The sequence below is a fragment of the Megalodesulfovibrio paquesii genome, assembly GCF_054653055.1.
Map to the genome: position 1 here is coordinate 1 of NZ_BAAIGQ010000005.1, position 113,119 is coordinate 113,119.

The 113,119-nt window shown below is 63.8% G+C and carries 103 protein-coding genes, 1 tRNA gene and 1 other RNA gene (1 of these 105 cut by a window edge); 43 read left to right on the forward strand and 62 right to left on the reverse strand.

Features of this window, described 5'->3' with window-relative positions; genetic code table 11:
- The 4 genes from ACYQ00_RS06455 to ACYQ00_RS06470 form a co-directional block, all read right to left on the reverse strand.
- The coding region (locus ACYQ00_RS06455) for an N-acetylmuramidase family protein (RefSeq protein ID WP_460031339.1) at positions 1-524 on the reverse strand (524 nt) is incomplete at its 3' end.
- A 127-nt stretch (positions 525-651) separates the two neighbouring features.
- Complete coding sequence (locus ACYQ00_RS06460; protein WP_460030185.1) at positions 652-939, reverse strand: hypothetical protein; 288 nt, start codon at positions 937-939, stop codon at positions 652-654.
- A gap of 76 nt (positions 940-1,015) precedes the next feature.
- Positions 1,016-1,234, reverse strand: coding sequence for a hypothetical protein (locus tag ACYQ00_RS06465; RefSeq protein ID WP_460030186.1), 219 nt, complete (start codon positions 1,232-1,234; stop codon positions 1,016-1,018).
- Positions 1,231-1,881, reverse strand: a complete 651-nt coding sequence (locus ACYQ00_RS06470; protein WP_460030187.1) for a Rha family transcriptional regulator — start codon at positions 1,879-1,881, stop codon at positions 1,231-1,233. Before ACYQ00_RS06470 ends, ACYQ00_RS06465 begins: the two co-directional genes overlap by 4 nt.
- Positions 1,882-2,191: 310 nt before the next feature.
- Here ACYQ00_RS06470 and ACYQ00_RS06475 point away from each other — a divergent pair, with 310 nt between their 5' ends.
- Together ACYQ00_RS06475 and ACYQ00_RS06480 are read left to right on the forward strand one after the other, a co-directional pair.
- Positions 2,192-2,425, forward strand: a complete 234-nt coding sequence (locus ACYQ00_RS06475) for an Ada metal-binding domain-containing protein (RefSeq protein WP_460030188.1) — start codon at positions 2,192-2,194, stop codon at positions 2,423-2,425.
- Positions 2,404-2,889: a thermonuclease family protein gene (locus tag ACYQ00_RS06480; RefSeq protein ID WP_460030189.1), complete on the forward strand. Its 486-nt coding sequence runs from the start codon at positions 2,404-2,406 to the stop codon at positions 2,887-2,889. The genes ACYQ00_RS06475 and ACYQ00_RS06480 overlap by 22 nt, the downstream gene beginning before the upstream one ends.
- Positions 2,890-2,914: 25 nt before the next feature.
- Here ACYQ00_RS06480 and ACYQ00_RS06485 read toward each other — a convergent pair whose 3' ends face one another.
- The 17 genes from ACYQ00_RS06485 to ACYQ00_RS06565 all read right to left on the reverse strand — a co-directional run bounded on the left by ACYQ00_RS06485 (position 2,915) and on the right by ACYQ00_RS06565 (position 10,746).
- Positions 2,915-3,052, reverse strand: coding sequence for a hypothetical protein (locus ACYQ00_RS06485; RefSeq protein ID WP_460030190.1), 138 nt, complete (start codon positions 3,050-3,052; stop codon positions 2,915-2,917).
- A 95-nt stretch (positions 3,053-3,147) separates the two neighbouring features.
- The gene (locus ACYQ00_RS06490; protein WP_460030191.1) at positions 3,148-3,561 is read right to left on the reverse strand and encodes a hypothetical protein; all 414 of its coding nucleotides are present in this window, start codon (positions 3,559-3,561) and stop codon (positions 3,148-3,150) included.
- The gene (locus ACYQ00_RS06495; RefSeq protein WP_460030192.1) at positions 3,512-3,865 is read right to left on the reverse strand and encodes a hypothetical protein; all 354 of its coding nucleotides are present in this window, start codon (positions 3,863-3,865) and stop codon (positions 3,512-3,514) included. The genes ACYQ00_RS06490 and ACYQ00_RS06495 overlap by 50 nt, the downstream gene beginning before the upstream one ends.
- Positions 3,855-4,295 (reverse strand): helix-turn-helix domain-containing protein, encoded by a 441-nt coding sequence (locus ACYQ00_RS06500; protein WP_460030193.1) that lies wholly within the window; start codon positions 4,293-4,295, stop codon positions 3,855-3,857. Before ACYQ00_RS06500 ends, ACYQ00_RS06495 begins: the two co-directional genes overlap by 11 nt.
- On the reverse strand, positions 4,295-4,753 hold the full coding sequence (locus ACYQ00_RS06505) for a gp16 family protein (protein WP_460030194.1): 459 nt from the start codon (positions 4,751-4,753) through the stop codon (positions 4,295-4,297). Before ACYQ00_RS06505 ends, ACYQ00_RS06500 begins: the two co-directional genes overlap by 1 nt.
- Before the next feature lie 11 nt (positions 4,754-4,764).
- Positions 4,765-4,830: hammerhead ribozyme type II (locus ACYQ00_RS06510), an RNA gene on the reverse strand.
- Complete coding sequence (locus ACYQ00_RS06515) at positions 4,829-5,110, reverse strand: HU family DNA-binding protein (RefSeq protein ID WP_460030195.1); 282 nt, start codon at positions 5,108-5,110, stop codon at positions 4,829-4,831. The genes ACYQ00_RS06510 and ACYQ00_RS06515 overlap by 2 nt, the downstream gene beginning before the upstream one ends.
- Before the next feature lie 26 nt (positions 5,111-5,136).
- Positions 5,137-5,778 carry a DUF3164 family protein gene (locus tag ACYQ00_RS06520; protein ID WP_460030196.1) on the reverse strand — a complete coding sequence of 214 codons (642 nt, stop codon included), beginning with the start codon at positions 5,776-5,778 and terminating at the stop codon, positions 5,137-5,139.
- Positions 5,775-5,963 carry a hypothetical protein gene (locus tag ACYQ00_RS06525; protein ID WP_460030197.1) on the reverse strand — a complete coding sequence of 63 codons (189 nt, stop codon included), beginning with the start codon at positions 5,961-5,963 and terminating at the stop codon, positions 5,775-5,777. The genes ACYQ00_RS06520 and ACYQ00_RS06525 overlap by 4 nt, the downstream gene beginning before the upstream one ends.
- A 12-nt stretch (positions 5,964-5,975) precedes the next feature.
- Positions 5,976-6,332, reverse strand: coding sequence for a hypothetical protein (locus ACYQ00_RS06530; RefSeq protein ID WP_460030198.1), 357 nt, complete (start codon positions 6,330-6,332; stop codon positions 5,976-5,978).
- Positions 6,329-6,892, reverse strand: a complete 564-nt coding sequence (locus tag ACYQ00_RS06535) for a hypothetical protein (RefSeq protein ID WP_460030199.1) — start codon at positions 6,890-6,892, stop codon at positions 6,329-6,331. The genes ACYQ00_RS06530 and ACYQ00_RS06535 overlap by 4 nt, the downstream gene beginning before the upstream one ends.
- The gene (locus ACYQ00_RS06540; protein WP_460030200.1) at positions 6,892-7,623 is read right to left on the reverse strand and encodes an AAA family ATPase; all 732 of its coding nucleotides are present in this window, start codon (positions 7,621-7,623) and stop codon (positions 6,892-6,894) included. Before ACYQ00_RS06540 ends, ACYQ00_RS06535 begins: the two co-directional genes overlap by 1 nt.
- Before the next feature lies 1 nt (position 7,624).
- Positions 7,625-7,837 (reverse strand): Mu transposase C-terminal domain-containing protein, encoded by a 213-nt coding sequence (locus ACYQ00_RS06545; RefSeq protein ID WP_460030201.1) that lies wholly within the window; start codon positions 7,835-7,837, stop codon positions 7,625-7,627.
- Positions 7,838-7,849: 12 nt separating this feature from the next.
- On the reverse strand, positions 7,850-9,877 hold the full coding sequence (locus tag ACYQ00_RS06550; protein ID WP_460030202.1) for a Mu transposase C-terminal domain-containing protein: 2,028 nt from the start codon (positions 9,875-9,877) through the stop codon (positions 7,850-7,852).
- The gene (locus ACYQ00_RS06555) at positions 9,874-10,113 is read right to left on the reverse strand and encodes a helix-turn-helix domain-containing protein (protein ID WP_460030203.1); all 240 of its coding nucleotides are present in this window, start codon (positions 10,111-10,113) and stop codon (positions 9,874-9,876) included. The genes ACYQ00_RS06550 and ACYQ00_RS06555 overlap by 4 nt, the downstream gene beginning before the upstream one ends.
- Positions 10,114-10,142: 29 nt before the next feature.
- Complete coding sequence (locus ACYQ00_RS06560) at positions 10,143-10,469, reverse strand: hypothetical protein (RefSeq protein WP_460030204.1); 327 nt, start codon at positions 10,467-10,469, stop codon at positions 10,143-10,145.
- Positions 10,470-10,521: 52 nt separating this feature from the next.
- Positions 10,522-10,746 carry a hypothetical protein gene (locus tag ACYQ00_RS06565; protein WP_460030205.1) on the reverse strand — a complete coding sequence of 75 codons (225 nt, stop codon included), beginning with the start codon at positions 10,744-10,746 and terminating at the stop codon, positions 10,522-10,524.
- On the opposite strand from ACYQ00_RS06565, the gene ACYQ00_RS06570 reads away from it, so the two are divergent.
- Together ACYQ00_RS06570 and ACYQ00_RS06575 are read left to right on the forward strand one after the other, a co-directional pair.
- Complete coding sequence (locus tag ACYQ00_RS06570) at positions 10,740-11,456, forward strand: XRE family transcriptional regulator (RefSeq protein WP_460030206.1); 717 nt, start codon at positions 10,740-10,742, stop codon at positions 11,454-11,456. The genes ACYQ00_RS06565 and ACYQ00_RS06570 overlap by 7 nt on opposite strands.
- Positions 11,457-11,834: 378 nt before the next feature.
- Positions 11,835-12,494, forward strand: coding sequence for a hemerythrin domain-containing protein (locus ACYQ00_RS06575; protein ID WP_460032485.1), 660 nt, complete (start codon positions 11,835-11,837; stop codon positions 12,492-12,494).
- An 11-nt stretch (positions 12,495-12,505) separates the two neighbouring features.
- On the opposite strand, the gene ACYQ00_RS06580 is transcribed toward ACYQ00_RS06575, so the two are convergent.
- The 6 genes from ACYQ00_RS06580 to ACYQ00_RS06605 form a co-directional block, all read right to left on the reverse strand.
- The gene (locus tag ACYQ00_RS06580) at positions 12,506-16,147 is read right to left on the reverse strand and encodes a tetratricopeptide repeat protein (RefSeq protein ID WP_460031340.1); all 3,642 of its coding nucleotides are present in this window, start codon (positions 16,145-16,147) and stop codon (positions 12,506-12,508) included.
- Positions 16,148-16,376: 229 nt separating this feature from the next.
- Positions 16,377-19,730, reverse strand: coding sequence for a PAS domain-containing hybrid sensor histidine kinase/response regulator (locus ACYQ00_RS06585; protein WP_460031341.1), 3,354 nt, complete (start codon positions 19,728-19,730; stop codon positions 16,377-16,379).
- A complete protein-coding gene (locus tag ACYQ00_RS06590) occupies positions 19,727-21,352 on the reverse strand; it encodes a sigma-54-dependent transcriptional regulator (RefSeq protein WP_460031342.1) in 1,626 nt (541 codons plus the stop codon). Before ACYQ00_RS06590 ends, ACYQ00_RS06585 begins: the two co-directional genes overlap by 4 nt.
- Positions 21,353-21,397: 45 nt before the next feature.
- On the reverse strand, positions 21,398-22,363 hold the full coding sequence (locus ACYQ00_RS06595) for a sensor histidine kinase (RefSeq protein WP_460031343.1): 966 nt from the start codon (positions 22,361-22,363) through the stop codon (positions 21,398-21,400).
- 79 nt (positions 22,364-22,442) lie between these two features.
- The gene (locus ACYQ00_RS06600) at positions 22,443-23,057 is read right to left on the reverse strand and encodes a GDSL-type esterase/lipase family protein (protein WP_460031344.1); all 615 of its coding nucleotides are present in this window, start codon (positions 23,055-23,057) and stop codon (positions 22,443-22,445) included.
- A complete protein-coding gene (locus ACYQ00_RS06605; RefSeq protein ID WP_460031345.1) occupies positions 23,054-24,001 on the reverse strand; it encodes a cation diffusion facilitator family transporter in 948 nt (315 codons plus the stop codon). Before ACYQ00_RS06605 ends, ACYQ00_RS06600 begins: the two co-directional genes overlap by 4 nt.
- A gap of 197 nt (positions 24,002-24,198) precedes the next feature.
- Here ACYQ00_RS06605 and gpt point away from each other — a divergent pair, with 197 nt between their 5' ends.
- Genes gpt through ACYQ00_RS06630 form a run of 5 tightly spaced genes read left to right on the forward strand, consistent with a single transcriptional unit; the run spans position 24,199 to position 29,352 of the window.
- Positions 24,199-24,693 (forward strand): xanthine phosphoribosyltransferase, encoded by a 495-nt coding sequence (gpt, locus tag ACYQ00_RS06610; protein ID WP_460031346.1) that lies wholly within the window; start codon positions 24,199-24,201, stop codon positions 24,691-24,693.
- Positions 24,694-24,716: 23 nt separating this feature from the next.
- Positions 24,717-25,775, forward strand: coding sequence for a BMP family ABC transporter substrate-binding protein (locus ACYQ00_RS06615; RefSeq protein WP_460031347.1), 1,059 nt, complete (start codon positions 24,717-24,719; stop codon positions 25,773-25,775).
- Between the two features lie 14 nt (positions 25,776-25,789).
- Positions 25,790-26,899 carry an ABC transporter permease gene (locus ACYQ00_RS06620; protein ID WP_460031348.1) on the forward strand — a complete coding sequence of 370 codons (1,110 nt, stop codon included), beginning with the start codon at positions 25,790-25,792 and terminating at the stop codon, positions 26,897-26,899.
- Positions 26,896-27,828 carry an ABC transporter permease gene (locus ACYQ00_RS06625; RefSeq protein WP_460031349.1) on the forward strand — a complete coding sequence of 311 codons (933 nt, stop codon included), beginning with the start codon at positions 26,896-26,898 and terminating at the stop codon, positions 27,826-27,828. Before ACYQ00_RS06620 ends, ACYQ00_RS06625 begins: the two co-directional genes overlap by 4 nt.
- Complete coding sequence (locus ACYQ00_RS06630) at positions 27,829-29,352, forward strand: ABC transporter ATP-binding protein (protein WP_460031350.1); 1,524 nt, start codon at positions 27,829-27,831, stop codon at positions 29,350-29,352.
- A 68-nt stretch (positions 29,353-29,420) separates the two neighbouring features.
- Here ACYQ00_RS06630 and ACYQ00_RS06635 read toward each other — a convergent pair whose 3' ends face one another.
- Both ACYQ00_RS06635 and ACYQ00_RS06640 read right to left on the reverse strand, forming a co-directional pair.
- Entirely contained in the window at positions 29,421-30,815 is a 1,395-nt protein-coding gene (locus tag ACYQ00_RS06635) for an MATE family efflux transporter (protein ID WP_460031351.1), read from the reverse strand.
- Positions 30,816-31,026: 211 nt separating this feature from the next.
- Positions 31,027-31,968: a LysR family transcriptional regulator ArgP gene (locus tag ACYQ00_RS06640; protein ID WP_460031352.1), complete on the reverse strand. Its 942-nt coding sequence runs from the start codon at positions 31,966-31,968 to the stop codon at positions 31,027-31,029.
- Positions 31,969-32,084: 116 nt separating this feature from the next.
- On the opposite strand from ACYQ00_RS06640, the gene ACYQ00_RS06645 reads away from it, so the two are divergent.
- The 8 genes from ACYQ00_RS06645 to ftsY all read left to right on the forward strand — a co-directional run bounded on the left by ACYQ00_RS06645 (position 32,085) and on the right by ftsY (position 40,292).
- Positions 32,085-32,765 (forward strand): LysE/ArgO family amino acid transporter, encoded by a 681-nt coding sequence (locus tag ACYQ00_RS06645; RefSeq protein ID WP_460031353.1) that lies wholly within the window; start codon positions 32,085-32,087, stop codon positions 32,763-32,765.
- A 172-nt stretch (positions 32,766-32,937) separates the two neighbouring features.
- Positions 32,938-33,855: a branched-chain amino acid transaminase gene (locus ACYQ00_RS06650; protein WP_460031354.1), complete on the forward strand. Its 918-nt coding sequence runs from the start codon at positions 32,938-32,940 to the stop codon at positions 33,853-33,855.
- A gap of 128 nt (positions 33,856-33,983) precedes the next feature.
- Positions 33,984-35,888 carry a DNA polymerase III subunit gamma/tau gene (gene dnaX, locus ACYQ00_RS06655; protein ID WP_460031355.1) on the forward strand — a complete coding sequence of 635 codons (1,905 nt, stop codon included), beginning with the start codon at positions 33,984-33,986 and terminating at the stop codon, positions 35,886-35,888.
- Between the two features lie 89 nt (positions 35,889-35,977).
- Positions 35,978-36,289: a YbaB/EbfC family nucleoid-associated protein gene (locus ACYQ00_RS06660; protein WP_460031356.1), complete on the forward strand. Its 312-nt coding sequence runs from the start codon at positions 35,978-35,980 to the stop codon at positions 36,287-36,289.
- Positions 36,290-36,293: 4 nt separating this feature from the next.
- A complete protein-coding gene (recR, locus tag ACYQ00_RS06665) occupies positions 36,294-36,902 on the forward strand; it encodes a recombination mediator RecR (protein ID WP_460031357.1) in 609 nt (202 codons plus the stop codon).
- Between the two features lie 2 nt (positions 36,903-36,904).
- Positions 36,905-37,942 (forward strand): glycosyltransferase family protein, encoded by a 1,038-nt coding sequence (locus ACYQ00_RS06670; protein ID WP_460031358.1) that lies wholly within the window; start codon positions 36,905-36,907, stop codon positions 37,940-37,942.
- 1 nt (position 37,943) lies between these two features.
- Positions 37,944-38,783, forward strand: a complete 840-nt coding sequence (locus ACYQ00_RS06675) for a TatD family hydrolase (RefSeq protein ID WP_460031359.1) — start codon at positions 37,944-37,946, stop codon at positions 38,781-38,783.
- Positions 38,784-38,822: 39 nt separating this feature from the next.
- Positions 38,823-40,292 carry a signal recognition particle-docking protein FtsY gene (gene ftsY, locus ACYQ00_RS06680; protein ID WP_460031360.1) on the forward strand — a complete coding sequence of 490 codons (1,470 nt, stop codon included), beginning with the start codon at positions 38,823-38,825 and terminating at the stop codon, positions 40,290-40,292.
- Between the two features lie 165 nt (positions 40,293-40,457).
- On the opposite strand, the gene purF is transcribed toward ftsY, so the two are convergent.
- Both purF and carB read right to left on the reverse strand, forming a co-directional pair.
- A complete protein-coding gene (gene purF / locus ACYQ00_RS06685) occupies positions 40,458-41,861 on the reverse strand; it encodes an amidophosphoribosyltransferase (RefSeq protein WP_460031361.1) in 1,404 nt (467 codons plus the stop codon).
- Positions 41,862-42,077: 216 nt separating this feature from the next.
- Entirely contained in the window at positions 42,078-45,326 is a 3,249-nt protein-coding gene (gene carB, locus ACYQ00_RS06690; RefSeq protein ID WP_460031362.1) for a carbamoyl-phosphate synthase large subunit, read from the reverse strand.
- Positions 45,327-45,474: 148 nt separating this feature from the next.
- Here carB and ACYQ00_RS06695 point away from each other — a divergent pair, with 148 nt between their 5' ends.
- The 3 genes from ACYQ00_RS06695 to ACYQ00_RS06705 all read left to right on the forward strand — a co-directional run bounded on the left by ACYQ00_RS06695 (position 45,475) and on the right by ACYQ00_RS06705 (position 47,631).
- Positions 45,475-46,290, forward strand: coding sequence for a prepilin peptidase (locus ACYQ00_RS06695; RefSeq protein WP_460031363.1), 816 nt, complete (start codon positions 45,475-45,477; stop codon positions 46,288-46,290).
- A 366-nt stretch (positions 46,291-46,656) separates the two neighbouring features.
- Positions 46,657-47,376: a LamG domain-containing protein gene (locus ACYQ00_RS06700; RefSeq protein ID WP_460031364.1), complete on the forward strand. Its 720-nt coding sequence runs from the start codon at positions 46,657-46,659 to the stop codon at positions 47,374-47,376.
- Entirely contained in the window at positions 47,377-47,631 is a 255-nt protein-coding gene (locus tag ACYQ00_RS06705) for a hypothetical protein (protein ID WP_460031365.1), read from the forward strand. It begins immediately after the preceding gene.
- A 99-nt stretch (positions 47,632-47,730) separates the two neighbouring features.
- Here the strand turns inward: ACYQ00_RS06705 and ACYQ00_RS06710 are convergent, their stop codons facing one another.
- The 3 genes from ACYQ00_RS06710 to ACYQ00_RS06720 all read right to left on the reverse strand — a co-directional run bounded on the left by ACYQ00_RS06710 (position 47,731) and on the right by ACYQ00_RS06720 (position 52,451).
- Complete coding sequence (locus tag ACYQ00_RS06710) at positions 47,731-48,144, reverse strand: hypothetical protein (protein WP_460031366.1); 414 nt, start codon at positions 48,142-48,144, stop codon at positions 47,731-47,733.
- Positions 48,145-48,254: 110 nt separating this feature from the next.
- Positions 48,255-51,401: an efflux RND transporter permease subunit gene (locus tag ACYQ00_RS06715; protein ID WP_460031367.1), complete on the reverse strand. Its 3,147-nt coding sequence runs from the start codon at positions 51,399-51,401 to the stop codon at positions 48,255-48,257.
- A gap of 18 nt (positions 51,402-51,419) precedes the next feature.
- Positions 51,420-52,451 (reverse strand): efflux RND transporter periplasmic adaptor subunit, encoded by a 1,032-nt coding sequence (locus ACYQ00_RS06720; RefSeq protein ID WP_460031368.1) that lies wholly within the window; start codon positions 52,449-52,451, stop codon positions 51,420-51,422.
- Between the two features lie 406 nt (positions 52,452-52,857).
- Here ACYQ00_RS06720 and ACYQ00_RS06725 point away from each other — a divergent pair, with 406 nt between their 5' ends.
- On the forward strand, positions 52,858-54,609 hold the full coding sequence (locus ACYQ00_RS06725) for a TolC family protein (protein WP_460031369.1): 1,752 nt from the start codon (positions 52,858-52,860) through the stop codon (positions 54,607-54,609).
- Between the two features lie 216 nt (positions 54,610-54,825).
- Here the strand turns inward: ACYQ00_RS06725 and ACYQ00_RS06730 are convergent, their stop codons facing one another.
- From ACYQ00_RS06730 to ACYQ00_RS06750, 5 genes are all read right to left on the reverse strand, one after another.
- Positions 54,826-55,338 (reverse strand): hypothetical protein, encoded by a 513-nt coding sequence (locus ACYQ00_RS06730; RefSeq protein ID WP_460031370.1) that lies wholly within the window; start codon positions 55,336-55,338, stop codon positions 54,826-54,828.
- Between the two features lie 205 nt (positions 55,339-55,543).
- On the reverse strand, positions 55,544-56,734 hold the full coding sequence (locus ACYQ00_RS06735; RefSeq protein WP_460031371.1) for a metal-dependent phosphohydrolase: 1,191 nt from the start codon (positions 56,732-56,734) through the stop codon (positions 55,544-55,546).
- Entirely contained in the window at positions 56,731-58,182 is a 1,452-nt protein-coding gene (gene pyk / locus ACYQ00_RS06740) for a pyruvate kinase (RefSeq protein WP_460032486.1), read from the reverse strand. The genes ACYQ00_RS06735 and pyk overlap by 4 nt, the downstream gene beginning before the upstream one ends.
- Positions 58,183-58,456: 274 nt before the next feature.
- A complete protein-coding gene (locus tag ACYQ00_RS06745; RefSeq protein WP_460031372.1) occupies positions 58,457-60,787 on the reverse strand; it encodes a putative bifunctional diguanylate cyclase/phosphodiesterase in 2,331 nt (776 codons plus the stop codon).
- A 159-nt stretch (positions 60,788-60,946) separates the two neighbouring features.
- A complete protein-coding gene (locus ACYQ00_RS06750) occupies positions 60,947-62,128 on the reverse strand; it encodes a hypothetical protein (protein WP_460031373.1) in 1,182 nt (393 codons plus the stop codon).
- A 330-nt stretch (positions 62,129-62,458) separates the two neighbouring features.
- Between ACYQ00_RS06750 and ACYQ00_RS06755 the strand changes: the two genes are divergently transcribed.
- The 3 genes from ACYQ00_RS06755 to ACYQ00_RS06765 are packed head-to-tail and all read left to right on the forward strand — an operon-like array spanning position 62,459 to position 65,891.
- Complete coding sequence (locus ACYQ00_RS06755) at positions 62,459-63,907, forward strand: circularly permuted type 2 ATP-grasp protein (protein ID WP_460031374.1); 1,449 nt, start codon at positions 62,459-62,461, stop codon at positions 63,905-63,907.
- Positions 63,908-63,914: 7 nt separating this feature from the next.
- Positions 63,915-65,003, forward strand: coding sequence for an alpha-E domain-containing protein (locus ACYQ00_RS06760; RefSeq protein WP_460031375.1), 1,089 nt, complete (start codon positions 63,915-63,917; stop codon positions 65,001-65,003).
- 3 nt (positions 65,004-65,006) lie between these two features.
- The gene (locus ACYQ00_RS06765) at positions 65,007-65,891 is read left to right on the forward strand and encodes a transglutaminase family protein (protein ID WP_460031376.1); all 885 of its coding nucleotides are present in this window, start codon (positions 65,007-65,009) and stop codon (positions 65,889-65,891) included.
- 69 nt (positions 65,892-65,960) lie between these two features.
- Here the strand turns inward: ACYQ00_RS06765 and ACYQ00_RS06770 are convergent, their stop codons facing one another.
- The 4 genes from ACYQ00_RS06770 to ACYQ00_RS06785 form a co-directional block, all read right to left on the reverse strand.
- A complete protein-coding gene (locus ACYQ00_RS06770) occupies positions 65,961-66,743 on the reverse strand; it encodes an RNA methyltransferase (RefSeq protein WP_460031377.1) in 783 nt (260 codons plus the stop codon).
- A 13-nt stretch (positions 66,744-66,756) separates the two neighbouring features.
- Positions 66,757-67,224, reverse strand: a complete 468-nt coding sequence (locus ACYQ00_RS06775) for a DUF456 domain-containing protein (protein WP_460031378.1) — start codon at positions 67,222-67,224, stop codon at positions 66,757-66,759.
- Positions 67,225-67,393: 169 nt separating this feature from the next.
- Entirely contained in the window at positions 67,394-68,692 is a 1,299-nt protein-coding gene (locus tag ACYQ00_RS06780) for a phenylacetate--CoA ligase family protein (RefSeq protein WP_460032487.1), read from the reverse strand.
- 65 nt (positions 68,693-68,757) lie between these two features.
- Positions 68,758-69,930 (reverse strand): SGNH/GDSL hydrolase family protein, encoded by a 1,173-nt coding sequence (locus ACYQ00_RS06785; protein WP_460031379.1) that lies wholly within the window; start codon positions 69,928-69,930, stop codon positions 68,758-68,760.
- 43 nt (positions 69,931-69,973) lie between these two features.
- Between ACYQ00_RS06785 and ACYQ00_RS06790 the strand changes: the two genes are divergently transcribed.
- Complete coding sequence (locus ACYQ00_RS06790; RefSeq protein WP_460031380.1) at positions 69,974-70,516, forward strand: metallophosphoesterase family protein; 543 nt, start codon at positions 69,974-69,976, stop codon at positions 70,514-70,516.
- Between the two features lie 96 nt (positions 70,517-70,612).
- Here ACYQ00_RS06790 and ACYQ00_RS06795 read toward each other — a convergent pair whose 3' ends face one another.
- The 5 genes from ACYQ00_RS06795 to sat all read right to left on the reverse strand — a co-directional run bounded on the left by ACYQ00_RS06795 (position 70,613) and on the right by sat (position 77,836).
- Positions 70,613-72,496: a SurA N-terminal domain-containing protein gene (locus ACYQ00_RS06795; RefSeq protein WP_460031381.1), complete on the reverse strand. Its 1,884-nt coding sequence runs from the start codon at positions 72,494-72,496 to the stop codon at positions 70,613-70,615.
- Positions 72,497-72,515: 19 nt separating this feature from the next.
- On the reverse strand, positions 72,516-74,471 hold the full coding sequence (locus ACYQ00_RS06800; RefSeq protein WP_460031382.1) for an aconitate hydratase: 1,956 nt from the start codon (positions 74,469-74,471) through the stop codon (positions 72,516-72,518).
- Positions 74,472-74,497: 26 nt separating this feature from the next.
- Positions 74,498-74,788, reverse strand: a complete 291-nt coding sequence (locus ACYQ00_RS06805) for a hypothetical protein (protein ID WP_460031383.1) — start codon at positions 74,786-74,788, stop codon at positions 74,498-74,500.
- Positions 74,730-76,412: a 3-phosphoshikimate 1-carboxyvinyltransferase gene (locus ACYQ00_RS06810; RefSeq protein WP_460031384.1), complete on the reverse strand. Its 1,683-nt coding sequence runs from the start codon at positions 76,410-76,412 to the stop codon at positions 74,730-74,732. Before ACYQ00_RS06810 ends, ACYQ00_RS06805 begins: the two co-directional genes overlap by 59 nt.
- Positions 76,413-76,555: 143 nt before the next feature.
- Positions 76,556-77,836 (reverse strand): sulfate adenylyltransferase, encoded by a 1,281-nt coding sequence (gene sat / locus ACYQ00_RS06815; RefSeq protein ID WP_460031385.1) that lies wholly within the window; start codon positions 77,834-77,836, stop codon positions 76,556-76,558.
- A gap of 816 nt (positions 77,837-78,652) precedes the next feature.
- Between sat and aprB the strand changes: the two genes are divergently transcribed.
- The 7 genes from aprB to ACYQ00_RS06850 all read left to right on the forward strand — a co-directional run bounded on the left by aprB (position 78,653) and on the right by ACYQ00_RS06850 (position 87,262).
- Complete coding sequence (aprB, locus tag ACYQ00_RS06820) at positions 78,653-79,156, forward strand: adenylyl-sulfate reductase subunit beta (RefSeq protein ID WP_460031386.1); 504 nt, start codon at positions 78,653-78,655, stop codon at positions 79,154-79,156.
- Positions 79,157-79,232: 76 nt separating this feature from the next.
- Positions 79,233-81,233, forward strand: coding sequence for an adenylyl-sulfate reductase subunit alpha (gene aprA / locus ACYQ00_RS06825; protein ID WP_460031387.1), 2,001 nt, complete (start codon positions 79,233-79,235; stop codon positions 81,231-81,233).
- A gap of 148 nt (positions 81,234-81,381) precedes the next feature.
- On the forward strand, positions 81,382-82,617 hold the full coding sequence (locus ACYQ00_RS06830) for a CoB--CoM heterodisulfide reductase iron-sulfur subunit A family protein (protein WP_460031388.1): 1,236 nt from the start codon (positions 81,382-81,384) through the stop codon (positions 82,615-82,617).
- 7 nt (positions 82,618-82,624) lie between these two features.
- Positions 82,625-84,931, forward strand: a complete 2,307-nt coding sequence (locus ACYQ00_RS06835; protein WP_460031389.1) for a hydrogenase iron-sulfur subunit — start codon at positions 82,625-82,627, stop codon at positions 84,929-84,931.
- A 12-nt stretch (positions 84,932-84,943) separates the two neighbouring features.
- Entirely contained in the window at positions 84,944-86,125 is a 1,182-nt protein-coding gene (gene qmoC / locus ACYQ00_RS06840) for a quinone-interacting membrane-bound oxidoreductase complex subunit QmoC (protein WP_460031390.1), read from the forward strand.
- Positions 86,126-86,166: 41 nt separating this feature from the next.
- The gene (locus tag ACYQ00_RS06845) at positions 86,167-86,913 is read left to right on the forward strand and encodes a hypothetical protein (protein ID WP_460031391.1); all 747 of its coding nucleotides are present in this window, start codon (positions 86,167-86,169) and stop codon (positions 86,911-86,913) included.
- Positions 86,914-87,052: 139 nt separating this feature from the next.
- A complete protein-coding gene (locus tag ACYQ00_RS06850) occupies positions 87,053-87,262 on the forward strand; it encodes a Trm112 family protein (protein WP_460031392.1) in 210 nt (69 codons plus the stop codon).
- Positions 87,263-87,274: 12 nt separating this feature from the next.
- Here ACYQ00_RS06850 and ACYQ00_RS06855 read toward each other — a convergent pair whose 3' ends face one another.
- Positions 87,275-87,595 carry a hypothetical protein gene (locus ACYQ00_RS06855; protein ID WP_460031393.1) on the reverse strand — a complete coding sequence of 107 codons (321 nt, stop codon included), beginning with the start codon at positions 87,593-87,595 and terminating at the stop codon, positions 87,275-87,277.
- Between the two features lie 35 nt (positions 87,596-87,630).
- Here ACYQ00_RS06855 and murJ point away from each other — a divergent pair, with 35 nt between their 5' ends.
- Positions 87,631-89,175 carry a murein biosynthesis integral membrane protein MurJ gene (gene murJ / locus ACYQ00_RS06860; RefSeq protein ID WP_460031394.1) on the forward strand — a complete coding sequence of 515 codons (1,545 nt, stop codon included), beginning with the start codon at positions 87,631-87,633 and terminating at the stop codon, positions 89,173-89,175.
- A 17-nt stretch (positions 89,176-89,192) separates the two neighbouring features.
- Here murJ and ACYQ00_RS06865 read toward each other — a convergent pair.
- A tRNA-His gene (locus ACYQ00_RS06865) sits at positions 89,193-89,268 on the reverse strand.
- A gap of 103 nt (positions 89,269-89,371) precedes the next feature.
- Here ACYQ00_RS06865 and murA point away from each other — a divergent pair.
- Positions 89,372-90,625, forward strand: a complete 1,254-nt coding sequence (gene murA / locus ACYQ00_RS06870; RefSeq protein ID WP_460031395.1) for a UDP-N-acetylglucosamine 1-carboxyvinyltransferase — start codon at positions 89,372-89,374, stop codon at positions 90,623-90,625.
- A gap of 29 nt (positions 90,626-90,654) precedes the next feature.
- A complete protein-coding gene (locus tag ACYQ00_RS06875; RefSeq protein WP_460031396.1) occupies positions 90,655-93,306 on the forward strand; it encodes a DNA internalization-related competence protein ComEC/Rec2 in 2,652 nt (883 codons plus the stop codon).
- Here the strand turns inward: ACYQ00_RS06875 and trpS are convergent.
- The 3 genes from trpS to ACYQ00_RS06890 form a co-directional block, all read right to left on the reverse strand.
- Positions 93,284-94,282, reverse strand: coding sequence for a tryptophan--tRNA ligase (gene trpS, locus ACYQ00_RS06880; RefSeq protein ID WP_460031397.1), 999 nt, complete (start codon positions 94,280-94,282; stop codon positions 93,284-93,286). The genes ACYQ00_RS06875 and trpS overlap by 23 nt on opposite strands.
- Before the next feature lie 30 nt (positions 94,283-94,312).
- The gene (locus ACYQ00_RS06885) at positions 94,313-94,984 is read right to left on the reverse strand and encodes a site-2 protease family protein (protein ID WP_460031398.1); all 672 of its coding nucleotides are present in this window, start codon (positions 94,982-94,984) and stop codon (positions 94,313-94,315) included.
- A gap of 90 nt (positions 94,985-95,074) precedes the next feature.
- On the reverse strand, positions 95,075-95,458 hold the full coding sequence (locus tag ACYQ00_RS06890; protein WP_460031399.1) for a response regulator: 384 nt from the start codon (positions 95,456-95,458) through the stop codon (positions 95,075-95,077).
- A 286-nt stretch (positions 95,459-95,744) separates the two neighbouring features.
- On the opposite strand from ACYQ00_RS06890, the gene ACYQ00_RS06895 reads away from it, so the two are divergent.
- The 6 genes from ACYQ00_RS06895 (at position 95,745) to ACYQ00_RS06920 (ending at position 101,622) form a co-directional block, all read left to right on the forward strand.
- On the forward strand, positions 95,745-96,131 hold the full coding sequence (locus ACYQ00_RS06895; RefSeq protein WP_460031400.1) for an Hpt domain-containing protein: 387 nt from the start codon (positions 95,745-95,747) through the stop codon (positions 96,129-96,131).
- 54 nt (positions 96,132-96,185) lie between these two features.
- On the forward strand, positions 96,186-96,392 hold the full coding sequence (locus ACYQ00_RS06900; protein WP_460031401.1) for a hypothetical protein: 207 nt from the start codon (positions 96,186-96,188) through the stop codon (positions 96,390-96,392).
- A gap of 32 nt (positions 96,393-96,424) precedes the next feature.
- Positions 96,425-97,342: a PP-loop family protein gene (locus tag ACYQ00_RS06905; RefSeq protein WP_460031402.1), complete on the forward strand. Its 918-nt coding sequence runs from the start codon at positions 96,425-96,427 to the stop codon at positions 97,340-97,342.
- A 288-nt stretch (positions 97,343-97,630) separates the two neighbouring features.
- Positions 97,631-99,457: a GspE/PulE family protein gene (locus ACYQ00_RS06910; protein ID WP_460031403.1), complete on the forward strand. Its 1,827-nt coding sequence runs from the start codon at positions 97,631-97,633 to the stop codon at positions 99,455-99,457.
- Between the two features lie 44 nt (positions 99,458-99,501).
- On the forward strand, positions 99,502-100,545 hold the full coding sequence (locus ACYQ00_RS06915) for a glycosyltransferase (protein WP_460031404.1): 1,044 nt from the start codon (positions 99,502-99,504) through the stop codon (positions 100,543-100,545).
- Between the two features lie 9 nt (positions 100,546-100,554).
- On the forward strand, positions 100,555-101,622 hold the full coding sequence (locus ACYQ00_RS06920; protein WP_460031405.1) for a DUF1786 family protein: 1,068 nt from the start codon (positions 100,555-100,557) through the stop codon (positions 101,620-101,622).
- Positions 101,623-101,693: 71 nt separating this feature from the next.
- Here ACYQ00_RS06920 and ACYQ00_RS06925 read toward each other — a convergent pair whose 3' ends face one another.
- From ACYQ00_RS06925 to lysS, 7 genes are all read right to left on the reverse strand, one after another.
- A complete protein-coding gene (locus ACYQ00_RS06925) occupies positions 101,694-102,224 on the reverse strand; it encodes a hypothetical protein (protein ID WP_460031406.1) in 531 nt (176 codons plus the stop codon).
- A 178-nt stretch (positions 102,225-102,402) separates the two neighbouring features.
- Positions 102,403-102,867, reverse strand: a complete 465-nt coding sequence (gene fabZ, locus ACYQ00_RS06930; protein WP_460031407.1) for a 3-hydroxyacyl-ACP dehydratase FabZ — start codon at positions 102,865-102,867, stop codon at positions 102,403-102,405.
- Positions 102,868-102,956: 89 nt separating this feature from the next.
- Complete coding sequence (locus ACYQ00_RS06935; protein ID WP_460031408.1) at positions 102,957-103,472, reverse strand: OmpH/Skp family outer membrane protein; 516 nt, start codon at positions 103,470-103,472, stop codon at positions 102,957-102,959.
- Positions 103,473-103,663: 191 nt separating this feature from the next.
- Complete coding sequence (gene bamA / locus ACYQ00_RS06940) at positions 103,664-106,360, reverse strand: outer membrane protein assembly factor BamA (RefSeq protein ID WP_460031409.1); 2,697 nt, start codon at positions 106,358-106,360, stop codon at positions 103,664-103,666.
- A complete protein-coding gene (locus ACYQ00_RS06945; RefSeq protein ID WP_460031410.1) occupies positions 106,344-107,021 on the reverse strand; it encodes an ABC transporter ATP-binding protein in 678 nt (225 codons plus the stop codon). The genes bamA and ACYQ00_RS06945 overlap by 17 nt, the downstream gene beginning before the upstream one ends.
- Before the next feature lie 93 nt (positions 107,022-107,114).
- Positions 107,115-108,347 carry a lipoprotein-releasing ABC transporter permease subunit gene (locus ACYQ00_RS06950; protein WP_460031411.1) on the reverse strand — a complete coding sequence of 411 codons (1,233 nt, stop codon included), beginning with the start codon at positions 108,345-108,347 and terminating at the stop codon, positions 107,115-107,117.
- A 66-nt stretch (positions 108,348-108,413) separates the two neighbouring features.
- Entirely contained in the window at positions 108,414-109,925 is a 1,512-nt protein-coding gene (gene lysS / locus ACYQ00_RS06955; protein ID WP_460032488.1) for a lysine--tRNA ligase, read from the reverse strand.
- A gap of 419 nt (positions 109,926-110,344) precedes the next feature.
- Between lysS and ACYQ00_RS06960 the strand changes: the two genes are divergently transcribed.
- Together ACYQ00_RS06960 and ACYQ00_RS06965 are read left to right on the forward strand one after the other, a co-directional pair.
- Positions 110,345-111,187, forward strand: a complete 843-nt coding sequence (locus ACYQ00_RS06960) for a hypothetical protein (protein ID WP_460031412.1) — start codon at positions 110,345-110,347, stop codon at positions 111,185-111,187.
- On the forward strand, positions 111,184-112,035 hold the full coding sequence (locus ACYQ00_RS06965) for a hypothetical protein (protein ID WP_460031413.1): 852 nt from the start codon (positions 111,184-111,186) through the stop codon (positions 112,033-112,035). The genes ACYQ00_RS06960 and ACYQ00_RS06965 overlap by 4 nt, the downstream gene beginning before the upstream one ends.
- 7 nt (positions 112,036-112,042) lie before the next feature.
- Here ACYQ00_RS06965 and mltG read toward each other — a convergent pair whose 3' ends face one another.
- Positions 112,043-113,068: an endolytic transglycosylase MltG gene (gene mltG / locus ACYQ00_RS06970; RefSeq protein ID WP_460031414.1), complete on the reverse strand. Its 1,026-nt coding sequence runs from the start codon at positions 113,066-113,068 to the stop codon at positions 112,043-112,045.
- A gap of 3 nt (positions 113,069-113,071) precedes the next feature.
- A protein-coding gene (ruvX, locus tag ACYQ00_RS06975; RefSeq protein ID WP_460031415.1) for a Holliday junction resolvase RuvX crosses the window boundary here: on the reverse strand, positions 113,072-113,119 show its 3' end. It continues 417 nt past the right edge of the window; the window shows 48 of its 465 coding nt (coding positions 418-465); the start codon falls outside the window, past its right edge; the stop codon is at positions 113,072-113,074.

Below are 113,119 nucleotides of genomic sequence, written 5' to 3' on the forward strand. Positions count from 1 at the left end.
CCCGGCCCGTTGTAGCGCCTGGCGAATTCGGACCAGTCCAGCCGCTGCAGGGGGGCGACCAGACCCGCGGAACGCAGGTAGGCGCAGAAGGCCTCCAGCTGCCTCGCCTCGCTTTCGCAGTGCGCAGCCACGAAGGCCTGCACGTCAGCGAACCCGCACAGCGGGTGATTGAAGCCCATGATCTGGAACAACCCCCAGGACGCCGCACACAGGGCCGCATCCTTGTGTATCAGGGCGGCGCTGTTCAGCCGCTCCCATTCACCAAGGGAGCCCCGGTACTGCGACCGGTCCCACTTGGGGTACACGAGGTTGGGGTACTTGCCGGCCAGGGGCGCGGGGTCGATATTTCGCGAGACCAGCTGACGCCAGAAGATATGGCCCTCAAACAGCACCCTCGGGCGGCCGTCGGGCAAAAATCCCTTGCCCAAGGATTCCACGGCCAGGACGGCCCGCACCGCGCAGGCTTCCACCCCCAGGGCGGCGGCTGCGGCGGCAATGTCGGCATCGGTCAAGGGAGCGCGCATGTGACCTCCAGGCAGATGAGATGCAGCAATGTGCAGACGCTACCCCTGGCGGGCCAAAAAAAAACGGCCTGACAGGTGTCAGGCCGAAGCAGGCGGACATAGATGGGGAATGGGCGCGGAGGCGGGATCAGGGCTGCGGGGAGGCTCCGGGCAGCACGGCCGCAGGGTCCACGCGCCGGCCCTGGCGGTCCGTGGCGCGCACATCCCCGCCGGGCGTCTGTTCCATGCGCCCCAGCGTCCGGCCCTGGCGGTCCCGCAGGATCACGCCGTCCCCCTGGCGGGTGTACGTCCCAGTGGTCCGGCCCTGGCCGTCCACCATGTGGCCGGAGTCCGCGGCCTGGGCGGCCTTGGCGACCTGGGCGGCGGCAGGAAGGATGAGGAGCAAGGAGAGGATCAAGGCGAAGGTGGTACGCATGGCGACTATCCTATGTGGAGTTGGGCGGAAAGGGAAGGCCTCGACGCTTGCAGGCCAGGGCCTTCCCCTATATGCGCTATGCAGCCAGGCTGCCGGGCCGCCGGCACGGCGGCAGGCCCTTGGCCAGGGTCAGCGTTTCTTCCAGGGCCATCACCACGCACTGCAGCCCGTAGGCTTCATCCGGACTCAGGGGCTCCAGCGCCACCCGTTCCGCCATGGCCCCCAGAAAGGCCGCCACGCCGGCAGCCCGTTCCAGGGCATCCTGGCACGTGTCCGTCGGGCGCAGGTAGTTCATGCCGTAGCCTCCATGGAAAGCAGGGCCTGCGCCAACTGCGCCCCAAAGGGCTTTTCCTTCTCTGGCGGATAGTCTATCAGCCCCAGGCTGCGGGCGTCGGCAATGGCCCGCTCCAGCGTCCGCTCGGACACGCCCGTCAAGCGGCGGATTTCCCACCGGGCCAGCCCCAAACGCACATACCGCGCCGCGCGCAAGAGCAGCTGCCGCCGCTCGTCCGGCAGGGCCAGGAGCCGCGCCACCTCCTCCCGGTGCGTGGCCTCCAGGATCCGCGTCACGGCTTCCGCCCGCTCCAGGCGCTGCACCAGGGACTCTTTCACGGCCGCTTCAAGGGCATTGAAGGCGGCAATGTAGCCTTCCTTCCAGCGCATGGCCTCGGGGCCGGTGAACCCCATGACCAACATGGAAAATCCGTCGCGGGTCAGGTAGCACATAGGCAGAGTGCGGCCAATGGGATCGGTGTATGTATTGAACTCAAAATTGAGTCCAACAAATGATTCCGAACACTTGGTAGACAATTCGCGGATGTCGCGCAGAACGTTGCCGTGTTGCTTATCGAAACGCTCGGCAATGCGCAGGGAAGAGATCACAGGCGTGTCGCCGTGAAACTCCAGGTCGCGGGTCACATCAAGGGGGATCAGGTCAGACATGGCAGAGCTCCTTTGATTTTCTCATGAACAAAAAAAGCCGGGTGCTGAGAACCGCCAAAGGTAGCGGCAGGCTTATTTACCCCCGAAAGGGCTCTTGTATTAACCTACACCCGGCAAAACAATCTGGGCTCTTGCCTGCCGTCAGGAAGACGCAGGGCGCAAAAAAACCGCAAGTCTAACGGGTGCGGGTCCGACCTTTGAGGAGTTCTCAGGCTCCGTATGGAAAGAGTTGCACCCGATGCGGGAAAATGTCAAGAGCCATGCATGCTGGCTTGTCAATACCATCAACCGTGTAGCTATCGGAGGAGACATGCTTCCACTTCGCAACTTGGCCGTCTCGCTGGCCTTGTCCCTGGCCTTGGCTATGGGCGCTGCGGCCATGCTCCACGCCGCCGGAGCAACGTACCACGGCAATACTGAATCCGGCATCTTCCATATCCAGGGCTGCAAACACTTCAATTGCAAACGCTGCACAGCCGCCTTTGAATCCCGCGATGCAGCCATTGCTGCAGGATACCGCCCATGCAAGGTCTGCAAGCCATGACGCGGCTGCTCGTTTTCCTGCTGTTGCTTGTGCCGGCCTCTGCCTGGGGCTGGTCCGGCGTCGTCTCGTACATCCCCGATGGTGACACCATCCACGTCATCCTGAACAATGCCACGACGATCAAAGTGCGGTTGTACGGGATCGATTGCCCGGAATCTGCCCAGCCTGGAGGCTTCGAGGCGACGCAATTCGTCCGGGCCAAGGCATACAACGCGGTGGTTGAAGGAGAAACGGTTGATGTGGACCGGTATGGTCGGCAGGTTGCTTTGGTCTCCATCGGCGGAAAAAGCCTCAACGGAGAGATTGTAGAGGCCGGGCACGCCTGGGTTTACACGAAATATTGCACCATCACCGTCTGCAAGCAATGGGACGCGAGCGAGGCTGCCGCCAGAGCAGCCGGCCGCGGCCTTTGGGCAGAGGCCGATCCCACCCCGCCGTGGGAGTGGCGCAGGCGGAACAAGTGAACGAAGCCGGGGCAACCCGGCTTTTTTAACGCGGGGCATCGGCAGGGGCCTCGGCAGCGATCTTTTTGACATACCGGAACGGGCCAAGGACAAAGTGCAACTCCACTGTCGGCTCCCCATCCTCCACCGTCCGCACCGTGGAGGCGCGTAGGGATTCAAGCATCCCGTACATCCCTGCAGACACACCCAGAACAACCCCCAGGGCAAAGACAAGGGCGAGCGACACAACGGCAACGAGGCCGGGCAACAGCAGCGATTTCACTCCCGCACCTCCACTTTTTCCACCGGAAACAGCGCCACGCGCATCGGCCCGCCCGTGGCCACCAGCACATGCTGCCGGCCGGCCTGATCCTGCAGGGGGGCGGAACGGACAATGCCCATCTCGGCCCGTGGCACGCCGGCCAGTTCATAGAATACGGTCACACGGTCGCCGGGGGCGAAGGCGGCCGGCGGGGCTTCCTCTTCCGGTTCCGGCAGGATCCAGGTGCCGAAGACCAGCCCACGCAATGTTGCCACCACCCCGTCTGCAGCATGGTAAAAGGGCTGGCCCTTGACGGACACAAAGCGCCCATTCACCCGCAGGCGGTAGCCGGCTTGCCCGAAAAGCGCGCCGTCAAAAATTTCAATTTTGATGCTTATATTGCCCGGTTTTCTGAGCAAGAGCGTCGCCATGGGCTTGCGTTTTTCGGCCATTATCCATCCAACCTTCTGAAAAAAAATACACTTCCCCGCCGCACTCCATTTTCAGCCGGCCATCCTGGCTGATGGTAGCCACCACGGACTTGCGGCCGGAGCGAAGCCGGAAGACCAGGCCGGCGTCTGTCTCGGCCACGTCTTCAATCAGCAGATCCCGGGCTGCAGCGTGGCCGTACATAAAGACGTAGAGCCGGCCCGAGGGATCAAAGCGCAGCACGTCCTTGGAGCCGGGGGCTGCGCCCTGCCACACCCCATGCAGCCGGGCTGCCTCAAAAGTCATCGAACAGGCTCCCCTGCCGGGGACCGGCATCCCGTGCCCGGGCCAGCACCCGGCGCACCGTGCGTTCGGTCAGGCGCAGGTCCAGGGCCACATCCCGCGGCGAGGCTCCGGCGGCCACGCGCTCCACGATTTCGGCGTCTCGGGCCTTGCGCACGGCCTCGGTGCCCAGGGGCACGTTGCACAGGTAGTCGCCGCCATAGATTGCCGCCAGGCGCTTGGCCTCCGGCCAGCCCATGATCCGGGCGATGGGATGCCCCGGCCCGATGTGCCGCGGGATGTACAGCCGGGCCACTCCGCCGTAAGCCTCCATCAACCGCAGGCAGGCCTCGCCGCCGCCGGGGCCGAGCTCCTCGGCCAGCGCCCGCAGGGAGGCCGGCAGCCAGCGCGTACGGTGTGAGGGGTCGCCCAGCAGGGCAGACGGCCGCGGCATCAGGACTGCCTCCCACCGTGCCGCCGATTGTGCACCGAGAGTGCCGCCACCACCTTGCGCAAATCCTCAGGTGTGGCCCATGCCAGCTTCTCCACGCCGGTCATCTTTTTGAGCAGGCCCTCGGCATACGAGAGGGGCACAAAGCGTCCCTCATCCTGACCCTTGGCGGCCAGCAGGGCTTCGATTTTGCGCAGGAGTGGCCCTGTGCCGCGGCCCGTCTTCACATCCGCCGGCTTTTTGGACGGCTTGAATCCGAGCTGGCGGAACTGGTCCAGCAACAAACCCAGCTGCGCCGGGGTCAGGTCTTTGGCAGACCCGACACCGAACCTGTCCTGGAGCAGGTTGCGGTACACGTCGTCATCCAACCGCAGCTTCTGCTTGGCCACATGCACCATGGCCAGGGCCTTCTTGGTGTCCTGCGGCGTATGGGTGGGGGTTGCGTTGCGTGTGGGTTTCATGCGTCTTTCTCCGTTGGCTGCTCATCAGGGCCTGGCCACCGCGCCATGCCGACGGGAGGAGACCTCCCGTTTCGCTTACGGATTCACCGCCCCCTTCAGCGCTTGCGCCAGATTGAGCTTCACCGTGTTGCTGGCGGCAATCTCCAGCGGCGCGCCGGTCTTGGGATTGCGCCCCATGCGAGCGGCGCGCTGCTGCACTTCCAGCTTGCCCAGGCCCGGCAGGGGCACCCTCTCCCCACGGGCCAGGGTTTCAGTGGCCACCGCGGCCAGGGCGTCCAGCACTTGGCCGATGGCGGTCTTGGTGATATCTCCGGCGAACTTGTCCTTGATGGCGTCGATGAGCTGTGCTTCGGTCATGATGATTTCCTTCTTCTTCTCTTGGGTTATGCGTCACTCAACGTCAGGGGGATGTTGCGATAGCTGCCGTCTTCCTGACGTTCGAGGATCTTGAAGTGCGTTTTGCTGTCCACCACACGCAGGCTGTCCTTGATGGCCTCCATGGCCCGATTCCAGCGGTCATCTTCAAAGGTCAGGCGCAACAGGCTCAAGACCTTGGCCCGCGAGAGCATGCCGTTGCCATCGGCCTGGAAGGCCGCGTCAATGATGGTCTTCACCTGCGGGGACACGCCGGAGGTCCATTCCGTCAGGCAGTCCTGGACCAGGGCCTGCGCCGCCTTGATGCGTTCGTCGAACTCCACCCGCTCCTGAATGACGCGTTCGACTTTGTACCGGCCGTCAAAGGTCGGCAGGCTGACATTGCCTTTGCTACCACCGCGTTTGACGCCGTACTCCTCGAATGCCAGATCCACGAAGGCGGCCACATCGCCGGACACCCTGGCCTTGAAGTCCCGCAGGGCCTGGCGCAATGCCAGGGCATCTGGGATGATGGACCGGACCAGGTCATCGCGGGCCATGTCCAGGGGTTTGATGTTCTTCACGTGCACCAGATTGCCGCGGGCATCCTGGCGAAAATCGGCCATGTCGGTCTGGGGTGTCGCTCCGTAGGCCGCCTGTTCCTCGCTCATGCCGTCACCTCCTCTGCTTCCTTGTTGGCTCTGTCCGTCGTTTCCAGGGCATCCACATGCTTGGCCAGCTGCACCAGCCGTTCCGCAATATCCCTGGACTCGCGCATCAGGTTGGGGTCGCTGCTCCAGCCCTGCAGCCGCTGCACGGCAAAGGCCGTCTCCATGATTTCAATAGCGATTGACATTTCACGCCTCCTTCAACTGCCGTTCACGATGCGCTGCGGACAGGCCTGGCAGGCCCGATGCAGCCGCACGCGGAATCCGGATGTCGCGGCCAGGGGCCGCCGTTGATGTTCCAGACACGTGGCCCCTTCGATTTCCCCCAGCACCGGGCAGTTGACCACGTCCCCGCCGAGCACCCGCCAGACCTTCGCTTCCAGCCCGACCAGGTCGCCAGGGTATTTGCTCCGAAGCGCCGTGCTGACCTGGGCCGGGGAGACGCCCAACTGCTTGGCCACCGCCGCCTGGCTCTCCGCGTCGCAGGCCTTGGCCAGGGTCTCCACCCAGGGCGGCAGCGGGCTCCAGTGCTGCCTCGCCACCTGCAACGCACTCATGGCCGCGCCCCCTTCTGCGCCCCTTGCGGCCAGACCACGGCCTGGAGGTTGGGGTCATAGACCTGCTTCACCTTCTGGATCATCGGCGCCAGCGGCCCATGCTGGCGCACCAGGCGGTACTGGTCGCCCGATCTGGTGACATACCCGGCATGCGCCAGCATTTTCAGATAAGTGTAGGCGACGCTTTCCTTCACGGAGACGGCGGTGGCCAGGTCCACAGCCGTGCACGCCTTCATCATCCGCAACCCGCGCCACATGCGCTGTTGGTCCGTTTCCGGGAACGGCTTGCCTTCTTTGTCCAGATGCGGGGCTTGCGCCGGGCGTTGCGTCAATCGGTACGTCGTCATCGCCCCTATCCCCTGGCCAGGAGTGGCCGTGCACACCCCGGCCAGGCACAGCCGGCGCAGGTATTCCCGGATTTCGCCCTTGCCCCGCAGTACCTTGGCCCCCACGGCCGCCACAGTGATGTCCCTGCCCGCGTCGGCCAACTCCAGCATGGCCGTCCACACCGCGTCATTGCCGGCCAGGGGGTGGCGTTGATCAATAGGTTTCGGAGGCATCACGCAGCCCTCCGCACGGCCGGGGTCTCCCCTTTGAAGAATTCCCGCTTGCCCCAGTGTTGTTCGTCCGCCTGCTCCCAGCCCTCGGTCCGGGCCGCTTCCCGCACCCGTTCCAGATTGACGCAGATGCGCCGCAGCCGCCCGCCGCTGGCCTGGTGCAACCGGGCCAGCAAGCCGGGCGCAATGGCCACATCCGGGCAGTAGTGCCGGGCCAGCAGCTCGCAGTCCTGTACCGTGGCCGGCTGGGCCGGCAGCCAGTCCAGCATCCGGTTGTGGACGCGCTCATGCTGGGCCAGCTTGTCCGGCAGCCGCTCCTCGCCAATCAGGATGATGGGCGCGCCGCTGGCGTCGTGCAGCTCCCGCACCAGCTCGATCATGCCACGGGCCGCCAGATGGTCGGCCTCGTCGATGATCAATGGCGCATTGGCCACGGCCAGGGCTTCGACAACCTTTTCCACCATGTCCCCGATGGTCCCGCGGGGCGCGAGGCCCAGCTCGGTGGCAATGGCCGTGCACAGCTTTTTCTTGGTCCAGGATGACCCCACCTCCACGTACTTGGCCCGCGCCTTGTTGGCCGCGTGGATGGCGCTCCAGGTCTTGCCGTAGCCGCTGTGCCCGTGGAACGTGGCCATGCCCGGCAGGTGCGCCGGCCGGTTGCAGACCCGTTCCACCAGCTCGGCAAAGAGCCGCACGTTTGTCAGGGGCGCAATGCCCGTGCCTGCTGCCGTCATCTCAGGCTCCTTTCTTGGCAGGGCCAACGGTGGCCTGTTTGGCAACACACAGGGGGCGTGAACATTTGTCATAGACACACACACTGCCTAGATCAGTAGGATCAAAAGCCACCTTCACCTCGCCCCCATGCTGCAGGCACAATGCGGGGTGTTCGTAACTCGTGCCATGGATCACGATGCGACCTCGTTGGGGGACTCGTTGCAACACTCTCATCTGTTCCTCCTGTTATCCCAGGGCCACTTCCCCGAACTCTTCATAGAGCCGGGCCTGGCTGAGGTATTCTGGTGTGGTGACGTAATAATCCAGCCACTTGGCTTCATGCGGCGAGAGGGCCTCGCCTCCCGTGCGCCGGGCCTCCAGGGCCTGCGCTTTGAGGAAGCGCTCACGCTTGGGGTTCCCCGCCGGGGCGGGGGCAATGGAGGCAGCCTCCAGGGGGGAGAATCCCCCCTGCCCCCCCTGATCGAGTGGAATGGAGGGGGTTCGGGGGAACTCAGTTCCCCCGAGCACATATCCCTGCATCTCCACCACCTTGGCCTGCGCCCGCTTCAGCTGCGCCTTGCGGCGACCTTCGCGCGCGGCCTCAATGGTCGATTGCGGGAAATACGCCGCGGCGTGGCCGTCCTGCTTGGCAATGGCCAGCAGCTGGCCGTCCAGGTTGCGGACCCAGACCTTGGAAAAGTCGTGCAAATCGTAGGCAACCTGCACTTCCTGCCCGTGCATGGCCTCCAATTCCGGCGCGTAGTACTCCCGGTTGAACAGCGTCACGAGGCACCGCCGGCAGGTCCGGATCAGATGCGGCCGGAACAGCTCGGCGGCCTCTTCGGGCGTCGGGTGGAACAGCTCGCACAGGGGATCGCGGGCCAGCTCGGCCCAGCGTTCGTCCGGGGTCTGGTGACGGAGCTGGCCCGTCTGCGGATCTTGAATCCTGGGCAAGCCACGATGCGGCCGGGCGTTGTAGGCCCGCATCTGCTCGTCCATCCAGGCCAGGTATTGATCCCAGGTCGGATACAGGGGCGAAGTTCCGCGCTCCTTGATCTGCACCAGCGCCAGCTTGTGGATCTTCTTCTCGGCCTCATCATCCATGTCCCAGCCGCAGTAGCCGGGCAGCATCCGCGCGCTGCGGATCCAGTTCTTCTGAAATCCTTCGATCACCCCGCGGGCCTGGGAATTGTAGGGGATGCTGTGCTCAATGCGCACGCCCAGGCGCAGCAACAGCCCGTCGCCTTCGCGGCCAAGCATCTCATTCTTGAAGCCGCAGCCATTGTCCGCATAGAACAGGGCCGGGATGCCCGCCGTCTCCACGCTGTGCCGCAGGGCATCTGCCACCAGCCCGGCGGATTCATGCTCCCAGCTGCTCCAGCCCACGCACTTGCGCGAGGCAAGATCCAATACCGCCACCACCTCGGGCCGGAATGGCTGGCCATGATCCGGGTGCAGCACCTTCATGTCCTGCCGGTGGCCGTCGGACGTGTACACGTCGCCGGGCAAAAGCTCTTTGAAGGTGCGTTTAACGTAGGCTTGCAGATTCCGCAGCGCCCGCGGCCCCATGCGGCCCTTGTTGGCCTGCACCGCGCCCAGACGCTTGATGGTCCGTTCCACCGCGCTGATGGAAGGCAGCGTTAACCCCTGGGTAACGGCCACTTCATAGCACATGGCCAGGGTCGGCTTGCCAGGCCGGCGGTACAGCTTGAGGAACGGCCCCAGCCACGCCGGGGGCGCGTTGTCTGGCAATTTGGTGGGCTTCGGGGCCAGGGCATCCGGCCCCTGCCGGTCCAGCGTGGTGCGCCAGAGCCGCAGCGTCACGGCACTCACAGCCCGCTGTTCGCCCTTGCGGGCATTGGCCACCGCGGCCAACTCCGCCAGCCGGGGGGCCAACGTCCCCGCCGCGGCCATTGCTGCAAATGTGGCTTCAGCCTTGATGATCCCCACCCGCATGGTTTCGGCCAGCCCGCGGACGGCTTCCAGCACGCCCAATCGCGCGTCCCGCACCTCCGCCTGCCAGTCCCGCATGGGGGCCATCAGACAGGCCGGCACCTGCGCAGCTGGCGCGGGTCCGGTCAATGGGGCAGCCTGGTCCAGCACATGCGCAACAGCCCGCTCCCGTACCGCCGCCGGCAACCCCTCCAGCAGATACAGCCGTGCGCCGCGCGTGCCGGTGACGTAGGGCCAATCCTCATAGAGAGCACGTTTCCTCAGTCCCCGCTCGGTTACGCCAAGCGATGAGGCGATTACGCGGGCCGGCAGCGCTTTCACGCAGCCACCCCTACGCCGTCCGGCAGAGCCAGATAACGGCGCGGCACGCCCAGTTCAACCAGCCGCGTCAGCACCCGTTTGTTGTTTTTTCCGCCACGCACCGTGTGGCAGACCAGGCTGCGGGAGCACTCCAGATCCCTGGCGATGTCCGCCATGCTGATCCCTTTACGCACCAGGTACGCCCGGATCGCCCGCCCGTTGCGTGGGCTCTCCACGGAATCAATACGCCGCGCCATGGCCATAGGCCTTTTGCTACCCGTCATGCCTAGTCCTCCAACACAGCCCGCAACCGGGCCTTTTTCTTCTTCAGTTGCCGCTCGGCCTCTTCCAACTCCGCAAGCTGCAGCAGGGCAACCTGCTTCCGGTCGATGACCTTCGCCTCCAATGGAGCCGCCAGCGCCTGCAACGGCTCCAGCGTGTGCAAGGCTCGGCAGAAAGCCACCACCCCGCGCGTTGGCACCGGTCTGTCTGTTTCCATTGGGTTCAGCCATTTCGCCAAAGTCTCGACAGAAAGCCGCCCACCGCGCCCAGCCGAGAGTGTGAGCCCATGCTCCCCGGCTACCCCGTTCATCCGATCAACCACCTGATCCATACTCAGCCCCGTGGATTCATAAGCTCGCCGCATGGCCGCCTTGATCATTGGATCAACGTCCAACGATGCGGCGAAAAGAGACAGTGGGCGCGTCCGATGGGGCATTGTCCGTCCAATATCCGGGTTTTTCCGGGCGTTGTTTCCGGCCTGAACTGGTGTTATCCAGACTGGGGGCATGGTCTACATGGCGACCTTGCGAGACTTCTTCTAAACCGATTTTTCGGGTGTTGCAACCGAAAAATTGAGCAATGATCACCTGTTTTTTGAGTGATGCCATCAACACACTTTAACCATTGGATAAAAATGCAAAAAAATCATCCCAAAATGCCTGAGGAGGGAGGTAAAAATAAAGGTTTCGGCGAACGCTTGCGCAAGCTTAGGGACTCGAAAAGCCTTACACAGCGCGATGTTGCACAGGCGCTCGGAGTCGCGACCTCTTCACTGCAGCGCTATGAGGATGGTTGGCTACCGAAAGGCGACGCCATAATCAGTCTCGCCCGATTTTTCGGTTGTTCAACCGACTTTCTACTTCTCGGCCAAATAGACGCCGCGCCGCAGTTAGCATCCGAAAGCGGCATGATCTACATTAAGAAAGTCAACGCACGGCTGTCGGCTGGTAATGGCAGCTTGGAAACATCTGGAGATGTCCACGGGTGGTTCGCCTTCCGCGAAGAGTGGGTTATTGCGAGAGGTCGCCCATCTAGCATGGTGCTTATGGATGTTTATGGTGACTCTATGGAGCCTGACATTCATGGCGGCGACATGGTACTAATAGATGAAAGCAAAAAGGAACTAATTGCAGGCGCGATTTATGCGATTGCAATTGACCATGAAATACTAATTAAATGCATTGACAAGCTTCCAGGCAAGCTTGTGCTTAGGAGCAAAAATCCGTCATACGATCCTATCGAAATAGACCTTTCACTCGAAGGGCAATACATTCACATTATAGGGCGCGTCTTATGGTGGTGTAGAGAGGCAAGATAGGTATGCCAAACGTGTCATTGTATACATTGGCAGTATAGAATTATGGGTGAAATCTAGTTCCGAGTCGGACTCGGAACTAGATTGTCAAAACAACATCAACTTACTGATTTAAAATATGATTTTTTCTCAGTGTAAGTGTGCAGTTGGTTCCGGGTCAGCCAATCAACCGCGCGGGGGTCCTGATGTCGAAAGCTTGCAGCATCAAATAGTTACGTGAAAGCCGGTGATAAAAGCAGACGCGGCAAGACCTGGCCAGCAGGCCGCAAACCCCCAAAACTGATAAAAGCGCCCCAGCGGCTTTCAGACCCGCCAGGACGCTCCTAACAACGCGTTTTCCTTCCCACTATATCCCCTCAAATCCCACCATGTCCCGCCTCACTGCCTGATAAAAGCAGCCGCTGCCCTGCAGCTGAGCGCATCCGGCAGGAGCTGGCCCGGACCTCCTTTGCCGCAGGGCTACGGGTGACGGCAAGTTTTGGCATTGCCGGCTGCCGGGCCTCGGATACCTGGGCCGAATGGCTGGAGCGGGCCGACACCGCCTTGTACCGCGCCAAGCGCGAAGGAAGAAACAGGGCGCAGGTGGAGGATCTGACGCTGCACGCAGGCGATCCGTCCAGGGACAGCGTGCAGGTGCTCCAGCTGCAATGGGATCCGGCATACGAAACGGGACACCCCGCCATCGATGCCCAGCACCGCGAGCTCTTTGACAAGGCGAATGCCCTGCTGCGCCTTGGCCACGCACATGGAGACGCCGGACTGCTGGCCGACCGCGTTGCCGCCCTGCTGGAAGACATGGCCCGGCACTTCCTTGCGGAAGAACAGATCATCATGGAACACGGCTGGAAAGATATGGCCCACCACCGCGAGATTCACGCCCAACTGCTGCAGCGGGGGGCTGAGTTACTGCAGCAGTTTCGCGAGGGGCGCCTCGGTGTGGAGGCCCTGTACCACTATGTGGTGCACGAGATCACCGCGCAGCACATCCTTCTGGAAGACATCAAGTTCCGTGCCCTGTTCAGCGCGGATGCCCTGGTCTGAGTCCCGGGGGCTTACTCCATGGCGGCAATGGCCAGGTTGTCTTCCGAGGGCAGACGGTGCCGGTGGCTGAGTCCGAGTGAATACCATTGCTGCATTTCGTTGGACGCCCAATGGTATTCGCCATTGCGGTTCAGTCCCGTGGCCAGACAGATTTCGTACCAGAGGGCGGCATCGGCAAAGTTGCCCTGCAGCCGATGCGTGAGGCCGATGTAGTACGCCGCCTCGCAGCGTTGTTTGGCCGTGCTCACCTGGGCCAGCAGATCGGTTTCCTTGATCAACCCCAGGGCCAGCCGGCCCACGGTGTGATAGAAATCCCGTGTGGGGTTCTGGTAATGCGCCAGCAAGCCGGCTTCGAGGGGGTGCGGGGTGCGCCCCTGGCTGAGCCAGGCCAGGAGGCGCAGCAGCTGGATGAACTCGCCGTGGGTCGGGTCTTTGATATCATCCTGGTGGTATTCTTCCAGCAGAATGTGAAACAGGCCGTGGTAGAAGAGCATCATGCTGAAGGGGCCGCGCATCTTCGCGTCTATCTTTCGCATCATCTCCCGGCGGGCCGTGGGCTCGTCCTTGCTGGCGCGGGCCATGATGTACGTATCCGCCGCGTGATCAAGCTTTTCCACCCCCGTGGTGGTGGGGGCCAGCTGCAACACCTGGAGGGCCAGCCGGGAGGCGCCGGCGTGCAGCAGGCGGTAGCTCAGGGCCGTCAGCTCCCAGCTTGTGGCCTCGGTGGCCAGCAGTGCTGAAACGGCACCCATGACGGCGCCCAACTGCACGGCAGCCGCTGTGGCGTTGCCCGGTTGCGCGGCGGCAGCCGTGGCGTTGCTGGTCGCTCCCGGGGCGGAGGCCCCGGCCACAGGGGCGAAGGTTTCCTTAAACGTTTTGAAATACCAGTGGGAATACGGTCCAAAGCAGGCGCGGCCCTGGCGGATGTATTGCGCTGCCGCGGCATGATCCCCCTTGCGCCAATAGTAACCGGCCGCCCCGGCCAGCACATGGTCCACGGCAGGGTACCGCTTGACGGCCCGGTCCAACCATGCCTCGGCCTCCTCACGCTGGCCTGTGGCTTCATAAGCACGAACTCCAACCATCATCGCGCCGGCCTGGTAGGAACGGAGATCATCCTCAATGACCACCAGGGCGTCCTCGGGGCGGCCTTTGGCCAGCAGGGCTTCGGCCAGGCAGGCCTTCATGCGCACGCGCAACAGGCCGTCCGTCAGCTGGTCTTTCTGGGGTTTTTGGCCGAGTTCCTGGCGCAGCATGGCAATGGTTGCATCGGGATCGCCAAGCTGGAGCAGAATCCAGGCCTTGCTCAGGCGGAGGGCGGCCATCTCCGGGGCCAGCTGCAGGGCCTCGTCGTACCAGGGCAGGGCCTTGCGCCAGGCTTCCCGGATGAGGCGCTCCTTGTTGAAATCCGCAGCACCTCGCAGGAGACGGAACAGCCTGGGATGGCTGGCGTTGGCCTGCCGGAATGGGGCATCATCACCCTGGAGCAGGGCCAGATTCCAGAGGATGGAGACGTCGCGACCATTTGCGGCCAGCGCCTGGGAGTAGGCGGCAGCGGCCAGGTCAGGGTTGCCCAGCGTCTGGAACAGCCTCCCCAATGCGTCCAGCCCGTCGGGGCGACTGTCCAGCTGCGCGGCCACGGCGGGAGCCATCTTGCGCAGGTCCGGATTGTGCCGAAACAGGCCGAAGGACGATGCCACCTGATCAGGCGGCAGGCGTGAGTGTGCCAAAGGCATGGCCTGACGCGGCGGAGCAAGCACTTCTTCAGCCAGCTTCACAGCCTGGGGCCGGTCGCCCAGCTCGGCCTGAAGTTGGGCTTTCCAGAGCGTCAGGAGTGCGGCCAGCTGGGGGCAACTGTGGTTCAGGGCGGTCAGGATATCGGCTGACGCCACGGCATCAAGGAATTCCCCTGTCATTTCAACAGAGCCCATCCGATCGGCCAGGATGTGATGCTGGGCTGCCAGGGCGCTGGTGTACAGCCCCTGCAGGAGGGCCTGGTGCCGGGTGTGATCCATGAATAGACCTGTCGTGGCGTTGGCATCGGCTGTAGCGGTGGCGAACTGCCGCAGCCTGGCGTCAAATTCGGCGGGGGGGAACAACTCTTCCTCGGTGTCCTGTCCTTCTGTCCCTGCCGCGGGGGGCAGTCCGAAGCCTGCCCGAAGAATCTCCTGAATCTCCAGGGGGTACACGTCCGCCAGCATGCGGGCCTGCCCCAACGGGACCATGTACATGGCCGCGGCCAGGAAGGGCGCAGGCAGGGACTCCTGCCCCGGGGGCGGAGTGAACAACTCAGGAATATCCTTGAACAAGCCGAGATCGATGGCCGTGAGAATCCGCAAGTAGGCGGCCAGAAGCGTGGGGGATTCCCCGACAGGTTTCAGCCCGTCCAGGTCCTGCCGGGCATAGGCCACGGCCAGGGCGTCCAGGCTGCCGGGTGTGCTGGAGGCGGCGCCGGCAATGGTATTGGCAATGGCTTCGGCATCGTCGCCATAGCCCATGGCCTTGGCCAGCAGACACTGTTCGGCAGTGCCAGTCGGGCCAGACGGGCCAGACGGGCCAGACGGGCCAGACTCCAGCCGGTTGGCCAAGGCCAGCAGGGCCAGGGCATGGCTGGCCAGGATGTCGGCCTGGCCGCTCGGATCATGCCTGAGGGTCAGGGCCAGGATGACATGGCCACGGGCAGCCAGCCGGACGGTGTGTGCGCCCGCTCCCTGGCGTGCCGCCTCCTTTCCGCCTGCGTGGCGGGTTGTTTCCAGGGCGCGCAGGGTGTTCAGGAGGGTCAGCGGATCGGCGGTGGTCATGTCCCCGGCGGTTTTGGCCAGGACGTCGGGGGGGAGGTCCGGGCCGGCCGCGGGCAGGGTGCCGCCCTGTTGCTCCAGCAGGGCGATCCAGCGTCCCAGGGCCTCAAGCACCGCAGGAACCGTCAGGGGCAGAGGAATGCGGACTTCTCCCAGACGCTCCGCCGCGCCGTCTGCAGTCCGTACCAGTGGGATGATCAGCGCATCCTGCTCTTGAACAGGCGTGCCTATGCCTGCCGTGCCAGCAGCCGGCCCGCCATTGCCATGCCCGATGGTGCGGGCCAGAATGTCGAAGGCTGCCACCATGCGGCGATCCGGCGCAAGCCGGAACTGGGCCTCGAAGGTCTGGCGCATGGCCGTGGCCGGACCATCGAGCACGGTCCGGCCCGCAGGCGCTCCCGCGACGGCGGGGGCGCTGCCGCCGCCGTCGTTAGGAAGCAGCCCCTGCACAAAGTCCACAAGCTGCGATACTCCCGGAATTTCCGCAAGCTGCATGCCGAAGGCATCCACCCGCGCATGCATGGCTGGCGACATGTGGTACGCCAGCAGCCCCACTGCCAGTACGGCCAGCAGGGGAAGCCAGCGGCGGAGGATGCGCAGGGGGGCGGCTGCGCCATGGCGCACGAAGGGGGTGGCGCTGGGGGCAGGCTCGAACACGGCGTGCAGGCCCATGCCCGCGACATTGCGCAGCAGTTCCCTGGCTGCGGCTTCGTCAATATCCCGGGCCAGCACAAAGGGCGGCTCCGGCAACTCCTGGACCAGATCCGTCTGCCCGTGCTCCCGGAGCAATGCCGCCTGGAGCGTGGCGCGGTTCAGCGCCGTGACAACGAGGGAGCCTTTTCGGACGCGGGCCATGGTTCCTCCTGCTGCAGTTGCCGGGGTGGAATTGGCTGTGGAAACTGGGATGCAGCGGGCGCAGCCGGGCATATCGTCCGGCGCGATGGGCTGTACGTTGAAGAACGGGTCGCAATGTCAAAAAAACGGCACGCCAGGAAGGGGATCCGGCCATGCCCCCGCAAAATGCCTATAACTTTGGCTGACAATTATGGAATTATGCAAAATGCGTCAAGCGAATTTCAAGAGATCAGTCTGTCTGCTGCATGGGGCGGCAAAAGGCCTGCAGCCGCTGGGCGGCATCGGCGGCGGCTTTGCGCAGGGATTCGGCGCAGGCGGCCAGCTCGGTCCACGGGACAGGGAGCGGCGCAGCGTCTGTTCCGGCGGCCTTGAAGGCGGCGAGTTCGAGGCTGTGCGCCAGCTCCCTGGCCTGGGTTGCGCCCACGGTGCCGGCGATGGATTTGAAGGAATGGGCTAACCGGCGGGTTTCCAAAGCGTCCTGGCGGGCCAGGGCGGCCTCCAGCTCGTCAAGGCAGCGCGAGGCGTGCTGAAGGTATTTGGCGCAGGTCAGGGTCATCAGGGTGGGATCGTCGTTCATGTTGCGCGAGAAGGCCTGCGGGTCGAACACCGGGCTCTCTCCCGTGGGCTCTTCCTGCCGTTCGCGCTGGGGTTCCGGCTCTGCGCGTTCCAGACGAGGCACCCCTCCCGGCTGGGCCAGCCGGCCGACTCCGCCGGCCAGCCGCGTCCGGCTTGGGCGGGCATGCACGAGCATGAGCAGCGCCCGGCGCAATTCATCCACCCGGACGGGCTTGGAAAGGTAGCCATCCATGCCCACCTGCAGGCAGTGCTCGGCATGGCTGGCCTGGGCGTGGGCGGAAAGGGCCAGAATGGGCACGCTGCCAGCCGTACCGGCCAGGGCGCGGATGCGACGGGCGGTTTCGAAGCCGTCCAGTTCCGGCATTTGCAGATCCAGCAGGATGATGTCCGGAATACTGGCGCGAAGCAATTCCAGGGCGTGCAGGCCGTCCACGGCAGTGCGCACGGCGTGGCCATCCAGTTCGAGCATGGCCTTGATCACGTCCCGGTTGACGTCATTGTCCTCCACCAGCAGCACGGAACAGGGCGGGCTTTTCGTATTTGCCGGGGAGGGAGCCGTGGCGTTGCTGCTGGCGGGGCAGGCCCGCAGGCGGACATAAAAATGGAAATCCGTACCGCGCCCCGGGGTGGAATCTGCCCAGATGGAACCGCCCATGCATTCGATGAGCTTGCGGCTGATGGAGAGTCCCAGGCCGGCCCCGCCGTGCTGACGGCTTTGTGCGCCGTTCACTTGCACAAAGCGGTCGAAGATGCGGCACAGATCCCGTTCCTGAATGCCGATACCGGTATCGGAAATCGTGAAGTGGATCAGGTATTCGCCTGGGGCCGGCGTGCCCCCCGTGTACGGCCCGGCATGGATGTGCACGGAGCCCTGCCGGGTGAACTTGATGGCATTGCCGACCACATTGAGCAGAGCCTGGCGCAGGCGCAGGGGATCGCCGACAAAGTGGTCGGGCAGGGCGTTATCGATGGCATAGGAGAAGTCCAGCCCCTTCTTGGAGGCCTGGGCCACAAGCATGTCCTTGATTTCGTGCACCAGATCCAGGAGGTTGAACGAACGTTGCTCCAGGGAGAACAGGCCGGACTCCAGCTTGGAGATATCCAGCAGGTCGTTGATCAGGCCAAGCAGCAGATCGGCGGAGCTGGCAATGCGCCGGATGTGCGCCTGGCTTTTGATGTCCTGCGGGCCACTCAGCAACAGCTCCGTCAGGCCGAGGATGGAGGCGAGGGGGGTGCGCAATTCGTGGCTGATGTTGGCCACGAATTCGTTTTGCAGCCGCACGGCCACCTCGGCCGCTTCCTTGGCCTGGGTGAGCAGGGTTTCCGCGGCGCGCCAGCGGGTGATATCCCGGCCAATGCAGAGCAATGCCGGGCGGTTCATGTACGTGATGGCCCGGGCGTTGATGTCCAGGGGCACAGTCGCGCCGTGCCTGTGCCGGAGATCCAGCTGCACGGAAGGCGGGCATTCCTGGCTTGCTGCCTGCTGGATGTACTGCCACAGGGAATTGCCCGGGGCGACATCCTCCAGCGGCAGGGTGGCGAACTCGTTCTTGGAGTATCCCAGCAGGCTGCAGGCCACGGCGTTCACGGCCAGGAAGGCGCCGTTCCCGTCCAGGATGAAGATGGCGTCCCCGGCGTTGTCGAACACGGTTTTGTAGCGCTGTTCCAGCTCCTGCCGGGTGCGCGCGGCCTCCTGCATGCGGGTCATGTCCGTGGCATAGACGGCAATGCGGGTTACTTCCTGGCCATTGTGCAGGGGGTATATCCGGCAGTTGAAGCTGCGGCCCTGATACTCAAGGTGCATGAACAGCGGCATATTCCGGGCCACAATCTCGGCAACATGCGTCCTGAACGTCTTGCGCAGGGCAGAGGGCAGCAGGGAAAGCACGTTGCGGCCCACAATGTCTCTCGGGTGCAGGGAGAACTGTCCGGCCCAGGAGAGGTTGCAGGCTTCGATGCTGTAGCGGGTGTCCATGAGGATGAAGAAATCATCCGTGGAGTCGATGAGGGCGCGAATGATGTTGCGGCTTTCGACAAGCTCGCGTTCGTGGGCCTGGCGCTCGGTGATATCCCGCAGCATGGTCAGGGTGAGTGGCATGTCGCTCTGGTCATGGGGCATGGGGGAGGAGAGCAGCTCCACCACGGCGCCGCCGGAGGTCTGGCAGGTTTCCCAGCAGCTGCCATGGCGCCAGGCGCAGTTTTCCGCCCCCTGCAGCAGTTCCGGCAGGGTAAAGCGCCGCAGCTCGGCCAGGGATTCGCACCGGAACAGGGCCAGTGCGGCGGGGTTGGCGTATTCGATGACACCGTCCTGGTGCAGCAGGATGGCCTCGGGAGAGATCTCCAGAATATGCCGGGTCCGCAGCTCGGATTTTTGCAGTTGCTCCAGGGCCTGCACCTGGCGGGTCACATCCACGCCAAGCTCCCATTGCTGCCATCCGGGCAGGGTGGTGGTATTGGAGACATTGCTCCAGGAGATGATGCGGGTGGATCCATCGGCGCAGCGGATGGGGACTTGCAGGTCCAGATAATTGGTACCGCACAGCAGGTCGGTGAATTTCTGGTGATGCAGGCCCTGCTCCGGGTAGAGCAGGCTGGCGGCGTCGGGATCGTTCAGGATGCGCTCGCGGGGGTAGCCGGTCACCCGTTCGGATTCACGGTTCCAGTACACGTAGCGCATGTCCTCGCCATGGGCGTGGATGAGCACGGGCATGTGCTCGATGAGCTGGCGCAGCCGGGCCTCGCTTTCCATCACGGCGGCCTTGGCGGCTTTGCGGGCCTCGATTTCCTGGGACAACAGCTCGTTGGTGTGCCGCTCGCAGGCCAGGCTGTCCTGCAGGTGCAAGGCCACCTGCTCAAATTGACGTTGTGAGTCTGCCAGCTCCTGGCGGGTGACGGCGAGTTCGCTTGTCAACTGCCCGATGCGCGCCTCCTGTTCCTGGAGGCGCTGTTCCAGCTCGGCCAGACGAGCAGCCTGGCGAGCAGCCTGGGAGGCGGCGTCATCAGTCATGAAGACACTCCCGGGCCCTTGCGGAGTTTGATCAGGAGGGCGTCCAGCTCGGTTGGCGACAGCCCGGAAAGCCGCTGCGCCTCCTCAACCTGTCCTCCGGTGCGCTCCAGCAGACGCTGGCAGTACAGACGTTCCAGGGCATCGGTCACCTGATCCCGGGCGGCGTGGAAGGCAGGAAAGAGATCCCGCTGGAACAGGTCACGATCCACGGCGCTCAGGTCGGGGAACTGTTCAGATGTCGTGGCCTGTCCAGATGTCGTGGCCGGGGCGCGGGTCAGGTCTGCAGTCGCCGGAGCCGGGCGCGGGTCTGCCCCCCGTCCCGTGAGCCCCGGGAACTCACTGTGGTCGAGGGCCTGCTGCCGCAACGGCGGGGGCAGATGGGCAAGGGTGATCACATCCGCCTCGCCGCTGGTGCTGGCCGCACTGTGCATGGTCTGCAGCAGTTCGTTCAGATTTCCGGGCCAGGGCCAGGCGCGCAGGGCCAGAATTGCCGGACGGGCCAGGAGCTTTTCCGGCAGCCCCAGTTCGGCGCAGGCCCGGTGCAGGAAATGGCGGGCCAGCAGATCAATATCACCCCCGCGATCACGCAGGGGGGGCAGGGCAATGTGGCGGCAGTCCAGCAGTTCGTACAGGCCCGGGTCAAAGAGCCCCTGGCGGCTCAGCCGGCCCAGGTTGTGTTGCGTGGCGGCCACCAGCCGGAATTCAGCGGGGACGGTGGCGGTATGGAGACGCAGGCAGCGGGCCAGATCGGCCTGCACCTGCAGCGGCAGGCCCTCCACATCATCCAAAAACAGCGTGCCGCCCGAGGCCTGATGCAGCAAGGAGGGCTGGGCTCCCTGACGTATCAGCGAGTCCAGTCCTGCCGGGAGGCTGCGCTCAGGGAGATGGTCCAGGTAGCATTCAGGATGGTCATTCTGGCCAAGGAGCAGGCATGCTGCCAGCATGGGGGCGATGTTGGCGCAGTCCACCACCACAAAGGGTCGTCTCTTTCGGGCGCTCGCCTCGTGCAGCGCCCTGGCGAAGCGTTCGCGCCCTGTGCCCGGCTCGCCGGAAATGAGGCAGGGGGCATCCTCCTCGGCAGCCTGCCGCAGGGCTTCCAGGCAGCTTCGCATGGCCGGGCATTCTCCCAGCAATCCGGCGGTGGGGGTGGAGCCTTCGGAGGCTTGCCGGGCCAGTGCGGCTTCGCGGCGACGATGCTGCAGGGCCAGCCGGGCGGTTTGCAGGACATCGCGGGCGTTGAGGGGTTTGTGGATATAATCCCAGGCCCCGTGGGAGAGAGCCCGCTCTGCGTGCTCGGGTTCGCCCGCCCCGGTAAGGACGACGACTGACGGCGCGCCAGGGGAACGCTGCAGGGGCTCCAGCTGGTCCAGGCCATCGCCATCCGGCAACAGCATATCAAGAAATATCAGGGCAGTGGAGGGGTGTTGGGCCTGGATCAGGCCCTCGGCCAGGGTGTGGGCCACGACGACATCCACATCCAGCTGCGCGAGCAGGGCTTCGAGGATATCGCACAGGAAGGGGTCGTCATCAATGATCAGGGCCCGTTCGCGCTGGGCAACGGGGCCAGAAGTCTGCTCTGATGGGTCGCCCGGGAGGGCGAAGGGATCGATTGACGGAGCCATGCAAAGGTATCCCTTGGCGTGCTGCCGCGGGGAGCGGCGCTGCCGTCAGCCTGCGTTGAGTGGCAGCCGGAAGCGAAACGCGCTGCCGCAACCGGGCTGCGATTCGGCCCAGATGAGTCCGCCATAGTGTTCGACAATTTGTCTGCAGATGGCCAGGCCCAGGCCGGAACCGCAGCGCGAGAGGTTGATGGTGTCGCCGGTGCAGGCCTGATGGAACACATCGAAGATACGGGGCAGATCCTCCGGGGGGATGCCCTGTCCCGTATCCTGCACACATACTTCCAGATGCCCGCTTTGCACGACGGCGGCGGAGATCTGGACATGCCCATGTTCGGTGAATTTGGCCGCGTTGTGCAGCAGATTCACCAGCACCTGGGCGATGCGGTCCGGGTCCACGCGCACCACGGGCAGCTCCCGCGAGGCATCTGTGCGCAGGTTGACCCCGGGCTTGTCGGCAAACTGGCCGGCCACGGCCAGCAGGGCTTCGTAGATGCAGTCGGCGATGTTGACGGGCCGGTCCCGCCAGACGGCCTGGCCGGCTTCGATTTTATTGAGGTCCAGCAGGTTGTTGATGAGCCGGGTCAGGCGGTCGCCCTCGGTGCTCATGACCTGGAGATTTTCGAGGATGCGGCGGGCCTTTTCCTGCGGGTCCTGGACACCGGGAAAGGCAGGCGCCCCCGGGGAGTCTGCCAGGGTGCGGACCATGGGCAGGAACACCCGCTCAAAATCGCGGCGCACCAGCTTGGCATAGCCAAAAATGGAGGTCAGCGGGGTGCGCAGGTCGTGGGCCACGGTGGCAAAGAAGGCATTCTGCAGGCGGGAGTTTTCCAGCATGCGCGCATTGTGCGCATGGGCTTCCTGCAGTTGCAGTTCCAGCGTGGCGGCACGCAATTCCAGCTCCCTGATTTTGCGACGCAAGGCCGCCTCGGCGCCACAGGGACTCTCCTCCGTACCGGAAGAGGCGGGGTGGGCTGCCGGAGAGAGCAAGGAATCATCAGTGCATTCGGACATCGATTTCCCTTTTGGCAGGAAAGCGGTTGGTGCGAATGATTATGTCAACTTACCTCAACTGTTCGCAAAATGCAACGCGCTATTTTCCGCCCGATACCGGCCGGGGCGCCAGCCAGTCCTGCCAGGGGCTCCAGGCCTCCACGAGGCGGGAGATGTGGCTGTAGCCGGCCGCCCCGGGGTGGACGCCGTCCCCTCCGGCCAGTTCGTTCAGATACAGCTCGGATTCGTGAAGCTCGGGAAAGACGTCCAGGAAGGGCACCCCGGCCTCGCGGCAACAGGCGGCGATGCCGGCAGCGCGGGCGGCAATGGCCTCGTTGGTGCGACGGTCCGCAGCCGGTGTGGGGCCCACCACCAGCACCTGGGCATCTTCCTGGAGCAGGGCGCGGCTGCGCTCCAGCAGCTGGCGGGTATTGTCCAGGGTGGCTTCCAGAGGCAGATTGGCCCGGGGCATGACGTCAGCCACGCCAAAGGAAAAGACCAGCCGCGTGGGCAGCCCTTCAAAGAGGCGGCAGCGGGTCTCGGCTTCGAACCGGGCCAGGATATCCGCGCTGGAGTGGCGGCGCACGCCAAGGTTGTAGCCGGTCAGGTCGTGGCCGGCAGCCTTGCTCCTGGCCAGGAGGCGGCCCACCCAGCCCTGAGCCTGGGGATCGCCCACGCCGTTGGTAATGGAATCGCCGAAAAAGCAGAGAATCATTGCGGGTGCTCCTTGCCGGCTTCGGGCTCCGGCATGATGGGCCGATTGGTGGTCCAGCCGTAGGGTTCCACATGAATGGTCACGTCCAGCACCTGGGGCATGGCGGCCATGATGCGCTCCTTGGCCTCGTGGGCCAGATCGTGTCCGCGCAGCACGGTGAGTTCCGGGTCCACCTGCAGATGCAGGCTGACCTCTACCCCGGCGCTCAGGTACCGGGTGCGGATATGATGCGCCCCGCGCACTTCCGGAGAGGCGCAACACAGCTCCAGGATGCGCTGCACTTCCTCCTCCGGCGCGCCTGCGTCCATGAGCTCCTGCAGGGCGGGGTTGAGGATTTTCCAGGCCGCATGCAGGATGAAAAAACACACCACAACCGCGCCGACCTTGTCCACAAAGGCCCATGTTGGGGAGAACCAGGCCAGCCCCACGGCCAGGGCGACGGGCAGGGAGGAGATGGCGTCCGACCGGTGGTGCCAGGCGTTGGCCGCCACGGCCGGGGAGCCGGCACGGCGGCTTTGGCGCAGGGTCCAGCGGTACAGCAATTCCTTGGAAAGAATGGTCAGCAGGGCCACGCCAAACGCCAGGGGGCCCGGCGCAGGGGTGGATTCATCGGCCTGCAGGCCGGAAAGGGCATTCCAGCCCAGGCCCAGCGCCACGGCCACCATGCTCAGGCCCACGCCGGCGGAAAAGAGCGTTTCCAGACGCTTGTGCCCGTGGGGGTGCTTGCTGTCCGGCGGGGCGTTCCAGTACTTCACGCCCACCACCAGCAACAGGCTGGCGACGATGTCCGTCAGACTCTCCACCCCGTCAGCCACCAGGGCCTGACTGTGCGCCAGGAGCCCGGCCGCCAGCTTGGCGGCGGACAAAACCACATTGGCCCAGACCCCAACCCACCCGGCCCGACGGACAAGCATCTGCTGCGCAAGGGTACTCTGTTCAACCATGCCAATCCACCTCCCCCCCGGAAGGATGCGGTATAAAATCCTATTTTTCAGTAGGGTATTATTACGGCCTTGACAAGGGACCGCTAAGCGGCAATGACATCCGGCATTCCATCCTAGCAACGGCGAGCGCCCTGCGCAACTGAACGGGCCACCACTGGCCGGGCCACCAACGGGCTGCGCCCATATCATGGCAGAACATGCAAAACGCTGAACGATACGCCAAAACGTATCCCATTTCCTGGGAACAGCTGCACCGGGACAGCAAGGCCCTGGCCTGGCGGCTTCTGGACAAAGGCCCTTTTCGCGGCATTGTGGCCATTGCCCGGGGCGGGCTCATCCCCGCGGCGGTCATCGCGCGGGAATTGGAGATCAGACGCATCGACACGGTGTGCGTCATGAGCTATGATTGGAAATCCCAGCGCGAATCGTCCGTGCTCAAGTCCCTGGGCGAGGATCTGCCCCCCGGCGGCGAGGGCTGGCTCATCGTGGACGACCTGACCGACACCGGCGGCACCGCCCGCCTTGTCCGGGACATGCTGCCCAAGGCGCTCTTTGCCACGGTGTACGCCAAGCCCGAGGGCAAGCCGCAGGTGGACGTCTACATTACGGAAGTCAGTCAGGATACGTGGATTCTCTTCCCCTGGGATACGGAACATCAATATGTGCAGCCCCTGGCTGCGCGCAAGGAATAGCCCTCTTCCGCAAGGAGAACCGCATGCGTGCATACGTCGTCGCTCTTGCCCTGGCCCTGCTGTGCTGTGTGCCCCAGCTGGCTGCAGCCGAAGACATGAAGGTCGGCTTCATTTATGTCTCCCCCATTGGCGACGCCGGCTGGTCCTGGGCCCACGACCAGGGCCGCAAGGCCGTGGATGCCATGGACGGCGTGAGCACCTCCTATGTGGAAAGCGTGCCCGAAGGCCCGGATGCCGAGCGCGTCATCGCCGGTCTGGCCCGCAAGGGACATTCCCTGATCTTCACCACCAGCTTCGGGTACATGGACCCCACCCTCAAGGTGGCCGGCGAGTTCCCGGATGCGACCTTCATGCATTGCTCGGGCTTTAAGACCGGCCCGAACATGGGCAACTATTTCGGACGGATCTATCAGGCCCGCTACCTCACCGGGCTGGTGGCCGGCAAGATGACCAAGTCCAACATCATTGGCTATGTGGCCGCCTTCCCCATCCCGGAAGTCATCCGCGGCATCAACGCCTTCACCCTGGGCGTGCGGGAAGTGAATCCCAAGGCCGAGGTCCGCGTGGTCTGGACCAAGACCTGGTATGACCCGGCCCTGGAAAAGGACGCCGCCAAGAGCCTCCTGGATGTGGGCGCGGACATCATCACCCAGCATCAGGACTCCCCCGGCCCGCAGGAAGCGGCCATGGAAAAGGGCGTGTACTCCATCGGCTACAACTCCGACATGAGCACCTTTGCCCCCAAGGCCCACCTGACGGCCGCCATCTGGAACTGGCCGGTGTTTTACACCGAAATGGTCAAGCGCGTGCAGAACAAGACCTGGAAGCCTGAAGCCATGTGGTGGGGTATGGACACCGGTCTGGTGGATATCGCCCCCATGAGCCAGCTGGTGCCCCAGGAGGTGAAGGATCTGGTGGAGGCCAAGAAAAAGGCCATCATCGACAAGAGCTATGTGGTCTTCGCCGGCCCGGTCAAGGATCAGAAGGGCGGGGAGCGCATCAAGGCCGGGGCCATGCCTGAGGACAAGGAACTCCTGGGCATGACCTGGTTTGTGGAAGGCGTTGTGGGCTCCACCGAATAACAAGCAGGCTGTCCGTGCCGCTCATTCTCGTCGATCGCACCAAGCCCCTCCCCTGGGGGGGCTTTTTTGTTGCTGCGATATCCCTCGCCGCCGCTCTGGCTGTGTGCGCCCTCCTGCTCACCTGGCAGGGCAAGCCCGGCCTGCATGGCGTGTGGCTGCTGGTGGACGGCGGCTTTTTGCACGGCTACGCCCTGGAAGACGCCGTGCGCAAGGCCATTCCCATCTTTCTGTGCTCCTTGGGCGTGGCGCTTTGCTTTCGGATGAAGCTCTGGAATATCGGGGCCGAAGGGCAGTTCGCCCTGGGCGCCGTGGGCGGCACGGCCGTGGCCCTGCAGCTGGGGCATCTGCCGGCCTGGGTGGTGCTGCCCTGCATGTGTCTGGCCGGGGCCGCGGCCGGCGCGCTCTGGGCCCTGGGGCCGGCCCTGCTCAAACGGCACCTGGGCGTGAACGAGATCATCACCACGCTGATGGCCAACTACATCGGCGTGTTACTGTTGCAATATCTGGTGTACGGCGCGTGGAAGGATCCCGTCAGCTTCGGGTTCCCCATGACGGAACTCTTCAGCGAGGCGGCGCAGGTCGGCCGGCTGCCGGGCTCGCGCATTCATTACGGGCTCCTGTACTGCGTGGCCGCGGGCTTTGGCTTCTGGTGGTGGATCTCGCGCACGCGTCTGGGTTTTGAGCTGGTGGCCTGTGGCGAGAATCCTCTGGCCGCCCGCTTCGCCCACATGCAGTACGGCATGCTCGTCTGTCTGGCCATGGGCGGCTGCGGGGCCCTGGCCGGGGTGGCCGGGTTCCTGGAAGCCTCGGCCTCTGTGCACCGGCTGCAGCCCTCCATCATGGTGGGATACGGCTTTACCGCCGTGGTGGTGGCTTGGCTGGGCCGGCTGCGTGTGCCGGCCATTGCGGCATTTTCCCTGCTGCTGGCCGGGTTCCGCGTGGGGGTGGAGAATTTGCAGATCGAACTCCAGGCCCCGGCGGCCATGGCCGGCGTGCTGGAAGGGACGATCCTCCTGGCCGTGCTCTCGGGACAGGTCCTGAGCACGCGCAAACTCATCTGGCGGCGTGTTGCTCAGGGGACGGCGGTCCCGGGGAACGCGGCCGGAGGGAGGGTATCCCCATGACGTTGGACATGCTCATGCCCCTCCTGGCCGCGGCCATCCAGTCCGGCGCGCCCATTCTTCTGGCCACGGTGGGGGAGATCATCACCGAGCGCAGCGGCACCCTGAACCTGGGCGTGGAAGGCATGATGCTCTGCGGTGCGCTGGCCGGTTTTGTGGTCAGCCTGCACACGGGCTCGCCCTGGCTGGGAGCTGCCGCAGGCTGCGCTGCCGGCGCGGCCCTGGCCGGCCTGCATGGCCTGTGCACCCTGACCTGCCAGGGCAATCAGGTGGTCTCCGGCCTGGCGCTGACCATTCTGGGCGTGGGGCTGGCGGATACCCTGGGGGCCGGTTTCATCGGCCAGGTGGCGCCGGGGTTCGAGCCGTTCAATGTCCCATTGCTTTCGACCATTCCCGTCATCGGCCCGGCGCTCTTCGGGCAGGACCCGCTGGTCTACGTCAGCTATCTCGCCCCCCTGATCATCTGGCTGTTCATCGCCCGGACGCGGTGGGGGCTGAGCCTCCAGGCTGCCGGGGAGAATCCTGCCGCAGCCCGGGCAGCTGGCATCTCGCCCCTGCGCTGGCGCTGGATCGGCATTCTGGCCGGCGGCGCGCTCTGCGGCCTGGGCGGGGCCTATCTGAGTCTGGCGGCCACCCACCTCTGGACCACCAACCTCACGGCCGGCCGCGGCTGGATTGCCGTGGCGCTGGTCATCTTTTCCGCCTGGAGACCCGAACGGGCCATGCTGGGGGCCTATCTCTTCGGCGGGGTCATGGCCCTGCAGCTGCGGCTCCAGGCCCTGGGCGCGGCGCTGCCGTCCTCCCTGCTGCTGATGCTGCCTTATGCCATGACCGTGCTGGCCCTGGTGGTCTTCTCGCGGGCCAAAACCGCCGCGGGCAAAAACGCCCCGCCCGCAGCCCTGGGCGCGCCCCTGCACGGGGAGGGCGGGTAAATGGCCGCCCCGCACATCCGCATTGAAGGCGTCTCCAAGGCCTTTGGCACTCAGCACGCCAACCGCAACATCACCCTGGATATCCGCCCCGGCCGCATCCTGGCGCTCCTGGGCGAGAACGGCGCCGGCAAGTCCACGCTCATGTCCATCCTGTCGGGAACGCTCCTGCCCGACGCCGGCCGCATCCTGGTAAACGAACAGCTTCTTCCGCCGGGCGAGCCGGCCGCCAGCCTGGCCGCGGGCATTGGCATGGTTCACCAGCATTTCCTGCTCATGGACCAGCTGAGCGTGGCCCGCAACGTCAGCCTGGGGCTGCCCGGCTCCTTCTGGCGACTGCCTCGCCGCATGGCTGCGCTGGTGCGCGAGGTGGGCGAGCGCTTCGGCCTGCCCATCGATCCGAGCGCCCGCATCGACAGCCTGTCCATGGGCGAGCGGCAGCGCGTGGAGATCCTGAAGCTCCTGGCCCGCGACTGCAACGTGCTCATCTTCGACGAGCCCACGGCCGTGCTCACGCCCGGCGAGGCCGCCACCCTGTTCGACGCCCTGTGCGGCATGGTGGCCCAGGGCAAGGCTGTGGTCTTCATCTCCCACAAACTGCCGGAAATCATGGCCCTGGCCGGGCGCGCGCCCCTGGACGTGGCCGTGCTGCGTCAGGGCGAGGTCATGGCCCGCTATGACCTCACCGTGGAAACACCCACCGAATCCGAACTCATCCGGGCCATGGTCGGCCGGGAAGTGGATCTGGCCCAGGTGGAGCATCTGGCCGCCGAGCCCCATCCCCTGGGTGAGGAGGTCCTGCGCTGCACCGATCTTCGTGCCCCGGGCCTGCACGGTGTCTCCCTGGCAGTGCGGCAGGGCGAAATCGTGGCCCTGGCGGGCGTGGCCGGCAACGGGCAGAAGCCGCTGGTGGAGGTGCTGGCCGGGGTGCGCGCCCCGGGAGCCGGCGAGGTGCGGCTGCTGGGCCAGTCCTGGGAGGCGTTCTATGCCAGCGACGAGCCGGGCCGGGGCCTGGCCGTGATCCCTGAAGACCGCCGCGGCGCGGCCACGGCCGGCAATCTGGACCTGCTGGACAATCTCCTGCTGACCACCCGCCGCCGCTACACCCGCGCCATGCTCATCGACCGCCGCCAGGCCCTGCAGGATCTGCGGCAGATCATCGACGATTTCTCCATCCGCCCCCCCCAGCCCACGGCCCTGGCCGGCCGGCTTTCGGGCGGGAACCTGCAAAAGCTCGTCCTGGGCCGGGAGTTCTCGCGTCACCCAGGCATTATCGTCGCCGAACAGCCCGTGCAAGGGCTGGATGTGGGGGCCACGGAAGATGTCTGGAAGCGCCTGCTGGACATGCGGGCCAAGGCCGGCATTCTCCTCGTCACCAGCGACCTCACCGAAGCCCTGCTCCTGGCTGACCGCATCCTCGTGCTCTACGCCGGGCGGATCATGGGCGAACTCCCCCGCAGCCGCACCGCCGCCGAGGCCGACGCCACCCGCAGCCAGATTGGCCGCTGGATGGCGGGGCTGGCGTAAGGGTAAGTATAAAAAGAGAAGAAAGAGAAAGGCGGGGGAACTGAGCTCCCCGCGCCCCTCCGGATGGGTCAGGGTTTTGCCGCCGTTTCCACCACGCGCATGTGCTGCCATTTGCCGCCGCGGTAACGGAGCAGGCCGCCCACGCCCAGGATGGCCACGTAGGCCGTCAGCAGACACCACAGGGCGTAAATGTTTCCATCCAGCCATTCGACCATGACGATGCCCGGCACGATCATCACGGTCAGGGCCACTACGATAATGGCCCGCATGATGTAGTGCGTGTCCCCCGCGCCCTTGAGCGCTGCGAAGTAGACCAGGATCATGGCGTCAAAGAAGGCGTAGGCCGCCACAAAACGCATCAGGACCACGCCCAGATGCTCCACGGCTGCGGCCTCCGGCGAGGCGGGATCCAGGAAGAGCCGGATCAGCGGCTCGGGGAAGAGCAGATAGAGCACCACCGTCAGGGCGCACCAGCTCAGGGCCAGGTGCAGGCCGCTGCCAATGGCCTTGCGGGCCATGGCCGGAGAGCCGCCGCCGATGGCCTGCCCCACCATGGTGCACAGGGCGATATGCATGCCGACCATGGGCAGAAAGCCCACGGTATTGATGGAAATGGCCATGTTCGTGGCCGCCAGGGCCTCGGTGCCCAGCCGTCCGGCCAGGAACAGAAACACGGTAAAGGCCAGGATCTCCGTGCCGAACTGCAGCCCGCCCGGCGCCCCATAGCGCAGGAAGCGGGACATCAGTTCGCGGTCCAGCCGCCAGCGGGCGCGTGTGCCGAAGCGGCGCTCGTTTTCCCTGGAGAACACCAGCCAGGCGAACAACCCGGCCGAGATGGCCGCACCGGTGATCGTGGCCACGGCCGCGCCAGCCACGCCCCAGGCCGGGAACGGCCCCCAGCCAAAGATCAGGCAGTAGTCCAGGGGCACGTTGACCAGCGCGCCAATGCCGTTGACGTACATCACCGGCCGGGTCAGCCCCTGGCCGGAATAAAAGCAGGCCAAGGTGTTCTGCACAAGCCCGAAGACCGCGCCCACGGAAAGCACCTGGAAGTAATCCACCTCCAGCTGCAGCACAACGGGTTCGTGCCCGGCCAGGGAGAAGATGGGCTCGGCCAATAGCGCCGTCAGGGCCATGCACAGGCCGGCGGCCAGGCTGAACCACAGGCCCTGCCAGATGGCCGCGCCCACCCGGGCCGGAGCCTCGGAGCCGACATACTGGGCAATGAAGATGTTGATGTACTGGGCCGTGCCCATGAACAGGGCCATGAAAGCGAAGTTGGCCATGCCGGCCGGCCAGGAGGCGGCGATGGCCTCCAGGGAATGCCGGGCCAGGAAATAGCGGTCCGTGGTCAGCATGACTGTTTGCGCGCCCATGCTGGCGATCATGGGCAGGGAAATGTGCAGGACGTCGCGGTACCCGTTGGGTTCGTTCCAACGCCGCGAAAAGGCGGAACAGGACATGGGAGTCTCGGGGGATGTTCCGCAGCTGCCTCGCGGAGATCTTGCGGGATGCGCGGAAATTCGGGGGAAATGCCTGGGCTGGGGAATTGATCAAAACATCTGGTAGCCCGAAAGGCCGCCATTGGGCAAGGGGCATTTCTGTTTGAAACGCCTTGTCGATATGCCGCAATGCCTCAGTTCGGCAGTCTCTGCCGCGCAGGGCAGGCCTTTTTCAGGAACATCCCGCGCAGCCTGTTGTCTCTTCATCCGTATTCTGCGCTGCCTCCCTGGCAAATCCTTTCAGCAGCGCCATTTCCAGGGCGGCCAGCAGGGGGGATTCCAGGTTCCAACAGTGCCAGGCCAGGGGGACGCGTATGCGGTGGCCCGGGGCAAGGTTCAGGAGCGCGCCGGTGCGCAGGAGGTCCCGGCACTGGGCATCGGGAAGCATGCCGCAGGCATGGCCGTGGAGAATCTGACGGATGAAACCCTCCGAAGAGGGCAGCCAGACGATGCGCAGGGTCTGGGGCAGGTTGCCCAGGGCCTGCCGCAGGAGCTTGTTGTGCAGGTCGTCCTTGCGGTTGAAGGCCAGGAGCGGGGCGCGGGCGGCGGCCTCGGCGTGCAGCCCGCGGGGAAACCAGCGGGCGGCGAAATCCGGGGCGGCCACGAGGTGGTAGGTCATGGCGCCCAGGGGCACCACCCGGCAGCCCTGCATGGGCACGTCGCGCTCGCTGATGCAGCCGGCCACCTCGCCGTCGCGCAGCAGGGCGTGGGTGGCTTCCTGATCGTCCACGCGGAGGTCCAGCAGCACCCGGCGGGTGCGGAGAAATTCATCCAGGGCCGGCAGGAACCAGGTGGCCAGGCTGTCGGCATTGACGCCAATGGGCAGGGTGGTGAAGGCCTCGGGATCATGGGCAGACTCGGCAGGGACGATGTCGCGCAGCAGATCCTCTTCCAGAAGGCGCACCTGCCGCCAGTGGGCCAGGAGACGCTGTCCGGCGCGGGTGGGCACGGGCGGCGAGGCGCGCACCAGCAGGATCTGCCCCAGGGTCTCTTCCAGGGCCTTGATGCGCTGGGAGACGGCGGACTGGGTCAGGTGCAGGATGGCGGCGGCCTTTTCAAAGCCGCCGCACTCCACCACGGCGGATAGGGCGGCCAGGGAACGGGAGTCGAGCATGTGGAGAGTATTAGCTGAATTAATGAAATAGTAAAAGCATTCATTTCACTTCTTGAGCCGGGCAGGGCATAGGGAGGGCGGATCGTCACGCACTTGAATTTCGTGGAGGAGTCGCCATGTTACCGCCGTATGTGGAAGGGGTGTGCACCGGGGCCGGCCTGATCATCGCCATCGGCGCACAGAATGTGTTTGTGCTCACGCAGGGGGTCCGGCGGGAGCATCACCTGTCTGTGGCCTTGCTCTGCGCCGTGTGCGACGCCTGCCTCATTGCCGCGGGGCTGGCGGGGGTGGGGACGGCCCTGGCGGCCTCGCCACTGTTGCAGCAGACTGCGGCCCTGGGCGGGGCGGGGTTTCTGGGCTGGTATGGGCTGCGTGCGGCACGCGACGCCTGGCGCGGCGGTGGCGGTCTGGAGGCGGCAGCGGATGGATATGCCGGAGACACATTGCCCCGGCGCTCCCTGGGGGCTGTGCTCTGGGCCGCCCTGGCCGTGACCCTGCTTAATCCGCATGTGTATCTCGACACCGTGCTGCTCCTGGGCAGCGTGGGCGGGCAGCACGATGTGCCGGGCCGCTGGCGCTTTGGCGCGGGTGCGGCCACGGCCTCGCTGCTATGGTTTTTCGGTCTGGCTGCCTGCGGGCGGCTGCTTTCGCCCCTGCTGGCCCGGCCAGGGGCCTGGCGGGCGCTTAATGCGGGGGTGGCGGTGGTCATGTGGCTGGTGGCGGCCGGTCTGGCCCGCATGGGCCTCGCGGGCCTGGAAATGGCGCGCACGGGACTGCAGTCAATAGCAGGTTACTAAGCGAAGTTATTGCGCTTTCGCCAATTTTCGAGCTGGCCGCTTGACGCGCAGCCGGCCCCCGGAGTACGGTAATTATTCTAACCGTCACTGATTGTTTGATCAATCAACTTATGAGCCACCGCATCACGCCTGGCCGCCACTACTTACGGGGAATTCGGGAAGGAGAGTTCGCATGCTTCAGACAACGCCATACATCTGGTTCGACGGCAAGATCGTTCCCTGGGCAGAAGCCAATGTCCACGTGTTGACCCACGCGTTGCATTACGGCACCGGCGTGTTCGAGGGCATTCGCGCGTACAACTGCGGGGATTGTTCCGCCGTATTCCGCCTTGCCGAGCATGTCCGCCGGCTCTTCGACTCCGCCCGCATCATGCGCATGGAGATTCCCCACTCCGAGCAGACCATTACCGACGCCATCGTAGAAACGTTGACCATGAACAAGATGAAGGAAGGCTACATCCGCCCCCTCGTCTATTTCGGCTATGGCAACATGGGGGTGCTGCCCAAGGGCTGCCCGGTGCAGACCATCATCGCCGCCTGGCCCTGGGGCGCGTATCTGGGTGAGGAAGCGTTGGAAAAGGGCATCCGGGTCTGCACGTCCAGCTTTACCCGGCATCATGTGAACGTCATGATGACCAAGGCCAAGGCCGCCGGCAACTACGTCAACTCCGTGCTGGCCAAGATGGAGGCCGTGGACGACGGCTACGACGAAGCCCTGATGCTGGACACCAACGGCTACGTTTCCGAAGCCACGGGCGCGAACATCTTCATCGTGCGCAAGGGCATCATCAAGACCACCCCGCTCACGTCCATCCTGGAAGGCATCACCCGCGACAGCCTGATGGTCGTGGCCCAGAAGATGGGCTACACCGTGGTGGAACAGCAGTTCACCCGCGACGAGCTCTACGTGGCTGACGAAGCCTTCTTCTGCGGCACCGCCGCGGAGCTGACGCCCATCCGCGAGGTGGACCGCCGCCAGATCGGCACCGGCGCCTTTCCCGTAGCCAAGGCCCTGCAGCAGGAATTCTTCAAGGTTGTTCAGGGCCAGCGCCCTGAATACGAGCACTGGCTGCACCGCTACAGCTGCTAGCGCTGCCTGCATCGTCCCGTGGAAGGACGCCTTTCTTCTGAAGAGGCGTCCTTCTTTGTTGCTTTCGCCCGCCGCCACCTCAGGGAACGCCTTGCCGGGGGCGGCCGATCTGAGGTATGCCCTCCCGCATGTCCGACGTGTCGTCCCCCACTCCTCCCATGCCCGCCGATCTGTCCGCGACGCAGCCCGCCGCCGGGCCGCTCACGGCCCGCTACCGGCCGCAACGCTTTGCCGACGTGGCCGGGCAGGAGATGATCACCTCCATCCTGTCCCGCGCCTGCCTGGAAGACCGCATCGCCCCGGCCTACCTCTTCAGCGGCACCCGTGGCGTGGGCAAGACCACCTGCGCCCGCATTTTCGCCAAGACCATCAACTGCCTCACCGCCCCCACGGGTGAGCCGTGCAACCAGTGCGCCCACTGCCGGCAGATCACCCAGGGGTCGAGCGTGGATGTGGTGGAGATGGACGGCGCCTCCAACCGTGGCATCGATGACGCCCGCCGCCTGCGCGAGGATGTGGCTTTCGCGCCCATGGCCTGTCGCTACAAGGTCTGTATTATTGACGAAGCCCACATGCTCACCCGCGAGGCCTTCAACGCCCTGCTGAAAACGCTGGAAGAGCCGCCGGGCAACGTCACCTTCATCCTGGCCACCACCGAGGCCCATAAATTTCCGGCCACCATCATCAGCCGCTGCCAGCATTTCATCTTCAAACGCGTGACCCATGCCCGGCTGACGCAGCACCTGCAGCACGTGCTCGGGCGCGAGGGCGTGGACTATGAAGACGCCGCCGTGCAGCTCCTGGCCCGCCGGGCCGCGGGCAGCGTGCGCGACGGCATGTCCCTGCTCAGCCAGGTGCTGGCCCTGGGGCAGGGCCGGGTGGAAGAACCCCTGGTGCGCGATCTCCTGGGTCTGGCCGGGCAGGACATGCTCCTGGACATGCTCGGGGCCATCCACCGTCAGGATCCCGTGGCCCTGGCCGGCATGCTCAAGGCCGTGCTGGACCAGGGGCTGGATATGGGCTTCTTTTTGCGCGAACTGGGCCAGGGCTGGCGCAATCTTTTCCTGCTCAAGCAGAGCGGCGAGGCGGCCCTGCCGTTACTGGAGATGAGCAGCGAATCGGCCCGCAGCTGGCTTGACTGGTCCCACCAGTTTTCCCTGGGCCACATCCACGCGGCCTGGCAGATGACCCTGGAGGGGCAGCGCCGGGTGCTCACCAGCGCGGAACCGGCCCTGGCCCTGGAACTGCTGCTGCTGAATCTGGCTTTTTTGCCGCGGCTGCTGCCCGTGGCCTCCCTCAGACGGGAAGGAATGGCCGCGGACGCTGGCCCGGCCGGGCCGGCAGCCTCAGGCCAGCCGGCAGCCTCTGGCCAGCTGGAAGCATCGACCAAGCTGGCAGCATCGGGCGGGCCGGCGGGGGAGGCTAGGCCGGGGGGGAGCGGGGCGACCTTTCCGGCTGAACCTGCCGCCCCAGTGCCTCGGCCCGCACCCGCGCCCATCCCGGCGCCCATCCCGGCGCCCATCCCGACTCCTGCCCCGGCTTTAGGGCCAGGAGGGGAATCCGGAGCCGGATCAGCCACCGCGCCTGCGGGCATTCCGCCCTGGGAGGATCTGCCGCCAGAGCCAGGGGCAGAATCTGCGGCGGATTTTGAGCCAGCCGCAGATCCCGCAACTGCGCCGGGCCGCGCCGGGTTGCCTGGATTTTTGGAACATTACCGCGCCGTGCTCGCCGCCGCCGGCATGGGGCCGCGGTTGCACGGGATAAGCCCGCAGCTGGAGGCCTCCCGGCTGGTCCTCCCGTGCGGGACGGCGTTTTTGTATGAGCAACTGATGGACCCTCCGCATCACGCCCTGCTTGTCCGGAGCGTGGCGGAGTATTTCGGCCCGGCCATGGCCCTGCAGGTGGAGTCGCCTGCGCCCGTGGAAACGCACCAGGAGCTTGAAGCCAGGATTCGGAACCATCCCGTGGTCCTGGCCGTGCAGGATGAACTGGCCGGCCGCATCCTCAACGTGAAGCGGCAAGGCTCGGGATAACACCATGCGGCAGCGCGGCAGGACAGCGATGCGCTGCCAGCAAGGACTGGTCGCTGCAACTAACCGATTCACCACTCAAAGGAGCATGCATGCGTGGCATGAATGAATTGATGCGTCAGGCCCAGATGATGCAACGCAAGATCACCAAGCTGCAGGAAGAGCTGAAGGAACGCACCGTGGAAGCCTCTGTGGGTGGCGGCATGGTCACGGTGGTCTGCACGGGCGGGCAGGATATCGTCAAGGTGACCATCGACCCCCAGGCCGTGGACCCGCAAGATGTGGGCATGCTGGAGGATCTGGTGCTCTCCGCCGTCAATGAGGCCATCAAGAAATCCCGCGAGATGATGGAGCAGGAAATGGGCGCCATCACCGGCGGGGTCAAGATTCCGGGAATGTTCTAGATCCATGTCCAGCACACTGCCCGGCCCACTGCAGGTCCTGGTGACGGAGCTGGCCAGCCTGCCGGGGCTGGGGCCCAAGTCCGCCCTGCGGCTGGCCCTGACCCTGCTCAAGTGGCCCGAGGCGCGCACCCGCAATCTGGGCACGGCCATCCACGAATTGCGGGATCGCCTGGCCATCTGCTCGCGCTGCGGTGGTCTGGCCGACCGCGACCCCTGTGAGCTGTGCAGCGATGCCCGGCGCGATCCGGCCATGCTCTGCGTCCTGGCCGAATGGGACAGCCTCCTGGCCATCGAGTCCGGCGGCTTCTTTCCCGGCACCTATCTGATTCTGGGCGGGCTCATCGCCCCCCTGGACGGCGTGGCTGCAGCCGATCTGGACCTGGATCGCCTGCGCCTGCGGCTGGCCGAAGGGCAGGTGCAGGAGGTGGTCCTGGCCCTGGGCACGACCCTGGAGGCCGAGAACACCGCCAGCTTCGTCAAGAACCTGCTGGCCCGCGAGTTCCCCCAGATACGCATCACCCGGCTGGCCCAGGGCATGCCCCTGGGGGCGGAGGTGAAGTACATGGACAAGGAAACGCTGCGCCAATCCCTGACCTACCGCCAGGAGTTCTAGCCGTGCGGACCTTCGTCTTCCTGCCCCCCCTGGCCAAAGGCTCCGGCGGTCTGGCCGTGCTCAGAAACCTGGTGCGCGTGCTGCATGCCGCCGGGCAGGAAGTCTATGGCGTCTTGCGGGAGATGCCCGATGTCCGCGATCCGCAGGCCGGGCCGGAGTTCCCCTGTCTGGCCTGGGAGCAGGCCCTGCCCGGGCCGCAGGACATCTGGCTCGTGCCCGAAGGCTGGCCCAACGCCCTGACTCCCGGCCTGCACGCCGGGGCGCGTTGCGTGGTCTGGGTGCAGAATCACGGCATGCTCTTCTCCTCCCTGCCCGAGGGGGTGACCTGGGACCGGCTGCCGGCGCACTTCCTGACCATCTCCGAGCCCGTGGCCCTGTTTGTCCGGGAGGTGCTGGGCAAGACCGCGCCCGAGGCGCCCATCCTGCGGCCCAGCGTGGATGGCGCGGTGTTTTACCCGGCCGCACCCGAAGAAGCCCCCCCCGCGACGGAACTGCGCATCGCCTGGATGCCCCGCAAGAACAAGGCCCTGGGGCAGCAGATCCAGGCCGCGCTGGAACATCGCCTGCGGCATGTGCCCTCCCTGCGCCGGCGGGTGGTCTGGGAGCCGATCCACGGGCTGGATCTCCAGGGCGTGGCCGCGGCCTTGCGGCGCTCCCAGATTTTTCTGGCCACGGGCTTCCCGGAGGGCTGTCCCCTGCCGCCCCTGGAGGCCATGGCCAGCGGCTGTCTGGTGACGGGATTTGCCGGCCATGGTGGTTGGGACTACCTTCGCCAGGCCTGGGACGGCCTGCCCGGCCCCTGGTTTGCGCACCCGCCGGACGGGGAGGCGGGCAATTCCATTGTTGCCCCGGATGGCGATGTGCTGGCTGCGGCCCTGGCCCTGGAGCAGGCCCTGCGCTGGCATGCCGAAAGCGACGACCGGCTGGGGCAGACCCTGACAGCCGCACGGGCCACGGTGACCCGTTATTCTCCCGACGTATTTTCCCAGACAGCCGCGGCTCTTTGGAACAAGGCTGCCGCAGGCGAGGTGTTTTGCTGAGATGTCCAAGAAAAAGAAGCATGTTGATCGGCCTGCGCCGGAGAGCCTGCAGCTCCCCTGTGTGGGCGTGGAAAGCCACGCGCACCTGGATTTCCCGCCCCTGGCGGACCGGCTGCCGGAGCTGATGGCCCATGCCCGCGCCGCAGGCGTGGACCGCGTGATGCAGATTTTCCTGGGGCCGACGCCGTACCGGGACCATGTGGCCCTGTTCGACGCCTTCCCCAACGTGGATTTCACCATCGGCGTGCATCCCAACCATGCCGAGGAGTGCACCGCCGAGGCCCTGGCGGCCATGGAGGCCATCTGCAAGGAAGATGGCCGCATCAAGGGCATTGGCGAGATCGGGCTCGACTATTACTGGGACCGCGTGCCGCCGGAAGTCCAGCGTCAGGCTTTTGCCGTCCAGCTGGAGCTGGCCCGCGGCAGGGATTTGCCCGTGGTCATCCATTCGCGGGATGCGCATGCCGATGCCGTGGCCGTGCTCAAGGATCTGGGCTTTGCCGACCGGCCCGTGCTCTGGCACTGCTTTGGCGGAGATCTTTCCCAGGCGGCTGAAATCCTGGCTGCGGGCTGGCACATCTCCATCCCCGGTCCGGTCACGTATTCCAGAAACGCCGCCCTGCGCGAGGCCGTGGCGGGCATCCCCCTGCAGCGGCTGATGCTGGAGACGGACTGCCCCTACCTGGCCCCGGAGCCCTGGCGCGGCTCGACAAACGAACCGGCGCTCATGGCCTTTACCGCTGCGGAGGTGGCCCGCTGCAAGGCCATGGATCCCGTGGAGCTGTGGGCCGCTGCCGGTCGCACGGCCCGGGATTTCTTCGGTCTGCCGCCGGCGCCCTGATTCGAGACAGCTGGCGAGATTTCGCCTGGAGGAATGTGCATGGCCTTTTTTTCCAAAATCAAGAAGCTCTGGTCCAAGGATCAGGCCCCGGCGGAAGCGGCTGCCACGGAACCTGGTGTCGAACCCGCAGCGCAGGCGGCAGTCGAAAGTCCGGCTGAGACGCCGGCCATGGACACAGCTCAACAGGGTGCTGCGCCTGCCGGGGAGGCAGAGGCTCCCGAGGCGCCAGCTGCTCCTGCCCCTGAAGCTGCACTTGCGCCCTTCGCGCCCGTCGATTCTGTCGAGTCTGGGACGTCCGTCACCCCGTCCGCCCCGGCCTGGCATGGCGAGCTGGCCCTGGCCCTGCGTCAGGCCGAGCCGAAGCTGTCGGTGTGGCTGTCCATCATCCTGGAGGGGCATGAGAAGGCCTCGCCCGAACTCTGGGAGCGGCTGGCCTTTCTCTTCCAGGCCCTGGAGGCCCCGAAGGAGGAGGCCCAGGCCTTTCTCAAGGCCTTCACCAAATGGCTGGACGACATGGAGTACGTCCGGGTCAAGGACTTCCGCTCCGAACTGCAGTACCGTCTGGCCCTGGCCCTGGATTTGGAGGACGAAGAGGACGAACGCTCCCGCCTGTACATCAAGCTTTCGGAATCCATCCAAAAAACCCGCGAGCAGCTCACCCGGCAGCTGAATGCCCTGCTTTCGGCCCACGACTCCCTTTCCGAGGCCTTCTGGGAAGAGCTGGAGGAAGTGCTGATCATGGCCGACGTGGGCGTGGAGGCTGCCACCTCCCTGACCACGGCCCTCAAGGAACGCGCCCGCGCCCAGGGCGTGACCGAGCCGGCGGCCATGCGCGAACTGCTGGCCGAAGAGCTCAAGGACATCTTCACCCCGCCCAAAACCATCAAGGCCGTGAACCCGCCCGAGGTCATCCTGATCATCGGCGTCAACGGCGTGGGCAAGACCACCACCATCGCCAAGCTGGCCTACCGCAATGTGCTCCAGGGTCGCAAGGTGCTCATCGCCGCCGGGGATACCTTCCGCGCCGCCGCCGTGGAACAGCTGCGCATCTGGTCCCAGCGCACTGGCGCCGGCTTCTTCGCCAAAGGCCAGAACGCCGACCCCGCCGCCGTGGCCTTCGAAGCCGTGGACCACTGCCTCAAGGAACAGTACGACCTGCTCATCGTGGATACCGCCGGCCGGCTGCACACCAAGGTGGATCTCATGGAAGAGCTCAAGAAAATCAAGCGGGTGCTGGGCAAGAAACATCCCGGCGCGCCCCACCGCAGTATCCTTGTTCTGGACGCCACCACCGGCCAGAATGCCCTTTCCCAGACCAAACTCTTCCACCAGGGCGTGGGCGTGGATGAACTCATCCTCACCAAGCTCGATGGCACCGCCAAAGGCGGCGTGGTCGTGGCCATCGCCTCCCAGTTCAAACTGCCCATCACTTACGTCGGCCTGGGCGAAAAAATGGAAGACCTCCGCCCCTTCCACGGCGACGACTTCATCAAGGCGCTGCTGGAATAAGAGCAGGAAGAGGAAGACAAGATCCGGGGGAAATAATTCCCCCCCGGTCCCCCCTGTTTTTTGGCCCCGCTGGCTGGTGCATGCACCAGCCAGCGGGGCCAAAAAACTACTATCAGGGGGCCCAGGGGGGATTATCCCCCTGGCTCTTCTCTTCTGTCTGTCTCCCTACCACGACAAGGCCACCGGGTTTTCCAGACAGAGCTTGCCGGCCGTGCCTGGGGGGGGGATGGGATAGTCGCCGGTGAAGCAGGCCAGGCAGTAGTCATTAGGGTGGGAGACGGCGGAGAGCAGGCCTTCGATGGTGATGTAGTGCAGGGAATCGAGGCCGATGAAGCGTGCGATCTCGTCGATATCATTGTAGGCGGCAATGAGTTCGCCTTTGGAGGAGAAGTCGATGCCATAGAAGCAGGGGAAGCGGATGGGCGGGCAGGTGACGCGCATGTGAATTTCGCGCGCGCCGAGTTCGCGGAGTTTTTTGACGCGGGTGCGGATGGTGGTGCCGCGGACGATGGAGTCGTCCACGATGAGCAGTTTTTTGCCCTTGATCATGGATTTGACGGGGTTGATCTTCACCCGCACGCTGAAGTCGCGCATGTCCTGGGAGGGCTGGATGAAGGTGCGGCCGACGTAATGGTTGCGGATCATGGCTGTTTCGAAGGGCAGGCCCGAGGCCTGGGAGTACCCCACGGCGGAGTAGATGCCGGAATCCGGGAAGGGCATGACGAAATCGGCGTCCACCGGGGCTTCCTGGGCCAGACGCATGCCCATGGCCTTGCGGCAGTTGTAGACGGTTTCGTTAAAGACCATGGAGTCCGGCCGGGCGAAGTAGATGAGCTCGAAGATGCACTGGGTGCGCGGCCGGGGCTCGCAAATCTGGTAGCTTTTGACGCACTTGTCTTCGATGACCAGCATTTCGCCGGGCTCGATGGGGCGCATGAATTCGGCTTCCAGCAGGTCAAAGGCGCAGGTTTCCGAGGCCAGGACGTAGGAATCGCCCACGCGGCCCAGGGCCAGGGGACGGAAGCCGTTGGGATCCTTGATGGCGAAGAGCTTGTTGTTGGCCAGGATGAGCAGGGAGTACGCGCCCTTGACCCGGCTGCAGGCGGCGATGATGGCTTCTTCCAGGGTCATCTTGCCAAGGTTTTTGGCGATGAGGTGGATGAAGATTTCGGAATCGATGGTGGTCTGGAAGATGGAGCCCTGCGACTCCAGTTCCTGGCGCAGTTCCAGGGTGTTGACCAGATTGCCGTTGTGGCCCAGGGCGATGGAAAGCCCGCCGATGCGGGCCAGGAAGGGCTGGGCGTTGCGGATGAGGGAGGCCCCGGTGGTGGAGTAGCGGATGTGGCCGATGGCCACGCGGCCCTTGAGCTCCTTGCCCAGGTGGCGCTCGTTGAAGACTTCCGGCACCAGCCCCATGCCCCGTTGCTCGCGGATGGCGTTGCCGTCCCAGGTGGCGATGCCGGCGCTCTCCTGGCCACGGTGTTGCTGCGCATAGAGCCCGAAGTACGTCATGCGCGCGGCTTCGGCATGATTGTATATCCCGAACAATCCACAGTATTCTTTTTTCATGATGTGAACCTACGGTGTTTTTGGGGGGCGCCGCCCCCCGGCCCCCCGCCGGGGGAAATGATTTCCCCCGGACCCCCTCAATTGGCGAGGCGGATGCCCGGGAGCCACGCAGGCTCCAGGGCATCCGCCTCGCCGCCGAGGGGGCCAGGGGGGATGATCCCCCCTGGCAAAGGGTCTGGGGAACAGCGTTCCCCAGGAACAGTCTGGCACGTGCCGTCACGCCAGGTCATAGTACTCTTGCAGGCTCTTCACGCCCAGGGTGGCGCCGGAGCGTTCCTTCATGGCCAGGGCCACGGCCTTGGCGCCGGCCAGGGTGGTGGTGTAGGGCACGCCGTAGAGCAGGGTGGTCTGGCGCAGGATTTTGGAATCGTGGATAGATTTTTTGCCCGAGACGGTATTGATGGCCAGGGCGATTTCACGATTCTTGATCTGGTCGGTGATGTTGGGCCGGCCTTCGTAGACCTTGAGCACGGTTTCGCAGGGCACGCCGTGGGCCTTGAGGTGCTCGGCGGTGCCGCGGGTGGCCAGGATGGTGCAGCCCAGATCCTTGAGGATACGGGCCGGTTCCACAATGCCGGCCTTGTCCTTGTCCGAGACGGAGATGAAGACCTTGCCCTGGCTGGGCAGCCGGTTGGAGGCAGCCAGCTGGCTCTTCATGTACGCCAGGCCGAAGGTGGAATCGATGCCCATGACCTCGCCGGTGGAGCGCATTTCGGGTCCGAGCAGCACATCCACGCCAGGGAAGCGGTGGAAGGGCAGGACGGATTCCTTGACGGCCACGTGGCCGCCCTTGCGCATGCTCCAGGGGTCCAGTTCCTTCAGGGTCTTGCCCATCATGACCATGGTGGCCAGGCGGGGCAGGGGCACGCCGGTGGCCTTGGAGACAAAAGGCGCAGTGCGCGAGGCCCGGGGATTCACTTCCAGGATAAAGAGCACGCCATCCTTGAGGGCGAACTGAATGTTCATCAGGCCGATGACGTTCAGTTCCCTGGCCAGGGCGATGGTCTGGCGCTCGATTTCCTCCAGAACGTCCCCGCCCACGGTGTGCGGGGGCAGGACGCAGGCCGAGTCGCCGGAGTGGATGCCGGCCTCTTCGATGTGCTCCATGATGCCGGCCACGTAGGTATCCGTGCCATCGGAGAGGGCGTCCACATCGAATTCAATGGCATTTTCCAGGAACTTGTCGATGAGGATGGGATTGTCCTTGGCCAGCCCGCTGGTGGCGGAGAGGGCCTCGCGGAAGTAGGTGTCCAGATCCTCGTCGGAATAGACGATTTCCATGGCCCGGCCGCCGAGGACGTAAGAGGGGCGGACGACCACGGGATAGGTGATCTGGTGGGCGATGCGCTTGGCCTCGTCGGCGGAGAGGGCGATGCCGTTGGGCGGCTGGGTCAGGCCCAGCTTGTGCAGCATGTGCTGGAAGCGTTCGCGGTCTTCGGCGCGGTCGATAGAGTCCGGGTCCGTGCCCAGGATGGGTGCGCCAGCGCGTTTGAGGGGCACGGCCAGGTTCAGCGGGGTCTGGCCGCCAAACTGGACGATGACGCCTTCGGGCTTTTCCACGTCGATGATGTTGAGGGCGTCCTCCAGGGTCAGGGGCTCGAAGTAGAGCCGGGTGGAGGTGTCATAGTCCGTGGAGACGGTTTCGGGGTTGGAGTTGACCATGATGGCGTCCAGGCCGAGTTCCTTCAGGGCGAAGGCGGCGTGGCAGCAGCAGTAGTCGAACTCAATGCCCTGGCCGATGCGGTTGGGGCCGCCGCCAAGGATGATGACCTTGCGGTTGGTCCCGGTGTTCAGCTCCTGGCCGGTCTCGTAGGTGGAGTAGTAGTAGGGGGTGTAGGCCTCGAACTCCGCGGCGCAGGTATCCACCAGATAATAGGTGGGCTGCACGCCGGCCTCCTTGCGCAGCTGGCGGATGTCCAGGGAGTCGCGCTTCCAGAGGGTGGCCAGCTGGGGATCGGAGTAGCCGTGCTCCTTGGCCTTGCGCAGGAGGGCAACGCAGTCCGGATCGGCGGCATGGATGCGGCCGTTCAGGGCAAAGGTCTTGAGTTCTTCCTCCACCTTGAGCAGGTCTTCCAGCTGGCGCAGGAACCAGGGGTCGACCTTGGTGGCGTCGTGCACTTCCTGCACCGTGAGGCCGGCCTTGAGGGCCTGGCGCAGCTGGAGCAGGCGGCGGGAATTGGGGGTGCGGATTCTGGCAAGGATGTCTTCCTTGTCGATGGCCGCGCCGGAGAAGTCCTTGCCCAGGCCGGGGACGCCGATTTCCAGGGAGCGCAGGCCCTTTTGCAGCGCTTCCTTGAAGGTGCGGCCGATGCTCATGGCCTCGCCCACGCTCTTCATGGAGGTGGTCAGGGAGTCCTGGGAGCCGGGGAATTTCTCGAAGGTGAAGCGGGGAATCTTGACCACGCAGTAGTCGATGGAAGGCTCGAAGGAGGCCATCGTCTCGCGGGTGATGTCATTGGGCAGTTCGTCCAGGGTGTAGCCCACAGCCAGTTTGGCGGCAATCTTGGCGATGGGGAAGCCCGTGGCCTTGGAAGCCAGGGCCGAGGAGCGGGAGACACGGGGGTTCATCTCGATGATGACCATGTCCCCGTTGGCGGGATTAATGGCGAACTGCACGTTGGAGCCGCCGGTTTCCACGCCGATCTCGCCCATGATGGCGATGGCTGCATCGCGCATCTTCTGGTACTCGGCATCCGTCAGGGTCTGGGCCGGGGCCACGGTGACGGAGTCGCCCGTATGCACGCCCATGGGGTCGAGGTTTTCGATGGAGCAGATGATGACGCAGTTATTGTTCTTGTCGCGCATCACCTCCAGTTCGAATTCCTTCCAGCCCAGGACACTTTCCTCCAGCATGACTTCGCTCTTGAGGGAAGCGGCCAGCCCGTGACGGCAGATGGCCTCCAGGTCTTCCATGTTGTAGGCGATGCCGCCGCCGGTGCCGCCCATGGTGAAGGCTGGGCGGATGATGATGGGGAAGGGCATTTCCGAGCCCAGCCGGCGGACATCGTCCATGGTGCGGGCAATGCCCGAGGCCGGCACCTTGAGGCCGATGTTGGCCATGGCCTGGCGGAAGAGGTCGCGGCTTTCGGCCTTTTCGATGGCCTCGCGGGTGGCGCCGATGAGCTCCACGCCGTACTGCTCCAGCACGCCCATCTCGGCCACGGCCAGGGCCGTGTTCAGGCCGGTCTGGCCGCCCAGGGTGGGGAGCAGTGCGTCGGGCCGCTCCTTGGCGATGATGGCGGCCACGGTTTCCGGGTCGATGGGCTCCACGTAGGTACGGTGGGCCAGCCCGGGATCGGTCATGATGGTGGCAGGGTTGGAATTCACCAGGACCACTTCGTAGCCTTCTTCGCGCAAGGCTTTGCAGGCCTGGGTGCCGGAATAGTCGAACTCGCAGGCCTGACCGATGACGATGGGCCCCGAGCCGATGAGCATGATCTTCTTGATGTCTGTGCGTTTGGGCATGGGCGGATGGCGTGGGTTGAACGACAAAAAGGGAAAGAAGCCCCGACCACATAGCAGCGCAGGCCTCATTGCGCAACTGCCTTGCAACATCCTGGAGAATATGCGAAATTTGAGGCCGATTCACCGACCTTCAGCCCCGGAGTGCGCCGTGTCCCTGCCGTCGACCCTGTATTCGTTGTCTCCCGTCCTGGCCACGGTGGTCGGACTGTGTCTGGGCAGTTTTTACAATGTGTGCATTGCCAGGTACTTGAGCGGGGAGTCCATTGTCTTCCCCGGCTCAAAATGTCCGACCTGCGGGCACAAGCTCCGGGTGTGGGAAAATATCCCGCTGCTCTCCTACCTGCTGCTTGGCGGCAGGTGCAGCGGCTGCAAGGGAAAGATTCATTGGCGCTATCCTGCGGTCGAGGCCCTGAACGGCCTGTGGGCCCTGGCGCTCATCCACAAATTTCCGCTCCTGCCCGGCGTGGAACTGGAATGGATGGCGCTTTGGACCGGGTACATGCTCATCGGCGGCATTCTCATTATTGTCAGCTTTATCGATCTGGAACTGTACATCCTGCCGGATGTCTACGTATTTCCCGGCATCGCGCTCACCCTGGCCTTTGCCTGGCTGGTGGTGGACCCGTTCTATGGCGCCCCCACCATCAAGGAAGCCCTGCTTGGGGCAGGCATTGGCGCGGGGCTGTTCTTTTTGCTGCAGCGCGTCTATCGGCTGCTCAAAGGGCACGAGGGGCTGGGCACCGGGGATATCAAGCTCATGCTCATCCTCGGCGCGCTGACGGGCTGGCGTGGGCTGCCGATGATGGTGCTGGCCTCGGCCGTGAGCGCTCTGATCGTCAGCGCCGTGTATATGCGCCGCCAGCGCCAGGGCATGCAGACCATGGTTCCCTTTGGCCCTTTCCTCAGCTTCGGGGCCATGCTGTATGTGGTGGCCGGGGACTATTACTGGCAGCTGATGCGCTGACCTGACCGGCCTTCTCCCCCGCATTGCCGCATTGCGGACAGCCTGAGAGAACGCGAGATGCCGCACGTGCGGCTGCCGTGCCCTGTTGGCATCCGTGTGTCCTGGCATCGGTGTCTGGGGTTTTTTCCTACCACTGCGCACTTCCCATGATGCAACGACTGCCCCGGACCGGCACGGCAAGCTGCAGCATGCCGTGCCTGCGCCCCGTTTCATGGGCAGCAGCGTGTTGTGCGTCAATTCCGATAAATATGCGGCGGGTGGGGTTGCGCCTGAACGAAAATTCATGTAGAAGTTCTCTAAAAAAGTTGTAGAGCGCCATTTCCTGTGGCGTGGTCCCTGCGTTCGCACGATCTCCCGGAGTCCTGTATGAAGCGCTGTGTGTTGTTGCTGTTGCTGGCGTTGCTGCTTGAGGGCGCGGTGCATCCGGCCTGGGGCGAGGAGTTTTCGGGGCCTGTGGCCACGTTCTCCTTTAACGGTGCGGCGGTGTCCAGCGCTGGCCAGCCTGTGGCGCTGGAACGCGCCGTGTTGGGAACGGATCGCTGCGGCCGCATGGACAGCGCCTTGCAGCTGTATCCTGTGGATTACGCCCTGGCAAAGGTGGATGGCTTTCGCATGGGGGTGGGGGAGATGGAGGCCTTTGCCATCTCGGCCTGGATTTACCCCCGCGATATCCAGGGCTACCGCGTGATTGTGGAAAAATTCGCTGCGGATGAGCACCAGCGTGGCTTCCGTCTGGCCGTCAAGGACGGCCGCCTCAGGTTCTGGTGGTCTTCCACCGGGAAGGTGGAAGAGCCGGAAGAATACGATTCCGTGGAAAGTGACGGTCTGATTCCGCCAGATCGCTGGACGCATGTGGCCGTCAGTTTCCGAGGTGGCTCCGTGCGGCTGTATATCAACGGGCAGCCCGATACCCGCACCAGCAGCCGCGTGCACACGGTGTTCATGGGCGCGGCGCCCCTGGGCATTGGCGGCAACCCTGCCACCACCGGTTTTCTTTTTGACGGGTTGGTGGATTCGGTCTCGCTGTGGAACCGTTCGCTCGAAAAGGATGAGGTGGCCGCCATGCAGGCAGGAGGATGCGAATAAATGCGCTTTATCACGCGAACCAGGCTTCGGTGGTTGACAAAACGGCAACTCCAGCGCCTCGGTTCCAGGGACTCCGGGCGACCAGGGCTGGCCGGGCAGGACCCCCGCGGGCGGCAGGTGGCGCAACAGTGCAGTATTACCGTGAAGGCGCCGGCCTGGCTGAGCCCCAACCAGCCGGGCATGGGGCTCCCCACGGCCCCGGTTCGCAAGCAGCGGCCGCTGACGGGCATCCGGGTACGGCGGTTCTTTCGCTAACCCACGGTGTGAGTTCAGAATAGCAAGGAGAGCGTGGCGCGGGATCAGGGCGCCATGGGGAAGGCGTGCGTCCGGCATTTGGCCGCAACGCCGGTATTGTCATTTATACAGGTGAATTACCTTGCTGCCGGCGTCGGTTCTGGGCGCGCGTTCCAATACCGTTCTGGCCGGCTTGCCCGGCAGGGGAAACTCTGCGGCGCAGTGCAGGCAGAGCAGGCGGTCCGGCTCTTCCTGCAGCCGGTTGAGCTGGCCGTCCTTGTCGAAGCAGGCCTGACAAAATGGCCCCTGCCGCACTGTGCCGGTTTTGAGCCAATAGCTCAGTCCATCGAATTCCACGTTTTTGGCCAGGTAGAGGATGTCTTCAAACTCCTGCACCTGGGTTTTGAGCTGCTCGTTTTCGTCGGCCATTTCGATGAAACGGCCTTGCAGGTCGGCCAAAAGCGCCCTGGCTTCGTCGAAGCGATTTTCGACAAACAAGTCGTACACTTGTTTGAACAGATAATAATGCAACATGGTCCGCGCTCCTTGCCGAAAGGAAAGACGAAGCATGCAGGCCCGGGCAGAGGCCGCGCATGCCGATCCCGTCTCTGCTTATCGGGCATGGGCGAAATAATCTTTAGCCGCTATGTCGCGGACTCCTCAATCTTTGTCTCGACCGTCTCCGGCTTTTTCTCCATCCAGATCACGAACATAAGCAGCGCCGGCACCATGAACACGGTAAAGACCGTGGCGCAGGCCAGGCCACCGAGGACCACAGCTCCCAGCCCCCGGTACAGCTCCGAGCCAGGGCCCGGCATGACCGCCAGAGGCAGCATGCCAAACACCGACGTGGCCGCCGTCATGTAAATGGGGCGCAGCCGGGTGCGCACGCTTTCCAGCACGGCCTCCCTGGGCGGCAGGCCTTCTTCCCGGATGAAGTTCAGGCTTTGGTGCACCACCAGGATGGCGTTGTTGACCACCACGCCCACCAGGATGACGAAGCCGAGCATGGTCACGATATCGAGGGGTTGCGGAGCCAGATAGTTCACCAGCTTCAGGCCCAGGAAACCGCCGCCCGTGGCCAGCGGCACGGTGAGCATGATGATGACGGGGTAGATGAAGTTGTCAAACAGCGCCGCCATGAGCAGGTAGGTGATGATCAGGGCCAGCAGGAAATTCCACTGCATGGACTTGCCAGCCTCGGAGAGCTTGTCCGCCGCGCCGCTCAGGCGGTAGCTCACGCCCTTGAGCAGCCCCTTTTCCTTGAGGCTGGGAATGATCCCCTGCTCAATGGTTTCCATGGCCTGCTGCAGGGGAACTTCGGGTGGCGGGGTGACCTGCAGACTCATGGTCCGCTGGCGCTCCAGGTGGCGAATCTGGTTGATGCCCGTGGTTTCCACCAACGTGGCCAGGGAGGAGAGCGGCACCACCTGCCCTTCGCGGGTTGCCAGCAGGCTGGCGTAGAGGGCTTCGGGGGTGTCTGCGTCCTTTTCCGCGGTCTTCAGGGTCAGGTCGATCTTCTTTTCGCCTTCCTTCTTGTATTCGCCAACGATGCGGCCATCCATAAGCACGTCCACGGCGTGGCCGAGTTCGGTGGCCGTGAGCCCGGCGGCGCGCAGGCGATCGCGCCTGGGCTCCAGGGAGACTTCGGGGTAGAGCAGTTCCAGGGAGGGCTGCGGCCGGACCTGCGCCCCGGGGATGGACTGCATGATGGCGCCATACCCCGCGCCGGCAGCCATGACCAGCGAGTCCAGATTGTTGCCGGAAAAGTCCACATCAATGGTCCGGCCGGTGCCCAGCCGGCTTTCAAAGATGCCGGCCTGCAGGCTGACACCGTACATGCCCGGAATGGAGCGGATGACGCCGTTGAGGAAGGGAATGAGGGCCGGGGCGTTGGTCTCCTGGGTGCTGATGATGCCAAAGAGGCTGATCTGCGGCGCGCCCACATAAAAGCTGGTGAATACCCCGGGGAGCCCCTCGTATTCATCCTTGTGAAAACGCGGTTCCAGCTGGCTCCAGATGTGGCGGCCAATGTCCATACGCTCGCTCACGGAAAGCCCGGGCGGGGGGATGAGGATGTTCAGCAGCAGGTTGCGGTTCCCCTGGGGCAGGTATTCCAGCTTGGGGAAGAAGAACACGGTCACCGCCAGGGAGGCCCCGGCCAGCACCCCCACGCAGACCAGCCGGGTGAACCAGTTGGCAATGGCCAGACGGACCAGGGCCATGAACACGTTGGAGATACTTTCGCCGAGGCCGGTGACCACCGCGCCAAGCCCGCGCTGCCCGGCTTGCCCCTTGTTGCCGGCCAGGGCAAAGAGCCGCGAGGCGAACATGGGGATGACCGTCAGCGAGACGAGAATGGACAGGGACACCGAAGCCACGATGGCGATGGTGATATCCTTGAACAGCTGGCCGGCCTCGTTTTCCATGAAGATGACCGGCAGAAACACGGCCACGGTGGTCAGGGTGGAGGCCAGCACCGCGCCCCAGACCTCGGCCGTGCCGTCATAGGCGGCCTGAAAGGAGCCCTTGCCCATGGCCCGGTGGCGGACGATATTCTCCAGCACCACGATGGCGTTGTCCACCAGCATGCCCGAGGCAAAGGAGATGCCGGCCAGGCTGACCACGTTCAGCGTCCGGCCCAGCAGCTGCATGATCAGAAACGTGCCGATCACGGATACAGGGATGGCCGCGCCCACCACGATGGTGGCCGAGAGGGAACGCAGGAAGAGCAGCAACACCAGCACGGCCAGCACGCTGCCGATGAGGATGTTCTCCTTCACCAGATCTATGGCCCCGCGGATGTAGGGACGCTGGTCGTAGCTCCAGTCCCAGTGCAGGCCGGCCTCTTTGAGCTTGCCGTTGTTGAGGTCGTTGATCACGGCCTCCATGGCGTCGGTGATGGCCAGGACGTTGGCCGCCGGCTCGGGCTTGACGCCGCAGACGATGCCCTTGGCGCCATCGTGCAGCATGGCCACGGTGGGCTTCTCGTAGCCGATGTGCACGGTGGCCACATCGGCTATGGTGATGCGCCGCTGGCCGGTGGAGGTGATGACCACCGCTTCGATTTCCCCGGGTGACTGATACTGGGCCGTGGTGCGGATGCGGTAATCCCGCCGGCCCACTTCCATGTTCCCGGCGGAAACGTTGATGTTCTCCACCGCCAGGACGTTGATGACGTCCTCAATGGTCAGCTGATGGGCGGCCAGGCGCACGGGATCCACCACCACATGCATCTGCGTTTCCGTCCCGCCAAAGACGAACAGGTCGGCCACACCGGGCACGCGTTCCAGATACTGCCGCACTTCCTCTTCAAAGTAGGTGCGGTAGGTGTCGATGGGACGGGGATTGTCCGGCAGGGTTTTGAGAACCATCCAGATGATGGGCGAGGTGGCCGCCCCTGTGGCGCTGATGACTGGCCGGTCCACGTTTTCCGGGTATTCGGGCACCTCGTTCAGCTTGTTGGAGACACGCAGCAGCGCGTTGTCGATGTCCGTGCCCAGGCGGAATTTAAGCGTGATTTCGCCCTGGCCGTTGAAGGAATCGCTCTCCATGGTCATCAGGCCGGGGATGCCCTTGAGGACTTTTTCCTGCTCCTCAATAATCTCGCGTTCCACCTCATACGGCGTGGCGCCGACCCAGGTGGTGGTGACGGTGATTTCCGGTTCGATCACCGTGGGCGAAAGCTGAATGGGCATCTTGCCCAGGGCGATGATGCCGAAGAGGGCAATCAGGATCACCCCCACGAACACGGAAACCGGCTTGTGAATCGAGGCCTTGATCAGTTCCATGAACGCTCCGGACGAGGCTTATGCCGCAGGGACAAGTTCCAGGGGCTGGCCCGGCCGCAGCCGTTCGTTTCCCTTGATCACCACCTCGACGCCTTCCCGCAAGACGCCGCCATTTTCCAGCGCACGCACCGCCGCAAAGGCGCCCTTGTACGCCAGCACTTCCACGGGCACGGGGGTGGCCGCGCCTGTGGCGTTCACCCACAACGTATGGCGGCCCTGGGTCAGCATCACGGCGTCGCGCGGAACGAGCACCGCCTCGACCTTGTCCCCGGAGGGAACATCCACCCTGGCTTCCATGCCCTGGGCCAGGGCCATGGGCGGACCAGCCACGTCATCCACCCGAATTTTCAGAGGAAAGGTTCTGGTGGCCACATTGCCGGAAGGGATGAGCGCCATCACCCGGCCCAGGCGTTCCCGGCCACCGGCCTGCAAGGTCACCTCCCCGCCAATCTGCACATAGGCCAACACCGAGGAGGGCAGATCCACCAGCACTTCCACATAATCGTCCCGGGCCAGGGTGGCGATGACCGAGCCGGCATCCAGCCATTCCCCGCGGCCCACCTTGCGCTCCAGCACCACGCCGTCAAAGGGGGCCTTGGGTTGCGCCTTGGCCAGCTTGATTTCCTGCAGCTCGGCAGTGGCGGCCAGGGATCCGGCCTCGCGCTCCAGCCGCTGGACGAGAAAGCGGGCCTGATCGTATTCCTGCGCCGCCACGGTTCTGGCCTTGATGAGTTGTTCCATGCGGCCAAGCTCAATGCGGGCAATGTCCAGTTGGCTGAGCACACGGGCATGGTTGGAGCGGGAGCTTTCCAGCTCCTTCTGCGCCACATCCGTGGACAGGGAGATCAGCCGTTGCCCCTGCCGGACCCGCGCGCCGGTTTCGATATCCAGGGCTTCCACCCGGCCGCTCACCTCGGCCGCAACCTGGGCGACTTCCGGGAAATAGACTGTGCCGATGAAGGTTTGCGTGGGGCTGACAGCACCACGCGTGGCCTTGGCCACCACTACCTTGGCTGGGGGCGCTCCCTGGGACAGTGCCAGGGCAGGCATGATGGCGGACAATAGCAGTGCCGCAGTATACCACAGCAGTGAAGGGGGGAGTTTCAAACAGCAGGGAACTCGCAAGGTGCAGTGCATGAAACGGTTACCTCGGCAAGGCTGATGCGCCGCATGGCACAGCAGGAGTGCAACACTCGGCGTGCAAATGTATGCAAGTGTAAAGCAACGGATCGAGAATATTTTGATAGAAGAAGTAGTGTGCTTTGACAAGCACGGAATTGCAAAATGCGACGTTTGAAACGCTGGAAAGTTTGGACAACGCGCAATAAGGAAGGTATAGGCGGTGTGCAGGTTGTGGGTTGCCGTGCTCTTGTCCGCCCGGCATTTCCATATTCTTCCCGCCGCCAGACGGCGCAACTCCCTGTCTTTCTCCATCAGTTCCAGCTTGATGGAGCACATGAAATCGAGTATGTTCAAGCGAGAAATCAAGACGCCTGTTCCGCATGCGTCCCAGCAGGGTTCAGCCAAGGATGTCCCCATGGTCATATCGCCAGTCCTGTCGAAAAAGTTTCGCCGCGTCTGCGGTGTAAGTTCTTCCGGTGTTGTTGGATGCTGCCTGCTGCTGGTGGCGTTGCTGGCGTCGTCGCCTCTGCATGCGCAGCAGGGTGGTTCGGCACTGGGCATGCCCAACGACCTGGACTCTCCCCTTCCCGTGCAGCAGCCCACGCCAAAAGTGTCCATGCCTTCGGATGAGGAAATGGGGCTCACCCCGGACAATCCGAACGCCACCTCCGTGCACGTCATCGTGCCTCCGGAAGACAACGCCACCGGCGGCGCAACGTACGATCTGGCCAAAACGGTCATCACGGCCCTGGAGCGCAACCCCCGGTTGCAGTCGGCCAAGTCTGCCTGGGACGCCGCACGCCAGGGGCGCAACAGCAAGGTGAGCGCCTTCTTCCCCACCCTGAGCGGCAGCTACACCTACACCTACACCGACTGGCCCAAGGTCAAGGGCGAAGCGCCCACGCAGTCCAATACGGACTACACCCTGGCCTTTAGCGTCAAGCAGAACCTGTTCACCGGTTGGAAGACCCTGAACGAGTATCGCAAAGCCAGGCTGCAGGTGGAGCAGGCGGGCACCAACTTTACCAACGAAGAGCTTTCCCTCCTGCTCACGGTGCAGGAGAACTTCCTGAACCTGCTCGGGGCGCAGGAGAATGTTCGCAGCGCGCAGGACTCCGTGACCCGGCTTCGTTCCCAGCTGCAGGTGACCCAGGCCTTTTATGATGTTGGCCTCCGGCCCCGCCTGGATGTGTTGCAGGCCGAGGTGGATTTGGGCGATGCCGAAGACACCTTGCTCCAGGCACAGAACGCCGTGGACACGCAGCGCGCCCGTCTGGCCACGCTCATGGATTTGGAGCTCGACGATCCCCTGGTTTACACCGGCGAGCTGCGCTACATGCCGTTCAATCTTTCCCTGGAAGCCTGCCTGACCGAGGCGTATCGCAACCGGCCGGACTTGCAGATTTACCAGCGGGCCATTGAGATTGGCCGCAAGGATGCGCACATCGCCGGCTCGGTCATGCTGCCCCAGGTGGCCGCCACCGTGGACTGGTACCAAAGCGGCAACCACCCCGACCTGCACGGGGATACTGTCCAGTCCGCGCTGACCAAATATGATACCTACGCCTTCACCATCGGCGTGAACTGGGAAATCTTCGACTTTGGCGAGAACTACTTCAACTGGCGGCAGGCGCAGGAGCTGGTCAAACAGTTCGAAGCGGATTATGCCAACCAGTTCCTGGAAGCCACGTTTGACGTCAAGTCCCGGCACTTGTCCATTGCTGAAACGGCCAAGCGCATCAAGGTGGCCCGGCAGTCCCTGGGAGCGGCCAAGGAAAGCTACCGCATGGCCGTGGCCCGGTATCAGGCCCAGGTGGGCACCAGCACCGATGTGCTGGACGCCCAGTCCCGCCTGACCAATGCCGAAGCCCAGACCACCCAGGCGCTGGTGGATCATCAGGTGGCGCTGGCCAATCTGTACGTGGCCATAGGCCGCAAGAACATCACGCTGGATGTCGGGGATCTGCCCGCGCCGGTGATGGGCAAACCCAAGACCACCGTGCCGGTGCCTGCCTCCGGAACCTCCTCTGGCGCTCAGCCGGCCAAGTCCGGCGCCTCTGCCAAGAAGGCCAAGCCGGCTTCCTGACAAGGCACTGCATAGGCCCTGTTGCGGCGGCGTCTCCTGGCGGGGACGTCGCCGCTTTTTTGGGCGCATCGGGGGCTTACTCCCCGGTTGCGAGACAAGGGGTGATCCGGCCCGTTTCCTGAAGGCAGACGAGCGATGTAGCTGACGCCTGTCCCTGCTTTTCGAGGGGGCTGCCCTGCAGGAGGACCGGAGCGGGAGGGGGAGGGAATGCGGCCGTCAGTCCTGCTGGCTGCGAGCACTGAAGTCGGCCCGCAAGAGGGCCGGGGAGCAGGCAAAGGCGCGCCGCAACTCCGGGTCCTGCGCAGCGGCCTGCAGCAGGATGGCCTGGGCCATGTCAGAGACGGGCGCAGTATGATGTTCAAAGAATTCGCGCAGCCGTTCCACCTTGCAGAAGGAAATGACCGTGGACAGACTGCGGTCGCCTTCCTCCACCACATGGTAGGTGGAGGCGAGCAGGTAGGCGCCCACGCTGGTCTTGTACAAGGCAATTTCCCACCAATTGCGCATGGAGGGCGCATCGGCTTCTGCATGTTCCCGGGCGGAGCCGAGCAACGCGCCGTTGAAATGCAGGTCCGGCTTGCCATGGCGCGGCAGGTGGCAATACTGGCACGGCGGGGATTCCGGACGTTCGTCCGGCTGGGATGTCCGCGAAACGGGGGTGGTTTCGGCAACAGAGGAGGACGTGCCTTGCGCGGCACGGTTGGGTCTGGAGACCGTGGTGGTGGTCATAAGACGCCCCTCCCCTGGGCAAGATCAGGTGGTCACGCATCATGCCTGTCGGCTGCGGGTGTCTGATCTTGCTCCGAGGCGTTGGGGCTGCCAACGCCTCGGATAATGATTGCCCAGGATTCTTATACGCGAGTTCTTCCATGGGGGGAAGTTGTTTTGACAAACTATTGCCGGACCGTAATGTGCGCGGGCGGCTGTTTCACGTTCAGGCCGACCGCACCACACCGGCCACCAGTGTTTCCACAGCCTGTTGCCCCTGGCCGCAGCGCACGGCATAGAGGCGTTCCATGGTCAGCACGGCGCTGGCATAGTTCCGAAACGCATTGTATTCTTTGGTGTTCAGCGCGTCCGCAGCCAGGCCGTACCGGGCTTGCGCCGCAGCTTCCAGGGCCTTGCGCGCACCGGCAGCCGCAGTGCCGGTGAACACCCAGTCGCCATCGCCCAGATGCACCAGAAAATTCTCCACGGCCAGGGGCTGGAGCATGGTGCCGTCGGCTTCCAGCAGACCTGCCGCCACAGGGTCCTTGCCCAGGATGATGCCGGCAGCCTTGATCCAGTCCTGCGGGCCGGCGTCAGTGGGTTTGTCGCTGTAGGCGGCATGGGCGCTGGCCAGGGAGGCCACCACCGGCGCGGGCAGGCCACGATGCCAGGCTTCCGTGATGCCCAGCACATGGTGCGTTCCTGTGCCGGCGATTTTGCCTTCGGGCAGGCAGCTGCCGTCGGCCTGCCACTGGAACACCCAGGGCTTCATGTTGTCGTGCAGCAGCTGGCCGGCCAGGGCGCGATCCTGTACCACAGTCATATCATACACGTTTTTGTATGCATCGATCATGCCCAGGGTGATGGACAGGTTGCCGGCCACGTGAGTGGCCAGGCCGCCAGGGTAGCCGTGGTGTCCGTTGTACTTGCTGCCCGGTGCGGACAGGAACGGCTGTGGCGCCTTGGCGGGATCTTTCTCTGCCGTGAGCAGGGGCGGAAAGACCAGCTCCGGCTTGATGTCCGCGGCGAGCAGGCCCTTGGCCGTCAGCTCCTTGATGATTTCCTCATTGACCTTGGCATCCCGGCCCGCCATGAAGGTCGGGGCGGGCGTGTCCAGCAGCTCGCGGACAGTTGCGCGCAGGGCGGCGTCCTGGATGCGGTCGCAGCACTGGATGCAAAAGTTCCAGCCGGCCTGCACGGCGGGCGAGGCCTGGGCCATCTGCAAAGGGGTCAGGGTTGCGCAGTCGGCATAGCTGATAGGTGACGGCGCTGCGGGAGCCGGCGCTGCCTGGGCGGCGCCGACACTCCCGGCAAGGCCGGCGAAGCCAGCGAGCTGTCCCGCCACGACGCCGGCGGGAATGAGGGCAAGGAGTTGACGACGGGTAAGGCCTGCGGACGCCGCGGAGTCATGCATCATTTGTAATACACCTTGATCTCGTTGGTGGAGAGCACCGGGCGGCAGGGGTCCAGGTCGCAGACCAGGGGCTGGCCCGGCGTGGGTTGGCCTGAGGTGATGATGACGCTGTCGCCAGTTTTGATGAACGGTGCGTTCTTGATGAACTGCTCGGCCCGGCCCATGTGCGCGGAGATGGCGGGATCCACCTTGCGGGGTCTGAGGCCGAAGAAAAAGTTCAGGTTGCGCAGCACGGTATCGTTGGGCGACAAGGCATAGACGGGCTTGGACGGCCGGCGGCTGGAAATGAGCCGGGCCGTGGCCCCGGAGGCCGAATGGCAGACCACGCAGTTGCTGCCCATGGTATCGGCCAGCAGGCAGGCGGAGTACGCGATGTACTTGGCCGGGTTGGATTCCTTTTTGGGCGCGTAGGGGCCCTGCAGGCGTTCCAGGTAATAGGCCTCGGCATGGTCGGCCACGCCACGGATGAATTTCACGGCGTCCACCGGGTAGTCGCCAATGGCGGTCTCTTCGGAGAGCATGACGCAATCGGCGCCGTCCATGATGGCGTTGGCCACGTCCGTGGCTTCGGCGCGGGTGGGGCCAGGGTTTTTGACCATGGAAAGGAGCATCTGCGTGGCCACGATGCTGGCTTTTTGGGCATGACGGGCAGCGCGGATAATTTTCTTCTGGATCACCGGCAGCTCGGCCAGGGGGCATTCCAGGCCCAGATCCCCGCGGGCAACCATCACCGCGTCACTGCGCTCCAGGATGGCGTCCAGATCGTCCAGGGCGTTGCGGCGCTCCAGCTTGGAGACAATGGGCAGGCGCTTGCCATGCTTTTGCATTTCCTCGATGAGATCGTCCACGTCATGGTGCGTCTGGACAAAGGAGAGGGCAAAGGCATCCAGCCCGATGGCGATGCCTTCGCGCACGTCCTTGCGGTCCTTGTCCGTGAGGGCCGGCATGGGGTGGAACTTGCCAGGGAAGGCGATGCCCTTGTTGGAGGTCAGCATGCCGCGGTTCAGCGCGCGCATTTCGAACAGCTGATCCACCTTGCGGACCTTGGTCACCGTGAAATTGAGCATGCCGTCGGAGAGGGAGACGGGCATGCCTTCCTCCAGGCCCTGCAGCAGCTCAGGCATGTCCAGACTGATGAAAACATGCTCGCCGGCCTGATCGCGCAAGCTGGGCAGTCCCAGCACCACGGTTTCGCCCTGGCCCACCTGCAGGGGCGAGCCTGTTACCTCGCCAATGCGAATTTTGGGGCCGCAGAGATCGCCCAGGGCGGTGAGCGGCATGCCGAGGTCTTCTTCCAGCTGGCGGATGATCTTCAGGGCCGGGAGAAAGGCATCGGCATTGGCGTGCGAAAAGTTGAGGCGGAAGATACGCACGCCGTTTTCCACCATTTCCCGCATCTTGTCATACTCGGTGGACTTGGGGCCAAGGGTGGCGACGACGCGGATGTGCATGGGCAAGTTGGACATGAAGCTCCCTCGCGTGATTGGACGTGCGCGTCCGCTGGTCCCGTGGCAGAAGGGCGGTGCAAAGCCGTTTGGACCGGGAATACCATGCGAACAGGATGGAAATGAGCCAATTGAGTCACAAGGAAATGACATTTCCAAGTGTGGCATATTTTGAGAAAAAAGGCCATGGCTGCAGGAGAGCCGTGGCCATGCCCCGGAAGCCCGGCCCAGGTGGTCCGGCCCCGGAAGTCCGGCAGAATGGAGAGGGCGCAGGCGGGGATCAGGCCTCGGCAGGCCGGGGCCGCACCACGGGGGCGTCCTGATCGAGGGCAGCCAGAAAGGCCCGCAGTTCGTCGTCCGGCATGGGCCGGGCAAAGTAGTAGCCCTGGGCGTATTCGCAGTGCAGGGCCTGCAGGGTGGCGCGCTGCAGGTCGTCTTCCACGCCTTCGGCCACCACTTCCATGCCCAGGGTATGGGCCAGATTGATGATGGCCCGCACAATCTCCATGTTTTCTTGGGAGACATGCATCAGACGGATGAAGCTGAGGTCAATCTTCAGGTTATCCAGGGGGAAGCGCTGCAGGTAGCTCATGGAGGAATAGCCGGTGCCGAAATCGTCAATGGAAAGGGCGATGCCCATTTCTTTGATTCTATTCAACTTTTCGGCAGAGGATTCCGCGTCCTCCATGATGGCCGTTTCGGTGATTTCCAGTTTGAGCCGTTCGGGCGGCATACCGGTTTTGTCCAGCACGGCGCGGATGGAGTCCAGAAAGCCGAACTGCGAGAATTGCCGGCCGGAGATGTTCACACTCATCAGGGTGTTGCGGACGACAGGCCACTCTCTGGCCCAGGCCACCCAGGCCTCGCAGGCCTTGTGCAGGATCAGGGACCCGAGGTCGATGATGGCGCCGGTCTCTTCGGCCAGGGTAATGAACGCGCCGGGTGGCATGAGCCCGCGCGTGGGGTGCCGCCAGCGGACCAGGGATTCAAAGCCGACAAGCTGATTGGTGTTCAAATCCACAAACGGCTGATACACCAGGAAGAATTCATTAGACTGCACGCCGCGCCGCATCTCCTGCTCCATGGTCATGAGCATGACGGCCTGGTCGAGCATCTTGTTGGTGAAGACCTTGAAGCAGTCCCGCCCCTGTTCCTTGGCGGCATGCAGGGCGATGTTGGCGTTTCGCAGCAGCAATTCGGCGGGCAGGTTGTCCATGGGCGAGAGGACCACGCCAATGGAGGCTGTGATGCGGATATCCGAGTCGCTCAGGCGCAGGGGCTCGCTGATCAGCTGCCGGATGCGTTTGACGATTTGCACGGCGCCGCGCGGGGAGGACAATTCTTCCAGCAGAATGGCGTATTCGTCGCCGCCAAAGCGCGAGACCGTGTCAAGGGTGCGCACGCTGTCCAGAATGCGATGGGTCACCTCCACCAGAACCTTGTCCCCGGCGGTGTGGCCCAGGGAATCATTGATGGTTTTGAAGCGATCCAGGTCGAGGAAGCAGAGGGCAAAGAAGTAGTCGCTGCGGCGGCTGGCCCGCATGCGGGCCTGCTCCAGGCGGTCCAGAAAAAGCGCACGGTTGGGGAGGCCGGTGAGGGGGTCGTGCAGGGTCTGGCGGCGCAGCTCCTGCTCAATGTGCTTGGCCGCGGTGACATCCCGTGCCGCGGTCGCAAGGCCGAGGAAGACGCCATCCTGCGCGAACACCTGCCGGTTGACCTGGGAAATCCAGATGCGACGGCCGTCCCTGCGGCGCAGGCGATACTCGAACTGATGGCAGTCTGGAGAGGAAAAGGGGCTGCGGTCGGGGTCGGCCTGGGTTGTGGCCACAGACTGCATGAACTCCTTCCAGGCCTCCAGGTCGGTTTCCTCGATGAGTCCTTGAATAAAGAGGGGATCCTCCAGAAAATGCCTCGCGCTGTAGCCGGTGATGCGTTCGCAGGCCGGGCTGCAGAAAGCAACGTTGCCATCGGGCAGGATCCACTGCTGCCAGTCGCAGGCACTGTGGGTGAGGACATGCAGTTTGGTACTGGCCTCTGCCAATGCCTGTTCCAGGGCCAGGGTGTGCGAACGATCGCACAAGGCCAGCAGCCAGCGGTCTCTGCCCTGCCACGGCAAGGGAGACCGGCGAACCTCTATCGGCAAATTATTTCTGGCGAGCTCGCCTGCTGCGGCCAGGGTCAGGGGAAAGGGGGCCGCTGCGGCCTGCTGTGCGGGTGGAAGCTCAATGGTGCGCAGTTGCAGGGCGGCCTCCGGTTCGCCAAGCAGGGCGGAGGCGGCGGGATTGGCCCGGAGAATGCGGCCGGAATTTGTGACGATGAGTAATGGTTCCTGCAGGGCGTGGAAGAGGGCGTCCGCAGCAGGCGCAGGTACCGGAGCGCTGGAAGGGGGGGAGGGAGCAAGGGCCGGGGAGGGAGGGGGGGCGGAAGGAGTGTCCTGCGCCCGCATTGCAGCTGGATGGGGGATGCCGGAAGCGCAGCTCCGAGGCTCCCCCGGCGGCGTCTCGGGGGTGGCTGCGCCGCGTTTGTCACGCATGGCAAGCAGCCGGATCGTCCCCAAGGCCATGGCCGCGCCAAGCATCACGAGCAGCAGATCGGTCAGCAGCATCGGCATGGGCGCCCCAGGGTTGCAGTGTCCAAAGTCGCAGAATGCCGCATTTCAACACGCCCGGCAAGGGCCGATCAGCTGAGGATTCCTCGCCATTCTGGGATGCGGCGCCGATGCAGAGTGTTTCCATTCATCATGCAATAGTCCGTCAGTGGGGGCGGCCTTTTATTGGGTAGACTGCAATTCCTTGGTGATGGTGTCGGCAATGAACTGCTCCATGATGGCATTGCCGTAGGCATTCACGTGGCAGCAGTTGTCAATGTAGACAGTCTCGGGAACTGCATCGTAAATCCTGGTCATGTCATAGAGGCGCAGGCCCTGGCTGCGCATGGCTTCAGCTTCCTGAAACAGGCGGGCATAGCCAATGCTGACGCTGCGACGCAGGATGGACTTGTCGTTCCAGGCCGTGCTCTGTTCTTCGGGTGTGAGGACCCGGTCCGTTTTGTAATACTGATTAGGCTGAATGAATTCAAAGAGTTCAACCCCGCCAAGCCGGGCGGCCTGGAGCATGGAAAGGGTGCTGTAGCGCCAGATTTGCACGCTGCGCTCCATGACTTCGGGAGGCTCCGGGGTGTCTGCCGGCAGGGCGACCTCGGGCAGGGAATAGGCCACCATGGAGCTGGCGTTGTCCTCGGTACGCGGCGCCCGGCTGAGGTTCCAGAAATCCTTGCGCGCGGATTTGGCCAGCAGGGAATACACCAGATGGGCGGACGCCAACGGGGTTTCCTCGGAGGCGATTTGCAGGCGTTGCGCTCTGTTCTTGGCGGCGATCATCCGGCAGGCGGTTTCGTCCGAGCCTTCGCCGGGTTTGCACTTGCGGACCAGGTCGCTGAACACGGGGGACATGGGCATGGAGATGTCCATGCCGTGCTCCATGTTCACGGCATTGAAGCCGATTTCATTGAGTCCGTCGATGAGGATGGCCACATCAATGCGAAAGCCGTTGGCCAGGTAGAAATTCAGGACATTCAGCTGCTGGGGCTGCTTGTAGCCGGAATGGGAGAAGTTCAGGATGCGGACGCGTTTGCCGGCATAGCGGGGCAGGGCCTGGAGGGCATCGCGCAGGGTGTTCGTCAGCGCCTGGGCCATGTGAAAGCTCTGGGCCACGGAACCGCCGAAAATGCCCACCGTCACCTCGTCACTGGCCGGCTCCGCACCATGCAGCGGCGGGAACCCTGCCAGCTCGGAGTAATACCCGAAGTATGGGTGTAGCCTGGTTTCCGGAATGCTCCAACCAGCGGCATCCGTTGATTGAAATGGAGGGGTGCTATAGTGAAACCGGCCCTGTGTGGCTGCAATATAGATGAGACTCGCCCCTTCAAGGCACAGCAGTGTGATGAGCAGCATGATGCACCCATGCAGCGCCATCTTTTTTACGGAACGCATTACGTCAGATCCCCCCGATAATTCCAGTGTGTGGCATGAGAGAAGCAACGTTGTGTGCGCCGTGAACACGCACGGGACACATTTCGGAAGTTCGCCTTTTACTCCCAAAGGAAAGGAGGTGTCAACGCATGGCCGGCGCCGTGTGCACTCATATTCCCGAATGTCGGCACGTGCGGACCTGCGTTGACGGGTTTGGACAAATGTTGCAAAGAAGTGGCATTGGGGACGGGTTGAGTGCCCAGTGTTCTGCAATTTTGTAGATTTTTACAACCAGAAACGGGCGGGGCGCGCGTGGATTTCCGAAATTACGACACTGGCGGCTTTTACGATGAACTCTTTTGCGACAACTGCACGCCCAGACCCGGCGTCCGGCGGCTGGCCGAATTTTTGGAACGCCTGCCCCCCGGAGAGCTGCGCCGCCGCCAGGCTGCAGCTGAACAGGCCCTGTACGATCTGGGCATCACCTTCACCGTGTACGGCCACTCCGACGGCTCCGAAAAGATCTTCCCCTTCGACGTCATCCCCCGCGTGGTCTCTGCCGCGGACTGGCAGCTCCTGGAGCGCGGCCTCACCCAGCGCATCACGGCGCTCAATCTTTTCCTGCAGGACGTCTACAACGAACAACGCATCCTCAAGGATGGCGTTGTCCCGCGCGATCTCGTTGAGTCTGCCACGGATTATCACCGTGCCTGCCGCGACTTCACCCCGCCCAAGGGCATCTGGTGCCACATTACCGGCACGGACCTCATCCGCGGCGGGGACGGGCGCTATTACGTCCTGGAAGACAACCTGCGCTGCCCCTCCGGCGTGTCTTACGTCCTGGCCAACCGCCATCTGATGAAGCGGACCTTTCCGGAGATCTTCCCGGCCCTGAAGGTCCGTCCCGTGGATGCCTATCCCGTCCAGCTTCTGGACATGCTCCACCACATCGCCCCGGACGGTGTGGATTCCCCCCTGGGCGCCCTGCTGACCCCCGGCGCCTTCAACTCTGCCTACTTCGAGCATTCCTTCCTGGCCCAGCAGACCGGCCTGGAGCTGGCCGAGGGGCGCGATCTGGTGGTCCGCGACGGCTACGTCCACCTGCGCACCACTCGGGGCCTCAAGCGCGTGCACGTCATGTACCGTCGCATCAATGATGACTTCCTGGACCCCAAAGCCTTCCGGCCGGATTCCCTCCTGGGCGTGCCGGGCATTATGGAGGTCTATCGCGCCGGCCGGGTCAGCCTGGCCAACGCCCCGGGCACCGGCGTGGCGGATGACAAGGTCATCTACGCGTTTGTTCCGGACATCATTAAATATTATCTCGGGGAGGACGCCATCCTCCCCAATGTGGATACCTTCCTGTGCTGGAAGGACACCCACCGCCAGCATGTGCTGGCCAATCTGGAAACCATGGTCGTCAAGGCGGCCAACGAATCCGGCGGCTACGGCATGCTCGTGGGGCCGGCGTCCACCAGGGAAGAGCGCGAGGAGTTCGCCCGCCGCATCCAGGCCAACCCGCGCAACTACATCGCCCAGCCCACCGTCCAGCTTTCCCGCGTGCCGGTCATCGAGGGCGACAGCTTCGAGGGCCGCCATGTGGATCTCCGGCCCTACATCATCTATGGCGAAAACATTCATGTGCTGCCCGGCGGGCTCACCCGCGTGGCCCTGCGCAAGGGCTCCCTGGTGGTGAACTCCTCCCAGGGCGGCGGCAGCAAAGATACCTGGGTCCTGTCCGAAGACCCTGCGGAGGCGTGATCCACCCATGCTCAGCCGAGTCGCCGAATCCATCTACTGGATGAGCCGTAACCTGGAGCGCGCCGAAAACGTGGCCCGGTTCATCGAGGTCAACTGGCACCTTTCCCTGGATCTGCCTGTGGCCGATCTGCACTCCGACCAACCCGCCGGGGACTGTGCTGAGGATGGCGGCGGGCAGTGGCGGCCCCTGGTGATGATTACCGGGGATCAGGAATGGTTTGACGAGCACTACCCCTGCTCCAGCCGCGAACATGTCATCCAGTTCCTGGCCTTTGATGAGGAGTACCCCAACTCCATCCGCAACTGCCTGCGCTATGCCCGGGAAAATGCCCGCACCGTGCGCGATACCCTGCCGCCGGAAATGTGGGAGCAGCTGAACACCTTCTACCACCAGGTGGAGGACATGGCCCGTGCGCCGGAGGCCATCTTCAGCAATCCCTACTACTTCTGTGAAACCCTGAAGATGAAGTGCCTGCTGCTCATCGGTCTGGCCGAATCGGGCATGCGCCGCGGCGAGGGGTGGCATTTCTTCAACCTGGGCAGGATGCTGGAACGTGCGGACAAGACCTCGCGCATCCTGGACGTCAAATACTTCATCCTCCTGCCGGATCTGGCCTACGTGGGCAGCGCCCTGGACGATATCCAGTGGGCGGCGCTCTTGCGCTCCACCTCGGCCTTTGAGGAGTACCGCCATCATTATGGCCGGATCCGGCCGCGCTGGGTGGCGGAGTTTCTGCTGCTGGACCGGTGCTTCCCCCGGGCGGCGCTCTTCTGCCTGCAGGAGGCCCTGCGCTCCCTGCAACTGGTGGACGGCACGCCGGACCCCAGCGCGCCGGAAACCGGCCGCATGTCCGAACCCGAACGCGTGCTGGGGCGGCTGGTGTCCAGGCTGCTGTACGCCACCATGGAGAGCCTGTTCAAAAAAGGGCTGCATGAGTCCATCGACGCCCTGCAGGTGGAGATCAACCACGTGCACGATGCCCTGGTCCGCCGCTTCTTTGCCATCCCCTGCGAGGAGGAAGAGGTCTGCGAGCCGGACATTTCAGACAACGTGGAGGTGTTGCCGCCGACCAGCTACGCGCAGACCCAGGGCTGAGTCGTGCGTCTGCAGATTATCCACCGCACAGTGTACCGCTTCAGCGGGCCGGTGTTTCTGGAGCCGCACACCCTGCGCCTCACCCCGCGGGGGGATCCGGCCCAGCGGCTGGAGCGCTTTTCCCTGGCCATTTCCCCATCGCCGCAAGCTTCCGGCATGGTGCTGGACGCCTTTGGCAACACTGTGCACCGCTGCTGGTTCCTGGGGCTGACGGACACGCTGGAGCTGCATACCGAAAGCGTGGTGCAGACTCTGCGGGATAATCCCTTTGATTTTCTTGGCGAACCGCTGGAATCCCTGGCCGGCACGCGGGAGTGGGAGGCCCTGGCGCCATCCCTGGCCCGGACCTTCCACGCCCCTGAGGATGTGGCTGCCGTCTCCACCCTGGTGCAGGACGCCATCCACGCCGCGGGCCTGGAGCCCATGGCCTTTTGCGCCGCCCTCTGCAGTCAACTGCATGGGCGTCTGGAAAAGGTGGCGCGTCCGGAGGCCGGCGTGCTCCCGCCCCAGGCCGTGCTGGGTTCGGGACAGGCCGCCTGCCGGGACATGGCCCTGCTGTTCATGGATTGCTGCCGGGCCGTGGGTCTGCCGGCGCGCTTTGTGTCGGGGTATCAGCTGCCGGCCCTGGACCCGGATGACAACTGTACCGGGGCCAGTACCGGAGCCAGTTCCGCAGGCACGCGCGAACTGCACGCCTGGGCCGAGGTCTACCTGCCCGGCGGCGGCTGGCGGGGGTTCGATCCCACCCATGGCCTGCTGGCCGCGGATCGTCATGTGGCCGTGGCTGCCGCGCCCCATTGGGAAGACGCCATGCCCGTCACCGGCAGCTACCGCGGCACCGGCGTTCATGCCGTGCTGGAGCACGAGGTACAGGTGCGGGAAGCGTGACGCAGGCTATTCGGGCAGGAACGGCAGCGCGCCCTGGTGTCAGGGGACACGCCGCGGGAATCCAGGGAATCACTCCCCCTGCGGCGGGATTGCCGGGCCTTTCTTGCCCTTTCGCTTCTCACTCGTCCCCACCAGCCACTGGACCTGACGGCAGATGCCCATGAGCAGATTGAACTCGTGGCGGCGCAGGGGGGTGCGTTCGAGAAAACGGCGGACAGGGAGCATCCAGTAGTCCGGATTGTCCCCCTTGAGGAAGTCCATGTCCGTGAGGGTGTCCTGCAGGGTGGCGTAGAGGGTCTCGCGCTCGCCATGGGTGGCCAGGCGGGATTCCGGCGGGCCGGCAGGGCGGAAGACCGGCCCCGGGGATTTGGTGAAGCACTCGTAGAGCAGGATGAGGATGGCCTGGGAGACGTTCAGCGAGGTATGCTCGGAGGCGGTGGGAATGGTCAGCAGGCGGGAGCAGACACTGGTTTCCTCATTGGTCAGGCCGCGGTCTTCGGGGCCGAAGACGATGGCCACGGGCTCGCCCTGCTGCAGGATTTCGTGCATCAGCGGCGCGGCCTTGGCCGGGGTGAGGATGCCTTTGCGCCAGCCACCGCCACGGGCCGTGGTGCCGTAGACGGCGGCCATGTTCCGCACGGCTTCGTCCAGGGTGGCCACGATGCGCATGCGGCGCAGCACTTCCTGGCCGGTGCCGGTGGCCAGGGAACGGGCGCGGTCTTCATCCCAGTTGACGGGATGAACCAGGGTCAGATTCGGGCAGCCCATGTTGGCGCAGGCCCGGGCCGCGGAGCCCACGTTTTCGGCAAACTTGGTCCCCACCATGACGATATGCAGATTTTCCAAAGACATGATGTGATCGTGGCTAGGCGTACAGGCGTGGGGCAGAGAGGACAAGAATGGTCACACCCAGGCCGAATTTGGTGATGATGCCCAGAAAGCTGCCCAGGAGCACCCCGCGGGCGGCCCGGTTGGCCTCGGGCCAGGGCCGGCCCTGGCTGTGTTCCATGAACAGGCAGCCAAGATAGGCCCCCAGGAGCGCGCCGGGCAACGCCCCCAGGCCAAACAGAATGGGGGCGCCGAGAATGGCGCCGATGATGAGGCCGACGTATCCGCCGATATTCCCTTTTTTGCTGGAGCCGTGCTTCTTGCCGCTCAGGAGCTGAAAGGTCAGTTCCATGCCTTCGCCCACCAGGGCGATGCCGCCGATGAGGGCCACAAAGCCCCAACCGTAGCCAGCCCCGGTGGGCAGCAGCTTCCAGACGGCCATCAGGACCACCATGAGCCAGTTGCCGGGCAGGCCAAAGATGATCAGGCCCAGGGAGCCCAGCATCAACAATATATATAAGGATGGCCAAAGGGCACTCAACACGGCTTCCATAATGTACGTCCTCATGGAGCATTGTTCTGCCACCCAGCCGGGCCCATGGCCGTGGACTGGCGCAGGAACGTTCCCCAGCAACAGGAGGGGGCGCGGGGGAACTCGGTTCCCCCGGGATGTCTTATTCCGCCTTTCTCTGGTCCAACACCCGCACGGCCTTGCCCTCGGTGCGGGGCAGGGTGTTGGCCTGGACAAGTTCGACCTTGGGGGTGACGAGGATCTCGTCGCGCAGCAGGGAGGCGATGCGTTTTTGCAGGTTGGTCAGGGCGCGCATGTCTTCCTGAAAGAAGTCCTCGCGCAGTTCCACCTGGACGGCAATCTGATCCATGTGCCCGTCGTGGGTGAGGACGATCTGATAGTTCTGGCCGACTTCCGGCAGGGCCATCAGGGCCTGCTCCACCTGCATGGGGTAGATGTTCACGCCCTTGATGATCAGCATGTCGTCGGCGCGGCCCTTGATGCGGTCGATACGCCGGTGCTGGCGGCCGCAGGCGCAGCGCCCGGGCAGAAAGCGGGTCAGATCCTTGGTCCGGTAGCGCAGGATGGGCATGCCGGTGCGGGTCAGGCTGGTCATCACCAGCTCGCCCACCTCGCCCTCGGGCAGGGGCTGGCCGGTTTCCGGATCGACGATTTCGGCGATGAACGCATCTTCCCAGAGGTGCATGCCGTTCTGGTATTCGCACTCAAAGGCCACGCCAGGGCCGTTCATTTCCGAAAGGCCGTAGGAATTGTACGCCTTGAGCCCCAGCAGGGATTCGATGCGTTTGCGCACTTCCTCGGTATGCGGCTCGGCCCCGATGAGGGCGATGCGCGGCGGCAGGCTGGCGGGGTCCAGGCCGTCTTCGAGGATGGCATCCCCCAGGTACAGGGCATAGGAGGGGATGATGTGCAGCACGGTGACGCCAAAGTCCCGGATGAGCTTGAGCTGGCGGCGGGTGTTGCCCGGGCCGGAGGGGATGGTCAGGCAGCCCAGGGCCTCGGCGCCGTAGTGGATGCCCAGCCCGCCGGTGAACAGGCCGTAGCCGGAGGTGTTCTGAAAGACGTCCGAAGGCCGCACGCCGGCCATGTGCATGCAACGGGCCATGAGTTGGGCCCAGGCCTCGATGTCCTCACGGGTATGGTAGATGACCGTGGCCGCGCCGGTGGTGCCGCTGGAGGCGTGCAGGCGCACGAGGCGCTCCTTGGGCACGGCCACCATGGCGTCGGGGTAGCTGTCCCGCAGGTCCTGCTTGGTGGTGGGCGGGATGCGGGCCAGATCGTCCAGGGAGCGGATGGACTCGGCGTCGATGCCGGCCTCGGCCAGGCGTCTGGCGTAGAACGGGGAGTTCAGGCAGCGGCGCACGGTCTCGCGCAGCCGGCTGCACTGGAGGGCGGCGATCTCATCCGAGGAGAGCATTTCTGCAGGGTGGTAAATTTCCATGGCGGGGTCATACTGAAAATCCGGGCCGGCGGCAATGCGGGGCACGGTCCGAATCAGCAGGCAGGTTAGTTGGTGGTGGGCAGGGCGGCTGCGGCGGCTGGTGTTGCAGGCCCCTGGGGCAGGACATCCCCGAGCGTGCGCTGCAGCCAGGGACCCAGCAGCGCGGCCAGCAGTTCGTGCCCCGGCGGGGTGGGGTGGTCATCATCCCTGATGGCCAGGGCCTCGTACCCGTGCCGGGTCATGGCGTCGTACACGGGATCGTTCAGCGCCAGAAACGGCAGCCCCCGGGCCTGGGTCCATTGCGCATAGCGCCGGGTCAGTTCTTGCGCCTGCTCGCGAAAGGCCGGCGGCAGGGTCGGATTCTGGAACCGCCAGGATAACTGCACCACCAGCAGGGCCACGCCATGGGCGGCAAACCCGTCGGCCATCATGTCCAGATAGGCCTTGCTGCGTTCCCAGCGCAGGTCGAACTCGCCGGGCTGGGCCAGATAATGTTCCTGACGGGGGGTGTCGATGCCAGGGGGGTAGGGCGTGTCGGTCAGGGCGTGCTGGACCATCAGCTGCTCCACCGGGGAGGGCTGGTCCGCGGTTCGCCAGCGTTGCAGGGCGCGGTAGGCACGCGAATGCTCCAGCAGAGGCGGCCTGTGTCCGGCGAGCAGCCGGTCAGGAGCCAGCAGGCGGGGCAGCTGCAGGTGCAGGGTGGCGTACACGCGGTCTTCCCAGAGGTCGTTATCATTGAGAAGCACGACGACCGCATCGGGCCTGAGGGCGAGGTAGCGTGGCAGATTGGCGGCGTAATACAGCGGGGAGGCCCCGAGTATCCCGGCGTTGATGGTTTCCCAGCCGTTGGTGGCTTCGGAACGGGCCAGACGGGAGACGAACGTCTCCTCCCAGGGACTGCCGTGCCCTTCGCAAAAGGAGTCCCCCAGCATGATCAGCCGGGGCAATGCGCCGTGCGGAGGAATGGCCGGACCACGGAAGCCCTGGGCATTGACGGCATATGCGATGCGCAGATCGCCGATGCGCTGGGTATAGCGCGCGCCGGGGATGAGCACGTATCCCCAGGGGTTGGCCCAGCACATGAACGGATTGGGGCGCTGGGGATCCACCTCCGCGGGCGGCGGGGGCGTGAGGCAGGCATCGCTGACCAGCAGACGTGCCGCGGCTTCCAGACCCACAAGCAACGCAAACAGCGCGAGTGCGCAGAGAACCAACGCCGTTTTGATAGGTGACTTCAAGAATTCCCTCCCTGCGATATCCATCTTGCCATGGGGTTGGGTCGTGAGGCAAGATACGGCCATGCGCATTGCCGTGATTTCCGATACCCACCTGGAACGCCCCACGCCCTGGTTCGAACATTTTTACGAAACCGAGCTGGCAGGCGCGGACCTCTTGCTGCACTGCGGCGACTACGCCGGGCAACCCATGCTGCACTATCTGTTGCAGCACCCCGGGTTCCACGGCGTGCTGGGAAATTCCGACCCCTGGGTCATGCACGACGACCTGCCCTGGCGCGCCACGGTGCAGGCCGGCGAGGTGGTCCTTGGCCTGGCGCACGGGCATGCCGAGCTGCAGGGGCACCCGGCGCGCGTGGCCGAGGCCTTCGGGGCGCATGCGCCGGGCGGCACCGGTGTCCACGTGGCGTGCTTTGGGCATACGCATCGATTTCTGACAGTCCAGACCGGTGGAGTCTTGGTGGTTAATCCCGGGTCGCTCTGCGCCTCCAGGGCCGGGCAGCGTTCCTATGCGGTCCTGACCGTCTTGGGAACGCAGGTGCAGGTGGAGGAACGCCGGCTGCCCGGTGACTGCTGGGGCGATCGCTGACCTGTTGGTGCGGGGATTTGTGCGGATGCGGTGGCGAAAAAACGCCCCGGGACGGTGGTCCGTCCCGGGGCGTCTTCTGTTGCCAGGGCACCGTGTCTATTCGATCACCGTTGGGTTGGTGATGGCGAAGTTGGCGTTTTCGCGCAGGGTGGTCAGGTAGGCTTCCACCAGTTCACGTTGCTTGATCTGCGTCAGGTGTTCCTTCCACAGTTCCTTTTCGGCGTCCCACTGGGAGTCTTCCGGCGGGATGCGCCTGGCCACGCGGATGGCGGCATACCCGTCGTCCAGGGCAAAAGGCGTCTCCAGCCAGACGCCGGTTTCGGCGTCAAAGGCAGCCTTGAGCAGGGCTTCGGAAGCGCCCAGTTCGGGGATGGCCTCGGAGCGGCCAAACGGTGCGGTGCTGCGGACCAGATCGGCATGGCTGTCTGGCTGGGCGCGCAGGTCCTTGGCCAGGGCTTCAGCGCGGGTTTTGGCCAGGGCCAGGGCCTTTTCCTGCTTGATGCGGGCGGCAATTTCCTCACGCACCTCGGCCAGGGGTTTGACGGAAGCAGGGGTCTTCTGCTTGACGCGCACGAGCATGAACCCGTCAGCCAGGGTCAGGGGCGCGTCGGACACCTCGCCGTCTTCCATCATGAAGAGGGAGTCGGTAGCGTCGGGCTCCATGTTGAAGCGGGCCAGGGCCTCTTCGCGGGTCAGCAGGGGAGTGGTCTCCAGGGGGACGTCGAGATCCTTGGAGATGGCGTCCAGCTGTTCGCCGGCGAGAATCTTCTCCAGGGCCAGATCCAGGGTATCGGCCACACGGCCGGCCGCCTGTTCCTGAGCCAGCTGGGCGACGACCTGATCCCTGACCTCGTCAAAGCTCTTGGCGCCTGCTTCCTCGCGCTGCTCGCATTTGATCAGGTGGTAGCCAAAGCTGGTGCGCACGGGCTCGCTGACCTGCCCGGGCTGCAGGGAGAACGCCGCGGCTTCGAACTCCGGCACCATCTGCCCACGGCCGAACCAGCCCAGGTCGCCGCCGACAACCTTGGAGGTGTCGTCGGAGAATTCCTGCGCCAGGGCGACAAAATCCTCACCTTTCTCCAGCCGGGCCTTGATGTCGCGCATTTTCAGCAGCACGTCCCCAGCTTCGGCCGGGGTGGCGTTCTGTTCCACGCGCAGCAGGATGTGCCGGGCGCGGACGCGCTCCTCCTGGGTGAACATGCGACCCTTGTTGGATTCGTAAAAGGCCTGGGCCTGCTCCTGGGTGATGGTTTCGTTGCGGGCCAGGGCTGCAGGGGTGAACAGCAGCGCGGCAAGTTCCATGCGCGGCGCGGTGCGGAAGGTCTCGTTGCGCTGGGCGTACCAGGCGGCGATCTCCTCGTCCGTGGCATTCACCTCACCCAGCAGATCGGCAGCGCGCACAGCCACATAATCCATCACGGCCTGCATGCGGGTAAAGAGAAAGAAGTCCTTGGTTTCGGCATCGGTCATGGCTGCGGCGGCGGAGACGGCGTCTTCCAGCTTGCGGGCCAGGATGCTGCTGCGGGTTTCGTCCTCAAACTCCCTGGTGCTTACATTCTGACGGGCCAGCAGGGCGCGATAGATGGCTGGATCGAACTGGCCGCGATCATTATGGAAGTAGCTCATGGTCATGATGGTCTGCTTGAGCTCTTCGTCAGACACGGTCAGCCCCTGGCGTTTGGCCTCCTGCTGCATGAGCAGATCCGTGGCCATCCGCATGAGCACTTCCTTGCGCACCCCCATTTTGGCCAGGGCCGCCTGATCCAGATTCGGATTGTTCCGGCGCAGGCTTTCCACGGCGCGCTCATAGGTGCGCATGAAGTCCCTGGCCAGAATGGGCGTGTCATTTACTGTGGCCACCACGTCGGCTCTGGGCGCGTTAAAGCTGTTCACGCCAAAGAAGACGAAGACGATGACGATGATTCCGAAGAGGATCTTGATGATCCAGGAATGGGCGTAAGAACGAATAAATTCCATCATAACGGAAACCCGTAACTCCTTAGGCCTGCGAGGCCTGGGCGAAGCGGACGAAGTTGAGCAGCCCGCCGGCGCGAATCACGGCCAGCTCATGCGCGGAGAGGTCATTGACCACCGGGATGAGCCCCATTCCATTGACCTGCAAAGAAATCTCTCCGCCGGGCAGGATGGACGCCGCGGGAATGGACATGGTCATGTCCTGGGCCAGCTTGTCGTAATCTTCCTTGTTCACGAGCAGAAGGGGCAGAATGCCGAAGTTGACCAGATTGGCGCGGTGGATGCGCGCGAAGGACTTGGCCACCACGGCGCACACGCCCAGGTGCCGCGGCCCCAGGGCGGCATGTTCCCGCGAGGAGCCCTGGCCGTAGTTTTCCCCGGCCACGATGACGCCGCCGCAGGCCTTGGCCACGCCCTTGGCGGCGCGGTCCTTCATCCGGCCCACAAACCCCGCATCCACCCGGCTGAAAATGTACTCGCTGATGGCCGGGATGTTGGAGCGCAGGGCGGTGATCTGGGCACCGGCCGGCAGGATGTGGTCGGTGGTGATGTTGTCATCCACCTTCAGTTGGATGGTGGTTTCGATGGTCTCGGGCAGGGTGGGGAACTGCTCCAGGGCCACGATGTTCGGACCGCGTTCAATCTCCACCCCGGCGCCATCCGCCGGCGGGAAGAGGAACAGGGAGCGGATGGAGGGCGCGTCCTTGGGCAGGGGATCCACCGTCGGCGGCTCGCCCCAGGTGGCGGGGTCGGAGAACTCGCCGCGCAGGGCGCACTGGGCGGCTGTCAGCGGGCTGACCAGATACACCTGGGCATCCTGGGTGCCGCTGCGACCTTCAAAGTTGCGGTTGAAGGTCCGCACGCTCACCCCGGCAGAAACCGGCGAGCCGCCCATGCCGATGCACGGGCCGCAGGAAGCCTCCAGCAGGCGCGCGCCGGCGTCCACGATGGGTTCGATCAACCCTTCGCGGGCCAGGAGCTTGACCACCTGCTTGGAACCGGGGGAGATCATCGTATCCGTATGCTCGGCCACCTGCCTGCCGGAGAAGAGCAGGGCCACGGACTTCATGTCGGCGTAGGACGAGTTGGTGCAGGAACCGATGGCAGCCTGATCCACCTTGAGCCCGGCCAGCTTGGCCACAGGCACCACGCGGTCGGGCATGTGCGGCTGGGCGGCCAGGGGCTCCAGGGTGGAGAGGTCCACCTCAATGGTATCGTCGTAGGTTGCGCCCTCGTCGGCAGCCAGGGGGGTGAAGTCTTCGGCCCGGTCCATGCTGATCAGAAACTCACGGGTCCGTTCGTCACTGGGGAAGATGGAGGTGGTGGCGCCGAGCTCGGCACCCATATTGGTGATGACCGCGCGTTCGGGCACGGAAAGGGTGGCCACGCCAGGGCCGGTGTATTCCAGCACCTTGCCCACGCCGCCCTTGACCGTCAGCACGCCGAGGAGGTGCAGGATGACATCCTTGGCCGAGGCCCAGCCCGTGAGCTTGCCGGTCAGGTGAACACGCAGGACCTTGGGCATGGGAATGTGATAGGGCTCGCCAGCCATGGCCAGGGCCACGGAGAGGCCGCCCGCGCCCATGGCCAGCGCCCCGACGCCGCCGGCAGTGGGGGTGTGGCTATCGGAGCCGATGAGCGTCTTGCCCGGCTTGGCAAAGTTTTCCAGGTGCAGCTGGTGGCAGATGCCGGTGCCGGGGGGGGAAAAGATGATGCCGTATTTTTTGGCGATGGTGCGCAGGTAGCGGTGGTCGTCCGGGTTGCGGAAGCCCATCTGCAGGGTGTTGTGATCAACGTAACTGACGGAAAGCTCGGTCTTGACCCGATCCAGCCCCAGGGCCTCGAACTGCAGATAGGCCATGGTGCCGGTGGCGTCCTGGGTGAGGGTCTGGTCGATTTTGAGGCCGATTTCCGCGCCGGGTTCCATGGCACCGTCCAGGAGGTGGGCGGCGATGATCTTTTGCGTGAGGTTTTTGGGCATGGCGGGGGTGGGGTAGAAGGTTGAAGCTATTGCAAAAAGGACGGGGGCTGGGCGACTTCGAAGCCGTCCCAGCCCATTTGCAGGCGGTTGATCTTGTTCTTGCGCAGCTTGATTTCTACCTCCAGACGCAGCTTTTCCTGCTGGGCCTGGAAGATTTCCTGGGCAAAATAGACGCCCAGCGCGGGGTTTTCGGATGCCCGCAGCTGCTGCGCCCGCGTTTCCGCGGCGCGCTTTTCGGATTCAAGATTCGCTATTTCCTCACGGAGGCGTGATATCTCCGCGAAGTTTGATGCGTCGTTTTCGTCCACGACCGTCATCGGCGTTCTCCTCGTCCGTGGGGGCCGGCGCCACCAGGAGGACATCCTTGGGGGGCTGCGGCAGGGTGTTGAAAAGATTCCAGAATCTCGGAAGCAATTCCGTCACGCCTCCGGGATTGGCCAGGGCCAGACCGGGGCGGGCCATGCTCAGGCAGGCATAGGCCAGTCCCCAGGCGGCGGTGGGGGCCAGCCAGGGGGTGGCCGCGCCGGCCTCGCTCATGCGGCCGGCAATGCGCAAGCCAGCGTCGCCGTTGGCAAACTCCAGGCGCAATCCCAACCGGGCCGAAAGCTCCTCGCAGGCCTGACGGTCCTGGTCGGACGGGGGCGCAGAGAGCCGGGTCGGTCCCTTGTCCTGCAGCATGCGGGCCGCGGCCAGGGCAAAGGACAGGGGGAAGAGCGCCGGCTCAGCCTGGGTGTCGAGCAGCATCTCGCCGCCTCCAGCGGGGGCAGCGGAGGTGTTGGCCGTCAGTCTGGTCATGGTAGGTCCGATGGCCGGGTCTGCACCGGCAGCCCGCAGCAGCGCCAGGCCGGCGTTCCAGGGGGTGCGGTGCGCAGGGAATTCGCCGTGCAGGGCCATTTCGCCGCCCGCCGGATGGCACAAGGGCATGGCCAGCAGGGTCGTGGCCAGCAGCGGATCCATGGGCAGGGAGGCCGTGGGCGGCAGGCCGGGTTCGGCGCGCGGGATGATCAGATTGCCCGGTGTATGCACCACGCCCTCCACCACACGGGAGAGCACCGCGGCAGCCCGGGCAGCCACAGGCTCGAACTGCGCGTCTTTCCAGGAAATCGAGATGCCCTCCTCATAGGAGGGAGCAGCCATGGCCAGGGCCAGCAGGGCCTCGGGGGGCAGATCCGAAGGCAGCTGCACTGCCGCCGGTGGCAGGCCGGCACTTTCCAGGCGGGCGGGCAGGCCCTTGGAACCGGGGACCACGGGGGTGAGCCGGGCCTGGAAGCCGGTAAGAAACCGCGCCACGGGAGACAAATCCAGCAGCTTGAGGCCGGTATCGCCGGTCACGCGGAGGCGGATGTGCTGCCCCAGGGCCAGGAACAGGAGAAAGTAGCAACCCAGGGCGTCATCGCCGACGAAGAGGGCCTTGCCATCGAGTTTGATGCTGCCGCCTTCGCTGGTCAGGGTGTCATTGTTCCAGCGGATGGTGGCGCCGGCGTGGTTCAGGGCCTTGACCAGATAGGTCAGGGCCGCGTTGAAGGCCACGCCGCGGACTTGGGCCCGGCGGGAGCACTGCACGGCCAGGGCGGCCCAGCACTGGGATTCCCAGACGCCGGCCGGGGCCAGCACCTCGGCGTTGAAGGCGGTGGGTTTGGGATACAGCTGGAACCCGGCGGTGGATTCGCCCGGTTCGGGCTGGCGGGCTGCCGGGAGGTCCTGGATCAGGGTGAACAGGGTGCGCCAGCGGGACTTGTCGCCCATGGCGCGCCCGGCGCGTTCTTCCCAGGCCTGCCAGAGGCGCTGTTCGAGGTGCTGCTCCATGGCGGCCCGGCCTTTTTTACCGGCGCGCATGGCGGCCAAAATGGCCGCGCGCTCTTCGAGCAAGTCGAGGAGCTTCTGGTCAAGCCGGGCGAGTTCACGCTCGACATCACGGGGAGGAGTAGAGTTTTGACGCATGGTGAACACAAGCATCTAGCTTGAAAAGCGACGGGGGGCAAGGGGGCGTGGGGGAGGAGCGCCAGTTCCTTTGCAGTTGGGTGCAAAAAAAAGGAGCGCCCTGTGGGGCGCTCCTTGATCAACAGTGCAGCACCGTCAGAAACTTATTTCATTTCCTGACCGGAGGCGGCCTTCTGCATCTTGACCTCGACCTTTTCGGTCAGGCCTTCGTAGTAGGCGCGCAGGATGTCCAGAACTTCGTTGCGGCCGAAGTGATCGGGCACTTCAGCGCCTTCGGAGAGGGCCTTGCGCAGCTTGGTGCCGGACAGGATGACGCGGTCGTCCTTGGTGTGGGGGCAGGTGCGCATGGAGGCCATGCCGTCGCACTTGAAGCAGTAGAAGGTCCAGTCGATCTTCATCGGCTGGGTGATCAGGGCCTGGCCGGGGGTGGGGCAGGCATCCTTGGCGTAGGGAATCTTGTCAAAGATTTCCTGGGCTTCGAACAGGGTGTAGAAGTCGCCCACGCCGGCATGGTCACGGCCGATGAGCATGAAGCTGATGCCGTAGTTCTGACGGAAGGTGGCGTGGAGCAGGGCTTCGCGGGGGCCGGCGTAGCGCATGTCGAGGGGGTAGCCGGCGTTGATGACGAAGTCCTTCACGAAGTAGCCGTCGATGAGGGCCTGGATGCACTTGATGCGCACGTCGGCAGGGATGTCACCGGGCTTCAGGTTGCCGATGAGGGAGTGGATGACCACGCCATCGCACACTTCGGCAGCAATCTTGGCCAGGTATTCGTGGGAACGGTGCATGGGGTTGCGCAGCTGCAGCGCGGCAACCTTGGACCAGCCACGGGTTTCCATCTGGGCGCGGATTTCAGCGGGGGTCATGTACACGCCGGGGAACTTGTCGCGGTAGTCGCCTTCGGAGAGAACCTTGACGGAGCCGGCCAGGTTGTACTTGCCCTGCTTCATGACCATCTGCACGCCGGGGTGATCTTCCAGAGCCACTTCCCAGAACTTCTGGGAGTCAGCGCCGTTACCCTTGAAGACGGATTCGCATTCCCACTTCTTTTCTTCTTCAGAGAGGGCGTACTTTTCTTCGATCTTCAGGGTAGCGTAAACCACGCCGTCCTGACCCACGAGGGCGACTTCATCGCCGACCTTGCAGGCTTCATCGTCGGTGTCGCACACCACGGGGACGGGCCAGAAGGTGCCGTCGGAGAGCAGCATTTTTTCGCAAACGCTCTTCCAGTCGGCCTTCTTCATGAAGCCGTTCAGGGGGCTGAAGCCACCGATGCCGAGCATGATGCAGTCGCCCTTGACGCGGTCGGAGATGGTGATCTGCTTCAGACCGGCAGCCTTTTTCTTTTCGGCTTCCAGCTCGGCGCCTTCAAGAAGGCAGCAAACAAGGCCCTTACCACCGTGAGGGGGAACCAGTTTGGACATGTGCCGTCTCTCCTCTTTCATTTGTCGGATGTTGGTTAGCAGCCGTCTTCCGTGTCGCCTGCCGGGCACCAGGCCCGACCCTGGGTGCGGGCAGATGCAACCCGGATGGTTTGCAGCGAAAACTTGAGTGCAGGATTAGTGAAAAAATCCACAAAGTGTCAAGGCGTTTTTTGAGTTTGGCTAAATTGGGGGGTGGGGCGGGGTTTTGTCAAAATTGCAAAAAGTGGTGATGAGCAGGCGTGATTGTTGGATCAAGGCGAAAACAATGGCATCTTCATAAGTATCTTGTGAAGCGTGTCGCAAGCTCTTGCCAAGCACGCGCAGTTGAGGCTAGTGTCCGATTCTGCCGTCTGTGGTTTTGAGTGTCACCTGTCACCTGGATTGATTGAGCGTACCCTTTAAAAAAGGGCAAGGCAAGGGGGTCGGCAGGAACGGCGAGTCTTCCAGGAAAACGCAAGGCGGCGAGAGAGAGATGCGGATTCGCTTGACAGTCTGCGTCCACCTTGTTACTAATCTCACAAGTCGTTTGGGATGAGCTTCCAACCGAGGGGAATGGTTAGTAAAAATGTATTCGCTCCAGCAGATTGCCCGCCAAGTGCCGCAAGGCACGATCCCTGCCGAGGGGGTCTCTGGCGTGTTGGCGGTTTGCAGGACGCAACGATCAAGCAAGAAGGCGGGAGGTTCTTTTGGGGCCCCTGCTTTTTTACTGCCGACGACACTGTCGGCCATGTGCTGACGGTGTGTTGGCACAACAGCAGCGCCGGACGAGGATTTTGAGGAATTTCCCAACCAATCCATACTTGTGGAGGACTTGACATGCCTACGTTCGTGGATCCGTCCAAGTGCGATGGCTGCAAGGGCGGCGAAAAGACTGCCTGCATGTACATCTGCCCCAACGACCTGATGATTCTGGACCCCCAAGAAATGCGGGCCTACAACCAGGAGCCCGAAGCCTGCTGGGAGTGCTACTCCTGCATCAAGATCTGCCCGCAGGGCGCCATCACGGCTCGTCCGTATGCCGACTTTGCTCCCATGGGCGGCACCTGTATCCCCCTGCGCGGGTCCGAAGACATCATGTGGACCGTCAAGTTCCGCAACGGTTCCGTGAAGCGCTTCAAGTTCCCCATCCGCACCACGCCTGAAGGTTCCATCAAGCCCTTCGAAGGCAAGCCCGAACCGGCCGACCTGGAAAGCGAACTGCTCTTCACCGAAACTGCCCTGGCCACCCCTCAGGTTGCCCTGGGTCAGAAGTTCGAAATCAAGTCCGCCGATAGCACCCAGTGCTGGTTCGACCTGCCTTGCGAAGGCGGCAACCGCTAGCCGCGGATTGGCATGACTGCTAACGCACGTCATCATTAATACTTGATGCACTAAGAACGCATTCAGGAGTCCCAAAATGCCTATGATTCCCTCGAAAGAGGCCCCCCGCGGGGTGGCTATCGCCGAACCGATCGTCAAGGAGCACAGCGTCGACATTCTGATGGTCGGCGGTGGCATGGGTAACTGCGGCGCCGCTTTCGAAGCTGTGCGCTGGGCTGACAAGTTTGCCCCCGAAGCCAAGATCATGCTGGTCGACAAGGCCGCCCTCGAGCGTTCCGGCGCCGTGGCCCAGGGCCTGTCCGCCATCAACACCTACCTTGGCGACAACAACGCCGACGACTACGTCCGCATGGTCCGCACCGACCTGATGGGCCTCGTCCGCGAAGACCTCATCTTCGACCTGGGCCGTCACGTTGACGACTCCGTGCATCTGTTCGAAGAATGGGGCCTGCCCGTGTGGATCAAGGACGAACACGGCCACAACCTGGACGGCGCTCAGGCCAAGGCTGCCGGCAAGAGCCTGCGCAATGGCGACAAGCCTGTCCGTTCCGGCCGCTGGCAGATCATGATCAACGGTGAATCCTACAAGGTCATCGTTGCGGAAGCTGCCAAGAACGCCCTGGGTCAGGACCGCATCATGGAGCGCATCTTCATCGTGAAGCTGCTCCTGGACAAGAACACCCCCAACCGCATCGCTGGCGCCGTGGGCTTCAACCTGCGCGCGAACGAAGTGCACATCTTCAAGGCCAACGCCATGGTCGTGGCCTGCGGCGGCGCGGTGAACGTGTACCGCCCCCGTTCCGTTGGTGAAGGCATGGGCCGCGCCTGGTATCCCGTGTGGAACGCCGGCTCCACCTACACCATGTGCGCTCAGGTCGGCGCTGAAATGACCATGATGGAAAACCGCTTCGTGCCCGCCCGCTTCAAGGACGGTTACGGTCCGGTCGGCGCCTGGTTCCTGCTCTTCAAGGCCAAGGCGACCAACTACAAGGGTGAAGACTACTGCGCCACCAACCGTGCCATGCTCAAGCCTTACGAAGAGCGCGGCTACGCCAAGGGCCACGTCATCCCCACCTGCCTGCGCAACCACATGATGCTGCGTGAAATGCGCGAAGGCCGCGGTCCCATCTACATGGACACCAAGACCGCCCTGCAGACCTCCTTCGCCAATATGACCCCCGCCCAGCAGAAGCACCTCGAAGCTGAAGCCTGGGAAGACTTCCTCGACATGTGCGTGGGCCAGGCCAACCTGTGGGCTGCCACCAACTGCGCTCCTGAAGAACGCGGCTCCGAAATCATGCCCACCGAACCCTACCTGCTCGGCTCCCACTCCGGCTGCTGCGGCATCTGGGTTTCCGGTCCGGACGAAGCCTGGGTTCCCGAAGACTACAAGGTCCGCGCTTCCAACGGCAAGGTCTACAACCGCATGACCACCGTGGAAGGCCTCTGGACCTGCGCTGACGGCGTGGGCGCTTCCGGCCACAAGTTCTCCTCCGGCTCCCATGCTGAAGGCCGTATCGTCGGCAAGCAGATGGTCCGCTGGCTGGTTGACCACAAGGACTTCAAGCCCGAATTCGCCGAATCCGCTGACGAACTGAAGGCCCTGATCTATCGTCCTTTCTACAACTACGAAAAGGGCAAGGGCGCTTCCACCGACCCCGTCGTGAACCCCGAGTACATCAGCCCCAAGAACTTCATGATGCGGCTGATCAAGTGCACGGACGAATACGGCGGCGGCGTGGGCACCTACTACACCACCTCCAAGGCTGCTCTGGACACCGGCTTCTGGCTGATGGAAATGCTGGAAGAAGACAGCCTGAAGCTGGCTGCCCGCGACCTGCACGAACTGCTGCGCTGCTGGGAAAACTACCACCGCCTGTGGACCGTTCGCCTGCACATGCAGCACATCGCCTTCCGTGAAGAATCCCGCTACCCTGGCTTCTACTACCGCGCGGACTTCATGGGCCTGGACGACTCCACCTGGAAGTGCTTCGTGAACTCCAAGTACGACCCGGCCAAGAAGGAAACCAAGGTCTTCAAGAAGACCTACTACCAGATCATCCCCACCGACGCCTAAGTCGGCGATCTGAACCATCGGCGGCTGCGGGGCAACCCGCAGCCGCCTTGCATAAAAATGGTCTACGCCTGGGTTCCGGCAACGCGGGCGGAGCCTGGGCCTAGGCCGTTTTCTGCCGTCTGGCCATAACACAGCCCGGAGGAGTGCGATGTCACAAGCGATACTCGTAGTGGGGGGCGGCTTCAGCGGCATCACCGCCGCCCTTGAAGCCGCCGAAGTCGGCTACGACGTTTATATCGTCGAAAAAAGCCCGTATCTCGGCGGGCGCGTCATGCAACTCAACAAATATTTCCCCAAGCTCTGCCCCCCTTCCTGCGGCTTGGAAATCCAGTATCAGCGCATCAAGAACAATCCCCGGGTCAAATTCTTTACGCAGGCAGAAGTCGCCAAGGTCGCCGGTGGCCCAGGCAACTACACCGTCACGGTGAAGCTGTCCCCGCGTCACACGGCCGCTGCCAATGCGGATCTGGCCTCCCTGGCCGACAGCCTGACCGGTGAACAGAAGGACTGCTTCAACCTGGGCCTGGCCCCGCGCAAGCCCCTGTTCATGAACGTGCCCTTCGCCTTCCCGAACCGCTACGTGCTGGACACCGACGGCCTCTCCGATGACGACGCCAAGAAGCTCGCCAAAAGCCCGTTCATCAACCTGAACGACACGCCCAAGGATATCGAGCTGGAAGTTGGCGCCATCATCATCGCCACCGGCTGGAAGCCTTACGACGTCACCAAGCTGACCAACCTCGGCGCCGGCGACGTGCCCAACTGCGTGTCCAACATGCAGCTGGAACGGCTGGCCTCCCCCAATGGTCCCACCGGCGGCGCCATCAAACGCCCCTCCGACGGCAAGGCTCCCAAAAAGATCTGCTTTGTGCAGTGTGCCGGTTCCCGTGACCAGAATCACTTGAATTTCTGCTCGTTCATCTGCTGCATGGCCTCCCTCAAGCAGGCCCTGTACTTGCGTGAACAGTATCCCGACTGCGAATGCACGGTGTACTACATTGATATGCGCACCCCTGAACGTTACGACAAATTCCTCCGTCGCGTGCGCGCCGATGAAAAGATCAATCTCGTCAAGGGCAAGGTGGCCGGTGTGGCTGCCGGGCCTGCCGGCGATGTGATTGTGGAAGTGGAAGACGCCGTCAGCGGCATCAAAAAGAAGCTGGCCTACGACATGGTCGTGCTGGCCACCGGCATGCAGCCCAGCCTGGCTGGTGCCAAACTGCCTTTCGACGTGCCCATGGACGAGGACGGCTTTATCATCGGCGGCGAGGAGCGCGGCATCTTCGTGGCCGGGTGCGCCAAGAAGCCTCTCGATGTGATGAAGTCCGCCCAGTCTGCCACGGGCGCGGCCATGAAAGCCATCAATTCGGTGAAGGGGAGGTAGCAGCATCATGCCCGAGAAGATTGGCGTCTACTTTGACAAATCCTGCCTTGGGGCAGCGCTGGATGTGGAAGCGTTGACCGAGTTCGTGGAGAAAAAGTGGGGTGGCGTAGTGGCCAAGGTCGAAAGCCACGCCATCCTGGCCAGCGAATCCGGCCGCGCGCTCATCCAGAAGGACCTGGACGAGGGTGAAATCGACGGCGTGCTCGTCTGCGGCGCTTCCCCCCGCTATGACGGCGAGTTCTACCGCTTCGGCCCCACCGTGCTCGTGGAACGCTGCAACCTGCGCGAACACTGCATTCTGCCATACATGAACCCCGATGGCTCCCTGGCCCCTGCTGGCGAGGAAGGCCCGGAAATGATGTTGCAGATGGCCAAGGACTACATCAGCATGTCCCTGGTCAAGCTGAAGCAGATGAAAATCCCGCAGCCCGAACTGTTCGAAACCACCAAGACCATTCTGGTGCTTGGCGGCGGCTGGACCGGTCTGAGCGCGGCCCTGAACGGCGCGGCGGCCGGCTATGATGTGGTGCTCCTGGAACGCACGGACAAGCTCGGCGGCGCAGCCCTGAACATGCTCAAGACTGTGCCCCTCAAGTACCCGCACACCACGGCGCATCCCACCGGCATCGAAGATAAAGTCGCTGCCGTGGAAGCCAATGCCAAGATTGCCGTCAAACTCAAGAGCGAGTTGACCAAGCTCTCCGGCATGCCCGGCGCCTTCGAAGCCACGGTCAAGGGCCCTGGTGGGGAAACCACCATCAAGATCGGTTCCGTGGTGCTGGCGACCGGCTGGGTGGCGCAGGACACCAAGTATGTGGAATGCCTGGGCTACGGCAAGATCAAGGACGTGGTGACCACCGCGCAGTTCGAAAAGATGGCCAAGGCCGGGGAAATCAAGCGCCCCAGCAATGGCGCGCCGGCCAAGAAGGTCGCCTTCATCCTGAACCCCAAGAAGTGCGAGCCCGCAGGCCCCATCTACAAAACCCTGGCCGAGTGCAACCTCTCCGCCACGGTGGCTGCCGAAGGCGACCCCAAGGCCGAAGTGGAAGTGACCGAAGTCAAGCAGCAGCAGTGGGAAGGCTACCAGCACCTGCCCATGGCCACCGCCGTTAACAGCCTGGTGGCCCTCAAGCAGGCCGGCTACGTGACCGAAGCCAACCCTGGCGACGGCATCGCCTACCTCTTCTACGATTCCATGATCGTCCAGGGTGTGCATGAGCGCTTCTACAAGGCCGCGCAGGACAACCCCGGCGTGATGATGACCAAGGCCGAAATTGCCGACGTGACCGAAGAAGACGGCGGCGTGGTGGTCAAGGCCACCAACACGCTCCTGGGTCACGACCTGGAAGTGCTGGTGGATCTGGTGGTCGTGCCCACGGGCATGGTCCCCACCACGGCCAAGGAACCCGTGCTGCACTTCGATTACCGCCAGGGCCCGACCTTCCCGGACCTCGCCCTGTTCGAAGGCTTCTGCGACTCCAACTACATCTGCTTCCCCTACGAAACCCGCCGCACCGGCGTGTACGCAGCCGGGGCTGTGCGGCAGCCCATGATGATGGACTCCGCTGAGGAAGACGCCGCCGGCGCCACCCTCAAGGCCATCCAGGCCATGGAAAGCGCCAACCGCGGCGTGGCCGTGCATCCCCGCGCTGGCGACATGAGCTTCCCGGTGTTCAACTTCGTGCGCTGCACGCAGTGCAAACGCTGCACCGAGGAATGCCCCTTCGGCGCCCTGGACGACGACGAAAAGGGCACGCCCAAGCCGAACTTCAGCCGTTGCCGTCGCTGCGGCACCTGCATGGGCGCCTGTCCGGAACGCGTCATCAGCTTCGACACCTACGGCATCGGCATGATGTCCGACGTGGTCAAGCAGTACGCCATCCCCGACGACATCAACAAGGGCGGCCCTCGCGTGCTGATCATGGCTTGCGAAAACGACGCCTATCCGGCCCTGGACATGGCTGCCCGCCGCGGCATGCATTGGAGCCCTTACGTGCGCATCATGCCCGTGCGTTGCCTGGGTTCCGTGAACGCCATCTGGATCAAGGACGCCATGAGCCGCGGCACCGACGGCGTGATCATGCTCGGCTGCAAATACGGCGACGACTACCAGTGCCACTTCGTCAAGGGCTCTGAAATCTGCAACCGCCGCAAGGAAAACATTGCCGAAACGCTCAAGCAGCTCGGCATTGAACCCGAGCGCGTGGAACAGTACGAGCTGGCCATTGACGAATACGACAAGGTGCCCGGCCTCATCGACAACTTCCTCAAAATGGTCATGAAGCTCGGCCCCAACCCCTTCAAGGGCTACTAAAAGGAGGGGGAGATGACCACCATGCCTCGCATCACCCCCGATCTGGAGTTCATCAAGGAACTCCAGGCTGTTGGCGGCGAGTCCGTCAAGAAGTGCTACCAGTGCGCCACCTGCAGCGTGGCCTGCCCGATCTCGCCCAGCGGCAATCCGTATCCCCGCAAGGAAATGATCTGGGCGCAGTGGGGCCTCAAGGACAAACTGATGACGGACATCGACGTCTGGCTGTGCCACAACTGCGGCACCTGCTCGGACCTCTGCCCCCGCGGCGCCAATCCCGGGGACATCCTGTCCGCCATCCGCAACATGACCTACCGCAAGCTCGTGGGCCCCTCCTGCATGGGCAACCTGATGAGTTCGGTGAAGGGCCTGCCGGTGCTCTTTGGCATCCCGGCGGTACTGTTCCTGGTCATCTGGATCATCGTGGCTTCGATCAAGGGCTCAGCCTTCCCCCTGGAAGGCGGCGAGGTGGTGTTCGGCGCGCTCTTCCCGGGCGACTACACCATCGACCCCATCTTCATAATCGTGTTCTTCTTCATGGTTTTCAAATTCTACACCGGGGTGCGCACGCTCCTCAAGAGCTTCGCCCCGGAGGGCGGGGTGGTGTACCTGGGCGGCAAAAAGCCCAATCCCATCCGCGTGCTCATCGAACTCTTTACCGAAGAGATCCTGCCGCACAAGAAGTTTAGCGATTGCGGCAGCTTCACCCTGCGCCGCATCGGCCACCTGTGCATGCTCACCGGCTTCGTTGTCCTGGCTGTGGTCACGGGCATCGTGGCTGCGGGCCACTGGGGGCCGGTGTTCCTGGCATATGTGGGGATTCACATTCACGGCATCCACACGCCCATGCCGCAGTTCCACCCGGTCAAGCTCCTGGCCAACCTGGGGGCCATCCTGCTCATCGTCGGCCTGATCGGCCTGACCGTGAGCCGGTTCATCAAGGACCGGACCAAGCATGTCTCCACGTTCTATGACTGGTACCTGCTGGGCGTGATTTGGACGGTGTTTCTGACCGGCATGGGCAGCCAGCTCCTGCGGCTCGCGAACATCAAGTACCTGGCCTATCCCGTGTACTATCTGCATCTGGTGTCGGTGTTCATGCTCATCGCCTACCTGCCCTGGTCCAAGTTGGGACACATGGTCTACAGGACGGCGGCGCTGGCCTATGCCCGGTACCTTGGCCGCAAGGCTGTTTAACCCGCGCAAGCGTTTAAGCATCTTCCAATTGGAGGCCCACAATGTCTGAGAATCGCATGATGGTGAAGATGGAAACCATCCTGGCCCTCTGGACGGGCAAAGGCGGCGCGGGACAGAAGGAACTCATGGAGTTCCTGACCGGACGCAGCCTTTGCGATTGCGAAGCCACCCTCGTGGCTCCCCTGGTGAAGGCCTGGCTGGGCAGCCAGCTGCCGGCCCTCATGGGAACCAAGGTGGATCCCGCTGCCATCTATGAAGAATGGTTGAAGAAGGAATGCGCGCGCCTGGGCGGCGAAAACGCCTCCCTGGAGCCCATTCCTGCCGAAGAAATGGCCGGCATCGTCATGGTGCTGGACAAGATTGCCGCCAGCACCGCGGCCGTGACCGAGGCCCAGGCCAAGGTTGCCGCCATGGAAGCCCAGGTGGCCGACCTCGCGCCCTATAAGGCCAAGGCCGAGAAGTTCGAAAAGGAAGCCACCCAGCTCAAGGGCAAAGTGGATGGCCTGACCAAGGACGTGGCCGACCTCAAGGCGCAAGTGGCCGGCTTCCAGGGCATGGTCCCGGTGGCGGAAGACGACATCAATGCCACCATCAAGGACATCGTCACCAAGGCGCTCAAGGATGCCGTGGCCTCCGTGCCCCTGGGCGCGGCCGTGGGCGCCGCTGCTGCCGCTGGCGAAACCACTGCGGAAACCGGCTTTGACGCTCCGGCGGAAGAAGCCAACGCTGTTCCCGACGACTTCGGCTTCGGCGCTTCCGGCCCGGCCAGCGACGGATTCGGGTTCTAGCCCTGGCGAAAGCGCAGTCTCAGTACCGGCCGGGAGGGTTCGCCCTCCCGGCCGTTTTTTTCATTGAAGCGGAGCTGCCGCATCGTCAGACTTGCAGGACGCCGCAGCCTGTGTCATCACCCGCTGCAGGAGGAACGCCATGGCTTTCAATAAGGAACTGCTCGATATTCTGGTGGACCCGGTGTCCAAACAGCCGCTGACCCTGACTCCCGAAGAGGATGGCCTGATCTGCGAGGCCACGGGCATGGTCTATCCCATCCGCGACGAGATCCCGGTCATGCTGCCCGAAGAAGCCATCTCGCTGGTGGACTGGAACGCCGGCAAGCGGCAAACCACGGCCGCCCAGTAAGGCCGCATCCGCTCATTCCTGACGGTAGCGCTCCAGCGGATCATCGCAGGAAATGGTCTTGATGGTGATTTGGCCGGCCTTGACGGCAATGCGCGTCAGCGTCCAGTCATGCTGGTCGATGGCGTCGATTTTGCCTTCGGTTTCCGGTGTGATGACGTCGGGCAAGGCCTCGGCCAAGCCATCCACATCACACCAGTTGCCTTCATATTCCAGCTCGTACTTGTCGTCGTTCCAGGTTTCCAGATCGAACCCGAAGCGGTCCTTGAGGGCCTCGAACATGGGGCGCGGCACGCCGAACAGGGTGCCATACACGCGCAGGGCAGGTTTGCTCATGGCGCAAGCTCTACCAAAACAGGGCGAAAAAAGCCATGGCTGAAGAAACCGCTGCCCGGGACCGGTTGCGCAAGACCGGTCTCGTGGCCGGGGCCACCCTGGCCAGCCGGGTGTTGGGGTTTGTGCGGGACATGGCTGTGGCCATGGCCCTGGGGGCTGGTCCGCTGGCCGACGCTTTTTTTGTGGCCTTCCGCATTCCGGAGGCCCTCCGCCGCCTGCTCGGCGAGGGCACCTTCTCCATGGCTGTGGCGCCATCGCTTGCAGAAACCAAAGCTCATGCGGGCGACGAGGCCATGTTTGCCCTGGCCCGCGGGGTGCTTGTCTGGGCGGCTTTGCTGTTCGGTCCGCTCACGCTGGGATGCATGCTCTGGCCGGAGCCGCTGGTTCGTGTCATTGCCCCGGGATTTGCCAATACCCCGGAATTGCTCCATCGCACGGCACTCTTGCTTTCGTTGTGCATGCCGTACCTGCTGACCACCCTGGCCGCCGGGGTGTGCATCAGCCTGCTGCACGTACAGGGACGGTTTCTGGCCCCGGCGCTGTCGCCCTGCCTGCTCAATGTGGTGCTGATTTCGGCGGCCGGGGCGGGGATGCTCGCCGGAGCGGATGTTGGCATCTGCCTGGCCCTGGGGCTGGTGCTCGCGGGGATCGGGCAGACCCTCATGCAATGGCCGGCGCTGCGGCAGGAAGGGGCAGCCTGGGCCGGCCCGGTATCGTTGCGCGGGCCTGGCCCGGCCAGGGTAGGGCGGGCACTCTTGCCGGCGATGCTTGGAGCTTCGGCCTTTCAACTAATGCTCATGCTGGCCTCGTTTCGCGGCACATCTCTGGGCGTGGGTACGGCCAGCGCGCTGTATTATGCAGATCGGCTGGTCCAGTTCCCTCTGGGAGTGGCCGGGGTGGCCGTGTCCACGGTGGCCCTGCCGGAGCTGGCCAGCCTGCACGCCCGGGGCGAACAGGCGCGCTTTGCCGACACCGTGCGCCAGGCTGTGCGGCTTTCCCTGTTCCTGTCTTTGCCGGCAACGGCAGGGCTCTGGCTGCTGGCGGAACCGGTGGTGGCGGTGTTGTTTGGTCGCGGGGCATTTGGAGACGAAAGTGTGCTGCAGACGGCGACCATGCTCCAGTGGCTGACCTGTGCGCTCCCGGGGTTGGCACTGGTCCGGCCATTGCTCGCAGCGACTTATGCCGCGGCCCGGCACCGGGTGGCTGTGTTTGCGGGACTGGGCGGGGTGGCCGCATTCTGCATCTTGGAGGGATTGCTGGAACACTGGCTTGGACCGCTCACACCGGCGCTGGCTCTGGGGGGCGGCGTGTGGGTTCAGGCGGCGCTGCTTGCGCGTTGGAGTCTGCCGCTGTCTGCGAAGGCTGATGTGCCATGGCTGGTGCGGCTGGTGGGCTTGTGTCTGGCCATGGGGGTGCTGATTTTGTGGGGGCAGGCCATGTTGCCGGATTCGCCGGTGGCGCAGATTGCGTGCATCCCGTTGTGGGCAGGAGCCTTCCTCCTAGGAGCCCTGGCGATGCGGATGCCGGAGGTCAGCCCTCTCCTGAAGCGGTTCCAGGGCAAACAAAAAGGCGCAGCCTGAGCTGCGCCTGGATATGCTGGGGCGAGAGATGGGACTTGAACCCACGGCCACACGGGCCACAACCGTGTGCTCTACCTACTGAGCTACTCCCGCCGTAAGAAAGAAAACTTCTCTACATGCCACGCCTTCCCAAGTCAAGCAGAGATTGGTAGAACCAGCCTGCTTCACGTCACCTTTTTTTGTATTGAAGGATGCCATGGAACATCTCGTTATTCACGGCGGCCGCGAGCTGCATGGAACCATTGCCATCAGCGGCTCCAAAAATGCCGCCCTGCCCATTCTCTTTGCCGCGCTGCTCTTTGATGCACCCTTGCAGTTCCGCAATGTCCCTCGGTTGCGGGACATCCGCACCACCTGCAAACTGCTGGAAATTCTGGGGTGTGAGACGCAGTTCGAGGGCGATGCCCTGGCCGTGCAGCCGGGAGCCTTGTCCTACGAAGCGCCGTATGAGCTGGTCAAGACCATGCGCGCCTCGGCCCTCTGCCTGGGGCCGCTGCTGGCTCGGCTGGGGCGGGCCAGGGTGGCCTTGCCCGGCGGCTGCGCCATCGGCGCGCGGCCTGTGGACATGCATTTGGCAGCGCTGGAGAAGATGGGCGCTCGCTTTGAGCTGGAAGCCGGCTATATCGACGGCCGCGTTGAAGGCGGCCTCAAGGGTGCGCATATCCAGTTTCCTTTCCCCACGGTGGGAGGGACGGAGAACCTGCTGATGGCCGCGGCGCTGGCTGCCGGGGAAACCATCCTGGAAAACGCCGCCCGCGAGCCGGAAGTGACGGATCTGGCCAACTTCCTGAATGCCTGCGGCGCGCAAATCACCGGCCAGGGCACCAGTGTGCTGCGCATTCAGGGTGTGTCGCGGCTCACGCCTGCGCCGTATGCCATCATGAGCGACCGCATCGAAGCCGGCACCTATATGGCCGCCGTGGCCGCCACCCGCGGGGATGTGTTCCTGACCAACTGCCCCCTGGACGCCATGGACGCCCAGATGGACGTCCTGCAGCAGATGGGGGTGCAGTTCACGCATGAGGCGGCCGGCCTCCGGGTGCGTGTGGAAAAACGGCTGCGCTGTGTGGACGTGATCACCCTGCCGTATCCCGGCTTCCCCACGGACATGCAGGCCCAGGTCATGGCCGCCATGTGCCTGGCTGAAGGCAGCGGAGTGATTGAGGAAACGATTTTCGAAAACCGCTTCATGCACGTGCAGGAACTCATGCGCATGGGCGCCAGGATCAAGCTCTCCGGCCGCACTGCCGTGGTGCGGGGGGTGGAGCGGCTCATGGGCGCGCCGGTGATGGCCTCGGATCTGCGGGCCTCTGCCTCGCTTGTGGTGGCGGGCCTGGCGGCTGCCGGGGAAACCACAGTACAGCGAATCTATCATCTTGACCGGGGCTACGAACAGCTTGATGTGAAATTGACAAACGTTGGAGCGAATGTTTATAGATCGTCCGAATAGTTTTGCACGGCAAGCATTCGGAGGAGTGGATGCGCAAAGAGGGCCCCGCGTCGGGAACAGGTGACGCACCGCGCACGCTGCGCCCCCCGGCGTCGTGCGCGTCCCGACTGCCGCCGCTGCTCCCCTGGCACGCCTGCCTGCTGGCCTTCTGCCTCGGTTGTCTGGCCTGGGAGGCATCCTGGGCCGGACTGCCGGCGGCAGGCGTCCTCTTTCTCTTTTGTCGCGAATTACTCTATGGGCGCGAACGGCTGGCTGCCTTTGGCGGCGCCTTTGTCCTGGGCGTGGCCCTGGCCTGGCTGGCGACCTGGGACACCTCGCCGCCGGACTGGATGGAACGCCGGACGGCCTATCAGGTCTCGGCCCGGGTGCTGGAGCGGGAATCCCTGCCCGATGATCGCCTGCGCTGCATCCTCGACCAGATCCGGCTCACGGGCGTCTCGCCGCACGCCCATTCCCTCGATGGCCGCCTGGCCTGGACCTGGGATTCCCCACCTCCGGAACTGCTTCCCCATTTGTTGCCCGGCGCGAGGATTGAAACCGCGCTGCGCGTCGGGCCCGTGGGCGGTTTCCACAACTTTGGCAGCCAGTCCAGCGAAGGCTGGTGGGAGCGTCAGGGCGTGGTGGCCCGGGCGTACAGCCGGGGGGACGATGTGCAGGTGCGCGTGGTCAGTCCCGGCCGGTGGGACGAGCGGGTGCGGGCAGCCCTGCTGGCCCGGACCGCGGCGCTGCTGGCCGGTGAAACACTGCAGGACGTGGCGGATCCAGCCGAGGCCCGCCGGGTGCGTCGCACGCTTCTGGAGCATCAGGGCAGTGCACTGACCCTGGCCATGAGCTTCGGCGAGCGGCAGTGGCTTTCCACGGAGACGGTGGAGCGGGTGCGGCGCGCCTCCCTGGCGCACTCCATTGCCCTGTCCGGTTCCAATGTCGGCTTTGTGGCGCTTCTGGGCTGGGGGGCGGCCTGGGTGCTGGGTTGGCTCAGGCCGGGCCTGTATTTGTGGATGCCGCGGCGGAAGTGGGGCATACTGTTCGGCTGTGTTCTGGTAGCCGGTTTTGTCTGGCTGGCAGGGGGCTCGCCCTCGCTGCTTCGGGCGGCGCTGATGTATGGCGTGTGGGCTGTGCTGGCCTGGCGGGGGCGGCCGGCGGCGCTGCTGGATGGCCTGTTCCTGGCCGTGGGGTTGCTGCTGCTGGCCTCGCCGGCCATGGCCCTGGACCTTCGCCTGCAACTCTCCGTGGCCGCGGTGGCTGGGATCACCTGGTATGTGGGGGTACTAGGCTGGCGCTGGCAGCGAAGCGAGGGGCCAGCATCCTGGGCGTGTTCGTTGCCGGGCCTGCCGGGCCTGCCGGGGTGGTTGCGGTCCCTGGGGCGCGGCCTGATGCAACTGGCCGGAGTGACCCTGGCGGCCCAGGCGGCGCTGATGCCCCTGCAATTGTGGCATTTCAGCGAGTTGCAATCCAGCGTCTGGAGCAATCTGGTCTGGGTGCCGTTGCTCAACCTGCTGGTTTCCCCCGCCGCGCTGTTCGGTGTGGTGCTGACCGGCGTGAGCAGCTGGGTTCCCGGGTGTTCCTGGTGCACGGGCCTGGCCGCGATCTGCCTGGATGTGGCGGCGTTTGCCGGCGAGGCCTTGCTGGCTGCCCTGCGCTGGCTGGATGGCCAGGGGGTGCTGCAAAGCCACGCCGCCATCCGGCCACACTGGGCCATCTGGCTGGGCTGGTGGGGACTGCTTGCCGGCACGGCCATCTGGGCGGCGGTGCGGCGCCTCTCCCCCTGGCACCTGGCAGGGGTGGCTGCCTCGGCAGTTATGTTGAGCGCCGGTTTGTGGCCGACGGTGTGGCCGGAAACCGGCACGGTGCGGCTCACGGCCCTGGATGTGGGGCAGGGGCAGGCCCTCGTCTTGGAGGGACCGGACGGCAGCCGGGCCCTCATTGACGGCGGCGGGTTTCATTCCCGCACCTTCGACCCTGGTCGCAGTCTGGTGCTGCCGGCCCTGGCCTGGCTCCGGCGACCGGGGCTGGAGCTGGTATTCATCAGCCATCATGATGTCGATCACTTGCGCGGGTGCTATTACGCCATCAGCCACCTGGGGCCGCAACGGGTGTTCTCCAACGGTGGCGAGCCCGGTTCGGACTGGGACAAGGCCAGACTGAAGGAAGCCTTGGCGGCAGGGGAGTTGCACGAAGAGGCGCTGGTGGCCGGGGAGAGCGTGCTGCTCGGGGACCCGGCGCAGGAGCTGCGGCTGACCTCCCTGGCTCCCCTGACGGCGGTGCACGGATCAGGCGTCCCGGATAAATCGGGCAATGCCGACTCTCTGGTGCTGCGGGTGGAGTGGCAGGGCCGGGCGCTGGCGATCCTGCCCGGAGACATCGAACGCCCGGACCTGGAGCGGCTGGTGGAACGGATGACGCGTACGCAGGGCGGCGGGCTGGCAGCCGCGGCGCTGGTGTTGCCCCACCATGGCGCGGCTTCCAGCCTGAGCACGGCGTTTCTCGACGCAGTACGGCCCGCGGTGGCCATTGCCAGCGCGGGCCGTTGGAATCAATGGGGTTTTCCGTCCGCTTCGGTGCGGGCGGCCTTGGCGAAACGGAGCATCCCCTTGCTCGTGACCGGCGAGTCCGGAGCCGTGCGCCTGGAATGGACCGCGCCCTCGGCCCGGCCCGAGGTCACGACCGCCCGAGGAAATTGATGCGGCGGCGGACTTCATCCTGGGTATGCTGGGAGGCTTCGCGAGCCACTGCCGAGCCTTGCTCCAGGATGTTCCAGGCCTCATCATAGTTATCCACCAGCTTGCGCCGGCGATCGTGCAAGGGGGTGAGGAAGGCCTCCAGGGATTCGATGAGTTTTTTCTTGCAGTCCACACATCCCCAGGACGCATTGACGCAGCCCTCGCGGATGGCAGCCTGATCCTCGGCGGAGGTCATCAGGACATGATAGGGGAAGAGGTTGCAGGCCTCGGGGTCGCCGGGATCCGCGCGGCGCTTGCGGTTCACGTCCGTGAGCATCTGCATCACCTTGCTGCGCACGTCCACAAAGTCCTCGCGCAGGTAGATGGAGTTGCCATAGCTTTTACTCATCTTGCGGCCGTCCAGGCCGGGACATTTGGCCGCCGGGGTCAGGAGGGCCTGGGGTTCGGGGAAGGTTTCGCCATACAGGAAGTTGAAGCGGCGGGCGATTTCCCGGGCCAGCTCCAGGTGCGGCAGCTGGTCCTGCCCCACGGGCACGGCCTGGGGCTTGTAGATGAGGATGTCCGAGGCCATGAGCACGGGATAGCCCAAAAAGCCGTAGGTGGTCAGATCCTTCTCGGCCAGTTGCTGGAGCTGGTCCTTGTACGTGGGGTTGCGTTCCAGCCAGCTGTTGGGCGTGAGCATGGAGAAGATCAGATGCAGTTCGATGTGGGCCGGCACCATGGACTGCTGGAAGATGGTGCAGCGGGAAGGGTCAAGGCCGGCAGCCACCCAGTCCATCACCAGTTCGGGAACAAAGCCGCGGATGCGCAGGGGGTCGTGGTATTCGCTGGTCAGGGCGTGCCAGTCGGCCACAAAGAAGAAGCACTGGTGCGTGTCCTGCAGCTCAATCCATTGCTTGAGCACGCCGAAATAATGACCAAGATGCAAGGGGCCGGTGGGCCGCATGCCGGAGACGATGCGAGGAGTGGGTGTCATGGCGGATATGGCTGGCTGAAGGTGAAGGGATCAGGCGCCGGCAAGCTGCAGGAGCCCCTTGAACAGCGGCTCGACAATGGCCTGGATGAACCGGCCAACCGCGCCGAAGGCGATGAGCAGCAGCAAGAGAATAAAACCGTGGCGCTCAAACCCGAGGTATTTGAAGGCAATATCCCGGGGCAGGAAGTACTGCACCACCTTGGAGCCGTCCAGGGGTGGGATGGGGATGAGGTTCAGGACGCCCAGGACCAGATTGACGCTGATGCCAGCCCAGCAGATGCGGACCAGGGGCTCCAGAAAATAGGCGCCTGCGCCGCCGGAGGGAGTGCCGAGGGCGTGCCCGTACAAGGCGGAAAAGGCAAAGGCAAAGCACACGGCCAGGGCAAAGTTGGTGGCTGGCCCGGCCAGGGAGGAGAGCATCAGCCCCTGGCGCGGGTTCTTGAAATAGCGCGGGTCCACGGGCACGGGTTTGGCCCAGCCGAAGACGAATCCCGTGAACAAGGCCGTCAGGACAAAGACAGCCAGGCCCATGGGGTCCACGTGCTTGATGGGATTGAGGGTGAGGCGTCCCTGGAGTCTGGCGGTGGGATCCCCCAGTTTCCAGGCGACATAGCCGTGGGCCACCTCATGGCAGATGATGCCCAGGGCAAAGGGGAGAAAGAAAATGAGCAGCCGGTTGACGTCGCTAAGTATGTCGTGCATGGCCGCTCACAGCTACCACGAAGCCCGGCCAAGGGCAATCCGCCGGGGCCGGGCTTCGCGAGGAAGTGAAGGGGCAGCCAAAATGCCAGGCTACACAGAGAGCTTGGCGGCCTTGCCCAGGGCCAGATTGACTTTGTCTTTGAGTTCGGAGAGGTCCACGGACTTTACGACATAATAGTCCGCGGCAATGGATTTGAGGTCGTGCTGAAAACTGTCATACGCCGTGGAAAGGATGACGGGCAACTGCTGGTGCTTGCTGCGGATTTCCTGCAGCAGATCCAGCCCGGAGCGGTTGGCGCCGAGCTTGATGTCCAGCACCACCACCATGGGGGTTTCGCGTTCGATGACCTTGAGGATATCCTCCTGGCCGTCGGACGTAGCGATGACGTAGCCGTCGGCCTCGAGCTCCTCGCGATACAGCATGCGAATGTGCTTTTCGTCGTCCACCACCAGGACCTTGCGGGCCTCGCTCATGTCTCGCTCCTTGCCGGAGGTATGTATTCCTATGGCTGGCTGCCACACGCGGGCAGGGCCGGGGCCGTACAGAGAATGCTCATCATGTAGTATATGCGGATGGCGATGACAAGGCGTTTTCATGGCGACATGGCCGCATACGGATTTTGTGCACATAGCCTATTTTTTTGGTCCGAAATTCGGGATTTTCCTTGCCAGCTGACAAGCCGGAAGGTACTTTCTGGTGGTGGCCCTGGAGGCCGCGCCCTCATTCACCTCCTTCTGGTAGCCCCTCCCTGACGACGCTTTGAACGCTCTTCTTGCCATTGCCCGCCTGGATCCCGAGGCGGCCTTGCAGCGTCTCGAAGGCGATGTGGTGCTGCTGCACGCCTTGTACGACGCGTTTTGTCAGGATGCCCCGTTGCGGCTGGAATCTCTTTCCATCGCCATGGAATCGCAAGACGCGGCGTCCCTGCAACGTCAGGCGCATGCGCTCAAAGGATCGGCGGCCATCGTCGGCGCCTTGCGGTGCGCCCAGATGGCGGCAGCCCTGGAGCGTCAGGCCCAGTCCCGAGTCTCCACGCAGGAAATGGCCCAGGCCTGGAAGCTGCTGCAGGAAGAAACGAGGCAGGTTCTGGTTGAACTGCAGGCGCAGCAACCGCAGCAACCGCCCGCGCCCAGTCTCAACAGGTGAGTGCCCAGCGGCTCGCCCGAGCCGGCAATGTTCAGCAATAAGGATTGCAATGTGGTGACGGTTGTTATGGAGCCGAGCGGCAAGGAACGCGTGGTGGAATACTGCAAATCCGTCCGGGCCGTGCTCAACCGCCTGGGATTTCGGCAGAACGAGGTCCTGACCATTCTGGAGGAAGACGGTGTCCAGCGTCTGGTGACCTGGGATCTCCTGCTGCAGGAAGGCGCCCGGTTGCGCATCCGGCCCGTCACTTCCCGCGGCTAGCGCCGTTCCCCTCAAGCACACTGCAGGCATACATGAAGTGCAAACGCTGCAAGGCAACGGCCGCGGTGGCCCTGCCCAGTCATCACACCGGGTTTTGCGACTCCTGTTTTCTGGAATTCGTGGAACGGCAGGTGGAAAAGGGCATCCGCAGCCAGCGCCTTTTTTCATACGATGACCGCATCCTGCTGGCCCTTTCCGGCGGCAAGGATTCCCTGGCCATGGCCCACATCCTGCGCCGGATGGGCTATTGTGTACACGGCGTGCATCTGGATTTGGGCATTCCGGATTCCTCTGCCCCGGCCCGGGAAAAGGTCGAAGCCTTTTGCGCCGCCCGCGGCATTACCCTGGATGTGGTGGAGCTGGCGGAAGAAGGCCTGGCCATCCCGCTGGTGAAGGAGCATATCAACCGCCCCATCTGCTCGGCCTGCGGCACCATCAAGCGCCAGCTTTTCAATCGCGAGGCCGTGGACGGCGGCTTTACCGTGCTGGCCACAGGGCACAATCTGGATGACGAAACCAGCCGGCTCTTTGCCAACACCATCCGCTGGGACGCCGCCCAACTGGCCGACCAGGGCCCCATGCTTCCTGCCGGCAACGGGTTTGTCAGGAAGGTGAAACCGATGTGGCGGCTTTCGGAGTTTGAGACGGCCGCGTACTGCTTCCTGTCTGGCATCGACTACCACATGGGTGCCTGTCCCTACAGCCGCGGCGCCAGCTTTACCGGGCACAAGGCGCTGCTGGCGGGCCTGGAGGAGAATTCTCCGGGGCAGAAACTGCAATTCTATCTGGGATTTTTGGAATTCGGACGCCAGGCGTTCCGCCAGGTGCAGGCCCAATCGCCATGCGCCATCATCCCCTGCAGCCGGTGCGGGCATCCCACCAATAACGAGCTGTGCGCGGTTTGCCGCATGCGCGATGCCATCGCCTGTACTGCGGGTTCCCTCATGTAAGACGATGCCCAGGGCAGAGCTATACAACGCTATGTACCTGTGGCAGGGCCTCTTTTTTTTGCTACGTTGTTGACGAAAATGTTGCAGGGGGAGTAAGGGATTCATCCCCTTGTTCAACTTGCGTTTTTCATGATATTGACACATTCTTGTCAAACGTACGCGCTTTGGACGAAGCTGCGTCAAGGGGTTACGCTGTATTGATCATCGCCAAGGTCGGCCAGGCAACGCCAGGGAGAACCCACCTCCGCGGCAGGCTGGAGACAGACTGGAGCAGGAAACGGAGGAAGCATGTTTGCGAACCGGTCGGCCGCACACGCCAAGGATTCAGACGCCGCAGCCCCCACGGAGGCCGTGCCGCAGCAGCATGCCGAAGCGCCTCCCGAACTTGAGCGGCGGCATAAGCAGACCCCGCGCAAACGCCTGGGGGAAATGCTGGTGGAGGCCGGACTGCTGACCCAGCAGGGCCTGGAAGAAGCGCTGGCAGCCAAGAAGGGAAGCCCCCTCAAGCTGGGGCAATACCTGATTCAGCATGGTATTGTGGAAGAGCAGCGCATCCTGGCCGTGCTTTCCCGGCAGCTCAAGGTCAAGCGTCTGGATTTCGAAAATTTCGTCCCCGACCCCTCCCTCGCCTCTCTCATCAGTTCCGATCTGGCCGAACGGTGCATGGTGGTGCCCCTGGCCCGGCAAGGCAGCCTGCTGTGGGTGGCCATGCAGGACCCCACGGATCTGGCCTCGCTGGATACCATCAGCAATGTGGCGCGGATGGAAGTGGAAATCGCCATCTGCAGCAAGCACGAGTTCGATGAGATCGCCCACGCCATCTACGGCCGCAGCCTCGACTCCGGCATGCTGCCCCATGAGTCCTTCGAGGAATTGCACGATCAGGAGGGTGAATACACCGCCGATGATGCCGAGGAAGTGGGCGAGCTCAATATAGGCTCCCTGCAGAGCATGGCCCAGGACGCACCGGTGGTCAAAATCGTCAACTCCATCCTCGTGCAGGCCCTGAACAAACGCGCCTCGGACATCCACTTCAGCCGGAAAAAGGACAAGCTGGAACTCAAGTTCCGCATCGATGGCGATCTCAAAGCCTTCCCCGCCCCGCCCAAAAAGCTGTTCCTGCCCCTGATCTCCAGGCTCAAGCTCTTGTCAAATCTGGATATCTCCGTCACCCGTATCCCGCAGGACGGCCGCTTCACCTACCGCGTCCAGAACCGTGAAATCAGCGTTCGCGTCTCCACCCTGCCCACCATCTACGGGGAGAAGGTGGTCATGCGGCTGCACGTGCAGAGCGGCAAGCCCCTCTCCATGGATCAGCTTGGCATGAGCGACAAGGAACGCCAGAAGATCGACAAAGCCATCCTCAAGCCGCACGGGATGATGCTCGCCACAGGCCCCACGGGCTCGGGCAAGACCACCTTGCTCTATTCCATCCTCAAAAAACTCTGCAAACCCACGGTCAATATCATCACCCTGGAAGATCCCGTGGAAAGCAGGGTGGATGAAGTGACCCAGGTGCAGCTGAACACCAAGGCCGGCATGACCTTCGCCTCCGGCCTCAGGGCCATCCTGCGCCAGGACCCGGACGTGATCATGGTGGGGGAAATCCGGGACCAGGAAACCGCCAACATCGGCATTCAGGCCGCCATGACCGGCCACAAGGTTCTCTCCACCCTGCACACCAACGATGCGGCCGGCGCGGTGACCCGGTTCATCGAGATGGAGATTGAGCCGTTCCTGATCGCCTCCACCCTGCTGGTGGTGGTGGCCCAGCGGCTGGTCCGCCGCATCTGCCCGGACTGCATCGAACCCTTCGAAGCCCCGGCCGCAGCCCTGCGCACCATGGGCGTGGGCGGCAACCAGCGCATGCATTTTTTCCAGGGCAAAGGCTGCTTCAAATGCGAGAATACCGGCTTCAAGGGCCGCATGGGCGTGTACGAAGTGCTGGAGGTGGATGATCTGGTCCAGTCCCTGATCATCAAGCGGGCGTCCTCCGTGGAAATCAAGCACGCGGCCATCCAGGCCAAACGTCTTTCCACCCTGAAGATGGACGCGGCCTTCAAAGTCTTTCAGGGCCTGACCACCTTTGAGGAATTTACCAGCGTGGCCTTTTGAGTCTTCACCCTTGCGCCCAGCCGGGCTGAAGGATACAGACGGGCATGCCTGCCGATGCTCGCGACCAGCACGCCACGCCCTGCGTCAGTGTGCTCATGCCCGTGTACAATGCCGCCACCACCCTGGCCAAGGCCGTGGACTCCATCCTGGCTCAGACCGAAGCGAATTTTGAGCTCCTGGCCGTGGACAACGGCTCCACGGATGACACCCTGGCCATGCTGCAGGCTTATGCCGCGCGCGATTCGCGGGTCTGGCCCGTGCCCCTCCCCCATGGCGGGATTGTTGCCGCGCTGAACCACGGCCTGACCCTGGCCCGCGGTCGTTATGTCGCCCGCATGGATGGCGATGACTGGTCCCATCCCGAACGCCTGGCTGCCCAACGCCGGATGCTGGATGCGGATGCCGCGCTGGGGCTGGTCTCCTGCCGGGTTCAGTTCGGGGGCGATGGTGCTGCCTGCGCCGGCTATGCCGCGTATGTGGACTGGATCAACACCCTGGTTTCCCACGAGGCCATCAGCGCCAACCGCTTTCGGGAATCCCCGCTGGCCCACCCGTCGGTCATGTTCCGGCGCGAACTGGTGGCGCGTCACGGCGGCTATCGGGAAGGCCCGTTCCCTGAAGATTATGAGCTGTGGTTGCGCTGGCTGGAGGCCGGCGTACGCATGGCCAAGCATCCCGAGGCGTTGCTGACCTGGAACGATCCCCCCTCACGCCTGTCCCGCACCCATGCCAACTATGCCGTGGATGCCTTTTACGCCCTGAAGACCGAGGCCCTGGCCCAGTGGCTGGCCCGGCACAATCCCCATCATCCCGGCGTCCACATCATCGGGGCAGGGCAGGTCAGCCGCAAGCGCGCCCGCCGGCTGCTGGAGCATGGGATCCGCATCGTGGCCTGGGTGGATATCGACCCCAAAAAGATCGGGCAATGCTACGGCGGCGTCCCGGTCATCTCGCGTGAGGCCCTGCCGCCACCCGGGGAGTGCTTTGTGCTCTCTTACGTGGCCAGCAGGGACGCGCATCAGATCATCATGGAATTTCTGCAAGCACGCGGCTTCGTCGCTGGGCGGAACTGCCTGCTTGCGGCCTGAGGAGGATTCATGGCCCTGTTATTGCTTGATATTGGCAGTGGCACACAGGACGTGCTGCTGGTTCCGGACGAGGTGTTGGACGGCCGCTGGCCCCTGGAGAACTGCCCCAAGTTCGTCCTGCCAGCACCTGCCCAACAGGTGGCCCGGCAGATTCGCGCCTGTACTGCGGCGGGCAGGGGAGTGCACCTGCATGGCGAAATCATGGGCGGCGGCTTTTTTCGGGCACTCAAAGCCCATTTGCAGGCCGGGCTGCCGGCATCGTCCACGGCGCAGGCCGGTCTGTCCTTGTTTGACAATTCCACCTATCTGGAAAGCGTGGGCGTGACCCTTGCCGAACGTTGCCCCGCCGGCCACACTCCCGTCTGGACCGGCGATTTTTCCTGGACCTGGTGGGAAGGATGGCTGGCCATGGCTGGGTTGCCCATGCCCACGGTGGTGGCAGCTGCGGTGCAGGATCACGGCTTTCATCCCGAAGGCGGGAACCGGCTGGGGCGGTTCCGGCTCTGGGAGAATTTCCTGCACCAAAGCCACGGCCGCCCAGAGGCCTTGCTGTTCGACACCCCGCCAGCGGAGTACACCCGGCTGGGCTCGCTGCAACAGGCCATTGCCGGCGGACTGGTGGGGGATACGGGGGCCGCGGCCGTGCTCGGGGCGCTGTTCGACCCGGACATCGACGCCCTGCAGTGCGCCGGCGGCGTGTGCGTGGTCAACTGCGGGAATAGCCACCTCATCGCTTTTCTGGTCCATGCCGGTCGGATCTGGGGAGTGTACGAGCACCACACCGGCATGCGCACCCGCGAGGAACTGCTGGCCGATCTGCACCATTTTCAACGCGGCGAACTGCCCCAGGACGCGGTGCACGGGACAGGCGGCCACGGCTCCCTGCGCCTGGACCCGCCAGCCTCGGCCGGGCAGTTCGAGCGTATGGTCGTGCTGGGGCCGCAGCGGGCGCTGCTGGCCAGTGGTGGTGAATCCATCGGCGGAGGTCTGGATTTTGTCGCCCCTGGTGGGGACATGATGCTCGCCGGCGCGTATGGCTTGATGCACGGGCTCAAGCTGCGCGGGCTTGCCGGCTGACATGACCAGAAAAAAGGCGGTTCCTGCAAGGGAACCGCCTCGAAATGGCAGGTGCGGCACCGGCCCAGGGGTCAGCTGTTCATGGGCGAGTACAGATTCAGGTAGCGCAGCCCCTTGTTGGAGATGATGAATCCCTTGCGCTTTTTGCCTGAGCCCATTTCGGCCTTCACGCGGATGATGAAGCCGCGGGCATACAGCACATTGATAATCTTGGGGTTCAGGCGCTCGTCATCAATCTTTTCCAAGGGCAGGATCCCTGCATACCGCCGCAGCTGCGAGGTGTGGTACATGTCCGAAAGCACGTCCCACTGCTCGGGGGTCAATTCGTCCAACACGTCATTGTCCGGCAGCGTGTCATCACTCGCCTGCTGCTGTTGCAGGGTGTTCGCGCCGGTCGGCGTCAGCCGGAGCAGCATCGTATTGGAACCACAAGGGTATTTGAAATGCACGCGTTCGATGAGCTCAGCTTCCAGCAACTCATCGATGGCCGCCTCGTCATAAAACAGGGCCAGCTTTCGCGGCAGCATGCCGTGATAGCGGTGGACCCTTGCAAACAGAGAAATATCCTTAAGGATCTTGAGATGCTCTTGCTGCAGCTGCATGGCAGGACCTTAGCCCGTTTACCCCAAACGTGCAAGGCGGCGGGCTGGGCGCAACGTGATGCTCGTGTTGCGCGCTCAAAATGATTCTATAGTGCAGGCCTCAACGCCCAGGACCACCGGCAAGACGGCCTTCCACAAACGCCGATGATATTCGTATCACCATTTTGTGGGCAGGTTACTAGATGCCGGCCCGGTCCACGATGGCTGCGCTCAGATCAGCCTCGCAGGCAAGATCGCCGTCAACAGTGGCCAGACAGTGCATCTTCACCAGCTGCATCCGCTGGCGGACTTCCATGGTTTCCAGGATCAGCTGATCGCCGGGATGCACAGGGCGGCGGAAGCGGACCTTGTCCATGCCGGAAAAAACAAACAATTTTGCGGGCATGTCAGGAAGAGACAGGCTGACCAGCAACCCGCCGGCCTGGGCCATGGCTTCAAGAATCAGCACGCCGGGCATGAGCGGCTGTCCTGGGAAGTGCCCCTGGAAGAACGGCTCATTGAAGGTGACATTCTTCAGCGCCTTGATGCGTTTGCCTTTTTCCCATTCCAGCACGCGGTCCACGAGCAGGAAAGGGTAGCGGTGCGGCAGCAAATCCAGGATTTGACGAACGTTGATGACGTCCCCGGGGGTGTCCTGATGCATGATTCCCTCGAACAGGCAATTGAAAATGAAAAAGCCGGGCTATTGTGCATGCATGATGCAGGAGCACAACAGCCCGGCGTACAGATTGGTTACTTACCCTTGTTCAGTTCATTCATGATGGCGTCGGTCAGGTCGATGCCTGCGGCCGCAAAGGCCACACCGCCCTGAGAATCCACCAGGATGAGGGTGTACTTGTTATCAGTGCCGAACTTCTGAATGGTCTTGAAGATGGATTCCTTGAAGGGTTCAAGGAGGCGTGCTTCCTGTTCGGACGCAGTCTTCTGGTAGTTCTGCAGACGCATCTGGAAGTCGGTGAACCGCTTTTGCAGTTCGCGCTGTTTGGCGTCCTTGCCTTCCTGGGAAAGAGTAGCGGCGAGCTTTTTGAAATCCTCGGTCTGCTTCTTGAGTTCCTGCTCTTCCTTGGCCAGGGCATTCTTTTCAGGCTCAAGCGCAGCCCGCAGCTGACTGTATGCTTTTTTGCCAGGATTGGATTCGAGCATGACCTTGCGCAAGCTGAACACGCCAATTTTGACGGGGTCCTGGGCGAAGGCGGGGGAAGTGGCAGTCAGACAAAAAAGCACTGCCAGAATGAAGGCTTTGCGCATGAGATGGGCTCCTTGCTGCACGATGCGACGGATGCAAAGAATGATGTTTGGAAAAACCTGCGAATCGCAGGACAATTAAGACGACAGACAAAAAAGCATTACGCGAAACAAGCCGGAATTTCAAGTGAAGGGCATGTAAAAAAAGGCCGGGCGAGAGTATCGCCCGGCCTCGAACTCGGAAGAGGGACCCGTTAGAAGTTTTGCCCCATGGAGAATTCCACACGGTATTTGTCGCCCTGTTCGGGGATGGTATCCAAGGCGTAGCCGTATTCCACACGCAGGGGGCCAAAGGGAGAGAACCACCGCAACCCGGCGCCCACACTCTTTTTGAGGGAGAGGTCCACGGAATCGCCATTGCCCCAGGAATCGCCGATATCGAAGAAGGTCACGCCCTGGAGGCCGAACTCCTGATACAGGGGGAAGAGGTATTCGAAGTTGGCAAAGGCCATTTTGTCACCGCCAACCACGTCGCGGTAGATGCCTTCACGCGGGGAGACCTGCAGTTCCTCGTACCCGCGCAGGGAGTTCATGCCGCCCAGGTAGAAGCGTTCGAACACTGGCACGTCGTCTTCCAGCGGCGTGATGATGCCAGCCTGGGTGTGGAAGTGGAAGATGTGTTCCTTGCCCCAGGGCATGGTGTAGAAGAGGTGATAGTCGGCCACAGCCTTGACAAAGTCGTCATCGCCACCAAGGGGCCCGCCACCCAGAGACAGCGTGATGGAGGCCTTGCTGCCTTCGCTGGGGTTTTGTTCGCGGTTGGTGGTGTTGCGCACGGCGCCCAGGGTGACCACGCTGGCCCAGTGGGTGCCCACTTCCTTCTGCAGGTCAGAGGAGGACCACCAGGAGACCCCATCGATTTCATACTGCTCAAGGCCGTACGACACGTTCATGACGGTGTGGTAGCCGATGGGGTGGGCGAACTTCATGACCGCGCCCACGGATTCCTTGTCAAAGTCCGTGTATTCCTGGTCGTTGTAGTAGGCGTTGACGCTGAAGAGCAGCTGGCTGTCCCACACGCGGGGGTTGGTGAAGGTGGCGTCGAAGCGGGTGGCCTTGCCGCTGAACGAACCGGAGAAGCCCAGGAAGTACCCGCTGCCGAACAGGTTCTTTTCGGTGATCTTGGCCGAGACAAAGGCGCCGCCAAAGGAGCCGTAACCGACGCCGCCAGCCAGGGTGCCCGTGGATTTTTCCTTGACGCGGACCTTGAGGTCCAGCTCCTTGGGGTCTTCGGTGGGCACAGTTTCGATGTCGTAGGATTCGAAGAGATCCAGGCGCTTGAGGTTTTCCTTGGAGGCCTGGAGCTTGCCGCCGTGAAACTCGTCGCCATCGGCGAGCATGATTTCACGACGAACAACGTTGTCACGGGTCTTGTCATTGCCTTCGATAATGACGCGGCGCAGCGTGACTTTCTGGTTCTTGAGCATGGAGAAGTTCACGTTGATGGCGGATTTGTCCTCCGTCTTCATGAACTTCACATCCGTTTCGGCAAAGGCGTAGCCGAAGTTGTTGTAGAAGTTGGTCAGCCGTTTGGCGTCTTCCCGCAGCACTTCACGGGAGAACCAGTCGCCATTCTTGGCCATGTCGTCCAGCTTGACGATGTGCTCAAGCTCTGCTTCCGGGGCCAGCATGTCACCCTCAAAGGTGATGGCGCCGACCTTGTAGCGCGCGCCCTCTTCCACGGTGTAAGTGACGACGATGCCTTCCTCGGTGTAGTCGACCTTGGCCGGGGAGACCTTGGCGTCCATGAAGCCGTGGTTGGCGTAATAGTCTTCGATGACGGCGGCGTCGCGGTCCAGGAGTTCTTCCTTGAGGACACCGCTGCCGGTAAGCCAGGAAATGAAGCCGCGCTCGTGCAGGGCCATCTGGTCCTTCAGCTCGGATTCGCTGAAGGTGGTGGCGCCTTCGACAGTGATTTTGCTCACGTAGAGCTTTTTGGCTTCCTTGACCTCAATGTTCAGGCGGGCCTGGGCATTGCCGGTCTGCTCCAGCTGGTAGTCCACCTGGGCCAGATAGTAGCCCTTGCCGCGGTACAGCTCGCGGATTTTCTGGAGGTCTTCGGACAGGACTTTGAGGTTAAGGACGCTGCCGGCCTTGGTGGCCATGGCCTCGATGATGTCGTCCTCATCAATGGCGCTGTTGCCGAGGACGCCAATGGCCTGGATGCGGGGCTTTTCCTTGACGTCAAAGATCAGCACCTTGCCGCCGCCGCCATCTTCCACGGAAACCTTGACGTCATCAAAGTAGCCCAGGTCGAACACGCGCTTGAGCTCTTCGTTGATTTTGGTGGGGTCATACGGGTCGCCCTTCTGGACGCCCAGGCGCATGAGCACCACATCGTCGTCAAGATAAGCCAGGCCGCGGACCTTGATGTCCGCGATATTGGAGGCTTTGGCCAACTCGGAGCGCACACGCATGCTCAGTTCGCCCACGGCCTGGGTCACATTGGTGAGCCCCTTTTTGCTGACGAAGAGCGGCCGGGCGGGTTCCTGACCAAAGGCTTCCACCAGCCGGGCGTCCAGGCTGATGGATTCGCCCGCCTGGCTGAAGCTGCCATAAATGGCGTAGTTGGCCTTGGTGAGCACGGCCAGTTCGCGGGCCGTTTTCAGGTCCAGAAATTTCACGCCGCGGTCGGCGATGTGACGCTTGAGAGCGGACTCCTCCACCACAGTGAAGCCGGCTTGCCGCAGCTGCTCGGCCACCATTTTGGGCAAGTCCTGATTGAGGCGGGACAAGGACGGCTCGGCGTTCACCTCAAAGGGCAGCACGGCAATGGTGATGTTCTTGTTGTCCGAGGCTTGCGCCCAGGCTGGGCAGGCTTGCACAAGCAAGGCAAGGCACAATGCCGGGGCCAATGACAGCCAGGCGGACCAATCAAATCGCACGCGCATAGAGTTCTCCAGAAGACAGTTCCAGTTGCCGGTGCATCATGCGGGCGAGGCAGTGGTTGTGCGTCACCACCACCAGGGCCATGCCCCGTTCCTCGTTGAGCTCCTTCAAAAGCTGCCCCACCATAGCCCCGGTTTTTTCATCCAGGTTTCCGGTGGGCTCATCGGCCAGGAGCGCCTTGGGGGAGAGCAGGATGGCGCGGGCGATGGCCACGCGTTGCTGCTCGCCGCCGGAAAGGGTGGTGACGCGATGATGTGTCCTCGCGCCCAACCCCATGCGTTCCAGCGCCGCGGCCGCCAGCTCCTTGGCTTCCGCCAAAGGCAATCCGGCGACCAGACCCGGCATGGCCACATTTTCGAGGGTGCTGAACTCAGGCAACAAGTGATGGAATTGGAACACAAAACCCAGTTCGCGATTGCGTAATGCCGCCAGACGCGGCGGGTCCAGTGTTCCCATATCCGTCCCCTGAAAGCGCACAACGCCATGCGTTGGACGGTCCAATCCGCCCATCAGATACAATAGCGTTGTTTTGCCCGAGCCGGAGGCCCCCAGAATGGCCACGGACTCCCCCTCTTCGACCCTCAGGCTCACGGCGTTGAATACCGTCAGCCCGTCCCCAGGGCCCGGGAAAGTCCGGCCGACCTCACAGAGCTCATACAACATTCGGCTTGCTCTCCAATAGCTTGAAATTGGGACGCTGGGAACAGATTTTTTGCGTCACCAAAAATCTAGACATTCTCTGACCCTAGCACTGCCCTACTCGAAACGCAAGGCATCCACAGGATTAAGCCGGGCCGCCTTGCGCGAGGGGTACACCGTGGCCAGAAAGCAAAGAACCAGGGACACCACGGCAATGGCTGTCAGATCCATGGGATCCAGCAGCACGGGCAGGTGGTCCATGGGGTAGACGTCCTCGGGCAACTTGATGAATTGATAACGCTTGAGCAGCAGGCTCACGGTCAGTCCCAGGGCAAAACCGCCGCCCGTGCCGGCCAGGCCGATGATCATCCCCAGCCAGACGAAAATGCGGCGGATGCCGGCCTGAGATGCCCCCATGGACATGAGCACGGCAATGTCACGCGTCTTGTCCATGACCAGCATGACCAGGGTGGTGACGATGGAAAAGGAGCCCACCAGGACAATCATGGCCAGCACCACGGCCATGGCTGTTTTTTCAAGCTTTAACGCCGCAAAAAGGTTGGCGTTCATCTCGATCCAATGGCGGATGTACAGCGGCGTGGGCAACAGCTTGCGGATGTGCTGGCTGATCTGGTCCGCCCGGTCCACGTTATCCACCTTCAGTTCCAGCCCCGTGGCCTGCACCTCGGCGAACCCCAGCAGATCCTTGGCGGCGTTCAGGGAAATGTACACCAGGGAGCTGTCGTATTCAAACATGCCGGTCTTGAAGAGACCGATCACGCGGAAGAGCATCACCTTGGGCGCATGGCCTGCGGCGCTGCGCTTGCCCGTGGGGGAGAGCAGGTTCACCGTGTCGCCCACGGTAACCCGCAGCCGGTCCGCCAGCTCCCTGCCCATGATGATGCCAGGGCGGCCCTGCCAGTCCATGGCCAGCCCGGCCAGCTTGGCCCCGGCGCGGATATCCTTGTCCAGATTAAGCACCGTGGCTGCGGACTCGGGATCCACCGCCCGCAGGACCACGCCCTTGACCCCGTGGGGCGAGGACATCATCAGCTCGGAATAGACAAACGGCGTGGAGGCCACCACGCCGGGCATTTCCGACAGCAGGGCCTGGGCTTCCTTGTAGTCCGGGATGCGACCCTCCGTGGAGAGCACCACGGCGTGCGCGTTGACGCCGAGCATCTTATCCCGCAGCTCGGTGGAAAAGCCGTTCATGACCCCCAGAACCACAATAAGCGAGCCCACGCCAAGGGCCACGCCGATGATGGCGACCAGGGAAATGACGGAAATAAATGACTGTTTCGGACGGGCGCGCAGATACCGCAGGGCGATGAACAGCTCGTACGACATGGTGTCCTTGGAAGGTCCCCCGGCTGGTTCCGGGGAGGAGCCAAAGGTTCCAGAGGCCGGGCGGCGCTATCCCTCCGCCTCGGGTCTGAGCAGGGGGAAGAGAATGACCTCGCGGATGGAAGGCGAATCGGTCAGCAGCATGGCCAGCCGGTCAATGCCCACTCCCTGGCCGGCCGCGGGGGGCATGCCGTATTCCAGGGCGCGCAGGTAGTCCTCGTCCAGGGGCATGGCCTCGTCGTCGCCGGCGGCCTTTTCGGCCACCTGCTCGGCAAAGCGCTGCCGCTGGTCCATGGGGTCGTTCAGTTCGGAGAAGGCATTGGCCATTTCCCGACCGGTGATGAACAATTCGTAGCGGTCCGTGATGGTCGGATCGGCTTCGTTCTTGCGGGAAAGCGGGGAAATATCAGTGGGATATCCGTAAATAAAGTGCGGCTGGATCAGCTTGGGCTCCACGCCCAGGTCAAAAAGCTTGGCCTGCAGTTTGGCCAGCTTCTCACCCTCAATGACCTTTTCCCCCCGCTCGCGGATAAAGGACTTGAGCTTGCTGTAATCGGTATACAATTCAGGCGAGTAGCCGCCCACCTGCTCCAGGGATTCGTAGAAGGAGAGCCGCTTCCAGGCCCCGGGGGTGAGGTCCACCTCCTGCCCCTGATAGGTGACCACGGTGGAGCCGGTGACGGCCCTGGCCACGCGGGCGAACATCTCCTCGGTCAGGTCCATGAGCATCCGGTAGTCGGCATAGGCCCAGTAAAACTCCAGCATGGTGAATTCCGGATTGTGCTGGGTGGAGATGCCTTCGTTGCGGAAGTTGCGGTTGATCTCATAGACCCGCTCAAAGCCGCCGACGAGCAGCCGCTTGAGGTACAGCTCCGGCGCAATGCGCAGAAAGAGCTGCATGTCCAGGGCGTTATGATGCGTTACAAAGGGCTTGGCCGTGGCCCCGCCGGCGATGGCCTGCATCATGGGCGTTTCCACTTCCAAAAAGCCACGTTCATCAAGGAAGCGCCGAAGTTCCTTGACGATTCTGGTGCGGGCCTGGAAGATTTCCCGGGTGCGTTCGGTAACGATCAGGTCCACGTAGCGCTGGCGGTAGCGGATCTCCACGTCCTTGAGACCATGGTACTTTTCCGGCAGCGGGCGGAAGCTCTTGGTGACCAGGCTGATGGTCGTGGCGTCCAGGGTCAGTTCGCCGGTTTTGGTCCGGAAGAGCCTGCCCTCGACGCCGACGATATCGCCAATGTCGAACTTCTTGAAAAGATTGTAGGCATCCTGGCCCATGACGTCACGCTGGGCGCAGATCTGCAGCTTGCCTGTGGCATCCAGCAGGTGGAAAAAGGCCAGCTTGCCAAAGGAGCGCAGGCCCACGATGCGGCCGGCCAGGGTGAAGGTCTCCTCCACCTGGGCCAGGGCGTCGGCATCCTGCTCGCCGAACCGGGCCTCCACGTCCCGCACTTCCATGTTTTTGCGGAAGCTGTTGGGAAACAGGGCCGACCCCTCGTCCATCAGGGTGCAGGCCTTGGCCACGCGGTTTTTGATGACTTCATTCAGCTCGCCGCGAGCCTCCAGGCTCTGGAGCATGGGCTGAAAGTCTTCGACATGCGGGGACTTGACCGGCAACTTGACCGGCTTGGGAGCCTTGGCAGGCTTTGGGGGCGTGGTGGGATGATGGGACACTGGGAAATGCTCTCCGGAATCGTGGCGAAGGCTGGGAAGCTACGAAAAAGCGCCGGATGCGTCAAGTCGGGGTTTGCCTGCAGGGGAGAAAAGTTCGTGTTGATTTGATACGGTGTGAGCCAGGATACGCCGGTGGAGCAGTATTGACAACTCAAAGTGCTTTTTTAGCACCCCCCCGTCGTGCTGGGCGAGGTGTTGCTGTTGACTGATATAAATGAGTGGTATTAAGTTTGGAACACGTTGAAAACACGTGAAACTGTGAGGAGCGCAGGTGGCAGTTCTTGCTGGTTTCGAATATGATATCAAATTATTGTGACTCAGGTATGGGAGTGATTCTCTCGCTGCTCCTGCCGCTTCTGCTGCTTCCGGGTATTGCGCATGCCGGGGTGCGGTACGCCATCACCTGCCAGGACATCCAGGTGCTGTGGGAGGAACCCGCCACGCAGGGCGAGGGGGTGATGCTCCAGCTCACGATTCCCGCGGCCAAGGCGTTTGAGACGTTCACTACAGTGCAAGGGAACGAGGACATTTCCCTGGTGCTCCAGGACGTAACCCTCAGCCGGCTGCAGCTGCTCGCTCCCGAGCATGCCGGGCGGGTTTGGCTGCATGCCGGACGCGAGGGAGGGGCGCAGTTGGCTCGGACCCTGTGCCCGGACAAACTGAAGCCCATCGAATCCATGGAGCGCGATCTCTCGCGTCCCCTTGCCCCGTTGCCGGAATCCATCAGCCCGACATTCCCCATTGCCTGCGACGACGTGCAACGCATGGAGTTGGGCCGCCTGGAAGACGTGTTGTGGAAGGAGGAATCCCTGGAGGGCGCGCTGTATCAGCTGGAAATCGTGCTGACCGCTGCCACCGCGGATCGGCTGGCGGATTATATTGTCTCGGTGGAGCCGGTGTATTTTCTGTGGGGCGACTTGGTGGTGCATACGCGACACGTCGAACTGCTGGCACAGGGAATGCGGGTGCGCAGCGAGGCCCCGCTCCAGGATGCCTTTGCGCGTCCGCGCCGGGCGATGCTCCTCCTCTGGCGAACCCTTCCCGCCGCCCTGGCCGCCGCCAGGGCCATCTGCCCGGAAAAAGTCCCGCGCGAACTGCGGGTGCTCGATCAAACAGGGCAGGAGCAGGGGAGGGAGGCGTTGCCGGTTTCAGGAGTGGAGCAATGAGTCGGGCATGGCTGGGCGCGTGCGTTTTTTTCCTGGTCATCGTCTGTTCTCCGACGCGCCCGGTCTGGGGGGAGGCGTTGGAGACAGGGGGGACGGCCCTCGCGATTTCCTGCAGCAACGTCCAACAAATCCGCCTCTATTCCGTCAGTCGGGACTGGACGGTGGCCATCCTGATGAACGCCCCTGGCGCTGCGGCGCTTCGGGAGATAACCCGCCAGTTCCTGAACCGTGAGCTGCGGATTCTGGCTGGTGGCGAAGAGATGGTGCGCGAGGTGGTGCATGCGCCCCTGGAGCATGGGCTGCTGGTGTTCTGGGAGCCGACCCGCGAGGAAGCCACGCGGAAGGTGGAGCGGATTTGCCCGGAACGGCTTGCGCCGCCGTCCGCCCACGCTATTCCCTATCCCCCGGCGCATCCGGAACGCGTCGAGTCCCCGACCTTCGAGATCGACTGCGGCCTGGTGGCGTCCATGCAACTGCTTCGGGACCGGGATTTCCACTGGCGCGACCGCTCCCTCGACGGCCATGTCTATTATCTGGCGGTCACGCTGCATCCGGATGCGGGCCGGGTCTTCGGGCGGTTCGTACAGGCCCAGCCGGAACGCAGGGTTGGCGAGGGGCCAGGGGCCGTCACCAGACAGCACGTGCAGCTTGCCGCCCGGGGCCAGCGCATTTGCAGCGACCTGCCGGCACTGGATGGGCTCGACGAGACCGGCGCCGTTCTCTCCTGGCGAACCCTCCCCGCCGCCCTGGCCGCTGCCAACACAATCTGCCCGGAAAAAGCGCCCATCACCATGCGCGTGCCGCGGACGTTCGGGATGGAGGAAGTGCCGCTGCCGGGCGGAGAGTAATCTCTCCCTACTGCCGCAACTGGTACTTCCGCACGGCTCTGTTGTGTTCTTCCAGGCTCTTGGAGAAGGCGTGGGTGCCGTTGCCCATGGAGACGAAGTAGAGGTAGTCGTGCTCTTCGGGGTGCAGGGCGGCCTTGATGGCCTCCAGGCCGGGGGAGCAGATGGGGCCGGGGGGCAGGCCAGGGCGCTGGTAGGTGTTGTAGGGGTTGTCGGCGTCGTTCAGGTGGCTGCGCTTCAGGTTGCCGTCAAAAGACGTGCCCAGGCCGTAGATGGTGGTCGGGTCGCACTGCAGCAGCATGTTGCGGGCCAGGCGTCTGGTGTACACGCCGGCCACCCGGGCCCGCTCCTCGGGCACGCCGGTTTCCTTTTCCACCAGCGAGGCCAGGGTCACCAGCCGGGCCAGCTCCTTGGCGTCGGGCTCGCCGCCGGGGCGGGTGGTCCAGAGTCTGGCGGTCTTTTCCCAGAAGGTCTTCAGCAGCAGTTCCACGATAAAGCGGGCGTCCTGCCGGCCGGGGCGCTTGAGCAGGTAGGTTTCCGGAAAGAGGAAGCCTTCGGCATTTTCAAATGGAATCCGATACTTGTGTAGCAGCTCGGTGTCATGCACCAGGGCCTTGATGTCCGTGGCGTTGGCGAAGCCCTGCTCCTCGATGACCTGGGCCGTCTCCCACCAGGTCAGCCCCTCGCGGATGGAGAGGCGGTACAGGATGGGCTTGCCCGTGGCCAGGGTCTCCAGGATTTGCTCCGGCGTCCAGCCTGTGGAAAGCTGGAAGTCCCCGGCCTGGATGGAACCCAGGCGCTTTTCCCACTTGCCCAGGAAGATGAAATGCCGGGCGCTGGTGATCAGCCCTTCAGCCTCCAGGCTCCGGGCCACCTGATCGAAGGTCTGGCCCTGATCCACGGTAAAGACCACCTCGCGGCCGGGTGTTTCCGGCGCGGTCTTCAGGAAAAGCTGGGCCTTGACGTAAATGAGTCCCGCCAGCCCGAGGGTGACGAGGAGGAGCACGGCCACGAGGGAGAGGAGAATTCTACGCATGAATCAGGCGATCTCGTCGCGGGCTGGCGGTGAAGGCGCTGGCGTGCGCCC

Coding starts and splice junctions, on each gene's coding strand:
- ACYQ00_RS06750 (WP_460031373.1), bottom strand. CDS start 62,128: ATGCTGCTCATCACACTGCTGTGCCTTGAAGGGGCGAGTCTCATCTAT.
- ACYQ00_RS06780 (WP_460032487.1), bottom strand. CDS start 68,692: ATGGAAATTTACCACCCTGCAGAAATGCTCTCCTCGGATGAGATCGCC.
- ACYQ00_RS06590 (WP_460031342.1), bottom strand. CDS start 21,352: ATGGCTCCGTCAATCGATCCCTTCGCCCTCCCGGGCGACCCATCAGAG.
- ACYQ00_RS06905 (WP_460031402.1), top strand. CDS start 96,425: ATGAAGTGCAAACGCTGCAAGGCAACGGCCGCGGTGGCCCTGCCCAGT.
- ACYQ00_RS06480 (WP_460030189.1), top strand. CDS start 2,404: ATGCAAGGTCTGCAAGCCATGACGCGGCTGCTCGTTTTCCTGCTGTTG.
- ACYQ00_RS06505 (WP_460030194.1), bottom strand. CDS start 4,753: ATGAAACCCACACGCAACGCAACCCCCACCCATACGCCGCAGGACACC.
- ACYQ00_RS06650 (WP_460031354.1), top strand. CDS start 32,938: ATGCTTCAGACAACGCCATACATCTGGTTCGACGGCAAGATCGTTCCC.
- mltG (WP_460031414.1), bottom strand. CDS start 113,068: ATGCGTAGAATTCTCCTCTCCCTCGTGGCCGTGCTCCTCCTCGTCACC.
- ACYQ00_RS06615 (WP_460031347.1), top strand. CDS start 24,717: ATGCGTGCATACGTCGTCGCTCTTGCCCTGGCCCTGCTGTGCTGTGTG.
- qmoC (WP_460031390.1), top strand. CDS start 84,944: ATGACCACCATGCCTCGCATCACCCCCGATCTGGAGTTCATCAAGGAA.
- ACYQ00_RS06605 (WP_460031345.1), bottom strand. CDS start 24,001: ATGGTTGAACAGAGTACCCTTGCGCAGCAGATGCTTGTCCGTCGGGCC.
- ACYQ00_RS06585 (WP_460031341.1), bottom strand. CDS start 19,730: ATGACTGATGACGCCGCCTCCCAGGCTGCTCGCCAGGCTGCTCGTCTG.
- ACYQ00_RS06875 (WP_460031396.1), top strand. CDS start 90,655: ATGCGCAAAGAGGGCCCCGCGTCGGGAACAGGTGACGCACCGCGCACG.
- ACYQ00_RS06800 (WP_460031382.1), bottom strand. CDS start 74,471: ATGCCCAAAAACCTCACGCAAAAGATCATCGCCGCCCACCTCCTGGAC.
- ACYQ00_RS06855 (WP_460031393.1), bottom strand. CDS start 87,595: ATGAGCAAACCTGCCCTGCGCGTGTATGGCACCCTGTTCGGCGTGCCG.
- ACYQ00_RS06520 (WP_460030196.1), bottom strand. CDS start 5,778: ATGAGCGAGGAACAGGCGGCCTACGGAGCGACACCCCAGACCGACATG.
- ACYQ00_RS06890 (WP_460031399.1), bottom strand. CDS start 95,458: ATGAGCGAGGCCCGCAAGGTCCTGGTGGTGGACGACGAAAAGCACATT.
- ACYQ00_RS06730 (WP_460031370.1), bottom strand. CDS start 55,338: ATGACCACCACCACGGTCTCCAGACCCAACCGTGCCGCGCAAGGCACG.
- ACYQ00_RS06805 (WP_460031383.1), bottom strand. CDS start 74,788: ATGACGGTCGTGGACGAAAACGACGCATCAAACTTCGCGGAGATATCA.
- ACYQ00_RS06910 (WP_460031403.1), top strand. CDS start 97,631: ATGTTTGCGAACCGGTCGGCCGCACACGCCAAGGATTCAGACGCCGCA.
- bamA (WP_460031409.1), bottom strand. CDS start 106,360: ATGCGCGTGCGATTTGATTGGTCCGCCTGGCTGTCATTGGCCCCGGCA.
- ACYQ00_RS06555 (WP_460030203.1), bottom strand. CDS start 10,113: ATGGCGCGGCGTATTGATTCCGTGGAGAGCCCACGCAACGGGCGGGCG.
- ACYQ00_RS06795 (WP_460031381.1), bottom strand. CDS start 72,496: ATGATGGAATTTATTCGTTCTTACGCCCATTCCTGGATCATCAAGATC.
- ACYQ00_RS06515 (WP_460030195.1), bottom strand. CDS start 5,110: ATGACCGAAGCACAGCTCATCGACGCCATCAAGGACAAGTTCGCCGGA.
- ACYQ00_RS06720 (WP_460031368.1), bottom strand. CDS start 52,451: ATGCCTGCCCTGGCACTGTCCCAGGGAGCGCCCCCAGCCAAGGTAGTG.
- ACYQ00_RS06885 (WP_460031398.1), bottom strand. CDS start 94,984: ATGCACGACATACTTAGCGACGTCAACCGGCTGCTCATTTTCTTTCTC.
- ACYQ00_RS06725 (WP_460031369.1), top strand. CDS start 52,858: ATGAAATCGAGTATGTTCAAGCGAGAAATCAAGACGCCTGTTCCGCAT.
- ACYQ00_RS06635 (WP_460031351.1), bottom strand. CDS start 30,815: ATGTCCTGTTCCGCCTTTTCGCGGCGTTGGAACGAACCCAACGGGTAC.
- ACYQ00_RS06460 (WP_460030185.1), bottom strand. CDS start 939: ATGCGTACCACCTTCGCCTTGATCCTCTCCTTGCTCCTCATCCTTCCT.
- ACYQ00_RS06920 (WP_460031405.1), top strand. CDS start 100,555: ATGGCCCTGTTATTGCTTGATATTGGCAGTGGCACACAGGACGTGCTG.
- ACYQ00_RS06570 (WP_460030206.1), top strand. CDS start 10,740: ATGCCATCAACACACTTTAACCATTGGATAAAAATGCAAAAAAATCAT.
- ACYQ00_RS06960 (WP_460031412.1), top strand. CDS start 110,345: ATGGGAGTGATTCTCTCGCTGCTCCTGCCGCTTCTGCTGCTTCCGGGT.
- ACYQ00_RS06580 (WP_460031340.1), bottom strand. CDS start 16,147: ATGGCCCGCGTCCGAAAAGGCTCCCTCGTTGTCACGGCGCTGAACCGC.
- ACYQ00_RS06675 (WP_460031359.1), top strand. CDS start 37,944: ATGTCCAAGAAAAAGAAGCATGTTGATCGGCCTGCGCCGGAGAGCCTG.
- ACYQ00_RS06535 (WP_460030199.1), bottom strand. CDS start 6,892: ATGCCTCCGAAACCTATTGATCAACGCCACCCCCTGGCCGGCAATGAC.
- recR (WP_460031357.1), top strand. CDS start 36,294: ATGTCCAGCACACTGCCCGGCCCACTGCAGGTCCTGGTGACGGAGCTG.
- ACYQ00_RS06630 (WP_460031350.1), top strand. CDS start 27,829: ATGGCCGCCCCGCACATCCGCATTGAAGGCGTCTCCAAGGCCTTTGGC.
- dnaX (WP_460031355.1), top strand. CDS start 33,984: ATGTCCGACGTGTCGTCCCCCACTCCTCCCATGCCCGCCGATCTGTCC.
- ACYQ00_RS06705 (WP_460031365.1), top strand. CDS start 47,377: ATGCGCTTTATCACGCGAACCAGGCTTCGGTGGTTGACAAAACGGCAA.
- sat (WP_460031385.1), bottom strand. CDS start 77,836: ATGTCCAAACTGGTTCCCCCTCACGGTGGTAAGGGCCTTGTTTGCTGC.
- ACYQ00_RS06710 (WP_460031366.1), bottom strand. CDS start 48,144: ATGTTGCATTATTATCTGTTCAAACAAGTGTACGACTTGTTTGTCGAA.
- aprA (WP_460031387.1), top strand. CDS start 79,233: ATGCCTATGATTCCCTCGAAAGAGGCCCCCCGCGGGGTGGCTATCGCC.
- ACYQ00_RS06485 (WP_460030190.1), bottom strand. CDS start 3,052: ATGCTTGAATCCCTACGCGCCTCCACGGTGCGGACGGTGGAGGATGGG.
- ACYQ00_RS06645 (WP_460031353.1), top strand. CDS start 32,085: ATGTTACCGCCGTATGTGGAAGGGGTGTGCACCGGGGCCGGCCTGATC.
- ACYQ00_RS06965 (WP_460031413.1), top strand. CDS start 111,184: ATGAGTCGGGCATGGCTGGGCGCGTGCGTTTTTTTCCTGGTCATCGTC.
- ACYQ00_RS06945 (WP_460031410.1), bottom strand. CDS start 107,021: ATGTTGTATGAGCTCTGTGAGGTCGGCCGGACTTTCCCGGGCCCTGGG.
- murA (WP_460031395.1), top strand. CDS start 89,372: ATGGAACATCTCGTTATTCACGGCGGCCGCGAGCTGCATGGAACCATT.
- ACYQ00_RS06700 (WP_460031364.1), top strand. CDS start 46,657: ATGAAGCGCTGTGTGTTGTTGCTGTTGCTGGCGTTGCTGCTTGAGGGC.
- ACYQ00_RS06540 (WP_460030200.1), bottom strand. CDS start 7,623: ATGACGGCAGCAGGCACGGGCATTGCGCCCCTGACAAACGTGCGGCTC.
- ACYQ00_RS06465 (WP_460030186.1), bottom strand. CDS start 1,234: ATGAACTACCTGCGCCCGACGGACACGTGCCAGGATGCCCTGGAACGG.
- ACYQ00_RS06715 (WP_460031367.1), bottom strand. CDS start 51,401: ATGGAACTGATCAAGGCCTCGATTCACAAGCCGGTTTCCGTGTTCGTG.
- lysS (WP_460032488.1), bottom strand. CDS start 109,925: ATGCTCCAGAGCCTGGAGGCTCGCGGCGAGCTGAATGAAGTCATCAAA.
- murJ (WP_460031394.1), top strand. CDS start 87,631: ATGGCTGAAGAAACCGCTGCCCGGGACCGGTTGCGCAAGACCGGTCTC.
- ACYQ00_RS06735 (WP_460031371.1), bottom strand. CDS start 56,734: ATGATGCATGACTCCGCGGCGTCCGCAGGCCTTACCCGTCGTCAACTC.
- trpS (WP_460031397.1), bottom strand. CDS start 94,282: ATGACACCCACTCCTCGCATCGTCTCCGGCATGCGGCCCACCGGCCCC.
- gpt (WP_460031346.1), top strand. CDS start 24,199: ATGCAAAACGCTGAACGATACGCCAAAACGTATCCCATTTCCTGGGAA.
- ACYQ00_RS06560 (WP_460030204.1), bottom strand. CDS start 10,469: ATGGATCAGGTGGTTGATCGGATGAACGGGGTAGCCGGGGAGCATGGG.
- ACYQ00_RS06530 (WP_460030198.1), bottom strand. CDS start 6,332: ATGAGTGCGTTGCAGGTGGCGAGGCAGCACTGGAGCCCGCTGCCGCCC.
- ACYQ00_RS06845 (WP_460031391.1), top strand. CDS start 86,167: ATGTCTGAGAATCGCATGATGGTGAAGATGGAAACCATCCTGGCCCTC.
- ACYQ00_RS06490 (WP_460030191.1), bottom strand. CDS start 3,561: ATGGCGACGCTCTTGCTCAGAAAACCGGGCAATATAAGCATCAAAATT.
- ACYQ00_RS06640 (WP_460031352.1), bottom strand. CDS start 31,968: ATGCTCGACTCCCGTTCCCTGGCCGCCCTATCCGCCGTGGTGGAGTGC.
- ACYQ00_RS06600 (WP_460031344.1), bottom strand. CDS start 23,057: ATGATTCTCTGCTTTTTCGGCGATTCCATTACCAACGGCGTGGGCGAT.
- ACYQ00_RS06745 (WP_460031372.1), bottom strand. CDS start 60,787: ATGCCGATGCTGCTGACCGATCTGCTGCTCGTGATGCTTGGCGCGGCC.
- ACYQ00_RS06810 (WP_460031384.1), bottom strand. CDS start 76,412: ATGCGTCAAAACTCTACTCCTCCCCGTGATGTCGAGCGTGAACTCGCC.
- ACYQ00_RS06475 (WP_460030188.1), top strand. CDS start 2,192: ATGCTTCCACTTCGCAACTTGGCCGTCTCGCTGGCCTTGTCCCTGGCC.
- fabZ (WP_460031407.1), bottom strand. CDS start 102,867: ATGCATCAGGACACCCCCGGGGACGTCATCAACGTTCGTCAAATCCTG.
- ACYQ00_RS06770 (WP_460031377.1), bottom strand. CDS start 66,743: ATGTCTTTGGAAAATCTGCATATCGTCATGGTGGGGACCAAGTTTGCC.
- aprB (WP_460031386.1), top strand. CDS start 78,653: ATGCCTACGTTCGTGGATCCGTCCAAGTGCGATGGCTGCAAGGGCGGC.
- ACYQ00_RS06495 (WP_460030192.1), bottom strand. CDS start 3,865: ATGACTTTTGAGGCAGCCCGGCTGCATGGGGTGTGGCAGGGCGCAGCC.
- ACYQ00_RS06850 (WP_460031392.1), top strand. CDS start 87,053: ATGGCTTTCAATAAGGAACTGCTCGATATTCTGGTGGACCCGGTGTCC.
- ACYQ00_RS06565 (WP_460030205.1), bottom strand. CDS start 10,746: ATGGCATCACTCAAAAAACAGGTGATCATTGCTCAATTTTTCGGTTGC.
- ACYQ00_RS06950 (WP_460031411.1), bottom strand. CDS start 108,347: ATGTCGTACGAGCTGTTCATCGCCCTGCGGTATCTGCGCGCCCGTCCG.
- ACYQ00_RS06915 (WP_460031404.1), top strand. CDS start 99,502: ATGCCTGCCGATGCTCGCGACCAGCACGCCACGCCCTGCGTCAGTGTG.
- ACYQ00_RS06760 (WP_460031375.1), top strand. CDS start 63,915: ATGCTCAGCCGAGTCGCCGAATCCATCTACTGGATGAGCCGTAACCTG.
- purF (WP_460031361.1), bottom strand. CDS start 41,861: ATGAAAAAAGAATACTGTGGATTGTTCGGGATATACAATCATGCCGAA.
- ACYQ00_RS06500 (WP_460030193.1), bottom strand. CDS start 4,295: ATGCCGCGGCCGTCTGCCCTGCTGGGCGACCCCTCACACCGTACGCGC.
- ACYQ00_RS06525 (WP_460030197.1), bottom strand. CDS start 5,963: ATGTCAATCGCTATTGAAATCATGGAGACGGCCTTTGCCGTGCAGCGG.
- ACYQ00_RS06625 (WP_460031349.1), top strand. CDS start 26,896: ATGACGTTGGACATGCTCATGCCCCTCCTGGCCGCGGCCATCCAGTCC.
- ACYQ00_RS06835 (WP_460031389.1), top strand. CDS start 82,625: ATGCCCGAGAAGATTGGCGTCTACTTTGACAAATCCTGCCTTGGGGCA.
- carB (WP_460031362.1), bottom strand. CDS start 45,326: ATGCCCAAACGCACAGACATCAAGAAGATCATGCTCATCGGCTCGGGG.
- ACYQ00_RS06660 (WP_460031356.1), top strand. CDS start 35,978: ATGCGTGGCATGAATGAATTGATGCGTCAGGCCCAGATGATGCAACGC.
- ACYQ00_RS06470 (WP_460030187.1), bottom strand. CDS start 1,881: ATGTCTGACCTGATCCCCCTTGATGTGACCCGCGACCTGGAGTTTCAC.
- ACYQ00_RS06830 (WP_460031388.1), top strand. CDS start 81,382: ATGTCACAAGCGATACTCGTAGTGGGGGGCGGCTTCAGCGGCATCACC.
- ACYQ00_RS06925 (WP_460031406.1), bottom strand. CDS start 102,224: ATGCAGCTGCAGCAAGAGCATCTCAAGATCCTTAAGGATATTTCTCTG.
- ACYQ00_RS06595 (WP_460031343.1), bottom strand. CDS start 22,363: ATGTCCGAATGCACTGATGATTCCTTGCTCTCTCCGGCAGCCCACCCC.
- pyk (WP_460032486.1), bottom strand. CDS start 58,182: ATGCACATCCGCGTCGTCGCCACCCTTGGCCCCAAGTCCACCGAGTAT.
- ACYQ00_RS06545 (WP_460030201.1), bottom strand. CDS start 7,837: ATGAGAGTGTTGCAACGAGTCCCCCAACGAGGTCGCATCGTGATCCAT.
- ACYQ00_RS06775 (WP_460031378.1), bottom strand. CDS start 67,224: ATGCTGGGCTCCCTGGGCCTGATCATCTTTGGCCTGCCCGGCAACTGG.
- ftsY (WP_460031360.1), top strand. CDS start 38,823: ATGGCCTTTTTTTCCAAAATCAAGAAGCTCTGGTCCAAGGATCAGGCC.
- ACYQ00_RS06935 (WP_460031408.1), bottom strand. CDS start 103,472: ATGCGCAAAGCCTTCATTCTGGCAGTGCTTTTTTGTCTGACTGCCACT.